Source organism: Paenibacillus ottowii (assembly GCF_006874425.1).
GTDB lineage: Bacteria > Bacillota > Bacilli > Paenibacillales > Paenibacillaceae > Paenibacillus > Paenibacillus ottowii.
In genome coordinates this window covers 173,015-288,357 of sequence record NZ_VIJZ01000002.1, presented here as the reverse complement: position 1 = coordinate 288,357, position 115,343 = coordinate 173,015, and the positions used below count along the sequence as shown (strand labels likewise).

Genomic DNA, 115,343 nt, shown 5'->3' with positions numbered 1-115,343 from the left:
GCCAAAACGTATTGTGATGCCGGATACCGTCTTATATACTGAATTCATAAGGAACAACAATACAGTATACGAGGTGCAGCTACATGATGAACTTTTTCAGCAAGAAGAAAAAACAGCAGGATGCGATAGAACATGCAGATCAACTGATGAATAAGGGATTGTCTGGATTATTTATGAAAGGTCTAATCCCCCAGGAGCAGCGGGAACAGATCAACCAGAGTTTAAACTCGGCAAGGCAAGCCCAAACGGCGGCTAACGGTGGATTGGCGATGGCAGCGACTGCAGTTGTCATTTCGGTAACAGATACTGGGAAACTTGTGAATTTTGATCCGATTGTGGTGCTTGTACTAGATGTGACGGAAGTAAGCGGCAACCGATACCAAAAAACGCTGGAAACCCTCGTTTCCAAGCTGCAAATTCCGCGGCCCGGAGATACAGTGGGGCTGGGGAGCAATCCGATAAATCCATCAGAACTCATTTATATGGGACTGGTGACAGCGTAAGATGAATAGAGTCGGTACGCCTTTCTTACGGGCATATTTATTAAACAGATGATTGGAAAAGGGGTTTTGGAGAATGAAAGGATTTTTGAGCCTGATCGGGATACTTCTAGTGTTTGGTGTAGGGTTTTCACCTTTTCTGGCTGAATATTTATGGGATGATCCATTTTTGATTATGGAGGCGCCATGGTATCGGCCGTTAATTTACACAGGCTTTGCGCTTATATTTCTGCCTGGCATTTTAGGTCTATTTTTTGGAGGGGGTAAAATCAAGAAGGGTGTTCCTGGAGTGGGAATCATTACAAGTGTCCAACAAACAGGCACATATATAAACAACCAGCCGCAGGTAAAGCTCGGGTTGACCGTAACCAAGCAGGGAGAAGACAAATATGATACTGTTTTGACGACGATTATTCCATTGACCTCCATGGCTCAATTTCAGCCAGGCACAATCATTCCCTTGATCATATCAGAGAAAAATAAAATGAAGGTAGGTCTTGACCTGAAAGGTCAGGTGTCGCAAATGGATTTGCAAACGTTAATGAATGAGCAGATGGTCAAGCAGGGCGTATCGCCTGAGCTGATGGAAATTGCCAAAACCGGCGAGCAGGCCTATGCGAAGATACTGGATGTCACACCCATGGGGGAAGCGGGGCCCAATAAAATCAAGCTTCAATTCACACTGACGGTAACGAAAAGCAATGGCGAAACATTTAATGTAACCACGCAAAAGGATGTTTTTTCTTCCCAACTATCCAAACTGCAGCAGGGAGGTATTGTAGAGGTTATCTATTCGCCTCAAGATCCTTCGAAACTGGTTATTAAGACACAAGTGAGTGAAGATGACGTGCAGCAAGCGTTTGGTTCTTCCCGATAAAAAAAATGTCCCATCTGTTTCAGATACAGCCTATAGGTGTATTATAATAGTATCCCGACACCAGGAGGTTGATAACGATGGATAACCAAAGTAGATCCGAACTGGCGAATAGGGATGGCCTGTCACGGCCGAGAGGCTTAAATAGACAGGTTGTCGGAAATAACTATGAAATGGGCTATGATCAGGATAAAAGTCCACCACATGTAGGGACACCCTGATCACAACAAGGCGAGGACAGGCACTTTGGGATCACACAGCACATTGGAACTGAGGTAGGACATTCTTGGGATACCAAGACTAGAGACCTTAAGGAAAGAAGTGATGCGGGATGGATAAAGTGGAGTTTCCGAGCAAGCGTAGAGTAATCAGGCGAGGCTGACATGAAATTTAAATGAAAACGAAATGTGGTTCGTTGAAGACAGATGGAAGCAACACGCAACAGTGAATCGAACCCGTGAACTAAATGCAGTGTTGAAAGTATAGGGGCGAAGCCCCAGGACCGTTTTCCTCTCTGGCTGGCTGGGGAGGAAGACGGTCCTTTCCATATTTGCTCCTACTTTTGAGAAAGTTGCTTGACTGTTTCTCGGAAGGTATCAATAAAGGCTTCAGCAGCTTTAGACAAATAACGTCCGTTGCGGTAAGCAATCGCCAGAGTACGGCTGGGGGTAGGTTCGGCTAGTGGCAGCAGTGCTGGAACAAACTCGCTGCTGGCGGCACGGGCAATAAAACGGGGGACCAGTGTCACACCCATGCCTGTCGCGACGAGCGATTGGAGCGTCTCCATATTAGTGCTTTCAAACACCACATGGGGTTCAAAGCCTGCTTGATGACATAGATCCATCGTCAGCTTGCGAAAGCCTTGTCCTTTTTTCAGGACAACAAAAGGCTCGTCTTTAAGTTCTTCCATATGCACGGGTTGCGGCTGAGTACCGTTCTTACGCAGGGCTAGGGGGTGACCCGGAGGAACAGCGAGATCAATCCATTCTTCACCGATGGGTACATAAGAAAGTGTAGGCTCTACTAAGGGGAGAGAGAGTAGGCTGAGGTCTGTATCGCCACTGGCCGTTTTTTTCTCCAGATTCATGGATGAATCTTCGACTAACACGATTTCAATGTCTGGATGCGCCTTCTTAAATACAGGCAGAACATGTGGTAGCAGGTGGGAGCCCGTGATAGGCATACTGCCAACGACGACCTTCCCTTTTCTCAACTGAGAGATATCGTCCATTTCTTGTCGGAGCTGTTCCACCGCATCGACTATTTTTTTTGCCTTTTCCACAAAGCTTGCTCCAGCATGGGTTAGTTCCACCGTGCTGGTGTTGCGCTGAAATAGCAGCACCCCAAGTTCTTTTTCCAGTTTGGATAATTGTTGGCTCAACGAGGGCTGAGCAATGTGCAGTTTTTCAGCGGCGCGGGAGAAGTTTTTTTCCGCTGCAATTTGCAAGGTGTACTGAAGCTGTCTGAATTCCATCGTACTTTACGCTCCTTGTCTTATAAGCTATTCCTATTACATCATAGACTGATTATACAATAATAAAATTAAATGCCCAGTCCTAACAAATTTCATGTGTCACACCAGTCAGCAAGCAGCTGTTTGTTCCTGCAAAAGCTGCATTTGAAGCTAAAGGAGCCAAGTTTTCTGCGGACACGAAAGTCATCACGGTAACCAAAGGCAGTAACAAGCTGGAGTTTCCAGTATACAAAAGTATTGCTACATTGAATGGTAAACATTCCACGCTCAACGGTGTAATCGTATTTAACGGCATTGATTATTTTGTACCCCAACAGGCGATTGATTTGATTCAGTAATAAAACAAAACCATCGATAAAAGCTGTTTCCTCTTTAAAGGAGGAGGCAACTTTTTTTGTGTATAGATGAATACAAAGTTTAAAAGTTGAGAATGAAATTGATTTTCAGAAAATGGGATTTTCTGTGAAACTAGTCACGTTATCTTCTCTCTAATGTTGTTAGAATAATACATGTACGACATAGGCCACTGATGATGTAAAGTCCGGATGGACGAGGGAAGAAGGGATGAGTCACGGACGAATTATTACTGCGTCTGGTTGATGGCAAGGAATGGACGCATACGGAAATGACGGAGCTGCTGACACGTCTGGATAGTGAGCCGACGCTACGAGCTCAACTGCGCCAACTGGCAGCTCGCACCAAATTGGAGCGTTATGGAAAAGGTGTTTTTTTACGAGGACTAATTGAATTCTCAAGTATATGTCGTCAGGATTGCATGTACTGTGGACTGCGCGCTTCGAATAAACAGGCAGACCGTTACCGGTTGAAGCCGGAAGAAATTCTGGCCTGTTGCGCGGAGGGGTACGAACTGGGCTATCGGACCTTTGTTTTGCAAAGTGGGGAGGACTACTGGTTTACGACTGCCCGGCTGACGAAACTAATTCGGGAAATTAAAAGCCGGTTTGCGGATGTGGCGGTTACATTGTCCATCGGTGAACGGGATGACGAAACTTATGAGCGACTATATGAGGCGGGTGCGGACCGTTTTTTGCTTCGGCATGAGACAGCTTCTCCCAGTTTGTACGCCAAGCTGCATCCGACAATGACGATCGAAAGCAGGCGCAGCCGTCTGCAAGCGTTGCAGCGTATCGGATTTCAGATTGGGGCTGGATGTATGGTGGGATTGCCGGGACAAACGAACAGCGAATTGGCAGACGATTTGGTTTATTTGCACAGCCTGTCACCAGATATGATCGGGATTGGCCCTTTCTTACCGCACAGCAATACGCCACTCCGTGATGCCAGTCAGGGAAGCATGGAAAAGGCGCTTGATATCATTTCATTATCCCGATTGGTCGTTCCAGATGCGCTTATCCCGGCATCCACGGCCATGGGAACGATTCATCCCCAAGGAAGGGAGAAGGCGCTTCAGGCGGGAGCAAATGTGGTGATGCCTAATTTGTCGCCACTGGCGGTGAGACCGAAGTATGCCATTTATGAGAATAAAATATGTTTGGGCGATGAGTCTGCCCAATGTCGGCATTGCTTGGAACTTCGGATCCGTGGAGCTGGATTTGAAGTCGATATGGGACGTGGAGATAGTTTGAGAGTACAACGTCAGCTTTTGAGACAAGAGACTTTATGAGGTCGTAACGGAAACATTGCAGTAACCATAAATAAGGAGATGGGTATACGTGAGTGGAGTACGAGAGAAAGTGTCGGCGGATTTTATTAATGAAGCGGAGATTATGGCCGCTGTGGAGCAAGGGAAACAAGAGGCAACAAATCGACAGCGCATTTTGGGAATTTTAGAAAAGGGTAGAGCCTGCCGCGGACTGAATGCGAGTGAAGCGGCGGCTCTTTTGCATGTAGATGATCCAGAATTATTGGAAGAGATGTTCAAAGCATCACGGGCAGTCAAAGAGCAAATTTACGGCAACCGGATTGTACTGTTCGCTCCTTTATATGTAAGCAACCATTGCGTTAATAACTGCGAATACTGTGGCTACAAGCATACCAATGACAGCTTTACACGTAGTCGCCTGACTCCGGAGGAATTGGTAGAGGAGGTTAGAGTGCTTCAAGAACTGGGACACAAGCGACTCGTACTGGAGGCGGGAGAAGACCCTGTTCATTGTCCTATCGACTATATTGTCGATTGTTTACGCCAGATTTATGAGGTCAAGGTAGATAACGGCAGCATCCGGCGGATCAATGTAAATATTGCATCTACAACCGAGGAGGACTATCGGAAGCTGGCAGAGGTGGGTATTGGGACGTATATTTTATTTCAGGAAACATATCACCGGGAAAGCTACCGTAAATTTCACTTACAAGGACCAAAACGGGACTTTGATTGGCACACCACCGCAATGGACCGAGCCATGCGTGCGGGTATAGATGATGTGGGAATCGGTGTATTATACGGTTTGTATGATTTCCGCTATGAAACTGTAGCGATGCTGAAACATGCCGAGCACTTGGAAGAAACCTTTGGCTGTGGGCCTCATACAGTCTCGGTTCCAAGATTGCGCCCAGCTGAAAATGTGGACCTGGAACGATATCCATATCTGGTCAACGATGAGGATTTTATGAAAATTGTATCCGTTCTTCGACTGGCTGTTCCTTATGCTGGTATGATCCTGTCCACACGCGAGGAGCCAGAATATAGAGACCGTGTCATCGGCCTAGGCGTGTCACAGATTAGTGCAGGTTCAGCTACAGGCGTAGGGGCCTATGCAAAACAGGACACGGAAGACAAGCCCCAATTTGAGGTGGGAGACCATCGCTCACCATCAGAAATTATTAAAAGTTTGTGCCGTGGCGGATATATGCCGAGCTACTGTACAGCTTGCTATCGTGAGGGACGAACCGGAGATCGCTTCATGGAACTTGCTAAATCTGGACAAATTCACAATGTGTGCCAGCCCAATTCGCTGCTGACCTTCCAAGAATATCTACTGGATTATGGGGACGAGGAGGCACGTGAACTAGGAGCTGCTGCGCTGCGAGAGAATCTGGAGCGTATACCACGTGAATCGACGCGCCGTTTGACGCTTGACAGACTCGAACGATTGGAAGCTGGCGAGCGCGATTTGTATTTTTAGTAATTTATATTATGGGTAGTATCAATCACGTCATGAAATTCTCATTTTTATATTAATAGGAATTGAAAATAAAAAGCAGTCGCGTTGGAATCAGCGCGGCTGCTTTTGTATGTCAAGAGAAAAAGTATTAATGACTAGATTTTAAGAATAACTTTCGGCTTCAGCCGCTTGCTCCCATGCCAGCATAGCGGATGGAAAACATTCAATAGCCCGGGGAAAGACACCCTGTACATAAGCGATGAAAACACCATAGTTCACAATCGGCACCCCGGCGGCTTTCGTTTCAGACATCCGGTGAAGCATTGTACGCCGATTGAGCATACAGGCACCGCAATGAATAACCAACGCATATTCACTCAAGTCGTCAGGGAAACTGGAGCCAGATGCATGCTCAATAATGAGGCGTTTGCCTATCGTTTGACGGAGCCAACGAGGGATTTTTACTCGACCAATATCGTCAGATTGGCATTGGTGAGTGCAGGCTTCGGCAATGAGCACACGGTCTCCATCCTTGAGGCGATCAATGGCTCTTGCTCCTCGCACCAGTTCGTCCAGATCGCCCTTGTGACGGGCGAACAGAATGGAGAAAGAGGTAAGAGGTACATCCTTGGGCGTATCGGCTGCGACTTTCATAAAGACCTGTGAATCGGTAATGACCAGGCGAGGCTTGTTCCCCAGTCGCTCTAGCGTCAAGCGTAGTTCATGCTCTTTGGTCACTACAGCGATAGCATCGCTCTCTAGCGTATCACGGATCGTTTGCTGCTGCGGCAGAATCAATCGACCCTTTGGTGCAGCTTTATCGATGGGAACCACCAGCACGACCAGATCGCCAGGTGACAACAGGTCACCTACGATGCGGAAGCGATCTTCGTTTTGGGGGAGTGTATTCGTGATGGCTTTTTTCAGTTCTGTGTCCCCACGGAGCAAAGAAGCACTGAAAGGAATCAGTGTGAGATTCAATTCGGTCTCCAGTGTTGCAGCCATCGGATCTGATTCAGCAAGGGTGTCTATTTTATTAAGTACCCCAATGACAGGAATCTTTTTGGCGCGTAGCTTTTCAAGTAGTTCATGCTCGAATGGACCGACGCCAACAGTGGCGTCGATGACGAGCAGAGCCAAGTCTGTACTATTAACAATTTCTAGCGTTTTGTTGCGGCGCAGCTCCCCGATCTCACCCTCATCGTCCAGTCCGGCGGTATCCACCAGAACAATAGGACCCACAGGGAGTAGCTCCATCGGCTTGAAAACGGGGTCCGTAGTCGTTCCTCCCACAGGAGATACCACAGCAGCGGGCTGGCCGGTCAAGGTGTTCAGAATGCTGGATTTGCCTGCATTTCGGCGACCAAGCAGAACGATATGCGGTCGGTTACTTCTCGGGGTATCATTCATTCCCATGGTGAGTTCCTTCTTCCTGCCCTGGAATTCCAGGCTTTGTAACGGTATAGGGATGGCACAATTGGTCAATCCGCGCACGGGTCAGTTGACCACGATCCTCTGCAATATCCTCAGGTGAGCGACCCTGTGCAATGGCTGCTGATGCAATGGAAGCAGCTTCATCATAGCCAAGCTCTGCGACCAGTGCGGAAGCCATCACAGCTGAGTTGCGCAGATTATCAGAGCAGCGTTCCTCATGTACGATCAGACCGCGAACACACCGTTCCTCGAATAGTTGAATAGCATTGCTGAGAATATGCAGTGATTCCAGCAACGACTCGGCAATCAACGGCAGGAACGCGTTCAGCTCCAGCTGTCCAGAGGCAGCAGCCATTGTTATAGCTGCATCATTGGCCATCACGCGCATTGCTGTCAATCCGGCCATTTCAGCCATCACCGGATTGACCTTGCCAGGCATAATAGAGGAACCAGCTTGAACCGGAGGTAACATATATTCACCGATACCACCGAAAGGACCAGAGGCCAGCAGACGAAAATCGCCAGATATTTTGAGCAAATTTACCGCAGCGGATTTGAGTAGACCCGATACCTCCACGAAGACATCCATATTTTGAATGGGGTCCATGGGGTGGTCGCTACGGCATAGCCCTAATCCAGTCTCATCCGCCAGCTTTTCGACCATTCGGTAGCTATAGGCCCGAGGCGCATTCATACCTGTGCCAATCGCTGTGCCTCCTATAGGGATTTCTCGCAGCCTTTCTTCGGCTTTATAGAGGCGCCAACGGTCACGCGCTATAGCTTTTGCGTTGGCACCAAAGCCTTGCCCGGCCATCATGGGCAGGGCATCCATTAGCTGTGTGCGACCTAATTTGAGCAGGTCGGCATATTCTATTTCTTTTTGCTGGAAAGCAGCTTGTAACGAAGACATCGTGTCACATAAAGGGCGCAGCAGGCGTATTGCTGCAATTCGTAGCGCCGTAGGATAGACATCATTCGTAGATTGGCAGCAGTTGACATCATCCAGCGGATGTACAAGCTCATATTGTCCCGGCTGTCCCCCTAGATGTGTGACGGCCAAATTAGCAATGACCTCATTCACATTCATATGGGTACTAGTGCCTGCGCCGCCTTGCATGGCATCCACGGTAAACATATCTTGATGCCGTCCGGTGAGTAATTCGTCGCAAGCATTTACAATGGCAGATACCCGGCGGGCAGGTATCCGTTTTTGCTCACCATTGACTTGAGCAGCCATTTTTTTCACCAATATAAGAGCCTGGATCAGGTTTCTGTTCACAGGTCTGCCGCTGACTGCAAAATTGTTCATCGCGCGCGCGGTGTGAATACCATACAAGGCATCCACAGGAATGTCCATGTCTCCGAGTGCATCCCGTTCAGTACGCATAACTTTGACCAGCGGAGAAGACGGGTTCATGTCATAGACCTGTCGCCGGAATGCGTGTCATATGCAGCAGTTGACGTGCACTTGCAGCTCGTTTTTCCTCAACCCGGGCATGAACCAGATCTGGCTCGACCAGCTTGAGGGCTTGAGTTGGACATTTTCCAATACAGGCTGGTCCGCCGTCGACCCCTTCGCACAAATCACATTTGCTGGCGATCATGCGCTCTTTGGGTTGCAAACGACCTGACACATTAGTGTACAGACCATCTTGCACGACAGGCTGACCGTCTTTATATTGAGGCACCATAGTAATCGCACCGTAAGGGCAGGCGATCATACAGGTTTTACAGCCAATGCAGCTTTCGCTGTTAATAAGAATGCAGCCGTCTGCGTTCGTAATGGAGCCGTTCGGGCAAGCATTAGCACATGGAGCATCCTCACAGTGACGACACTGGACAGGCGCGGTGACTCCAAAGGATTTGATCACCTTGAGGCGAGGGTGAAAATGAAACTCGTCATCTGGCGAGATAAAAGGGTTCTCCGGTGAATGTGCGATAACACAGGCGATTTCACAGGTGCGACAGCCGATACACTGATCGGGATCAGCTAAAACAAAGCGATTCATACTAACTCGACTCCTCTCTAACTAACGACAAATTATAACTTCTAATGATTTATCTCTATGTGTTGAACGTACTAATGAACGGGATAATCGTTATGTCCTTTGACGGACATATCACTGCTGCTGTGGCTCTGCCTGCCGGGTCCACGCTTTTGAAAGGTCGTGTGCAGGAGATGGTGTGATACATGACCTAGTGGCTCGCCTAGAAATTCATCGTACAGCTTGATAATAAAAGGATTCTCATGCGATTTGCGCACTTGAGATGCAGCATCATGTCCATAGATGGACGATTTGCGTGCACGATAAGCCTCGACTTTTTGTTTTTCCAACATGAGCTTGGGTTGCCCTCCTCCGCTGATACATCCAGCTGGACAGCCCATCACCTCAATAAAATGATAATCACATTCGCCAGCCTGCACACGATCCAGGAGCTGATAGGCATGTTGGAGTCCAGCGACGACCGCTACCTTGAGCTGCAAATCGCCCACCTGTACCTCTGCTACTCGAATGCCTTCCTCGCCACGGACAAAATCCAGCTGGAGCTTTGGCAGCTTTTCATTCGTCAGCAGCTCATAGCCTGTACGGATGGCAGCTTCCATAACTCCTCCAGTTACACCAAAAATAGTGCCAGCTCCTGAATATTGTCCTAACGGGGCATCGAATTCTTCATCAGGCAGGTTCATAAAATCAATGCCTTGTTGTTTGATCCAGTATGCAAGCTCACGTGTGGTCAGCACCTCATCTACATCACGATAACCGTCGGATTCCATTTCAGGACGATCGCACTCAAATTGTTTACAGGTACAAGGCATAATCGCAACGCTGTAAATATTCGCTGGTTCGACCTCATCCAGTTGAGCACCATAGGTCTTGACCAGTGCTCCCACCATTTGCATTGGTGATTTGCAACTAGATAGATGGTCTAGCAGATCGGGATATTCGATCTCGGCAAAACGGACCCAAGCTGGACAACAGGATGTAAACATCGGTAATGGTCCACCCTGGGTTACGCGGCGAATCAGCTCGGTGCCTTCTTCCATGATGGTTACGTCAGCTCCGAAATTCGTATCATATACTCGATCAAAGCCGAGGCGACGAAGGGCAGCAGCCATTTTGCCGGGCGTTAGTGTACCAAATGGCATACCAAATTCCTCTGCGAGAGACACGCGAATGGCTGGGGCGCACTGAACGATCCGAAGCTGTCCTGGTTTCTTCATCATGTCTGCTACCTTATTTAGGCTATAGCTATAATAGGCAGCAAATAGTGGCTCGCCGATGTCGGCAGGCATATCGCGTTTACGTATACGTTCCTGACGTTGGGCGGCAGCTGCCTGCGGAGATGAATCTGCCCAATCTGAGGCGTATACGCTGCAGATTTGCACACATTGACCGCAAATAACACAGCGGTCTGCGTTCACAGTTTGAGGTTCTCCAGGCAACCCCTCTATGGCATCTACCGGACAAACACCCGCACAGCGTCGGCATCCAGTGCAGAGCGTTGGGTCAATATGAATGACAGGGTCTGTAGAATCAGACGTCCTCATACAAGGAGGCGAAGAGATCTTGTCTGTTGTTGACATGGTTTTCTACCTTTCTGCGGCTGATTTTGACCTTACAGGCGTGGGAAAAAGACTTCCCGCCGAGGCTCTGGAGGCGAGTCGGATATGCCTTTGGCCAGCCGTAGCACATGATTTGGACAGGCCTCTACACAAGCAGGCTGTCCGTTCTCTGTTTCCGCGCACAGATCGCATTTGCTTGCCGCAGTGCGGGGAAGCGTGGTTCGATTTGCACGGTTAGTCAGACCGGACTGCGTGACAGCGCGCCCGGCTCGATAGACTGGAGACACCTCGATTGCCCCGAAGGGGCAGGCCAAGACACAGGAGGTGCAACCGATGCATCGGTCCTCATCAATCATGACTACGCCGTCCTCCTGGCGAATGGCCTGCACCGGGCAGGCATGTGCACAGGGGGCATTTTCACAATGCCGGCACTGCACTGGCACGTACGTATCTCCGGCGCGCACCACATATACCTTGGGAACCACAGGCACACTGACGGTTCCGACCGAAGCGCCTATACCCCCCGCCTGCCCATGAACGGCGAAGCACGCCAGTTCACAGGCTTTGCAGCCAATACATTGCCCGCCGTCTGCAACGACGAATGAGGAGGCAACAGCACTTGTTCTATCGGCTGACCCCATTCTGTTTGTCGGACGGCTCAGCGTGTTTCGCGCGCCGCTCATCTCGTCACCTTGTCAGCTAAAACGGCTTCCTGAACGTTCATTTGTTTACGAATCTGTTGGTATGATTCATGTACATCACGTTCAGCCTGCGCTTGGTCGGCAATCCGCTCCAACCGGATGGCACAGTATTTTAATTCCGGGGTCTTGGATACCGGGTCGAGAAAATCGGCGGTCAACTCGTTACATGCTCCGACCCACCAGTGATAGGTCATATAGGTCGCACCTTTCTGCACACGGTCACTGATTTGTGCCCGCGCCATAATGCGTCCCCGACGTGAGGAGATAGCCACAATTTCGCCATCCAGAATGTTCAGCTCTGCTCCGTCTTCTGGGCTAATCTGAATAAATCCAGGCTCATCAGACAACTGGCGCAATGCACGGCAGTTACCAGTCATAGTACGCACCGAGTAATGACCTACCTCACGGACTGTAGATAAGACAAGCGGGAATTGGGCATCCGGTTGTTCTTGCGGCGGGCGCCATTCGCAAGCGAATAATCGGCCTTTACCACTAGGTGTGGAAAATTGGTTGCCTTTGTACAAATACGGTGTACCTGGATGATCCTCTGTAGGGCATGGCCATTGTACGCCGCCTTGTTCCTCCATTTTCTGATAGCTGGCACCAGCGAATAAGGGACTTAGGCTTCGCATTTCATCCCAAATTTCCTCTGTGTTTGCATAGGACATAGGGTAGCCCATAGCAGTAGCAACCTCGCTAATAATAGCCCAGTCTGGCTTTACATCACCCTGAGGCTCGACGGCCTTGCGGATGCGCTGAAAGCCACGGTCTGCCGAAGAATACACCCCGTCATGCTCGCCCCAAGCGGTAGAAGGGAGGATGACATCCGCATGCAGTGCCGTCTTGTTCATGAAAATATCCTGAACCACGACAAATTCCAATTTTTCCAGCGCTTCACGCAGCTCGGCAGCGTTCGGATCACTTTGTACAGGATCTTCGCCGAAGATATAATAAGCCTTCAGTTTGTTCTCTTTCAGAATGAGATGTGGTACTTCTGTAAGTGAATATCCCTTTTTGCGCGGTAGCTCAACACCCCATGCTTTTTCAAACTTTTTACGAACTGCGGTGTCGATGACATCCTGGTAACCAGGATACACATTGGGTAATGCACCCATGTCGCAGGAGCCCTGAACATTGTTTTGTCCACGTACAGGGCCAATACCAACATTCGGTTTGCCCAGATTACCAGTAAGCAGGGCAAGGGAAGCAAGACCTTTTACTACATCAACGGCCTGTGAAAATTGACATACGCCCATTCCGTATAGAATTGTAGCGGTAGGAGCTTTGGCATATTCCCTCATAGCCGCCCGAATGTCAGCAGCCTTGACACCTGTAATGCCTTCCGCATATTCAGGTGTATATTTTTTAATGCTTTCTACATATTCGGCAAAGCCTTCTGTGTTTGCTTCGACATATCGTTTGTCGTACAGCCCTTCATGTACTAGCACATGACCAAAGGCGTTCACCAAAGCCATGTTCGAGCCGCCTTTTAGAGGTAGCCACATATCCGCGATGCGTCCTGTTTCAGTCATACGCGGATCACATACAATAATTTTGGCACCTCTTTGCTTGGCAGCTACAATACGTCTTGCGACGATAGGATGCGTTTCGGGCGCATTGTATCCAAACACGAAAAGGAGATCTGAATGTTCGATTTCAGGAATAGAGTTGGACATAGCCCCATCCCCAAGCGAGTAAGTCAAACCTGCTACGGAAGGGCCGTGGCATACACGGGCACAGTGATCAATATTATTTGTGCCAATGACTGCCCGCATGAACTTTTGCATGACATAATTGGCTTCATTCCCCGGACCGCGTGCGGAGCCCGTCCCCATGATAGAGTCAGGTCCATACTTTTCCTTAATTGCTGACAGCCGTTCGGCAGTATACTGAATGGCTTCATTCCATTCCACTTCCTCCATGACTCCATTTTTGCGAATCATGGGCTTGCGCAAGCGTGCAGTCAGAATCTGTGGATCATTCAGAAAATCCCACCCGTAATGTCCCTTCAGACACAATGTTCCTTCATTTGTACGGCCATTAGCTGGCTCTGCGCCAATTACCTGTCCTTTGTCCACTAGCAAATGAAGCTGACAACCGCTTCCGCAGTATGGACATACTGTTAATACTTTGTCTGCCATGTGTGCAGCACCTCTTTTTATATGAAATAGATGAAACTCGTAACATGAAAAAAAGCCAATACAAAAATGCCGCTTTACGCTGCATCCTGTACTGGCTTATCCGCGAGCGAGGAGCTAATCTCCTTCCCGCTAATCCAACCGGGGTATGTGCTGTAATTCACAAGTAATGATAATATGTCCGTCTCCATGGACGGAGGGGCAGACCTCCCAAGTGTAAGTGAAGGGACTGCCAAGTGTTTTTTCGGCTTCCCTCATAAACTCCTTTTCCAGATAAGGACGAAGGACGTTCCAGTAATCACTGACCTTTTCCACAGCGCCTTCATGAACGAGAATTTCGGACAAATTAGACAAAGTACCCTGGATCTCTACTGTAACTCGGAGTGGTGAGTCCAGAGAGACCTTAACGTTGTCCGGTCCTTTCCCTCGGTAATGCTTGACAATACATACGGCCAGCTTCCTGATGCGCTCTCGGTATTCCAATTCGGTATTCAACATCTGGACACTCCGCTTCGAATCAAAATAAAGGCGAACTTGCCGCGCATGCCAGACAGCCTCTGTAGCTAAATTAGAACAGGAAGTAAATGTCCCGACCAAAATGGTCTGCCCAGCACGGCGTATCACTCTTCTATGGTAGAACAGGTTGACCTCGAAAGATGTGAAATTCATTACACCAGACCAAAATTTTACATGAATTAGATTAGAGGGAGACACCTAGTTATAGGTCAAAACTATTACTTCTATAGATATCATATCTTAGACCAATCAGGCATGCCATGGTATATTGTTGACATCCAAGAGAGAGCTGTACAGCTTCTCTCCACTAGGTTCGAAAAACACAGGGGTGAATATTGATGAGTAAAAAGACCATGTTCGAGAAAATTTGGGATAACCATGTCATCTATCAGGAAGCGGGCAAGCCGAGTATTTTGTACATTGATCTTCATCTCGTGCATGAGGTAACTTCACCGCAGGCGTTTGAGGGCCTCCGTCTTAGTGGGCGCAAGGTACGTCGTCCAGAGCTCACGTTTGCTACAATGGATCATAACGTACCGACCAAAGATCGTTACAATATTACGGACCCGATTTCCAAGCAGCAGATTGATACATTAACTCAAAATTGCCGCGATTTTGGTGTCACACTATATGATCTGGATACGGTGGATCAGGGTGTCGTTCACGTTATGGGACCTGAACTAGGTCTGACTCATCCGGGGAAAACGATTGTTTGTGGCGATAGCCATACCTCCACTCATGGTGCGTTTGGAGCACTCGCTTTTGGTATCGGAACCAGCGAGGTAGAGCACGTATTGGCAACCCAATGTCTCCAGCAAGCAAAAGCAAAAACGATGGAGGTTCGTTTTGTAGGGCGTCGCAAACCTGGGGTGACAGCCAAGGACATGATTTTGGGTGTCATCGCCAAATACGGTACTGATTTCGCTACAGGCTATGTTATTGAGTACACGGGCGAGTCCATCCGCGAATTGAGCATGGAAGAACGCATGACAGTGTGTAACATGTCCATTGAAGGCGGAGCCAGAGCAGGTATGATTGCGCCAGACGAAACGACTTTCAACTACTTGCGTGGACGCGAGCATGTGCCACAAGGTGATGCTTTTGATCAAGCAGTTGCTGAGTGGAAAGAGCTTGTCACCGACGAAGGCGCCGAGTTTGATGTCGTACTGGAGTTTAACGTGGATTCCTTAATTCCACAAGTAACGTGGGGCACCAGTCCGGGCATGGGTACAGATATTTCCTCAACCGTACCAATTCCGGCAGAATTACCGACAGAAAACGAACGTAAAGCAGCTGAAAAAGCGCTTGAATATATGGATTTGAAGCCAGGCACACCAATCACGGATATTGCGATTGACTATGTGTTTATCGGTTCTTGCACCAACGGACGGATTGAAGATTTGCGCGCTGCGGCCGAGGTAGCCAAGGGCTACAAGGTTTCTGACAAAGTCACAGCAATTGTCGTACCTGGTTCGGGTCGTGTGAAAATTCAGGCTGAACAAGAAGGACTGGACGTCATTTTTCAAGAAGCAGGATTTGAATGGCGCGAAGCGGGTTGCAGCATGTGTCTTGCGATGAATCCAGATGTACTTCAACCGGGGCAGCGTTGTGCTTCAACTTCTAATCGTAACTTTGAAGGTCGTCAGGGACGCGGAGGACGCACTCACCTTGTATCTCCGGCCATGGCAGCCGCTGCGGCGATTCATGGACACTTTGTTGATGTACGGGATTGGAAATTCAAGCAGGAAGAAGTTGTCCGCTAGGATACGGAGGAGGAATTTACGATGGAAGCTTTCACAACTTTAAAAGGAATTGTAGCGCCTGTGGATCGGGTGAATGTGGATACGGATGCTATTATTCCTAAGCAATTTTTGAAACGAATCGAGCGTACAGGTTTTGGGCAGTTTTTGTTCTACGAGTGGCGGTTTGATGAGGCAGGTAATATTAATCCTGAATTTGAACCGAACAAGCCTCGTTATGCAGGAGCCTCTGTGCTAATTTCTCGCGCCAACTTTGGCTGCGGCTCCTCTCGTGAGCATGCGCCGTGGGCCATCATGGACTATGGGTACCGTTGTGTAATCGCGCCTTCTTTTGCGGATATCTTCTATAATAACTGTTTTAAAAACGGTATTTTACCGATTAAGCTGTCTGAAGAACAAGTAGAGGAATTGTTCCAGCGCACGGAAAAGCATGATGGCTATCAATTGAACATAGACCTGAATGAAAAAACAATCACTGACGATTACGGTCTGCATATTGAATTCGATTTGGATGAGCATCGTCGTCAATTTCTGTTGCAAGGTTTGGATGATATTGGCTTGACACTCCAGCATGAGTCTGAAATTCTGGCTTATGAGCAGAAACGTGCGGCAAAACAAGGCGCATAATGCTAATTTCCAGTTCAATTTCAATAGAAGGAATATAGTTGATTTATTTGATAAACAGACAGCCCGTACTGGCAACTCTTTTGCCTGCGGGCTTTTGTTATGTTTAGATCATAAATTGGTAAATAAGGGGTTGACGGTTCGACTCAACATGGTATTGTAAATGTAAAATGGTTGATGGATTGTATCTGTGAAGAAACATAAAAAATACATAAATAAGTTAGGGGAATGAGGATGAAGAAATATGGTTGGGTGATACTAGCGGCTATTATGATTTGGTTATGGCCGTCCTCCCCTCATGTAAATGCGGCTGGAGCAGAATTGTTTTTGGATGGCAAAAGGGTGGAAGCGCCTGCAGATGCCAAGCCTGAAATGGTCAATGGTAAAATCATGGTACCGCTCAGGGTGGTTGGCGAGCAGCTTGGATACCAGTTTAAGTGGGAACCACAAGCCTATAAAATTTCAATTCAAAAAAATAGTACCGATATGTCTATGTATGTAGGCCGTACATCGGCTGATGTGAATGGAAAAACAGTCAGTTTGGATGCACCGCCTGTGCTGCGGGGCAGCTCGACCATGGTTCCCTTGCGTTTTGTTGGGGAGCAAATGGGATTAAAAGTAGATTGGAATAATCAAAATAAATCCGTAAACCTCAGTCAGAAGATGGCAACTCAACAAGCGGATAAGCAGTCTCAATCCCAACAATCGTCGCAAACGTCAACACAGAGCACAAAAAGTACAACTAAAACGTCTGCAGCAACAGTGACGACATTAGCTCCAGTTGAAGCAGACAAGCATTCGGAAGCCGTTTCTTCACCATCCAAGGAGTCGAAGGCGGAACAGACTGCTGCAAATGAGCTGCTTGTACAAAACATTTCCTTTGATAATGAAACGCTAAAGATTTCTCTGAACAAAGACCTAACTCCTAAAGTATCCAAAATGACGGGACCTGACCGTATAGTTGTTGATTTACCGGAGGCTTCACTATCAACAGATCTTCTTCAGTCGTTTCCGGTTCGCAAGGATGGCACGCGGGCGTTGACGATTAGTGACAGTCAGGATGTACAGGAAATCAGATTTGCTCCTGCGGATGGAACAAAAGGGGGTGCTCGTATCGTCATTGTATTAAACCAGGTGCGTGATTACGATCTTTCAACAAACGGCATAGGAGATATCACCCTTAAGTTACGTGAACGTAGTGTGAATCCGGAGATAGTAGCACCAACGAATGTCGAAGGACGGCGAATTGTCGTAATTGATCCAGGACATGGCGGCAAGGACCCTGGAGCAGGCAGTGTGACTGGACGACATGAGAAGGAATTTACTTTGGCGGTAGCATTAAAGGTTCAGCAGCTTCTTCAAAATGATCCTGCTATTCAAATTGTATTAACTCGCGATGGAGATACGTACCCTACGCTGGATGAACGGCCACAGCTCGCTAATAATCAACAGGCTAGCGTGTTTGTTTCCATTCATGGCAACAGCATGCCAGCTTCTAATAACGGAAAAGCCAATGGCTCTGAAACCTATTATGCACGTCAGGAAAGTCTGAGCCTCGCCACGATCATGCACAAACATCTTGTGGCTGCAACCGGGTTCAAGGATAATGGCATTAAGGTGGCAAACCATGTGGTGACGAGAAAATCACAAATGCCCGCTGTATTGCTGGAATGTGGCTACCTTAGTAATCTGTCCAATGAAGCGGCCATGTTTACAGAAGAAACACAGCAGAAGATTGCCGAAGGTATTGTCGATAGCCTAAAGGAGTATCTTGGAACAGACACAGGGATAACTGGAACACTCAATTAAGAATGCTCGCAAATAAAAGCTACTTTTTCACCTTTTGATGAAAATTCATGGGGGGTGAAAAGTAGCTTTTTTTATTTTTTTGACTGTGACTTTTGACGGAAAGCGAATGGTCTATATTTTTAGTCAAAATTCGACAAAAATAGTTCTTTGGCACGTATATTTCTGTTATGATGGAATATATTCGCAACTTTTGGTGTGAGATAACGTCTATAAGGTTGTCTGATATTACATAAGCGCGTATATCAGGTCGCCGCACCGGAGCATGTGGCAAAAAAATTATGAATGGAAGGGTGACGAATGAAGAAATTTGGTTTTTTGTTGTTATTATTTGTCTTCATGTGGGCGGTTCCGGGTTATGGACATGCGGCTTCGAGTGGAACACAGATCTATCTCGACGATCAACAGTTAAGTGTCCCTAGTGGGGCTAAGGCACAAGTTATTGGCGGAAGTACGATGGTTCCGCTACGCGTAATTTCTGAAAATTTGGGATATGACGTGACGTGGAAGCAGCAGGCGCGAACCATAACGATTGAGAAGGACAGTACCTCGATCCGAATGATAATCGGAAGTAAGACGGCGACTGTCAATGAAAGCGATATTAGTCTGGATGCTTCGCCTCTGCTGCGTTCCGATTATGCCCTTGTACCGCTTCGCTTTATCGGCGAGCAAATGGGACTGGACGTAAAATGGGACAGCAGCTCCAAGTCCGTAAAATTATATACCCGCAACAGCGGGTCTGGAAACGGGGAATTTACACCTCCTAAGTCCGGAAATAACAGTACAGGTACAGGCAGTGTAACTGCACCAGCCAATAATGCAGATTCAGGTGTGACGCAGGTGCAGGGGGTTAGCTTTAGCCAAAACCGTTTAACCATCACAACAGCGAGTGCCGTCAAGCCGAAAGCGTTTACGATGACAGGCCCCGATCGGGTAGTGGTGGATTTGCCAGCGACGGCGTTTGCTGATAATTTTGGAGACCAGCAGAAGCTGGATAGCAATTTGAATGGTTCGCTGGACATTGAAAATGAAGCGGATGTGTCTGGGGTCCGTTATGCTTTATTTCAAAAGGAACCATCAACGGTGCGTGTTGTTATTGATCTGAAACATGCCATGAATTATACCGCATATAATGATGGATCAAATCATGTGATCGTCGATCTGGCTTCCAAGGATTCGGTGAATACGACGCCAGACGCAACGTTACCGGACGGGTCACAGCCAGATGATACGCAGACATCTCCAGTGAACAGCAATGGTAAAAAGATCGTTGTTATTGATGCTGGACATGGAGCAAAAGATTCCGGAGCAGTGGGTGCTTCAAGAAAAAATTATGAAAAAACCTTCAACTTGGCGATGGCTCTGAAAGTAGAAAGCATATTAAAACAGAATCCGAATATTGAGGTTGTGTTAACACGTAGCGATGATACTTTTTTAGAGCTTAAACAGCGTGTAAAAGTGGCTGAAAATCTTAAAGCTAACGTATTTGTATCCATTCATGCTAACAGCAGCGGTAGCTCGGCTTCCAATGGTACAGAGACGTATTACCAGCGTAGTGCAAGCAAAGCGTTTGCTGACGTTATGCATAAGTACTTTGCTCCTGCGACAGGTCTGACAGACCGAGGCATTCGTTATGGAAATTTCCATGTGATTCGGGAAACGACTATGCCGGCTGTTTTGCTTGAAGTAGGATATCTGAGTAATCCAAAAGAGGAAGCAACACTGTTTGATGGGGATTTCCAAAACCGGGTAGCTCAAGGGATTGCAGATGGAATCACAGCGTATCTCGGTGTAAAATAAATCTTCAACAAACCGCTTGCCAACGTTAAGCAAGGAGGGGGACAGACGTATGAACAAGAAAATTGTAATTGCAGGTCTGCTGGCACTGTTTGCCATTGCAGGTGCAGGGTGTGCCTCTAAGCAAACATCGGCTCCTGCGACTCCATCTCAGGAAACACAAACTCCAGCTGCACAAAATAATACACCTGACCAGACGACCCCTGATTCATCAGCGCAGTCTGCTGAAAATAATGGAGCGAGTCAAACACCTGCATCTCCATCGACGGAGCCTACCAAGACCAAAACGGACACGGAAAAGTCGGGAGATCAACAAACACAGCAGATCACGGTGTACTACACAGATACACAAGAGAACGGCTTGAAAGAACAGAAAAAGGAAATTACTTACCCAAGCGAGCTGGAAAAATTCAAAAAAGCGTTTGAAGCTCTACAAAAAAGTGGTAATTCTGCTCTCATTCCGTTATGGTCCGAGAAAATTAATGTGCATAAGATCAAATTAGATAACGGTGCATTGACCTTTGATATTTCTCTGCCGGATGAGGCTCGATTAGGAGCTGGCGGCGAGGAGTTAGCTATTGATGCCTTGAAGCAAACGATGTTTCAATTCAAGGAAGTCAAAACACTGGATTTGCTTGTAGATGGTCAATCTCTGGAGTCCTTGATGGGACATGTAGATTTAGAGCATCCTATGAGTCGCTAATCGATCAGACTGTATGAAAATTTCTTGGGAATTTACACACTTTTCACGTGCAATCTGTGACAGATAATGATAATATAGGAGTGTATTTCTCGCCTATGCAGGCAGTCATGCACAAATAGTATTCGTTTCTTTCCGGATGATTATTTAGAGTGACCGTCTTGATGCGGGCTATCCCGTATCAAGACGTTTTTTTTGCTAGGAGGTAGGATTTCCGTGAATGCAGCAACCGCACGTCATATATTGGACACCATCGGTACAATGTTTCCGGATGCCCATTGTGAGCTGAACCATAACAATGCTTTTGAATTAACGATAGCCGTGTTATTGTCTGCTCAATGCTCCGATCAGATGGTCAATAAAGTAACGGCAGACCTGTTTCAAAAGTACAAGTCACCTGAGGATTATCTGGCTGTTCCTCTTGAGGAACTGGAGCAGGATATTCGTAGAATCGGCTTGTACCGAAACAAGGCCAAGCATATTCATAACCTCTGCCGTATTTTAATAGACCAGTACGGGGGAGAGATCCCCTCGGAGCATGATCAACTGGTCAAGCTACCCGGTGTTGGCCGCAAGACGGCTAATGTCGTAGTTTCTACTGCTTTTGATGTACCAGCTATTGCGGTAGATACGCATGTAGAGCGCGTTTCCAAACGGCTCGGCTTTGCAGGGTGGGATGATTCAGTGCTTGAGGTGGAAAAAAAGCTGATGAAAAGGGTACCTAGGGATGAATGGTCTGTGACCCATCACCGGCTCATTTTTTTCGGACGCTACCATTGTAAAGCTCAAAACCCTCAATGTCAGGTATGTCCATTACTTGATGTGTGCAGGGAAGGCAAGAAACGTATGAAAACGTCTCTTATCAGAAAAGATAAGAAACGTAGAGCTTAAAGACCCGATAGACCTATTTGGGTAATAGGGTTTAACCATTTATGTGTAGAAAAGGATGAAGAGTAATGAAGTGCATTTCGGTATATACAGACAATTTTGAAGCGTTCTCTGATATTTTTGAGCAAATTGTAACAACAGAGTTTGCTGAAAATGAAGAACGCGAATTAGAAGGAATCACAGTTAGTCATTCTGGTGATGTACCCGAGCATTACTTGGAGCGTATGTCGCAAAAGCCAGAAGTGGTCGTAATGAAAGACAAATCTCGTGGAATTACGATTTTACAGCATGGTCAAGTATTTGAAATTTTGCTGCCAGTGCTTGAGACTGCGGCTAATTAAGTGCAATTAGCGGATGACATGCGTTTTGCATGTTCCGGTATAGGCGGCTCGGCTGGTCTAACCAGCCCGGAGGCGCATATTTTGCACAAGCTTTACAGACCATCGTCAAACGCTGGCTATGGACGATTTCATTATTCAGCCAGTGCGGTTTTACATTTCAATATCAGGAAGCAGGCTCACCCGTTGTTTACATATCTTGCTTCATTGTTGCCCTTTGAGGGCTTTGATGAAATGCATTCGGTTGCCAACTACTTATTCCTTTAATTCATGAGCGTCATCCTGAGTACTTACCAGGAGATTCGATCAAATGGAAATTCACGCAATTTCTGATTGATCGGAACGGGAAAGTCATCAAACGATTTGAAACAACGACAGATAGACCCTCTGGATGTTGTCATTTACAAGAACAGCGTTCCCAAAAGCCAGGTACAGGCAGGGAGCGCTTTTTTAGTTTTTTTATTGTGATGATTCTCACAGTGGCTTAAGAATGCTACAATATAGCTATTTGGTGCAGATAAGAAACAAGGAGTGGAGCCGTAGCTTATGATGCAAACGATTACAGGGGATGCGGAAAAGTGGTTGAATACGATAGAACAGATACAGGATACCTTGTATAAAGCAAGGGATGTAGCAGGAGCGAAGGCGGTAGGAGATTTGCTGGAAAAAGCGCATGCGCAAGAGCTGACCATTGCCTTTTGTGGACATTTTTCAGCAGGTAAATCAAGCTTGATTAACAGCCTGTGTGGTAAAACCGTGCTCCCATCTGGACCGGTGCCTACGAGCGCTAATGTAGTGTCTATCCGTAATGGACGTTCGAGAGCGCTTATTCATCCAGCCCAATCATTGGAAAACCCGGAGCCGGAAATCGTGGAAGCCTCCTTATCTGAGCTTGCTGAGTATTGTAAAAATGGTGGAGCCTATGAATTCGTTGAAGTATGGGAGAAAATTCCGATATTATCTGGCGGAGGAGTGCTGCTGGATACACCCGGCGTAGATTCCACAGACCACGGACACGCGATGGCGACACATTCAGCTTTACATTGGGCTGATATTGTTTTTTATGTAATGGACTACAATCATGTTCAATCTGAAAATAATTTGTCCTTTGCCAAAAGTTTGTCGGATTGGGGCAAGCCGTTATATTTGATCATCAATCAAATCGATAAACACCGAGAGCGGGAGCTATCATTTGCACATTATCGTAATGAGGTGGAAAACAGCTTTCATGCCTGGCAGGTACATTACACAGACATTCTGTTTACTTCCTTGAAGGAGCAGAATCACCCGTGGAATCAATGGGAGCAGCTGACGCGTTTGATTCCGAAATTGTTGGAGCGCAAAACAGAGTTATTGGGATATAGTTTAGTGTCCTCCATGCACCATTTGGTAGAGCAGCATGTGGAGACGGTGCAAACCGCTGAAGAAGAGGAACTAAACACACTGCTAAAAGAAGCGGGTGGAGAAGAAGCCATTTTGCGCTTAGACATAGAGCAGAAAACCTTGCAGCAAGAAGATGAACACTGGAGGATGCTTCCAGAGCAGGAGCATAAACGGCTGCGTCAAGAGCTGGATCATCTATTAGAACACGCACATCTCACGCCTGCAGAGCTACGTGAAGCAGCGGGCGAATATTTAGAGAGCCGCAAACCGGGCTTTAAAACAGGACTATGGTTTGCTGGAGGAAAGACTGAACGAGAAAAGGAACGCCGTTTGGACCGGCTGGCAGGGATGCTGACCGATCAGGTGGAGGGACAGTTGTTGCCTCATGTGCGTGATTTACTGAGGTCTTGGGGAGAGACTCAAGGTCTGTGGACCGCTGAGATGGAGCAGAAGCTGGATGACATCCGTCCTGTAATGGATCGGCAACTAGTAGAGCAGACAGTAAAGGAAAATGCTTTGTCTCCGGAGTATACGCTGAACTATTGCAAGGACCTACGCGCTGCAGTGACCGCTGATTGCCGCCGCAAGGCGCTGGCGTTGGTAGACCGCCTGCTGGCCGAGCTTGCAGTGCGGGTCGAAGCCCGCCGCGAGGCTCTCGCGAATGCGCGCACTGCGTTGCTCGCGCAGGCGGACGCGGCGAGTCGCTATAGCACTCGCGTGCAAGCTTTGGCTTCGCACGCCGACCTGCTGCGAAGCCTGCTGCCGCAGGCTTCCGCACCTGACGGGTTGCCCCGTGCGGACACGCCTGCTCCTGCGCCTGATATGGCCGCTGCTGTACCGCCAGCTGCGGCAGCAACGGGTGCCGTGCGACCAGCCATCCCTGGCTCGCACGACGCTTCGGTGCAGCCACGGGCGGATACGGCCGCCACAGCACAGTCTGCCGCAGGTGGCCGCCGTACGCGGCTGGATGCAGCAGCGGCACGATTGAAAGCCGCCGCTGCATTGGTAGGCCCGTACCCTGCCATGCAGGCGGCTGTTCGGGATTTGCATACACGTGCTTCTGCACTGGAGGACGGGCGGTTTACGCTGGCGCTATTCGGAGCGTTCAGTGCCGGCAAATCCAGCTTTGCCAACGCCTTGCTGGGCGAAGCAGTATTGCCCGTATCTCCGCATCCGACGACAGCGGCGATTAACCGCATTATGGCGCCTACAAGTCATGAACGCCATGCCACGGCTGATGTCCATATGAAGTCAGCGGATGCGTTGCGAGAAGATCTTAGATACTCTTTTCGGTTATTAGGATTGGGCGAACCAGCATCTGTAGGCTGGCAAGAAGCCGTAAATGCGTTATCACCGGAAGGCATTCATCCTGCGGGAAGACCTCATTACAGCTTTTTAAAAGCTGCTGCAGCTGGATGGGAAGAAGCTGAAAGCTTGCTAGGGCAACAGCTTCAGGTAAATTTAGAGCAATATCGAGATTTTGTCGCATCCGAGCGCAAGTCATGCTTCGTGGAGCATATCGACCTTTATTATGATTGCGCTCTGACTCGTCAGGGCATCGTGCTGGTAGATACGCCAGGTGCCGACTCTGTAAATGCACGGCACACGGGCGTGACCTTCAACTATATGAAACATGCAGACGCCCTTGTATTTGTGACCTATTATAACCATGCGTTTACACAAGGGGACCGGCAGTTCTTGAATCAATTGGGCCGAGTCAAAGAGACATTGGCGCTGGATCAGACATTTTTTATCGTCAATGCATCCGATCTGGCTTCTTCTGAAGAAGAACTACATTCTGTAACTCAGCATGTTCAGGAACAGCTTCAAGCCAACGGAATCCGCAAGCCGCGTATTTATCCGCTTTCCAGCATGCTGGCGTTGGAAGCAGCCGAGCAGGGAGAGGTTTCACTGCGTTCAGCTTCACGATTTGATGCGTTTGAAAATGACTTTTCGGCATTTGCAGCCGAAGAGTTGGCAGGCTTGTCCATTACATCTGCTATGCAGGAGCTGGGACGGCTGCGGAACCGGATAGAACAACATGCTGCTGATGCTCGGTATAGCGCTGAGGAGCGTGAGGTTCGATTAGAGCAATTAACCCGAATTTGTGGGGAGCTGGAGGAGGTGCTCCTTGGTTCAACCGGCAGCCATGGTAAATCCGTGTTGTCGGACGAAACTGATGAACTGCTGTATCATGTACGTCAAAGGCTTGCCTACCGAACGGGTGAATTTATGGCTGAAGCGTTTCATCCATCTGTCCTGCGTGAAGGAGTAGGTGATCTTCGTTCGGCCTTTGCATCTTGTGGTCGTGAGCTGCTGCGATTGATCGAATTGGAGCTGTCTCAGGAACTATTGGCAACCACACTCAGACTGGAAAAAACGGGGCAAGCCTTGGTGCGCAAGGTTATACAAGAGTGCGTAGATCACATGAACCATCAGTTAAATGGATTAGATTGCACAGTTCCTGAATTCAGAACATGGGCTGTTCCCGAGCTAATCGATATTTCCTTGCAGGATTCCATTCAGTGGAAGGATTATTGGAATAGCTTTAAAAATCCAAAGCTATTTTTTGAAGGAACGGGACGCGCGAATTTACAAACCAGATTAGAGCCCGTATTACGTCAGCTAATCGGGGAAGCTGTGGAGCAGCAGCGAGAGCGAATGGCTTCTTTTTACATTGCAATGATGCAAGAAGAACAAACATGTCAGAAAGCACAGCTTCGCGAGCAAATGCTGGAGACGACTCGTGGCATGGAGCATGCACTTAAGGGTGGTGAGGAGCCACAAGTTTGGGAAGAGCTTGCTAGTCAGATTGCGGCTTTGGAATCCATATAAATATATTTATGATGGCCGTAAGGTCAGGACACCGGGTTGTGGGACAATCCGGTGTTTTAAGCATACTTCAAAAAGACAGGAAAACTGAGGAAATAGCCATATTCAATGATAAGAAAGCGATTTAATTTGTCTAATCACTTGCCAATTGCGAACCTGCCTGAAAACGACCTATTATCCTCTTTGCCGCCTGGGAATACGGATGGTAAACTTCACTAAGCCATATAACAACGTCGTGCAACTAATGGAGGGACTTGACATGGAAGTGCTCAGGCAACTGCAAGTTTTTTTTCGTGAGAGGAGACATTATCTATTTCTTTCCATTCTATGCCTTGCGATAGCGACGGCCCTCGGACTGGTGTATCCGAACCTGCTCCAACGGCTTATTGATAACGCTATCATCCCCGGTGACTTCGACAAAGTTCCGGTTCTGGCTCTGACTGTACTGGGAGTCGTGATTATCAAAGGATTTATGCAATTTTTACATGGTTTTTTTGGTGGACGGCTAGGCAACTATTTGGCGTATCGACTTCGCAATGCCTGCTACGAGAAGCTGCAATTTCTTTCCTTCAGATATTATGACACTGCCAAAACAGGGGATCTTATGTCCCGTCTGACTGGTGATTTGGAGGCGATTCGCAACTTTATCGGATTTGGTTTTGCCCAGCTCCTCAATGTGCTACTGATGGTCGTATTCGGCTCTATTATGATGCTGTATATTAATTGGCAGCTCACCCTCTTTACGATGATCAGCATGCCATTGCTACTCTTCGTCACTTTCAAGTTTGAATCTCGGATTCATCCCACCTTTCAGGAAATGCGAATTGCTCTCAGCGCCCTGACGACAGCGGTACAAGAAAATATAACAGGTGTGCGAACTGTTAAATCTTTTGCTCGCGAATCCTATGAAGTTGAAAAATTTTCAGTACGCAATGAGCAGTACAAAAGTAACCAAATTCAGGCCGCGTCCTTATGGAGTAGATTTTTTCCTGCTATGGAACTCATTGCCTCGGTCAGTGTGGTTCTTCTCTTGGGAATGGGTGGGTATCTGGTTATACAGAAGTCAATGACCTTGGGGCAACTCGTCGCCTTCTTTAGCTTAATTTGGTATATTATTGGCCCCATCTGGAGCATTGGCTTTCATATCAATAACTATACGCAGTCCAAAGCTTCCGGTGAGAGGGTTTTGGAGCTGCTGAATCAGTCCATAGATGTAACAGATGAAGCTGATGCACTTACACTTAATACCGATCAAGTGAAGGGACATGTGACGTTTGAACATGTAACCTTTGCTTATGGAAATAAGCTGCCTGCTGTTGTTGACATTAATCTGGATGCGCCACCGGGATCGGTCATTGGCATTTTAGGAGGAACGGGGTCCGGGAAGTCGACCATTATTCAACTACTTATGCGAGCTTATAATGTGAACGCGGGAAGCATCAAGTTAGATGGCAAAGATATACGCCGGTTGAAAGTTCGTGATTTACGTGCTCAAATTTCGTCTGTGTTTCAGGAAACATTTTTGTTCTCGTCTTCTATACGCAACAATATTGCATATGGATTAAGTCATGTCAGTATGGATGACATCATACGTGTTTCCAAGCTGGCTCAGGCGCATGAATTCATAACTGAATTACCGCAGGGATACGACACTGTCGTCGGTGAACGTGGTTTGGGCCTGTCTGGAGGGCAGAAACAACGGATCGCCATCGCGCGCGCATTACTCAAAAATCCGAAAATACTCGTACTGGATGATGCCACTAGTGCGGTTGACATGGAAACGGAGCATGAAATTCAGTCAGGTTTTCAAGAGGTTATGCGTGGACGCACAACGTTTATTATCGCTCATCGAATCTCCTCGCTTCGTCATGCCGATGAAATCGTGGTGCTTGAGGAAGGACGAATTGTTCAACGGGGAACCCATGAACAGCTCATTTCTACCGCAGGACCATATCAAGATGTGTATCATATTCAATACGCCGATTACATAGCGGAGGCTCCAGACGGTGTATCCGAAGGGCAGGTGAGACCATGAATATCCCTGTAGAAAAAGCTAAGCCGTTAAAAAAGCCGATCAATGAGCGCTTTGTCTATCAAGATGATGAGGTTATTGACAAACCGTTTAACTGGGTGGAATTCAAACGTTTGCTAGCATATATGAAACCTTATGCCCGTCAGATTCTGCCGATTCTTCTAGTCATGATGATTCTTGGCACGATTACTAAGCTGACGGTTCCATATTTGATCAGTCTGGCCATTGACAAGGCCATTGCTCCCGCATGGCCTGCACTGCCGAGCGTAAAGTTACTATTGCTTATCACAGGTGCCGTGCTCTTGTTGTATTTAATTCAATGGGCAGCCAATACGTACCGCATTAAATTCACCAATATTATTGGCCAACGGGTTATTTACGATTTGCGAGAAGATTTGTTCAAGCATATTCAGAAGCTTTCGTTTAACTTTTTTGATAAAAGACCGGCGGGTTCTGTATTAGTACGTGTGACGAATGACATTAACTCGCTACAGGATCTTTTTACGAACGGTGCAGTGAATGTCCTAATTGATTGCGTACAGCTTCTCGGAATTATTGTTATTTTACTGCTTATTAACTGGAAGCTCGGTTTGGCGGTGGTTGTGACCGTTCCGATTATGTTTTTGATCTCGACCAAGCTGCGTGTACGCATCCGTCGCGCCTGGCAGGAAGTACGCATGAAGAACTCGCGCATCAACTCTCACTTGAATGAATCCATTCAGGGAATCCGTGTGACACAAGCGTATACGCAGGAACAGGAAAACATGGCATATTTCGACGATATGAACAGCTCCAGTAAAAAATCGTGGGATAAGGCTTCTGCCATGAATCAGGTCTTTGGCCCACTTATTGATATTACCGGTGGGTTTGGTACGCTTGTGCTGTTCTGGTTTGGAGCTCATCTAATTCAGACAGATCAGCTTACGGTGGGCTTGCTGGTTGCGTTTGCCAACTATGTAGGGAACTTTTGGGAGCCGATTAATCGGTTGGGCCAAATGTATAATCAGCTGCTGGTTGCAATGGCCTCATCAGAAAGAATTTTTGAATTCATGGATGAACAGCCGAATATTGCGAACAAACCGGGAGCAAAAGTCTTGCCGCCTATTCGGGGGGATATCCAATTTGAAAAAGTCGTTTTTGAATATGAAAAGGGACGTCAGGCGCTTAAAGGTATTAATCTTTCTGTCGAGGCGGGGCAATCCATAGCGCTTGTGGGTCATACCGGATCAGGTAAAAGTACCATTATTAATTTGCTCAGCCGTTTTTATGACATTACATCAGGGCGACTTACCATTGACGGCCATGATGTGCGAGATGTCACGGTAGAGAGCCTGCGCAGCCAGATTAGCATCGTGCTTCAGGATACATTTATTTTTTCGGGGACAATACGCGATAATATCCGATTTGGTCGTTTGGATGCGACAGATGAGGAAATTGAAGCGGCTGCGAAGGCAGTCAATGCTCATGAGTTCATTGTTCAGCTACCAGATGGCTACGAAACAGAAGTAGAGGAGCGTGGGGGGATGTTGTCCATGGGCCAACGTCAGCTCTTATCCTTTGCTCGTGCCTTATTGGCTAATCCGCGAATCCTTATTCTGGATGAGGCTACAGCCAGCATTGATACGGAAACGGAGCTGAAAATTCAAGAAGCTCTGCAGGTGCTATTGGAAGGTAGAACTTCTTTTATGGTCGCACACCGTTTGTCCACCATCCGGAATGCTGATCATATTGTTGTGCTGGACCATGGGGCAATCCAGGAAAGTGGTAATCATGAACAATTGATGAAAAAACATGGAATATATCGGGGGCTGGTGGAAGCACAGTTCAGATTTTTGTAAAAAAAAGATCAAAAAATCGCGTTTTTTGTAAATTTTCGTGCCGAGCACTATTGCATTCTTGGAGCTAAACCCTGAAAATAAAGATGAAAAGAGATCAGAGCAATATCATCAGAGGGGGAAGAGTTCAAGATGTGGGGTGCTCCTTTTTCTGCCAAGGCTAAGAAGATGTTACTGCTGGGTAGCGGCGAATTGGGAAAAGAAGTCATTGTTGAAGCTCAGCGGCTTGGCGTGGAATGTATTGCTGTTGATCGCTATGAGCTGGCTCCAGCAATGCAGGTGGCCCATCGCTCTCACTGTCTGGACATGCAGGATGCTGAGGCGTTGAAAGCACTAATTCGCAAGGAACAGCCCGACATAATTGTACCTGAAATCGAAGCTATTGCTACGGGTGCTTTGGAAGAATTAGAGCAACAGGGATTTCACGTAGTACCAACGGCCCGGGCCGCCCGTCTTACGATGGACCGGGAGGGTATCCGCAGGCTGGCTGCCGAGAAGTTACAGCTTCCGACTGCTGCCTACCGTTTTGCAGATCATTTTGAGCAGTTACGGTCGGCGGTTCAAGAGCTGGGCACGCCATGTGTGGTCAAACCCTTGATGAGTTCGTCGGGTAAAGGGCAGTCTGTATGCCGGACACTCGAAGATGCAGAATCCTGCTGGAATATTGCGCTGGAAGGCGCACGTGCCAAAACGACACGTGTCATTGTTGAAGCTTTTGTCCCATTTGAGAGCGAAATCACCTTATTGACCGTCAGATCGGTATCAGGTACAACTTTTTGCCCACCGATTGGCCACATTCAGAAAGATGGGGATTATGTCGAATCATGGCAGCCTCATGGCATGACGGACAAGCAGCTTTCGGAGGCACAGGATATTGCCCGTACGATTACGGATGAACTGGGTGGTTACGGATTGTTTGGCGTAGAGCTGTTTTTAACGGCTGATAGCGTCATATTCAGTGAAGTATCCCCGCGTCCGCATGATACTGGTATGGTGACCATGATTACGCAGGATTTGTCTGAATTTGCGCTTCACGTTCGGGCGATTCTCGGCTTCCCGGTGCCATCCGTCACGCTGCTTACACCAGGTGCTTCAGCTACCTTGAAGGCAGAAGTGGCTACACGCGATTTTTTAATAAGCGGTCTGCATGATGCATTATTGCTACCCCGGACACAGGTGCGAGTGTTCGGGAAGCCTGAAACCAAGCCGGGACGCCGGATGGCTGTAGCGCTTAGCGCTGCAGAAGATGTGGAAACAGCACGGAAGACAGCCAAAGAAGCTGCCAATATGCTGAAAGTGGAGGTAAATCATGTCTAACAGTGTGATGATTCCAGTACTGACAATTCGTTCCGTAGAGCTTGGCGATTGCGAAGCCGTAACCGGACTACTCAGAGAAGTTGGATACCCCATGACTTGTGGTGTTATGAAAGAAGTTATGGGAACAACGCAAGAGGACAGCCAAGCGAATATGATGGTTGCAGAAATGGATGGTCGTGTTGTCGGTGTAATCGGCATGCATACGGCTCAAAGCTTGGCTTATCCTGATCCTGCCGTACAAATCACCATGCTGGTCGTGAGCGGGGAGTATCGCGGCGAAGGCATTGGCAAGCGGTTGGTTGCTTGTGGTGAGGAGTGGGGGCGTGCGCAAGGCTGCTACCATTTATTCATTACTGGAGCGAATAACCGCATCAAACAAGTAGAGGCCCGCGCTTTCTACAATCGAATCGGCTTTGAAAAGCAAGGCTATCGTTTCAGCAAAAAGCTTAGATAATCAGCCTGTAACAATAATCTAGTACTTAAAGCCTCACTATTTTTAACTTTGTCCTGTCGGCCATTGCCGAGCAGGGCTATTTTTTTTCCAACTTTTATACCCTTGCTGATGCTATAAAACATGATATACTGCTAGAGTAATGATTACAAAGTTGTAACCTGAGACGTTCTCAACAAGGCACATATACAACAAGGAGATGACGAAATGAAGAATATGTTGAAAAAAACACTGGTGATGGGAAGCCTAAGCGCCGTTTTATCCGCAGGATTCATCGTTCCGGCATCAGCTTCACCAGCTGACGATTTGTCTGCTCAATTACAACAATGGTTTCAAAATAACGGGTACACAGTCAATATGTCCAACGGGACAACGACAATAACGAAGACAGTCATTAAGGATTGTACTGATCCGGACAAGGCTATTGCAAAAACAGCGAATCCTTCTTCTGGCAAGCAAACGACGAATCAGGGTAGCCAAAATGCTTCAAACTCTGCTAACAAGCAACAGACACAAAAACAAAACACCAACTCAGGCACAGGTCAGTCTTCAGATTCTAATGCGCAACTCAGCAAGTCTCAATTTGCAGCCGAGGTTGTAAAGCTGGTAAACAACGAACGCAGCCAAAAAGGTCTGAAGCCTCTCACATCTAATACAAAGCTCACAGAAGTAGCCTTAGCGAAGGCGAAGGACATGAGCACGAATAATTACTTTTCCCATACCTCTCCGACGTATGGTTCACCATTTGATATGATGAAAAAATTTGGTGTAACTTATACGTATGCAGGTGAGAATATTGCAATGGGACAAAAAACACCACAAGAAGTAATGACTGCTTGGATGAATAGTCAGGGACATCGTGAAAATATTTTGAAGGCAGAATATACACAAATTGGTGTAGCTTACTACAATGGATATTGGGTACAAGAGTTCACACGTAACTAAGTTGATAGAAAAAATGATGTTGCAAACGTCATTCGCTGTGAATGAACAGATCGTGACGTAGCGCTAATGGTGAGACCCGCTGACAATGCTCAGCGGGTCTTTTGATGTCTCTCATGTCTCTTCAAGCATAATCATTGTTTTATACCTGAAAAGACATAAGGGACATGGTTATAGTATGATAACAGTAAGCTGGATGGATCAGACTACTTTTGGAAAGCAAGGTGAATATATGAGCTATGAAATCGTGCATGAAGGTGCCTTTGCTATGCTTAAGGTACGGCTAGACCCCGGAGAAACTATTAAAGCAGAAATGGGAGCGATGGTTTCCATGTCTTCCAGTGTAGATATAAAGGGGACGGTAGACGGTGGGCTGTTACGTGGTTTAGGCAGAATGCTGAGCGGAGAAAAATTCTTTTTTCAAGAACTGAGGGCAGCCCGGGGACCTGCTGAAGTACTGCTAGCCCCCGCAACCATAGGGGATGTACAAGCAGTGGAACTGGACGGCACATATAGGCTATTGGTCCAAAAGGACGGTTTTTTGGCCTGTACGGAAGGGATTGAGGTTAGCACAAAAATGCAAAACCTGATGAAAGGCTTATTTTCCGGTGAAGGTTTTTTTATTGTCGAAATCAGTGGTCGAGGTACTGTATTCCTATCCTCTTATGGAGCCATTCATCCCATTTATATCGCGCCAGGAGAGGAGCGCATTATTGATAATGCTCATCTGGTGGCATGGCCGGATTATATGGATTATAGAATTGAAAAAGCATCCAAAGGCTGGTTGTCCAGCGTAACGAGTGGGGAAGCCCTTGTCTGTCGTTTTCGCGGTGAAGGAACAGTACTGATCCAAAGCCGAAATCCGGGCAGTTTTGGACAATGGATCAGAAGTTTTATTCCTGATAGTAAATAGTTCCTTCCATTTTACTGCTGATCAGAGGGAAGGGTGTGAGTACAAAAAAGGATAAAAGGGTGGCAATTTGTCATCCTTTTTTAGTATGTTCGTGGAAAATGATATGAGATTCCAAATGTTATGTTTCGCTTGAATCAGATCGGTTTATTTGCAAAATGACATAAGAAGCTTTATGTTTATTTCACCAAGCTATCAGGAGGGAACACGAGTGAATTCATCAAAATGGATTTGGCGGTCTGTCGGTTCCGTTTCCATTGCCGCCACACTGCTATTAATGTACGGTTTTATTGCAGCAATACGAAGCATCACAGTTCCAGAGCCATTGGTAAGTAATCAGCCTGTACATTCCGGTTCATCGCAGACACAAACTGCACCATCGGCTACTGCTCAGACGGGAGAGCTGCGCGTAGCTGCCATTGGAGATTCGCTAGCCAAAGGAACGGGGGATGACTCCGGAAGTGGTTTTGTGCGTCGGTCGGTGACTTTATTAAATGATCAGGAAGGACATAAGGCACAGCTCATCAATAATCTGGGGATTAATGGATTGACGACCCAAGGACTTTTAACCAAGCTGGATGAGCCAGGTGTGTCTTATGTACTGAAGAAAGCTAATGTGATTATAGTTTCCATTGGCGGAAATGATTTGTTCCAGGGCGCTCAGGCTGCCCAAACCGGAAAGGAGCCGCCTACACTCAACGGTCTACGCAAAGCTCTTCCTGATGCAGCCAAGCGTCTGCAAAAGGTACTGACAAAGGTAGGGAAAATCAATCCCCATGCTAAAATCATCTATGTTGGATTATATAATCCATTTAGTGACCTGAAGGAAATGAAAATTCCGGGTAATCTTGTGGTAACTGAATGGAATATGGCCGCCATGGCCATTACCAACCAAAATAGTAACATGACGTTGGTTCCGACATTCGATTTATTTCAGCAAAATTTGCCTGTCTATTTATCTTCCGATCACTTTCACCCAAACGGCCAGGGCTACCAGGCCATCGCTGAACGTATCGCACAAGGATTTGCTGTTACTGCCACGAAGGAATCTGATCATGTCGATCAAAAACAACAGTCTACAAGTAGCCAACCTGCAGAAGCGAAAAAGGGAGGGAATAAGTAATGAGCATCCAATCTGCTGACAAGACCGATGCTGTAGTGACTAAAGATTCGTCTTCCACGGATGCAGCGTCCCGTCTTCATTCCTCCATCCAGGTTGGTAGCACTGACAGAGACAGCAGCAATAGTGAAATCGTGATCTCTGTTCAGCATGTTAAGAAACGCATTAAACGCAAAATGATCATTCATGATGTAACGTTCGACGTCCGCGCGGGTGAAATTTTCGGATTTCTCGGTCCCAATGGTGCCGGAAAAACGACGACAATTCGTATGCTAGTTGATTTAATTAAGCCTACGGAAGGGACAATTACCGTATGCGGTCATAATGTAAATCGTGAGCCTGAGCAGGCTTTACAGCATATAGGTTCTATTGTGGAAAATCCAGAGGTGTACAGCTACCTGACAGGATGGGAGAATTTAGAGCATTTTGCCCGGATGCAGCCTGGTGTAGATGAACAGCGTATTCGCGAAGTGGTTGAGTTGGTTCGGCTCGATCGTCGCATCCATGATAAGGTAAGTACATATTCACTAGGGATGCGTCAGCGCCTTGGTATAGCTCAAGCCTTGCTTGGCAGACCAAAGCTGCTCATTTTGGATGAACCGACGAACGGGCTAGACCCTAAGGGAATCAAAGAGATGAGAGCCTTTATTCGTTTGTTGGCGGCAGAAGGCATGGCTGTATTTGTTTCCAGCCATTTGCTCAGCGAGATCCAGTTGCTATGTGATCGTGTGGCAATTATAAGTCGGGGCAAGGTGCTAGCTGTTGGCGGGGTGCGGGAGCTGGTTGAGACCCACTCGCATATGGCCGTATGGCAGCTAGAACCTCGAGATCAGGGCCTTGCCCTATTGCAAAATTCTCCGTATGTGCAAATAATTACGAATGTCGATGAATTCATTGATGACAGCATTGTTGCAGCTAGCGGAGTCGATGCTATTTTTACAGAAATGGATGAAGAGCATATTGCGGAGCTGGTCGCACACATGACAGCTTCCGGTATTTTCGTTAAAGGTGTAACCAAAATCAATCCTACGCTGGAGCAACTATTTCTGAAAATGACGGAAGGTGAGATACTTGAATAATATTTTACCGCTCGTACAAAATGAAACCCTAAAAATTATCAAGAAGAAACGATTTTATGTCATTTTACTTGTTTTGCTGGTGCTTGTGCCGATTTTTACGTATGCTCAGATGAAAGTGGCACAAAACAATCGCGAAAAATTCGGCAATGATTGGCGGCTTGAACTACGTCAGGCCATTACCGATAACCAAAACTCGCTGGGCAGCGATAGGGTTCCAGAGGAATGGAAGACCTACCGCCGTGTCTTTGTGCAGCAGATGCAATATTATTTAGAAAATGACGTGAATCCTAACGAGCCGAATGGAGTCACTTTTACCAGAGAGTTTATGGATAATTCCATAAACCTGTTCGTTCCGTTATTGATCATGGCCATTGCCTCGGATCTGGTTTCAGGAGAACGGACGACAGGCACGATAAAAATGTTGCTGACTCGGCCGGTCAGGCGGTGGAAAATACTACTGAGCAAGCTGCTGACACTGTATATGTTTGTATCGCTCATCATTTTGGCCGTATTTGTCATTAGTTATCTCATCTCAGGCCTGTTTTTTGGCTTTCGTGGTTTTAATGTCCCGGTATTTACCGGCTTTCAAATTGTGGGGGCGACGGTGAATATGTCTGCTGTCCATGCAATTCCACAATGGCATTATCTGATACTGCAAGCCGGATTGATCTGGTTTGTCAGTCTGGTCGTTGCTTCGTTAGCCTTTATGGTATCTGTTCTGGTGCGTAGTACAGCAGCAAGTATCGTGGTCATGATGGCTGCGCTCATTTCGGGCACTATCCTGACCAACATGGCTTCATCTTGGCAGAGCGCCAAATATTTATTTATGGTTAACCTGGGATTAACCGATTATTTATCTGGAAGCCCTGCCCCGATTGAGGGAATGACCCTTCCGTTTTCTTTAGCTGTACTAGGCATTTGGGGGGCTGCGGCATTGATTGTTTCATTCGCCATCTTTACGAAACGGGATATATTGAATTAAAATGGACAAGGTAAAAGAAAACATCTGTTTGCATTTTTGGTGAAAACCATCAAGAATAAAGCAAAACACGGTTACGATTAGACAAAGGGGGAGCATGAATGGTCGACAAAATCGACTTGTCTGCGGGAGCTTCCGGTACACAGAACGGAGCTTCAGAATATGGCGCGGACGACATTCAAGTGCTCGAAGGGCTTGTGGCAGTTCGCAAACGGCCGGGCATGTACATCGGGAGCACCAGTTCTTCGGGACTGCATCATTTGGTATGGGAAATTGTAGACAACGCGGTGGATGAACATCTTGCCAAGTTTTGCTCTCGCATTGATATCACAATGCATAAGGACGGCTCTATTACAGTATCAGACAACGGGCGCGGTATTCCTACGGGAATGCATAAAATGGGAATTCCTACGCCTCAAGTTGTATTCACCATTTTGCACGCCGGAGGTAAGTTTGGCGGTTCGGGATATAAAAAGTCCGGGGGTCTGCATGGGGTAGGTGCGTCTGTAACGAACGCTCTTTCGGAATGGCTTGAAGTGGAAATCTACCGGGACGGCAAGATTCACCGTCAGCGGTTCGAATATTGGCAGGACAAGAAGGGCGTGGAGCATGTCGGTGAACCGACCACAGGCCTTGAAGTGCTGGGCAATACTAACAAGACGGGCTCAAAAGTTACATTTAAACCGGATATTCGCGTTTTTCAGTCAGGCATCCATTTTAACTATGATACACTGGCTGAGCGCCTTCAGGAAATTGCCTTTCTGAATTCCGGCCTTCGTATTCAGCTTAAAGACGAACGCAGTGGAAAGTCAGATGAATATTATTATGAGGGTGGAGCGAGTCAGTTTGTTGCTTTTTTGAATGAGGGCAAGGATGTACTGCATGATGTTATTCACTTTAATGCTGAGAAAGAGGACATTGAAGTAGAGATTGCCATCCAATACAATGCTGGTTACACAGAGACGATTGCTTCGTTCGTTAACTCCATTCCAACACGTGGCGGGGGAACGCATGAAACAGGCTTCAAAACCGCTTACACTCGTGTGATGAATGACTATGCACGCAAAACAGCGCTGTTGAAGGAAAAGGATAAAAACCTGGAGGGTAACGATCTACGTGAGGGCATGATGGCTGTAATCAGTGTCAAGATGGCTGAGGTTGAATTTGTCGGTCAGACAAAAGATCAGCTGGGGAGTGCTTCGGCACGAAGTACAGTGGATGCCATCGTATCTGAACAGATGCAGCGTTTCTTGGAAGAAAATCCACAGATTGCGCAAACTTTGATTAAAAAGGCAGTTCAAGCGTCCAAAGCACGTGAAGCTGCGCGTAAGGCTCGGGACGAAATGCGTTCTGGCAAGAAGCGCAGTGAAAGTTCTAATTTGAATGGTAAGCTGTCGCCTGCGCAATCTAAAGATTTTACACGTAATGAATTATTTATCGTGGAAGGCGATTCGGCGGGAGGATCGGCCAAACAGGGTCGAGATTCCAAGATCCAGGCTATTTTACCGTTAAAGGGCAAGCCGATGAATCCGGAAAAGTCAAAGCTTGCCGATATTATGAAAAATGATGAGTACCGTGCTATTACGGCAGCGATTGGCGCGGGGGTAGGAACAGAGTTCTCGCTGGAAGACAGCAATTATTCCAAAATCATCATTATGACCGACGCAGATACGGACGGCGCGCACATTCAAGTACTGTTGTTGACGTTCTTTTATCGGTACATGAAAGAACTCATTGATGCAGGACGCATATTTATTGCTCAGCCGCCATTGTATAAAATAACCCGCAAGTCGGGTAAGCTCGAAACGGTTCGTTATGCCTGGACTGACGAGCAGCTTGATAATTACCTAAAAGAATTTGGACGGAATTTTGAGCTTCAACGTTATAAAGGACTCGGGGAGATGAATCCTGATCAGTTATGGGAAACGACAATGAATCCCGAATCACGCACCCTGTTGCGCGTTCAAATTGAGGATGCTGCCAAAGCTGAACGCCGTGTGTCCACATTGATGGGTGACAAGGTAGATCCACGTAAGCGCTGGATCGTGGAAAACGTGGATTTCACGGAATACGTAGAGTAGTGCTATTAAATGAGGTGTAGACATGAGCTTATCGGAGCAATTTTTGCCAGCTTATCTGGAGGAAATGGTCGGTGACCGTTTTGGCCGATATTCCAAATATATAATTCAGGATCGGGCAATACCTGATGTGCGGGACGGATTAAAGCCCGTACAACGTCGGATTCTGTACGCGATGTACGATTCGGGTAATACTCCGGAAAAAGCATATCGCAAATCCGCCAAAACCGTTGGGGATGTTATGGGTAATTACCATCCTCACGGTGATTCATCTATTTATGATGGTATGGTACGGATGGCACAGCCTTGGAAAATGAGCCACGTACTGGTGGACGGTCATGGCAACTGGGGTTCTCAGGATGATGATCCTGCAGCAGCTATGCGTTACACGGAGGCGCGCTTGTCTCCGATCGCAATGGAAATGCTGCGTGATATCGAAAAACGCACGGTTTTGTTCAAGGACAACTTTGATAACTCGGCCAAGGAACCTGTTGTGCTGCCATCTCGTTATCCTAATCTGTTGGTAAACGGCTCAAGCGGGATTTCAGCAGGCTTTGCAACTGAAATTCCAACGCACAGCTTACGTGAGGTAATTGACGCCACTATCGCAGTGATGGAAAAGCCACAGATCGAGCTGGAAGAAATCATGACCTTTATTAAAGGCCCGGATTTCCCGACTGGTGGACTCATTATGGGTGGCGAAGGCATCAAGGATGCTTACAGAACAGGCAAAGGACGTATTTATATCCGTTCTAAAACGGAAATTCAGTCTTTGCGTGGTGGCAAGCAGCAACTGGTTATTACAGAGATTCCATACCAGGTTGTTAAATCCAGACTCGTAACTGCTATGGAAAATATCCGTCTGGAGAAAAAGGTAGAAGGAATTGCCGAGGTCCGTGACGAGAGTGGACGAAATGGCCTGCGTATTGTTGTTGAGCTGAAGAAGGAAGCCGATGCAGAAGGTATTTTGGCATATCTGCTGAAAAAAACCGATCTCCAGGTGGCTTATAATTTCAATATGGTAGCCATCGTAAACAAAGCGCCGCATCAGCTTGGATTAAAATCCATTTTGGAAGCATATATTGCACACCAGCGCGAAGTTGTCACAAACCGTATCAAGTTTGAATTGGAAAAGGCTGAGGACCGCGCGCATGTACTGGAAGGCTTAGTCAAGGCGCTGAACATTCTGGATGAGGTCATCGCGGCTATTAAAGCTTCCAAAAACCGCCAGGATGCACAAAATAATTTGCAATGGATGTTTGGCTTTAGTGAACGTCAGGCGGATTCCATTTTGACTCTGCAATTGTATCGTCTTACGAATCTTGAGATTACCACCCTCGAAAAAGAACTTGCGGACATTCAGAAAAAAATTACCCATTACCGTTCCATTCTGGAAAGTGACCGCAAGCTGATCAGTCTGATCCGCAAGGAGCTGCTGGAAATTCGTGAAAAGTACGGCATTGACCGTCGTTCGGAGATACAGGGTGAGGTAGAAGAGATTAAAGTAAATCTGGAGGTCATGGTTGCGGCAGAGGACGTGTTGCTGACCCTCTCGAAAGATGGCTATGTGAAACGTACGAGTATGCTATCGTTCACTCGTTCTGGCGGGGAACGTTCCAACTCCGGTGTTAAAGAAGGGGACTACATAACCCAGTTCCTTGACGTGAATACACTTGACGTGCTGCTCGTCTTCACCCAGCGTGGACAATACTTTTTGCTTCCTGTGCATCAGGTACCGGAGTATAAGTGGAAAGAGCCGGGCACTCCAATTGTCAATGTCATTTCGCTAGCGAAGGAAGATCGTATCATAAGCGTTATTCCGATCAAAAACATGGAGGAAATCGGCAAAAGTCTGGTGTTTGTAACGAAGAGAGGGCAAGTCAAACGAACAGAACTTACGGAATATGCCACAAAGCGCTCCAGTGCTGTAGCAGCCTGCAAGGTGGCTGGCGACGATGAGATATTATCAGTAACGTTAAGTGACAATAGCAAGGATATTATGTTAATTACCCGTGCGGGGATGAGCATACGCTTCAAGGAGCAAGAGGTTAATGCCATGGGCCGCGTTTCAGCGGGTGTCAAAGGTATACAACTGGCAGAAGGCGATGAGATTGTCGCAGCGCTATGGGTAGAAGAAGACGAAGGAGAGGTGCTGGTCCTCACCGAATCCGGTTACGGCAAGCGTACGCTTCTGCTGGATTATCCTTCTCAGGGAAGAGGCGGTAAAGGAATCAGCACCTTCGAATTCAAGGAAGGCAAGCGGGTGCGTTCGAACGGAACTCGAATCGTGGCTGCCTTCTATTGTCGTGAAGCTGTTCAATTATTTGTCATCACATCAGAAGGGCAGACGATGTCCTTCCTTTCGGAAAAAGCTCCTTTAACTGACCGCAAGGATACAGGCAAGCTGCTAGCTCCTGTAGAGAAGAAGGACGAAATTGTAAATGTGCTGCCGCGTAGTGAGCCGCAGAGTTCACAGGCAGTAGAATAATTATAAAGTCAAGCGTTTTTTAGCTCGAAAAAGAGAGGTCCTCACGTGCCGTTCCGGCACGAATGAGGACCTTTTTGCCGTCATGCTGTCGAACCTTGACCCGCCTCCAAATCCGGAGTGAGACTTCCTTCCCCTTTTCATTTGACACTCCAAAAACGGCAGGAAACTGGGGCGGAATGGCGAAAATTTAATGTGATGAATTACAATCCGGACGGTGGCCCATACGTTAACTTTGATGCTTTTACTGACCCTGTTATTTAAAGGAGTGAGGCAAAATGCAAACGACCGAATTTGCAAAAATCTGGTCCAGAATGGCTAAGGATTACAAGGTTCATATGGAGCAGCAACTAGCTCCATCTCTAACGGAGGCTCAACTCACGGTGCTGGAGGTTCTGAACGAATATGGCCGTATGAAGCCGTCTCAACTAATCCCATATCTCGCCACCACACCTGCGGCAGTTACGATGCTACTGGATCGGATGGAGCGGAATCGACTGGTCACCCGGTTCAGAGACGTAAAGGACCGTAGAATTGTATGGATTGTTATTTCGGATCAAGGCAGAGAAGAAGTGGAGCGTGGATTGCAAATCCGGGACGATTTTCTGGGTTCTGCACTAAATCGGATATCTCAGCACAATCAGAATTTGTTGGTCTATTTGTTGGGGAAAATTACAACGAAGACGAAAACGGTTGTATCAGCTAGTGAAGATGAGGGAATAAAGGAACAAATAGAGCGAGCGGAATAGTTAGACGAGTGGAAACATGAAATGTAGCTACTACACAGCAGATTAACATCTAAGGTCAATAAAAGTGCGCGGATCAATACCGGTTATGGTATCATGTCCGCGTTTTTTTGTGTTCTTTCGTAAGGGGTGTTTATGGAAATGTTGACATTTACATAAGAGATGATAAAATAACAGTTATGAATAAATAACAATTCGTATGCAAATAGTTAATAGTTTATGTATAAGGATAGCGAATTGGGTAATAGGAAGAAGGATGGTTCTAGTGAGTAACAGAGAGGAAGACAGACTTGAGGTGTATCGGATTATTCAATCAGTAAGGGAGGTTAACAAGACCATATTTTATGCTTTCTGGAATGAGGAGCAGCATCTGGATCTGACGGCCATTCAGCACATGACTTTGGCGATTCTGAATAAACGCCCCAATATTGGGTTATCTGAGCTGGCAGAGATAGCTCATGTGGGAAGCAGCTCTATGAGCGGAGTGGTTGACCGCTTGACCAAAGCGGGATATATCGTCCGCGGACGGCATGAGCATGATCGCAGATCACTAGTACTGACGCTTACGCCGGAAGGAAAAGACATAATGCAAAAGGTAGACGCCATGTGGATGGAGCGTGTCTTGCCTATTCTGGATATCCCGAAGGAGCAGCTCGATATGGTCCTGGATATCCACAAACAAATGATCATGAAATTAACATCGAAAGGAATGAATCAACTTGAGCAGTCCTCAAATGACACTATCAGGTAATGTCCGCAGAGCCCCTATTGTGGCCGCTCTGTTGATTGGCGCTATTGTTGCAATACTAAACCAGACGTTGATAAGTGTAGCTTTACCGAAAATGATGAGTGATCTGAATGTAGATGCCAATATAGCTCAGTGGCTTAGCACAGGCTTTATGCTCGTGAACGGGGTATTGATCCCGGTGACCGCATTCTTGATTGCCCGTTTCTCCACTCGTACATTGTTTATGAGTGCAATGACTATCTTTTCAATTGGGACATTGTTATGTGCTATAGCGCCAAGTTTTAGCATATTGCTGATCGGTCGGCTTATTCAGGCTGCAGGTGCAGGGATTATGATGCCTTTAATGATGGTCGTTATCTTGAACATCTACCCAATAGAGCAACGTGGCCGTGCAATGGGAACGCTGGGACTTGCGATGGGGTTTGCTCCAGCCATTGGACCAACCTTATCCGGTTATATTGTCCAGCATTATGACTGGCGAATATTGTTCTGGATCATCCTGCCAATTTCAGTGATTTCGATTGTGATTGGATTTATTTTTCTGAAAAATGTAACCGAGCAATCCAGGCCTAAGCTGGACATTCTCGGCGTCATTTTATCTACACTCGGTTTCGGCGGGCTGTTATACGGCTTTAGTGATGCTGGAACATCGGGCTGGGGAAGTGTTCCGGTCCTGTCTACACTCATCGTTGGGACGATTGCGCTTATGTTATTTATTGTCCGCCAACTGAAGGTAGATGAACCTATGCTGGAGTTCCGTATCTTTAAATACGATGTGTACAGCTTGACGACAATCATTAACGTGATTGTGACGATGGCTTTGTATGCCGGTATGATATTGCTTCCAATTTACTTGCAAAATATTCGCGGTTTTACACCGCTCCAGTCTGGTATGCTAATGTTACCGGGAGCAATTCTAATGGGGATTATGTCTCCGGTGACGGGGGCTATTTTTGACCGAATTGGGGCACGCTGGTTGTCTGTAATTGGGTTGTTGATTATGACTGTAACGACATGGGAATTTACACGTTTGACCGAATCAACCACTTATATGACACTGTTAATCAATTATACGGTGCGGATGTTCGGGATGTCATTGCTGATGATGCCGATCCAAACGGCCGGACTGAATCAGCTTCCGCAACGCTTGAATGCACATGGTACGGCGATGAGCAATACGCTGCGGATGATTTCCGGCTCAATTGGGACTGCTATTCTGGTGACGGTGATGTCTTCTCAGACCAGCAACCGTTTGACCACGATTGTCGCATCTGAGGGACTGAATGTTACAGACAAAGCAGTAATGCTGGCTGCAGGTAATCAAGCTACGATTTACGGTATTAACTCGGCTTTTATCATAGCAACACTATTGAGTGTGACAGCTTTGATTTTAGCGTTTTTTATCAAAAATACGAATGCTCAAAACGCTCGTTCTCGTCAACGACTGGCCAATAGCAAAAAGGGGAAGACGGTGGCTTCCTCATCATGAGCATGGATATCATTTAATTTGCTTTTGGGCAAAAAAATAACCCGCACTGCATGTTTGTCTACATGCATGCGGGTTATTTGTGGTGAGTCTGCTCAATTTTCCGACGTAATCATATTTTCATAAAGCGACAAGGGCCACTCACTCCAAGGAAACTGGACGGGAGGAAGTGAGTGGAAGCTCATGGCCTCCTTGGTGACCGGATGCGGTGCTCCAGCGAGTAAGGACCAGAGGGCTAGCTGTTGACCGGGGCGGCTCAGATTGCCGCCATATTTTTGATCTCCATAGAGGGGACAGCCGATGGCCTGCATCTGTACGCGAATTTGGTGCGAGCGTCCGGTGTGCAGCTTAATTTCTACAAGACTAATTCCAGCAGCTTGTCCGATCACGCGGTATTCCAAAATGGCTTCCTTGGCACCATCCGTGCCGGGTCTAACCGTTTTGACCGTGTTGGTACGGTTGTCCTTTAGCAGGTAATGGGTTAGACGTCCTTGGAGAGCCGTAGGAACGCCATTTAGAACAGCTGTATACAGTTTGTGAAAATGACGGCTTCGAACCGACTCCGACAGGCGAGAAGCAGCTTTGGATGTCTTAGCAAAAATCATGGCTCCGCCTACGGGGCGATCCAGCCTGTGGACTAAACCCAAAAAGACGTTACCAGGCTTATTGTGTCTGATTTTCAGATCTTCCTTAAGTAGAGACAGCAGATCTGGATCACCACTAGCATCCTCCTGTGTCGGAACATTGACAGGCTTTACAACCGCCAGGACATGATTATCCTCATACAAAACAGGAATATTTGGTTGTGTATGTCCGGGCCGGGCAAGTTCATCTTGATTCATAAGAGGAATTAAGCCTCCCAACGTCCGAGAATACCACAAGGCAAATTCAAACCTGAGCGTGTGATCGGCAATCCGATTTCACCAGCGCTAATTTGGCCGCCATACTTTTGCTGCATTGTCATGCTCAGCATGTTGCGCAATACAGTAGGTGAAATGCCTGTCGTGTAGGAGTTGATCAGCATGAACAATGGTTGGTCCGAAATGATGCTCATGCAGGATTCGAGAAACGGATATAAGCTTTCTTCAAGCTTCCAGGTTTCTCCGTTAGGTCCGCGTCCATAAGAAGGGGGATCCATAATAATTGCATCATATTGGTTGCCCCGCCGTTGTTCCCGTTGCACGAACTTGAATACGTCGTCTGTAATAAAGCGTACTGGACGGTCAGCCAGGCCGGACAATTGAACGTTTTCCTTTGCCCACTGCACCATACCTTTGGCGGCATCCACGTGAACTACACTGGCTCCGGCATACGCTGCGGCAGTAGTGGCTCCTCCTGTGTAAGCAAACAGGTTCAATACGGAAATGGGTCTGCCTGCGCCTTTAATTTTATCCATCATCCAGCTCCAGTTGGCTGCCTGCTCTGGAAAAAGACCAGTATGCTTGAAGCTGGTCGGTTTAATGTGGAATTTAAGCGGTCCATAGCTAATCGTCCAGCGCTCAGGGATAGGCTTTTTCATATCCCATTGGCCGCCCCCGGAAGAGCTGCGATGATAATGCCCATGAACATTGCGCCATTCGGCTGTTTCCTTTGCCAACGGCCATATGATTTGCGGATCGGGACGACGCAGGACAATATTGCCCCAACGTTCCAGCTTTTCACCGCCGCCTGTATCCATTACTTCATAGTCTTTCCACTCTTGTGCTACATACATGTACAATCCATCCTTCAGCAGTCAATTCAGGATTTAGGCAGCAAGCTGCGTAAAATCCCCACATGGAGTCTATTGTACAACAAACCTTAGCAACAATCGAATGATTCCATGAATAAGTAAGTAGTCAGGTGGAGCGAAAATACTTTTTTTCGATGTACTTGTAATTAGAGCGCTTCCATATTAAAATGAAATTAATCCCACTTGTACGTACAACTATTTAATTTTCATTATATTTATGAAAAACGGATTAGGTTGTACGTACGTAATATCTTTACGTTGAAGTTTGCAGGAGCGTAGAACTTCCTTAATGGAAGGATGCCTTACCATTTTATAGACTTTAACAGCGAACAGCCGCATTGTAATGCGGCTGTTTTGCGTATATATTTTCAAAATGCACATCATGCTTGAAAAATGTATTTGACAATGAGAATCATTATCAAATATTATTTGAGTAATAGGGAATGAAAGCATCCCATATTTCAAATAAAGGTGAGGGATGAACTTGGGTAAAATCATGATTGCTTATGCTAGCATGACCGGTAATACAGAGGAAATCGCGGAATTGATCGCCGAGGGCGTTCGTCAGGCCGGGCATGAGGCGGAGTTGAAGGCTTCGTATGATTGCAGCGCGCAAGAACTGCTCGCATATGACGGATTCCTGTTGGGTGTATATACATGGGGAGACGGTGAGCTTCCTGATGAATTTTTAGATTTTTACGAGGAACTAGATGAGCTTGATCTGTCTGGTAAAAAGACTGCTGTATTTGGCAGTGGAGATACGTCTTACACGCAATTCTGTGGCGCAGTGGATCTGGTAGAAGAAAAAGTTAAAGAACGCGGTGCATCTGTCATTCAGGAGAGTCTCAAGATTGAATTCAATCCATTGGATGACGAGAAGGAGAATTGCCGAGCTTACGGAAGACAATTCGCACAGGCTGGTATTGGAGTGTCCTGAGAAGAGAGTGAGGGATAGGTATGCGCAATGGCGATAGCTTAAGCGGCTTTCCTCTTCTGCACGACTATCAGCTTGAGGAGATGTGGAGAACTCCGCAGCCAATCCGTCCATCACAGAGAAAACGAGGGCGTGAGGGCTGGAATTGGCGACAGCGGGTTCAATATGCGATAGGGCATGCGTTGAACGAATACTTTGGAATGGAAGTAGAGGTACGGCGCGAAGTCCCTGTCCAGTATGTGCTGGAGAAATGGTGGCCTAAGCAGTCGAACAGTTTTGATTCATTGTTTCATTACTGGGATGTCAAAAATAAAGTGTCAGGCGAGTTGTCAAAAATATGTGCCTTAAATAATGACTTATGGATGCCTGTGATGTTGTATGAACAATTTTTCACAGTGGTGCCTGAGTTGGAGGTCGATATTTCGCTGATTATTCAGGCAGCTTGGCAACTCTCAGAACAAGCGGACTCATTGCTGATTCAAAAGTATATGGTGGACTACAACCCCAACGTTATTAGTACATTTCAACATCTAACAAATGTATTTTGTTATTATGCATTTGGAGCTCTTCCTCAGCTTATTGAGGTATACTGTCTGCTAGAGGGTAAGAAAGTTCGTTTTCTTCCTGGATCGACTTCTTTACAGCAATCCCTAGATTATGTCCAATTATTAAAAGGCTCCGTAGAGGATATACAGAAGACGACAGAACACTGTCGTTACAGAGGATGTATGGGTCAGCAAAGTTCTCAGCAAAACAGAGCGAATAAGGACAGAAAGGAAGAGCGGGAGGCGAATAACAGCAAGGATCGGTCAATTGGACCTACGCTTTTTTCTTAGGTTTGTTGTGCAACCCTTTAATTGTAAACTATCCCTTTTCGTGAAAGAACCTTGGAAACAAGGTTCTTTTTTATGAAAAAAAATTCTGAAAAAACTGAAAATTTATATTGCCTGAATAGATAATTATATCTATAATATTTCAATGTACAATAGTTATATGAAAATATTTAAATATAAAGAAGACGGTTTGTGGACTATGGATTAGATTGTCCTATGTACATAAAGTTTGTCCTGTCTTTTGCATGGCATGTAGTCATGTGTTTATTTACGTTCTCCATTTGGTTTAATGGCCTAATATTTCAATATTAAAATATTAGCGTTGAATAATAAAAATTTTTTGAACAACAGGGGTGGAACAAGTGAGTAAGAAAACTGTATTGCCGATTCTCATCGTACTGCTCATTCTGAGCGGTGGAGCTATTGGCTACTATTATTGGTATCAGGCAACACACTTTGTTAAAAGTGATGATGCGCGTATTCAAGCCGATCAGTATAAGGTAATGCCGCAAATTTCCGGAGAGATTAGCCACATTGATGTGGAAGAAGGCGATGTATTGCAGCGCAACGAACCGATTGCCGAGCAGGATGTATCGGGTCTGGATGCGAGCATGATCAGCAAGTCTGTTCTACGTGCGCCGATTAACGGAACTGTTATTAAGATTTATTCGAAGGAGCATGAAATCGGAACACCGGGTAGTGCTGTAGCGACTATGGTTGATATGAACAACCTGTATGTATCTACGAATATTGAAGAAACCGATATTAACCGTATTAAACCAGGACAGCTTGTTGACATTACGCTTGATGCAGCAGGTGACCAGGTAATTCAAGGTAAGGTTCGCAAAGTGGGCGAGGCTTCCAATGCAGTGTTTTCGCTCGTTCCTGCTGTGAACACAAGTGGTAACTTTAATAAGGTGACTCAACGCGTACCTGTAGAAATTGCCGTGAACAAGCCTAAGGACATGAAGCTTATCCCTGGAACCAACGTGGAAGTAAAAATTCATACATCTTAAAAAGGAGGGGTCCATGTGGCTGCCAATGAAACTGCTGCTGCTCCTTCGACAGATTCTTCCAAAGAACGCTGGCTTGCCTTTTTTGCTATCGTTTTAGGCGCCTTTGTCGCCATTCTGAACAACAGTCTGATCAATGTCGCCATTCCACGATTGACGACGGATTTAGGGTCAACGACGACACGTATTCAGTGGGTTATTACAGGTTACACGCTTGCATCCGGCGTAATCGTCCCGATTACCGGATATATGGAGCAGCGTATCGGATACAAAAAGTTTTTGATTCTGGCGCTCAGCGTGTTCTCGCTGGGGACAGGAATATGTATTTTTGCATGGAGTGATTCTTCCCTGATTGCAGCGCGTGTATTGGCTGGTCTGGGCGGTGGTGTCATTATGCCGCTGAGTATGACGATTATTTACAAAATTATGCCGCGTGAACAAATCGGGATGTCCCTTGGTATATGGGGGATCGCCGCTATGGCGGCACCGGCTATAGGACCTACGCTGAGCGGTTACTTAATTGAATGGTTTAACTGGCGTTTCTTGTTTATTGTCAGTTTGCCGGTTGCTTTATTTGCCATTTTAATGGTCATCCTTCTCATCAAGGAGCCGCCTAAGGTTACGCCGAAACCGTTTGATCTGCCAGGATTTTTATTGGCGGCAACCTGTGCAGGAACGCTCTTGTACGCATTGACAAACGGTCAGCGTGATGGCTGGACTTCTTTTGGCATTGTATCCCTGCTCTTTATCTCTTTCTGGGCACTTGTTTTTCTCATCTATGTAGAAAGCGGCAAGGATAATGCTGTAATTGAAATATCATTATTCAAAAATTCAAAATATACGATTAGTGTTATTGCCTCCAGTCTGGTCATGATGGGGATGTACGGAGGAACGTTCCTAACACCGTTGTTTTTGCAAAATATTCAGCGCGTGTCACCGATTGATACTGGTATTATCCTCATTCCGCAGGCCATTGCTATGGCAGCCATGATGCCTATTGCCGGGAAACTATTTGATAAGTTCGGCATTGTGCCTTTAGGACTTGTGGGCCTGACGCTAACGAGCTTTATGACGTATCATCTTCATCAGCTTACGCCAGATACTTCGCATGCCTGGTTGGAAACCGTAATGGCATTACGGGGTCTAGGAATTGGGATCTGTATGATGCCGTTATCCACAGTCGGTATGAACGCCGTTCATCCGAGCAAGGTAGCTAATGCGTCTACAGCGTCTAATCTGGTGCGTACTGTGGCTGCATCTATGGCGATTGCGGTACTGACCGCCATTATGCAAAGCCGTTCGGCTGCTCATGCCCAGCAAATTTCAGAGTCCATTACCCCAGACTCTGCTCATGTGCTTCAAGCGACAATGGGCAGCTCATGGATGTCATCCATAAGTAGTTTGATCACACTGGATGCTACATCAAGAGGAATTGGGGATACGTTCCTCATTTCATCCATACCGCTGTTTTGCACGATTCCACTCATCTTTTTGTTTATTCAGAGGAAGAAAGCAAAGACACAGCCGGAAGCTTAATAAAGAGAAATACAAAAATATCGACTGGATGGCTTACATTATTTCCACGGACAGAAAGAAAGGGAATTATCATGAAAATATTGAGAGTAGAAAGTACATTAGCGGCTTTAGTCCTCGGCGGCGCAGTGCTGGCAGGCTGCTCCAGTAATAGCGGAGCGGCACAGGACATGGTCGTTCCGGTTAAAATTAGTCAAGCACAGCAGGGGATTATCGGACAGGGAAATATTTATACAGGTACGGTAACACCTTCAGAAACAGTCAACATCGTGCCTAAAGTGGGCGGCAAAGTGGTTGAGTTGCCTGTAGATATCGGCTCCGAGGTTAAAAAGGGGCAAGTCTTGTTCAAGCTGGATGATAAGGATATGCGGAATAACGTTGCAAAAGCACGCGCCGCCGCCGCTGCAGCAGCAGCCGGCGTAAGTACCGCTCAAGCATCCCATGAATCAACGATGGTTCAAGCTACTTCGGGTCTAGTACAGTCCAAGAGCGGTGTGATTCAATCCCAAAGCGCAATCAATCAGGCACAAGGTGCTATTAATCAAGCAACCACAGCCGTAGAACAAGCAACACATGGTGTCTCCTCGGCAGCCAACACGGTGAAACAAACACAACAAGCTTTGGCAGATGCGCAAAAGAATGTAACACGTACACAAAGTCTGTTTGATGCTGGTGCAAGCACCCAAGCACAATTAGAACAAGCAAAAACCGCAGTTGTGAATGCGGAAGCGGCTTATAATAATGCACAAAATGCGCAGGCTAATGCAAAAGATCAATTAGAAGCTGCTCAAAAAGCCTTGACTACAGCCCGCAACAGCTATGATTCAGCAAAAAATAGCTATAGTAATGCCAATAGCGGCTACAGCAATGCGCAAAATCAGCTTAAAGTATCTCAAAATACAGCGGGCATCGAGTCTAGCCAACAATCTCTTAAGCAGGCACAACTGAATGTAGCTATTGCTCAGGATGCATTGGATGACACGGTTGTTACCTCACCAATCAACGGTATTGTGGGTACAAAAAATGCAGAGGTGGGCGAAATGGTGTCCGCTCAGTCTCCTGCGCTGGTCATCGCTAACCTGAGTACTGTCAATACATTGATCTATGTCCCAGCAGAACAGATCAACAATGTAAAAGCAGGTGACAAAGTACAGGTTCGTGTTGCAGCATCCAACATTGTAACAACAGGTACAGTGAAAAATGTAAGCCCGCTGGATGCAAGTGGTAAAGGATATCCTGTAAAAATTTCAGTAGCTAATCCAGACATGAAACTGAAATCCGGCATGTTGGCTGATATCAGCTTTGTCGCTTCCAATGCGCAAGAAGGTATTGTTGTTCCAACTGCGGCAGTTCAAAAAGATCAAGGTAAAGAATATGTATATGTGGTAAACGGCGACCATGCGAAGCGCAAGGAAGTGAAGACTGTTCAGACGACAGGTTCACAAACACTCGTTACCAGTGGCCTGAGTAAGGAAGAGAATGTGATTGTAAATAATCTGGCATTGTTGTCCGATAACTCACCGATCACAATTACCCAATAACTTGGTTTTAAACTTGCATACTATATAAATAGTAGAAATTTATTAAGGACGTGCCAAGGCAGCCCGCTTGCGGGCTGTCTTGTTTTTATTTCAATGTGCATATGTTACATAAGATTAATGTCGAACTGGGGCTTTTTTTTGACGAACATTGGTAGAATAGGATAGACTAAATTGGAAATAGATAGTTTACGAGATCTCAGACAAGCGATTGGAGGAATGGGAAGATGGAAGTGAAATTGGTAGTGGATTATGATGCTTATGAGAATGGTCAAACCATGGCCAAGTCTATTGAGGAACTGGCTGCCAAGCCGGAGAGCGCACAAATTACGGACCTAATCATTGGAGATTGGGGCGGCGCCTATGAAAATTCACCAGATGATTTTATACCGGTGTTAGTGAAGCTTAAAGATCAATTTCCGAAAGTACGCAAGCTGTTTATTGGTGATATGGAATATGACGAGTGTGAGGTGTCATGGATTAACCAAACGAATCTCTCCCCGTTGTTAGAAGCGTTTCCAAACCTTGAATCTTTATATATTAAAGGAAGCCAGGATCTGAGCTTGGAACCCCTTCGCCATGATCATCTTCAGGAATTGGTTATTATTTGTGGCGGTCTGCCTGTGAGTGTTCTTCAGCAAATACGTAATGCAGAACTGCCTGAACTGCGCAAGCTGGAGCTGTATTTGGGTGTCGAGGACTATGGTTTTGACGGTAAACTGGAAGATATTTTACCGTTTTTGGACAGCAATCCTTTTCCAAAACTTACATACTTGGGACTCAAGGACAGTGAAATACAGGATGAAATTGCAATTGCTGCCGCTAACGCCCCAGTGATTGGACAACTGGAAGTGCTGGATCTCTCACAAGGTACATTGTCTGATCAAGGTGCAGAAGCATTGCTGGCTTGTGAAAGTATAAAAGGGCTGAAGCATCTGGATTTGAGCTATCATTATATGTCTAGTGAGATGATGGAACGCTGGAAAAAGTCAGGTTTATCTGTAAACGTAGAGGATCAACAAGAAGCAGATGAAGAAGACGATTGGCGCTATCCATCGCTGACTGAATAAACTGTTGCAATGAATTTCTATAGCAGATAGATTTTAAAATTAAAAAGAGTTAAAGTGAGGCGGCTCTATGGTGATGATGTGGGACAGAAATGTCAATGAGCCGTTTATCTTGTTCGGTAATCCGGGGAATCGCCGAACTACGGGACTGCAGGAGGCACGAAGCAGATTAAAGCTTCCGCCCGCTTTGGAGATTTCCTATATGGATGTGCTCAGGGCCATCCGAGAAAAGCACAGTCTCGGCGAACTGATGGTCAGGATATCCGCACAAGCTGCACAAGATAGCGTGAATGGCAGTGTCCATGTACAAGAGAGCATAAGACAATTGCTGGCAGGGCGGGTGGACAACGGTCCGCCACTCCGCCTGGATGCACCGGGCGAAAATTTTCAGGTAGAGCGGGAGTTGATTGCTCTGGGCGCCTCGGATGCCGAGGGAGATGATTCACTGTTGCCATGGCCGGAATGGGCACATGACACAGGTATACTGGCGGCAGAAGCGCGCCGATTACAGGAGCAGCATGGTCGCATTTGGCACCCGGCACAATGGTTCCGGGGCTATTGCCGTCTGCTGGCTTGGCTGCGGCATGAAGTTGAGCGGCTCTGGCCCTCGTCGCGCTGGATGAACGATCCTGCAGAAATAGCCGTCATGTTTGACAAACGGCGTTGTAGTGCTGTATTAAACCAGGCAGACATCAGGGTTCCGCCTGTGCTTACTGCTTCAGGTGCTGCCTTTCGTGATGCCGTCGATCTGCATACCGCTATGAAAGAGAGTGGATTTCACCGCGTATTTGTGAAAATATTTTGCGGATCAGGTGCTTCTGGTGTCATGGCTTATCAGGTACATCCCAAGACGCATGCAGAGCTGGCGGTAACTACGATTGGAACAGAGATCATCCATGGACAGCGCGTTTATTATAATGCCGGGCGATTGCGTCGTTATACAGACAAGCAGGACATTCATGCCATCCTTAACTGGTTATGTGTGGAAGGAGTACATGTGGAACGCTGGATTCCCAAAGCGACCCTGAATGGACGTGTTTATGATGTGCGTCAACTTGTGTGTGGCTCAGAAGCTTGTCATGCGGTCTTACGTTTGAGCAACAGCCCCATTACAAATCTGCATTTGCGTAATGAACGACTCTCGCTAATGGATGCGGGACTCTCACAGAGTACGGTGGAATCGGTCCAGCATACTGCAAAAGCCGCTATGAGGGCTTTTCCAGCGTCCATGGTTGCTGGATTGGACGTGCTCGTTCCGGCTCACGGGGGTCGTCCCTATGTATTGGATGTTAATCCATTTGGTGATTTACTGTACCGGGTGGAACATCAGGGTTGGAACTCATATGAATGGGAAATGCTGTACCTTGCTAATAAGAGCGCAGTTTTGGAAAGGAAAGACAGATAATGATTGACATGAATCAAATTGTCGGCTCTCATGATATTGTTATGATTACGCTGGATACCCTGCGATATGATGTAGCCAAGCTGGAAGAAGAAAACTGTCCGAATTTGTGCGGCTCCGGGTCATGGGAAAAGCGCCATACACCGGGGAGCTTTACGTATGCTGCACACCATGCTTTTTTTGGCGGATTTTTGCCGACTCCGGCAAATACGGATAAGTCTTCGCATATCAGGCTGTTTCACACCAAGGATACGGGACTGCGCACGCATCCACATACCTGGCTGTTCGATGCTCCGGATATTGTGTCTGGGCTGGAGAACGAGGGCTATCGGACCATCTGTATCGGCGGCGTTATTTTTTTCACGAAGAAGAACAAGCTGGCAAAGGTGCTGCCCGGGTATTTTCAAGAGAGCTACTGGCGCATGAACTTTGGCGTCACCAACCCCCGTTCAACGGAGCATCAGGTGAATCATGCCCTGAAATTGCTGGAGAAGACAGACCCTGCACAGCGCTTGTTTTTATTTCTAAATGTATCAGCGATCCACGGGCCTAATCATTATTTTGTAAAGGGCACTTCAAAGGATTCAGTAGAGTCTCAACGAGCGGCTTTGCGATATGTGGATGGTGAGCTTGGACGCTTGTTTGATGCTTTGCGGAAGCGGGGCAAGACGTTTTGCATGGCTTTTTCCGACCATGGTACAGCTTATGGGGAAGACGGCTACGAGGGACATCGCCTAGCGCACGAGGTAGTGTGGAATGTGCCTTACCGCGAATTTATATTGTAGGACAAAAAGAAACGTAGTCTGCACTGGTAATTTATAAAGAAACCAAACCAGCGCGAGAAAGGAGCAGAAATGAAAGCTATGAATCTGAATCACCTGCACCCAACAAGCGCAGCCAACCAGACTTCTCCGGAAATAGACACAAACTTAGTGAATTCGAGATTTGAGTGGCCGGATACTCCTGTTGAATGGGCACGTACGATCCGAGAAGCTCCCTATCGCTCTTATCTATACTCTTACCCGCATAAAACGGCCTACCGTTCGTTTGATACACCGCTCTCATTGCAGGAATTGTGGGAGAAAGAAGAGTTAGAAAGCTATTTTTTGTATATGCATATACCGTTTTGCGCAGCTCGCTGCGGATTTTGTAACCTGTTCACTTTGCCAGACAAGCGTCAGGATGTGCACAAGGAGTATGTAGATGCGCTAGAAAGACAAGCACGACAATGGGCACCCATTATGGGCGGTCGGCCTTTTTCGCGTTTTGCGGTTGGCGGAGGTACACCGACCTTGTTGGAGGCTCCTTTGGTGGAGCGTTTATTTGACATTGCGGAAAATATTATGGGATTGGACCCTAAGCGAGCCTCTATTTCAGTTGAAACCTCTCCCGACACTGTAACCGAGGATAGACTGGAAGTGCTCAAGCGCCGCGGTACGGATCGTATCAGCATGGGAATCCAGAGCTTTGTGGAATCAGAAAGTGCGGCCATATACCGACCTCAAAAGCCCAAGCTTGTTAGAGAAGCGCTTGAGCGGCTGGTAGAATACAATTTTCCTTTGCTTAACGTGGATCTGATCTATGGCCTGCCTGGCCAAACGGTGGAAACCTGGCTGTATTCTCTTGAGGAAGCTCTGTCTTATTCGCCAGGAGAGATCTTTCTTTACCCGTTATATATTCGGGAAAATACGATTTTAAAGCCGGGTTATACCGGGCTGGATCATGATATTCGCCTTAGTTTGTATGAAGTAGCCCGCGAACGCCTCAAGCAGGCAGGATATGTACAATATTCCATGCGCCGTTTTGCTAAAGATGAGGGTATATCCAGCAAGCAGCTTCTACCCTACAGTTGCCAGGAGGAGGGCATGGCTGGACTGGGGTGTGGTGCGCGCTCTTATACACGCAATGTACACTATGCCAGCCGGTATGGCGTCAGTGCAGCAGCAACACGCAGTATTATCGCAGATTATGTTGCAGCAGAGCGTCATGATCTGGCTGATTACGGCTTTATTTTAGATGAGGATGAGCGTAAGCGGCGCTTTATCCTGAAGGCGCTTCTTCATCGGGAAGGGCTGGAGCTATGTGCCTATGCAGAGCGCTTTGGTGTATCCTTGGTGGACGATTTTACAGGAATGTCGTTGCTGCTGGAATCGGGTATGGCTGTGGTCGAGGAGGAGACGCTTCGACTTACGGAGGAAGGAATGGCCTATTCTGACGCGATTGGAGACTGGATGATCTCGACGTCAGTACGTGAGCGTATGGAAGGATATGTAGGCGCATGAGAGCGACCTTATATTATCGTGGTTCGTTGACCTCGTGCAACTATGCTTGTCCTTACTGCCCATTCAGTAAAAACGTCGATAGTCGGGAAACGTTGAACAAGGATCGGGCGCAGTTGGAGCGTTTTGCTGATTGGGTACGAGAGCAGGGCGCTTTGGGACATCAGCTCTCCATTTTTTTTAATCCGTATGGAGAAGCCTTGATCCATTCCTGGTATCGTAAGACCATGATTGAGTTCTCCCATATGGCGCATGTGGAAAAAGTGGCCTTACAGACAAACCTATCGGCTAAGCTGGATTGGACAAAAGAGCTTAATCCTGAGACGGCTGCGCTGTGGGCTACATATCATCCTGGAGAAACCAAAGAGCAAGCTTTTATATCGCAGGCGATGAAGCTATATGAACTTGGCATTTCCTATAGTGTCGGTACAGTTGGATTGAAACAGGCATTTCCGGCTATTCGTTCCTTGCGGACGCAACTTCCAAAAGAAGTATATATGTGGGTCAACGCCTACAAAGATCGACCACAATATTATACGGATGCCGAGGTTTCCGAATTAACGGCGATAGATCCCTATTTCCAGTGGAATTTAAAGGATTACAGTAGTCAAGGGCGAGCATGTCGCGCGGGAGAAGATGTGTTTTACGTCCAAGGTGACGGACGAGTAAAACACTGTTATCAGGACCGACGCGTGATTGGCCACCTGTACAGAGACGGTCTGGAGGGGCTGAGCGCCCAGCGTCCGTGCCGGATGAAAGAATGCGGCTGTTATATCGGTTATATCCATATGGAAGAGCAACCGTTTCGGGAAATGTACGATAGCGGTTTGCTGGAAAGGGTGCCGCATACAGCCTTGACGATCTATTAGAGAGAAAAGAGCAAAAAAAGAACCGCCCTTGCCACTAGGCAAAGAGCGGTTCTTCTGTTTCGAAATAAGTTTGTACGATTGTCCTATCCATTTAATTAAGTTTGGACAATAGCCGTAATCTCTTCATCCAAATCTAATCTAACCTGCTCGCGGTAGGCACGAATATTGTATTCGGAATGAAGATATCTCAGAATAGCTTCAATCATATTGGCTTCCACGAGATATTGACTGCGTCCCTGGACATGAACCTCGGCTGTATAGCCTGTATCTTCATCCCAGCTTAGCTCCACAACCACATCAGTAGGCTGTACGCCCTTGCGTTCAGCCATATGCAGGCAAATGGCATTGACAATCTCATCCATACTCAAAATCATAACTTAGTAACGTCCTCCACGAGAATCATCGGGTCTGCGGCGATTTTTGATAGCTCGGTAGATACCTACACCCACCATAATCAGGACATAAATTGCTAGAACGTTAACGGCAAGACCAAGCAAGCTACCCAATGCACCCATGTTGCCGAACAATCCGCCGAAGAGCATACCTGCCAAGCCGCCCAGCATCATACCTTTGAGGAATCCGCCGCCACCGCCGAGGAATCCACCAGTTCTGCTTGTGTTGCCCGTAGCTGCACTAGATTTAGTTCCACTATCAGACTTATTGATGCCGCTGCTATCACTTGTCTTGCTTGGTGTAGATTGGTATGTTTTTGGTCCGGATTTAAATCCGCCACCACGCCTTGCATCAGCTGTAGACGGTGCGATCATAGCAATGAGTAGGGTGAAAGCCATCATCAGCATCATCATATTTTTCAAAGTAAAAGTCTTTTTCATGTAAAAAAAATCCCCCTTAGTAATTTGTGCTATAGGTTAGGTCAAACAACCGCTTACCTTGTAATACGATATAACATGGAAAAGGGTTTCAAAGAATTTTAAATTCTAAAAAATTAAACGATAACGTACATAAATCCTGTACACGGATTGATAAAATCATTCAGCTTTTATGGCAAACGGATTAGTGTCCGCTCTAACATCACCGGCAAGCAGCATGCGCAAAACCAATTGGCACCATTCTAGGCCTGCTTTGGCATTCATAAGTCCTTTTTGCACTAAAATATAGTCACCAAAGTTTTTGCTGCCAAAGTGCAAATTTTCTGCGGGGATGTTGTTCAAAATATCCTCCAGATGCTGAATTTTCTGAATAAAATAACGTTTCCGTTCTTCCAGCATACGATTGGCGCTCGTTTTGTCCGTCAACCAAAGGCAGAATAAGCGAAGGCTTAACTCGTCTCGTGTAACCGGAGCAGCTAACGCTTCCTGAGACCATTGCTGCAGCATATGGATACCCTTGTCGGTAATGGTATACATTTTTTTATCAGGCTTGTCGGACTGCTGAATCCATCGGGAGGCGAGCAGTTCCTTGCTCTCCATACGGGCCAAAAGCGGATAGATCTGACTGTGCTTGGCTTGCCAAAAAGGCTGAATACGCAGCATCAGATCATAGCCGGAGGATTCCTCTCTGGCGAGAAGTCCCAACAGACCATACGATAGTAAATTCATATATCTTATCTCCTTCATCCATCAAAGTAACAGTTGTAACAGCTCTGCGGCAGGTAATCTGCAGTTCCATAAAAAGTGTACACTGAAACTGTATGGTTTGACAACTTTCACACCAGTCGTTCACAGGTTAGCCAAAATTGGTTGGGGTCATTCGGGATGTATATGTGCTTTTTTTCATAGAAACAGGGTAGTTTAAGCACGTATATACGCGCCTGAACTACCCTGATAACTTTTGCGGATAAAGATTCTGTTTACTAGTTATTTCCGTCAACAACAAGGGTTAACGCGCCTGTATCCGGGTGTATTACCATACCATGAACGGGCGTATTGGGAGGGAGAAGGGGGTGGTTTTTAATAAGCTTCACTGTAGTCTGTACCCCTTCTTCAATGTTGTCAAACCCCTTCAACCATTTATTTAACTTAATACCTGAATTTTCTAATGTGCTTAGCACTTCCTGCGAAATTCCGCGTTCAAGCATTTCATTAACCATGTGATCAGCATTTAGTGCAGCCATGCCGCATTCATAATGACCTACAACGAGCACTTCGTCTGCTCCCAGCTCATATAAAGCGACTAGCACACTGCGCATTACACTTCCAAAAGGCTGTGAAATAATTGCACCTGCATTTTTAATAATTTTGACATCCCCGTTACGCAGGTTCATGGCTTTGGGGAGCAATTCCGTTAGCCGCGTATCCATACAGGTTATGATGACCATTTTTTTGTTAGGGAACTTGCCCGTTCTATAGGCCTCGTATTCTTTGTTTTCTACGAAAACACGATTGTACTCTAAAATTTCTTGGATGTGATCCACGATAGTTCCCTCCAGATTCTAAAATAATTTAATATGTACTGCCCAACGTGATCCAGGTATTAGGAGCTGGTCGTACATGTTGTGTGTTGATTATACTTTTTAATATAAGTATCATCAAGTATAGGTAGTTGTAAAGTTTTAACCATTTTAAGTTAAAGAGGTGACCCTAATTATGGAGCAACAGACGTTGGATCAATGGACGGCTTTAAAGGAAATCTCACACAAAATCAGCAGTTATGGCGAAGCAGTCGGCTTGCTGCACTGGGATTTACGGACAGGCGCTCCACGCAAGGGCGTTGACATTCGGTCCGAGACGTTGGGCATGCTGTCCACGGAAATGTTCAAGCTGATGATCTCAGATGAAATGGGACAGCTGCTGCAATTTTTTGCCGCAGAAGACAAGCTGGAGCAACTGGAGGACAATGACCGCAGATTGGTAGAGGAATGTCGCAAAAATTATGACTTGAATCGTTCGGTTCCAGCAGACCGCTACCGGGAGTATAGCATTTTAGCGGCTCAGGCAGAAAGCAAGTGGGAGGAAGCAAAGGAACATAGCGACTTTGCCGGATTCGAACCGTACTTGTCTAAAATCGTAGACATGAAGCGTGAATTTATCGGCTATTGGGGTGTTAAGGATACAGAGTACGATACGCTTTTGGATCAATATGAGCCAGGTATGACGGTTGAAAAGCTGGATGCTGTCTTTGATCGACTAAAAAAGCGCCTTGTGCCCCTATTGTCTAAAATTCAGGCATCACCCCATCAGCCGGATAAGAGCTTTTTAGACGGTGTATTTGATGTGAAGCAGCAGGAAAAGTTCAGTCTGTTTATATTAGGGCAGATGGGTTATGACTTTGACGCAGGTCGTTTGGATGAGAGTGTGCATCCTTTTGCGACAGGATTAAATCCAGGTGATGTACGTATAACAACACACTATTTGCAAGATGATGTAACCAGTGCTATTTTCAGCTCATTGCATGAAGGAGGGCATGCGCTGTACGAACAAAATATTGCTCCTGAACTGGCAGGATCACTACTGTCCGGAGGAACCTCTATGGGGATTCATGAATCCCAGTCCCGCTTGTGGGAAAATAAAATCGGACGCAGTCGTGCTTTCTGGGATCGGTACTACAATGATCTGCAAAAGCATTTTCCCGATCGTTTGGCGAAGGTTACAGCAGAGCAATTTTACCGGGCAGTCAACCGTGTGGAAAATTCATTAATTCGTATTGAGGCGGATGAGCTGACATATAACTTACATATCATCGTCCGCTATGAGATTGAAAAAATGCTGTTTAATGAAAAGCTGGACGTTAAACGCCTCCCTGAGGTGTGGAATGCTAAATATAAAGAATACCTGGGGCTTCTTCCACCGAATGACGGACTGGGCGTACTCCAAGATGTTCACTGGTCCGGTGGCGATTTTGGTTATTTTGCTTCTTATTCGCTTGGCAACATGTATGCAGCGCAAATTTTTGCGACTTTGCGCAAGGAGCTGCCAAACCTGGATGAGTTCATTGCTGCTGGGGAGCTGGAGCCGATCAAGCAATGGCTGACCGAACGGATTTATCGTTACGGCAAGAGCCGGACGCCATCTGAGTTGATTGTAGCGATTACCGGTGAGGATCTGAACCCTGATTATCTTGCTGATTATCTGGAAGAAAAATATACATCCATATACAAGCTGTGATTTGGAAATTCTCATATCATTGCATACAAAACCCCGCATTCTTAGGCAAATGCGGGGTTTTTGTATGCGATTAACCATTATATTGACAGCCGCATAACAATATATGAAGCCAACGATGCAAAGGTGGGGAGGGAACAAGGATGAAATACGGCGCTCGTTACAAAGCGGTGGTAGCTGCGGCACTATTCGGATTACTGTTGCTCAGTGGGTGTGCCTCCAAAGGGGAGCAGACGATTGAGATCAGGCTTGGCGAGGTAGCCCGTACGGTCTTTTATGCGCCGCAGTATGTAGCCTTGAGCCAGGGGATGTTTGCTCAGGAGGGACTGGATGTCCAACTGGCTACAATCCCTGGGGGAGACAAGGCGATGACGGCGTTATTGTCCAATCAGGCGGATATCGCGCTGATTGGCGCGGAAACATCTATTTATGTGTATCAGCAAGGAGCAGAGGACCCTGTCATTAATTTCGCCCAGCTGACACAGACGGACGGTACCTTTTTGTTTGCTCGGCAAGCCCAGGATCGTTTTGACTGGGAAAAGCTGAAACAACAAAGCTTTTTGGGGCAACGCAAGGGCGGAATGCCACAGATGTCACTCGAATTTACGCTTCGCAAGCACGGCATTGATCCTCATAAGGATCTGAAGCTAATTCAAAATATTGATTTTGCCAATGTTGCCTCTGCTTTTGGCTCAGGTACAGGGGAATACGTGCAGCTGTTTGAACCACAGGCCTCTATTTTTGAAAAGGAAGGACGGGGACGGGTCGTTGCTTCCATTGGTGTAGAGAGTGGCGAGTTGCCGTATACGGTATATATGGCGAAGCAAAGCTATTTAAAACAAAATAGCGAGGCCGCTCAGAAATTTACAAATGCCATATATCGGGCACAGCAGTGGATTGCTTCGCATTCCCCTGAACAGATTGCTGAAGCGATTACACCTTATTTTAAAGATACAGAATTAGCTGTTTTGACAAGTAGTATCAAGCGCTACAAGGAACAGAGCACCTATGCAACGAACCCGATAATTGAGGAAAAGGAATGGAAGAACTTACAGGATATCATGGCTTCGGCAGGTGAGCTAAAAAGCCCTGTTGCCCTAGATAAGCTGGTAAACCCAAGCTTTGCAAAACAGGCGATCTCCTCCAACTCTATCGGGAATACTAAGACAGATGTGAAAAAGAGCACAACTGAAGCGACGGATACAGCTGTCGATGCTGGAGGTTCGCCATGATGGAGGAACGGAGTGGTCTCACTGTGGATGTGACGAGCCCGATGGTGAGAATGGACCAAGTGACACATGTATACGTAACGGATCAGGAAGCTTCACTGGCGGTTGAGAAGATCGATTTTTCCGTAAATACAGGGGAGTTTGTCAGTTTGGTTGGTCCAAGCGGCTGCGGTAAAACGACGATCCTGTCTATGATCGCTGGGCTGCTGCGTCCAGCGGCAGGTCAAGTTATGCTGCAAGGTCAGTTGGTAAATGGCCCGAGCCCTGAGGTCGGTTACATGTTGCAGCAGGATTATCTTTTCCCGTGGCGGACGATCATGGATAACGCATTGTTAGGTCTGGAACTGAGCAACAGCGTTGATGAAGCTGCGCGTGAACGGACGCGATTATTGCTGGAAGGCATGGGTCTGGGAGGAAAGGAGCATTTGCATCCATCCCAGTTGTCTGGAGGTATGCGTCAGCGTGTGGCACTGGTACGGACGCTGGCGACGAACCCGGGACTGCTGCTGCTGGATGAGCCGTTCTCCGCGCTGGATTATCAAACCAAGCTACAGCTGGAGGACCTCGTTGTGCAAACCTTGCGCGAACGAGAGAAGACGGCGATTTTAGTCACGCACGATTTGTCCGAGGCCATTGCAGTCAGTGATCGGGTTATAGTGATGGGGCGAAATCCTGGTCATATCCGGCGCACCTTCGAAATTCCGGATTCCATTCGGGAAGCGCAGCCTTTTTATGCACGCGAACAGCCAGGCTTTAATGAGCTATTTCATGAAATATGGGGGGAACTGGAGGCTTCGGGAGCAAAGGAGTGATTTAACGTATGAAGAACGAAGCTGATCAGCCTGAGCAACGTTGGATTCAAGGACTGCATCAGGCGTATTTGCGTAACAGGCGTATGAAACAGTGGTTAGTAACAGGTGTGCAGATAGCTATTTTGCTGCTTTTATTTGTATTGTGGGAAATTGCAGGTCGTTTGAAGTGGATTGATGTATTGTTGTTTAGCTATCCTAGCAAAATTTTCACTCAGATGGGTAAGGATGCGCTCAGCGGGGAATTATGGGGACATGTAGGTGTCACTGTTGGAGAAACGATGGCAGGTTTTTTGCTCGGCACACTGCTCGGCACGTTGCTGGCGGTACTTATTTGGTGGTCGCCTTTTTTATCGAGGGTGCTTGATCCATATATGGTTGTGTTTAACAGTATGCCCAAGGTAGCACTGGGGCCCATTTTTATCGTCATGTTTGGGGCTGGTTTTACCGCGATTCTGATGACAACCCTCTCCATTACGGTTATCATTACGACACTTGTGGTATACAACAGCTTTCAGGAAGTCGACCCCAATTTGGTCAAAGTGGTTCGCACGTTTGGAGGAACACGCCGGGATACGTTTCAAAAGGTGATTTTGCCCGCCTCCTTTCCCGCAATTGTCTCTACGCTGAAAGTTAATGTCGGCATGGCATGGGTTGGCGTGATTGTTGGTGAATTTTTGGTTGCTAAAAACGGTTTAGGTTATTTGATCATATATGGTTTTCAGGTGTTCAATTTCACACTGGTCATGTCTAGTCTGTTGATCATTGCTGTCGTAGCTACATTGATGTATCAGGCGGTTGTGTATGTGGAGCATCGCTTGCTTTCAGGTCGCCCTCATCGGTAATTATTAAATTTCTGAATATTTGTGCAAAACGTGAAAATAAAGTACCATGAAAATGAAATACTTAATATTTATGAAAATGAGAAAACAGATTTCATCTAGAGGGGACAGAATTTTTTCATGGGCTTTCGTACGATTAAAACGGCTATTGCCGCATTAATGGCCGTACTTATTGCGGAGGGGGTAGGCATTCATGGGGCCACCTCGGCAGGACTTTTAGCAATTTTGGGGGTGGATGTCACACGCAAGAGAAGTCTCCGTACCATTTCGGCAAGATTTTTTGCATCCGTCGTGGGACTTCTTTTTGCTTGTGTTTTGTTTGTAGTCTTCGGATTCCATGATTGGGTACTTGCATTATATATTTTAACGGCGTTTCCGGTCATTGTACGGGTGGGCTTTAAGGAAGGCATCGTCACAGGTTCAGTCGTGGTTTTCCGAGTTTTCAGCGGCGGTGTAATTGATATGGAAGTACTGCTGACCCAACTGGCTCTGCTGGTGATTGGATTGGGTTCTGCGATGGTTGTCAATTTAGCTTATATGCCGCGTTCTGATAATACAATGCAACAAATCAGGCAGGAAGTGGACCGAACATTTTCGGTTATATTCAGAAATATGGCCAATACACTGCGTAATCCGGCATACATATGGGATGGCAAGGAAGTGATTGAAGCGGACAGCGTGATCAGCCAAGGGGTCACCGAGGCGGGGCGCTCATTGGAAAATCAGATGCTTCGTCCCCAAGAAAGCTGGAATGTGTATTTTTATATGCGCAAAGAACAGCTGGATTCGATTCAAAACATGATGCAGTTGATCTCACAAATGTATCAGCACATGCCGCAGGCCAAGCTTCTGGCCGAGCTGTTCGATCAGCTTAGCAACGACGTTTTGGCTGGACATTATACGGGGCAGACTGAGAAGCTGCTGGAACAGGTCCGTGAAGAATTTAAAGCGATGGAGCTTCCTGCCACACGGGAGGAATTCGAGATCCGTTCGGCATTGTTACAGCTTACACATGAGCTTCACCAGTATTTGAAAATCGCTAAAAAGGACAAGGCCCCTACTCCAGTGAAAAATTAGAGTAAAGACCTTGAGTGGCTACTATCCGTGACGGACAGTAGCCTTTTCTTGTTCGGTGATAGGAGAAGCTGAATTAGTAGAAGCTCTTTTATGCCGAATTCGATCTGTAATCCATAAAACAGCAGTGATCAGGCAAGGGTAAAGCATAGCCCACCCGACAAAAGGAAAGACAACTGCCGTGGAGATGAAGGAAATCCAGCTAATGAAAACTCCCCAACGACTCCCGCGTAAGAGCTTAATCCCTGCTGCACAACCGCCTAGATAGGTCAAAATGAACGTGGCGTTCGGGAACTGGATCAGGTTGGTGAGTGAAACAGCGCCGCTACCGTACAACACCATAATGATCACGAAGCAGACGCTAAGAAAAGCAATGCCCCCGATGGGGGTATGGAAACGTTGTGATAACATCCCCATCCAGCGAAAAGCCTGTCCTTGTCGAGATAAAGCATAAGCGACACGTGAAGCGGCACCTACGTAAGCAATAATCGTAGCGGTACAAATAAAGATACCCGTCAACCCAGCAATGACCGCACCCCATGGCCCGATAGCCTGACTAATTACCCATATAAGCGAAGCATCCGAACCCCCTGCAAGGTAACTTTGTGTGCCCACTGTAGCAAGCGCAGTAAGGAAATAAAGCAATCCGACAATGACAGCTGCGATGGTCACACCTCTAACGGCAGACCGCTGCGGATTGGTAAATTCCTCTGACATATGGGACACGGCCTCCCAACCGATAAAGCACCAGAACAGAATCGCAGCCGCTTGGCCAACAGCGAGCCAGCCATGTGGAACAAACGGCGTAAAGTGAACAGTTTTCATTTGGGGGAGTGCTGCGGCTATAGCGAATACGAGGACGGCAATGATGGCTATCACGACAGCAATCTGAATACGTCCGGCAACCTTCATGCCAATCCAGTTAATGATCAGGCCCACTGCCAGCATAGCAGCGGCCAGCATGATGCGGCTTTCCTCTCCCCAGCCCATGGCTGCGGTCATATAGCCGGCTCCGGTAAGTGCGGCAACAGGGGCGCCAATCGGAACCGACATGAGAAAAAACCATCCGATATAAGCACCGGCACGTGGGGAAAAGGCCAATGTTACAAAATGCGATACCCCGCCTGCATTCGGGAATTTGGCGGATAGAAGCCCCATGGAAAGCGCCATTGGCAGAATGAGCAGGGTCATGAAGCCCCATGCCAGCAATGATGCTGGTCCCGCCATTTGGGCAGCAAGGCCAGGCACAATCAGTATCCCCGAACCCAGGACAGCTCCGATATAGAGCGCAATGGCCTGTGGAAGACCAATAGTGGACTGAAGTTTATTTTCATTCGTCATGCAGTAAAGCCTTCTTTCTCTTGTTATTTTCTCCAGCTTATCAGATAATCAATCTATCGGAAAAACGGAATATAACGATTACTTGCATCGGAAAAAACGATCGAAGGAGCGGATTATGGAGTCGCGGCATTTGTTTACCTTTTTAAATGTGGTTGAGGCAGGCAGTTTCACGCGAGCAGCGCGTATACTGGATTATGCACAGTCGAGTATCACTGCTCAAATTCAAACCCTGGAGACAGAATTGGGTACGCCGCTGTTTGATCGCATTGGCAAGAAAATTATGCTGACTGATGCCGGACGGCGTCTGCTGCCCTATGCGCAGGAAATTTCCAAGATGCATGCTATGGCTAAGGATGCGCTTCGTTCAGAAATTGAATTAGTAGGGACGCTAAAAATAGGAGCACCAGAGTCACTGGCTGCTTTTCGTCTGCCGGGTCTGATTCGTGAGTACAGGGAGCGGTATCCCAAGGTCAAAATCGTCCTTAAACCCGGTGAATGCTGGGAGTTACGTGATTTGATTCGTAGCGGTGAACTGGATTTGGCTTTTTTACTTCAGCCTGAGACAGAGGACAGGGAACTGAATATCACCACGCTTATTCATGAGCCAATGGCGCTTGTCGCACCACTGAAGCATTCGCTGGTTGCCTATACACAGGTAGAGCCTGCCGACTTGAAGGACGAAACCATTTTGCATACGGAGGCTGGCTGTACGTATCGTATCCTTTTTGAGCAGTATTTGAACAAACATGGTATTTTCGCAGATCCTAGTCTGGAATTTTGGAGCATTGAAGCTATCAAGCAATGTGTCATGGCTGGACTGGGAATTGCGCTGCTTCCGCTAGTTACGGTACAAAATGAACTGCGAGAAGGGAAAATGGCGCGCCTAGCCTGGGATGACAGTGAACAGCAGGTGGCTACTCAGGTCGCTTATCACACAAAAAAGTGGAAATCGCCAGCTCTCAGCGAATTTTTACAGATCGTTGAGCAGCATGTAACACATTGGCGTGCATGAGTTCAAGCCATTGCGGCATATGCTTATACAAAATATTTTTTCCTTTTCGCCTATTCACTCAACATTCGCCCACAACCTGCATACATATGTATGGAATGATTGATTGTATGGAGGAGGTTCAAGAATGGCATTAAGTCATAAAAATCGTAGAGAGATTATTACCAAAGCGATCTGTGGTAAAGGTCGCAGATTCTCTACCGTAACCCATACCGTAACTCCGCCGAATAATCCGACCAGTATTTTGGGGGCGTGGATTATTAATCACCAGTATGAAGCAGTGGCGGCTGGGGACGGCATTGAGGTCATCGGGACGTATGATATCAATATTTGGTACTCATACGATAAAAACTCGCAGACCGATGTGGCTAAGGAAACGGTGTCGTACGTAGAAAATGTGCCGCTCTCGTATCTTGATCCGAAGCACCGGGCGTCTACAGTGGAAGTATCCGCCGAAGCTACACAGGAGCCAAGCTGCGTCGAGGCCAGTGTGTCTTCTGGAGGTGGCAGCGTAATGATCCGGGTCGAGCGGGAATTTGCGGTGGAGCTGGTGGCGGAAACGAAGATTGTTGTAGAGGTATTTCCGAATGGCAGCAGTGAAGATTTTGACAAGGACTTTGATTTTGGAGCGGAAGAGGGGGACTATGAGGAGCTCGACCCCGACCTCATTGACGACGAGCTCTGACAGGAGTGACCAAAAAGAGGGCCACTTTACTCTTTGCGCCGGCTGATATTGCGCAGGGGGCAAAGGCCCTCCTTTTTTGTTGTGTTGGATCGTTTTTATCCGTACATAGATCGGTAAGGGGGAGTATGATGCGGCAGCCGGGACAGGCGCTCAGACGCTTCAGGCAGATGACGGATGATGGAAAAATGCGCAGACTGGAACGCGCAGGTATATCGGTTCGTTGGCTGGATGGTGGTACTGCAGATTTTGCGATCGGCTACGCGGTGCAAATCCATCAACTGCGGGTGCTGGAAATCCGTAGACGTGCCCTCGAAGGTTCGGCCCAAGTTAGTGCATATGATCTGTCTGTACTAGATCATCAATCACCGCTCTATGTCCGGATGGAGCGGCTGGCTGTACGAGCGCTATATACACTTGGTTTGGATAGTGGTGAAGTAGTGCTCGCGCCCCTGGGAGAGCGTAATTGTCAGGTTCGTCAAGTCTTGGCCCAGCCATGGCTAAATGATAGACGTTTGGCCACGCTATATGAAGTTGCCGCTCGTGAAGAGGAAGTAGAGGGGGAAGTTTTTTCAGCAGAACAAGGGAGAAATCGACTATTAATCGGAATGGACCCTGAATTTGTGCTGGTTCGTATGCCGGAGGGTAGGATTGTTCCGGCTTCTCGATATTTGGACCGATTAGGCGTAGCTGGCTGCGATGCCGTTACTCGCCGAGGACGAACGCTGTATCCAGTCGCTGAGCTTCGTCCTGCACCAAGTGAAGATCCGGCCCGTCTGCTAAGGCACCTGCGCCAAGCTTTTGCGATAGCAGCTCGGCGGATAGATGACCACACGCTCATCTGGCAGGCGGGCGGAATGCCGCAACCGGGTTTTCCCCTGGGCGGACATCTGCATTTTAGCGGGGTTCCGCTAAACGGTTCCTTACTCAGGGCATTAGATAACTATTTGGCGCTGCCTCTGGCGCTACTGGAAGACAAGCGCGCGGCTCGGCGCAGACCGCATTATGGCAATTTGGGCGATTTTCGCCGTCAGTCGTACGGAGGCTTTGAATATCGTACCCTGCCCAGCTTTCTAATCTCACCACAGTTGGCAAAGGGTGTGATAGGGATGGCGTTTCTGATCGCTTCCCAATTCTCACGTTTGCCGCGTAGGCCATTGGAGGAGGAAGCGGCTCACAGAGCCTTTTATGAAGGGGACCAGATGGTGCTTAGAGAGTATATGGAACCACTTATTTTAGATATGGTTTCACTAGAGATCTACTCTCAATATGAAGCTTATATAGAGCCGTTGCTAGACAGCCTTCGCAAAGGAAAGCAATGGGATGAAACACGGGATTTGCGCCCGTACTGGAAGCTTTCGTAAAATCAAGTGTCAACACCCGAGATGGTTTCATGTTATCGACTGTCATTTTTGATATAATGAAAGGTAATTGTGAGTTTAAACGGAACAAAGTGTGGGGGCTAGGAAAAGGTATGTCTAAATATACACCGATGATTGAGCAATATTTATCCATAAAAGAGCAGGCTAAAGATGCATTTCTGTTTTTTCGTCTTGGCGATTTTTACGAGATGTTTTTTGATGATGCGATTCTTGCATCCAAGGAGCTGGAAATTACACTGACTGGTCGCGAGGGTGGCGTCGCGGAGAAAATTCCGATGTGCGGCGTGCCTTATCATTCAGCAGAAAATTACATACAACGCCTCATTGAGAAGGGTTATAAGGTGGCCATCTGTGAGCAAATGGAGGAGCCCTCTGCCACCAAGGGGATGGTGCGACGGGATATTGTCCGTGTTGTGACCCCGGGTACGGTAATGGAAGGCAAGGTGCTGGGTGACAAATCCAACAACTACATGGTATGTGTCACAGAGACGGATGGGATGCTGGCACTGGCGGCGTGTGACTTGTCGACAGGTGAACTCTATGTGACTTCCGTACCTGATTCGAAAGAATGGCTATTAGATGAAATTAACATTTATGAGCCGTCCGAAATGTTGGGGGATGCCCATTTGCTCGATTTCGTGACCTCCCGTATGTCTCCCGTTGGACGGCGCGTTGTATATACGGCCTGGGACAAATCGAAGGATGATCTGGTACGGGATCAATTCGGTGAAGCCACGTGGGCAAGGCTTACGGAGGAACGCAGACGGTGCGTATCGCGCTTGATTTCCTATTTAAATGAAACGCAAAAAAGATCGCTAGGCCAACTGACCCAAATTTCAGTCTATGAGCCCAATCATTTTATGATTCTGGATCCATTTACCCGCCGGAATCTGGAACTGGTGGAGACGGTACGTGAACGCTCCAAAAAAGGCTCGCTGCTGTGGTTGCTGGATCGGACAGAGACATCCATGGGCGCACGTTTGTTGCGGCGGTGGATCGATAAGCCGTTGTTGAGCAGCAGTTTAATTGAGGAACGGTTAGAAGCGGTAGACAAGCTTTACCACCAGTTTATTTTCCGCGAGGACGTACGTACTCAGCTTAAAGAGATTTACGACCTGGAGCGTTTGGTAGGGCGGATCGCCTTTGGTAGTGCAAATGCACGCGATTTGATCGCCCTCAAGCTGTCCCTGGCCCAAATTCCGTCTTTGCGCGAGCTGTGCGCTGAATCTCCGTCGAACACACTGAGACGGATTGCCCAAACATTGGACAGCTGTACAGACCTGTGTACATTGATTGAAGAAGCAGTTGCCGATGAACCTCCGATTTCCGTAAGAGATGGAGGACTTATTAAGGAAGGCTACCATCAGCGTCTGGACGAACTGCGTGAGGCGAGTGTGAACGGTAAACGTTGGATCGCTGAGCTGGAGGCCAAGGAGCGTGTGGCAACCGGTATTCGGTCGCTCAAGATCGGATACAACAAAGTATTTGGTTATTACATCGAGGTGACCAAATCCAATTTGGCTTCATTACCGGAAGGTCGATATGAACGCAAACAGACGTTGGCGAATGCTGAACGGTATATCACACCAGAATTGAAGGAAAAGGAATCGCTAATTCTGGAAGCTGAGGATAAAATGGTTGATCTGGAGTACACGCTTTTCTCCGAGCTTCGCAGTAAACTGAACGCTGAAATTCCTCGCCTGCAAAAGCTGGCAGAGCAAGTTGCTGAAATTGACGTGTATCAGTCGCTGGCGACGGTTAGCGCGGAACGAGGGTTTGTAAAACCTGAGCTGACAACAGGATATGACTTTGTTGTAGAACAAGGGCGGCACCCTGTTGTGGAAGCTGTTATGAAAGATGGCGGCTTTATCGCCAACAACACAGTGTTGGAGGAAGCCGATGCGCATATTCTACTCATCACTGGCCCGAATATGGCTGGGAAAAGTACGTATATGCGTCAGGTTGCACTCATTGCAATTATGGCTCAAATTGGCTGTTTTGTCCCGGCTGCACGTGCTAAAGTACCGATGCTGGATCGCATTTTCACACGGATTGGCGCTGCGGATGATCTTATCGGCGGGCAGAGTACATTTATGGTCGAAATGGCAGATATTCAAGTCATGACAGAAAAAGCAACTCCGCGCAGCTTGATTATTATTGATGAGCTGGGAAGAGGTACGTCCACCAGTGAAGGAATGGCCATTGCACAAGCGGTTATCGAATTTGTGCATGATACTATTGGCTGTAAGGCGCTGGTATCTACCCATTTCCATGAGCTGGCCCATTTGGAGCAAGGTTTGTCTTCACTGCGAAATTACTCTATGGCTGTGCAGGAAAGCGGCGACAAGGTGAACTTCCTGCGCAAGCTCATACCGGGCGCGGCTAGTAGCAGCTATGGCATCTATTGTGCCCGGCTTGCAGGTTTGCCTAATAACATTATTGAGCGGGCGAATGGTCTATTGTATGGGTTTGAGCAGGCGGCTGCTCAAGTAACGGCAGGCACTGAGACAGCAGGAGGAGCGAAGGAAGGGACTGATGTCCGTTCCGTTTCAGGGACAGAAGAGATTTCTCCAATGACAGCCAAACATGCAGACCAGGCATTGCCAGCAAATATAGAAACTGTATCACAGGCCCAGTCTGGATCACAGCAAGCCACCTTGGTCAAGGAAGACACGCTACAGGGTGTGGAAGACTCAAGCAAGCTGGAGCAAGCAGCATCTGAAGTGGTACAGCTGTCCATTTTCGGAGAGCAGGATATTGCTCCCTCCAAGCCACACCCAGAGCTGGCAGAAGCTAATCCGATCGTGCGCCAAATTTTACGGAAGGTGAAAAATGCCGATGTCATGAACATGACGCCCTTACAGGCAATGCAGCTGTTAAATGAATTAAAAAACAAGGCCAATGGTCTGTAATTAAAATATACTAAATTATTATTTTGCTTATTTTTCATCACACTTTAAAGTCAGGAGGAGGTCAACAGGATGTCTAAAATTCGAGTGTTGGATGAGCATATTGCCAACCAGATTGCTGCCGGTGAGGTCGTGGAACGTCCAGCCTCTGTCGTGAAGGAACTGGTGGAAAATGCGATTGATGCTGGCAGTACACGGGTGGATGTATGGGTAGAAGAAGGCGGCCTGCAAAGTATTCGGGTGACGGATAATGGCAGTGGGATTGAGCCTGAAGACGTAGAAACGGCATTTTATCGGCATGCAACAAGCAAAATCGGACATGGCCGTGACCTGTTTCAAATCACAAGTCTCGGCTTCCGGGGAGAGGCATTGCCAAGTATAGCGGCTGTATCAAAAGTAGAGCTGCTCACAGCGGCTGGAGATGACGGCCGTGCCCGTAAATTGGTGATTGAGGGCGGTAAACTGGTGCTTCACGAGGATGCTGCTGGTAGGCAGGGGACGGATTTTACCGTACGTGAGCTGTTTTATAATACACCTGCACGGCTAAAATATATGAAAACGATCCAGACGGAGTTGGGACACATTTCGGATGTTTTATACCGGATGGCACTCTCGCACCCGGAAGTGGCCTTCACATTGCGGCATAATGGCAATACATTGCTGCAAACGCTGGGAAATGGTGATTTGCTCCAGGTGATCGCTGCTATTTATGGAACTTCTGCGGCAAAATCGATGTTGGTGCTGGAAGGAGAGAGCCTTGATTACCGCATTAGTGGTTATGTGAGCCGTCCAGAATGGACCAGATCGAATCGAAATGCAATCTCGACGGTTGTGAATGGACGATTTGTGCGAAGCTTTGGGCTCAATCAGGCACTGCTCAAGGCGTATCACACTTTGTTGCCAATTAATCGTTATCCGCTGGCTGTGATCCAACTTGACATGCATCCTTCTTTGGTAGATGTTAATGTTCATCCAGCCAAGCTGGAGGTGAGGTTCAGCAAAGAAGCTGAACTGTTTCAACTGGTTGAAGATTCGGTAAAAGCTGTACTAGGGCAGCAAGTGCTGATTCCGAAGGCAGTTAAGCGCGAAATTGGCGGCAAGGATAGCGGTTCGTTTGTGCAGGAGCAGTTTCACTTCTCAAAAGGAAGCGGTGCGGAAGTAGATACTTCTGCAAATGATAGTCATAATAGAACACAACCTCTTTCTATGGCTTCGCAGCAGGTTCAAAAATCGCCTCAACCTAATCACTTGAGCAATAAGGAAGAAAGTAAGAGGATGAACGAGCAGCGTAAGCAACATCCAAATAAAGAGAGTCATTCAGTTATTGGACAGCCAAACAAATTCGCTAATCCGAGTATGAGTGATGATGAACTTGATGCGGATTTTGTGGAAAACAACAATGGAAGTGATGGTAGAGAAAGCGTGTCACTTCCTGATGGTACGACTACACGGACATCCACAGGAGATCATGCAGAGACAGGTGCCTCTTCTTTGTACAGCCAAGGGATACAGGAAACGGCTGCTACTGCTGCTTACCGTTCTTCTAATTCACCAATTGCAGAGAACACTACTAATTTCACGAATCAGGAACCGGGCCAGGATCATCCAAATACAGAGCAATTGACAGCATTGTCGGGAGCAGCCCCCGAGTTGCCCACGTTTCCTGAGCTGAGTTTAATCGGTCAGCACCATGGGACCTATCTGATTGCGCAGAACGACCAGGGCTTGTATTTAATTGATCAGCATGCCGCGCATGAGCGGGTCAATTACGAATTTTATTACGAAAAATTTGGTAATCCTGAATCAGTATCACAGGAGTTACTACTGCCAATTACATTGGAATTTACGCCTTCCGAGACGGAAAAATTGAAAGCAAGGCTGCACTGGTTTGAACAGGCGGGGGTGTACTTGGAGCATTTTGGCGGGCAAACCTTCCGTGTCAGCTCATATCCGTACTGGCTGCCCAAAGGGGAAGAAGCAGATGTCATTGAAGAAATGGCCGGATGGGTACTGGAGGAAAAAGCTATCGATCTAGCTAAACTGCGGGAAGCAGCCTCAATTATGTGCTCCTGCCGGGCTTCGATTAAAGCCAATCAGAAGCTGACTGACCGACAGGCTGCCGTGCTGCTAGAGCGTTTGGCAGCCTGTAAACAGCCCTATACCTGCCCCCACGGGCGGCCCATCGTTGTTTCCTTTTCCACATATGATTTGGAGAAACTGTTTAAAAGAGTAATGTAAGGGAGTATAAATATGTTGCAGGATTGGGAAAACCGTGAAGAAGACAAGCAGAGGGTGCTTCATGAGAAGCAAGCTGAATTACTGGTCACGACAGGAGACTCTCCCTCGGCCGAGGTGGTGGAGCGTGCGAAGCTGCTTGCAGCCGAGCTTGGAGTGCTGTACGCCCCACGTCGTGGCATATCCGTAGCTAAGCTAATCGCGGCTCACAAAGTCCGTCAGGCTCTGGTGCTGGTGCAGAACGGAGTGAGACTGATTGGTCTGGAACAAGCACCGATGGTTTTTCATCCAAGCATGGGCTTTATTCGAGCCAAAAGGGTGTTAAAGGGCGAGCCAGATCCCATGTTGGCGGCTGCCCGACTTGTCCCAGGGGATACCGTTCTGGACTGCACCGCAGGACTCGGTACGGATTCTCTTTTATTTTCCATTGGAACGGGAAGCTCTGGACAAGTTACAGCTGTGGAGAGTTCATTCCCCGTCTATGCACTAATCAAGGATGGAATGAGGCATTATCGTTCCGGTAACGCTGAAGTAGATAGAGCTTTTTCCAACATTGACGTTCATTTTGGTCATCATCTGGACTATTTGCGCAGCTTGCCGAACCGCAGTGTAGATATTATTTATTTTGATCCGATGTTCCGTGATCCGTTGCTCGATTCCAGTGCAATCGGTCCCTTAAGAGGTTTGGCTAATCCAGATGCGCTGGAGGAAGAGAGTATTTTACAAGCGAAAAGGGTTGCGCGAAAAACAATTGTATTAAAAGAAAAAAGGGGTAGCGGTGAGTTTGCCCGTCTCGGCTTCCGTGTGGAACAACGAGGCACAACGAAAACAGTGTACGGAGTGATTGATATTGACAGTGGCATCTAAGCCTAAACTACTTGTTCTTGTGGGCCCGACTGCGGTTGGCAAGACGAAACTAAGCATCGAGATGGCTCGACATTTTGACGCGGAAATTATTTCCGGGGATTCCATGCAGGTATACCGCCATATGGACATTGGAACTGCCAAAATTTCCGAGCAGGAAATGAAAGGAATCAAGCACCATTTAATTGATATTCATGAGCCTGAATACCCATATTCAGTAGCCCAATTTCAGGAAGACTGTCGTCGTCTCATACCTGATATTCAATCTAGAGGAAAGCTGCCTTTTATCGTAGGTGGAACGGGTTTATATGTAGAATCCGTGTGCTATGAATATAAGTTTTCCGAGGTAGGAGCTGATGAAGCTTTTCGCCAGGAACAACTTGACTATGCCGATCAGTTTGGAGCTGACGCACTTCATGCGCGACTACAGGCAGTTGATCCCGAAAGTGCACTTCGTTTGCATCCTAATGATCGTCGTCGAGTCGTGAGAGCGCTGGAGATTTACCATGTTAGCGGAACAACACTTAGCTCTCAACTTGCCAATCAAAAAAAGGAATCACCCTACCAACTCTGCATCGTGGGTTTGACAATGGATAGGCAAATGCTATATAAACGTATTGAAGACCGAATTGACGGGATGCTCGATCAAGGGCTTGTTGCTGAGGTAACCTCCTTAATGGAACGGGGAGTGCGAAGCGATGCCATCTCCATGCAAGGTCTAGGCTATAAAGAGATATCCTCCTACCTGCGGGGAGAGGTGTCTTTGGAGGAGGCGGTGACTTGGCTAAAACGGGATACGCGTCATTTTGCGAAGCGGCAGCTCTCGTGGTTTCGCCATATGAAGGATATCCAGTGGGTAGATGTCACTGATTTCGAAAATTTTTCTGCTCATGCTGCCCGAATACACGAAATTATAGCAGGAAAGTTCCGGACAGACCTTGAATATACTTCAAAACAATCCAAATGATTATTGGGGGTACGGCTAAAATGAACAAGTCTATTAATATCCAAGATACGTTTCTGAACCAATTGCGCAAGGATTCTATACCTGTAACGGTATACCTCATCAATGGATTCCAGGTGCGAGGAACGATTAAGGCGTTTGACAATTTTACAATTGTTATCGATTCGGATGGGAAGCAGCAACTGATCTACAAGCATGCCATCTCCACCTTTACACCGCAGCGCAATGTGTCGCTTGTACAACAAGATAACGCTAGCGATAACTGATTACGGCGCGACGGCCGCCCAGATGATGAAACTTTTCAGGCGTCCGTCTCGTCTAACTGTATAGGAATGTGACCGGGAGCAACCTGATCAGGGTTGTTCTTTTCATTCCGTTTACTTTCATGTACCGACAGCCAGCTTTAAGCCTATGCTCGGTGACATTATGATTATTCGCGAAAGGGAGTCAGGGGAATGCCAAACGATTCATTGTCCAGATCCGGCAATCGCAATAGAAACACATCTAAAGAGAAGCCGAAGGGCAAGAAAAAGAAAATAACAGGTAAGCGAGTGGGCTGGACGCTGTTTATTACAGCAGCATTAGCCATATTTTGCGCACTTGGCGGCTATTTATTTGTCATGGTTAATGGCGAAAAAATCTACAAAGCCAACAAGGACAAAATTACAGTGAACGAGACATCAAAGGTTTATGACCGCAACGGTGTGCTCATGGGTGAGCTGTCTGTGCAGAAAAGTGATCCTGTGAAAAGTGAAGAAATACCAGATTTGCTTAAAAAAGCTTTTGTCGCAACAGAAGATAAACGTTTTTATGAGCATCAGGGTGTCGATATTTGGTCTATCGGTCGGGCGGCTGTAAAGGACGTCATAGCCCGCTCGGCTGTGGAAGGCGGCAGTACGCTGACGCAGCAGCTGGCCAAAAACTTATTTTTGACACGTGACAAAACCTTTTTCCGTAAAGCGACAGAGGTATCCATCGCAATGGCGCTGGAGCGAAATTTGAATAAAGATCAAATTATTACGCTATATCTGAATCGGATTTGGTTTGGACGCTCGTATTCCGGTATTAAGGCAGCGTCGGAAGGCTATTTTGGCGTGTCAGACTTAAAACAATTAAAATTGTGGCAAATTGCTACACTGGCAGCTATCCCGAAAGGGCCATCAAAGTATAATCCGATCAGTAACCCGGAAAATTCAAAGGCCCGGCGTGCTGTGGTTCTCCAGCTGATGTTTGAGCAGGGGATGATTGGAAAACAGGAGATGGAAGAGGCCAAGGCAGTAAATTATGATTACAAACAACCAGAAAAAGTGCAAAAATATCAAAATTTCATAGAATATGTTATGGATGAGGCAGAGGATGCACTGCCAGGAGTCAGCGGCAATGACCTGATTATTGGCGGTTATAAAATTCATACGACAATGGATGCTCAGGCTCAAAATGCGCTGGATCAAGCGATGGCAGATGATGACATGTTCGAGAAAAGTCCTGACGATCAGCCTGTCCAAGCCTCGATGGTTATCATTAACAACCAAACAGGCGGGATTGCTGCGATGGCGCCTGGACGGGACTACAAAAAGGGAACTTTCAATCGTGCGACACAGAGCCGCAGACAGCCAGGTTCGGCCTTTAAGCCGATTGTAGCCTATGCACCAGCTCTGGAATCCGGTAAATTTACGATAGATACTCCTTTGAGTAACGAACGTCAGAGCTTTAACGGATACAGCCCGAAAAACTTGCATGGTTACTCTTCGTCCATCAGCATGATCGATGCCATTACGAAGTCTGAAAATATACCACCTGTATGGCTGTTGAACCAAATTGGTGTGGAAAAAGGAGTTCAATTTGCGGAAAACCTGGGCATACCGATGGACAAAAATGATCACTCGCTTGCTATCGCCTTGGGGGGATTGAGCAGAGGAACTAATACCCTTGAAATGGCTCAGGCCTATAGCGCTTTTGCCAATAAAGGACAATTCCAAAAAGCTTACTCCATCAAGCAAATTAACAATAGTGATGATCAAGTGGTTTATACTCATAATGAGGAATCCAAATCAGTTATGAGTGAAAAAACGGCTTATGAAATGACACAGATGATGCAAAATGTAGTCAATAGCGGTACAGGTCGCAAAGCACGTATTGACTGGCCTGTAGCGGGTAAAACGGGTACGACCCAAAGCGGAATCAGCGGCAACAGTGGCAACCGTGACATTTGGTTTGTTGGATATACGCCAGAATATACCGGAGCGGTATGGATGGGGTATGACAAGCCGGACAGCAGGCATATGTTGAGAAACTACAGCGGACAGTCGGCAGCCTTTTTCGGAAGAGTCATGGGTGAAGCTCTCAAGGGGCACCCGGTAACGCAATTTAGCGAGCCGAAGGGATATGAACCACCGGTTGAGGAGAAGCCAGTTGAGACGGTTCAGGCCACTGCTCCAAGTGGACTGAGCGGGTCTTATAGTCAGGATACCCAAATCGTATCGTTATCCTGGAATGCAGCCGAGGGAGATAATGTACAATACCGCGTTTATCGTAAAGAGTCTTCTGAAGGAAGCTTTAGGACGATTATGGAGGCAATGAGAGGCACGAGTGGGGAAGATACGTCTCCCGTAGCTGGAAAAACGTATCAATACTATGTCGTAGCTTATGGAGCAGATGGTAAAGAATCTGCAGCTTCCAATACAATTAGTGTAGAAATTCCGGCAGAGACGACTCCGGTAGATCCACAGACAGGAAACGATCCTAATCAGGACGGAACACTACCGGATAATGGTGAGAATATAGACGGTCAGAACGGTACAGACCAGGGGAATACGTCTCCTGGAGGTACTGATGGTACTGGATCTGACCAAGTTCCAACGTCTCCTGGAGTGAACAATGGAAATGGTACTGGAGGCACAGGCAACAGTAACGACAATTTTGGTACCGGAAATAATACCAATCAGGGCAATGGTCAGACGACTACCCCGAATTCAGGCGTTACTGGTGAGGATACTATGACAAATTCAGTAAATACGGATTCATCTACCACGGGAGCTACTATGGATGGAAGTCAGGAAGGCAATTCCAACGGTCATTCGAACTCCAATCGTGGGCGTCACAATCGGGATTAGCAAGTATGATTTCGTGTAGGTTGTTTCAGTTTTAACTCGAAGGTATTTTCGGACTGTTTAGGCAGTCTGAAAATACCTTTTTTGTTGTAATACAGGGGTTATTTTTGAGTGTACAGTTTAAATATGGTAAGCTGGTTTTACCAATGTTGGAGAGGAACATCATTTATGAAGCGCAAATTCGGAGACCGGGCCAACTGGCGCAGGATCACTAATCGCAAGTTTGCTTGCCGGTATGTAGAAAGTGATGCGTTTACAGGATATGTGACCCTGTATACTATTTTGAGTCTCAAGGAGCCATTATGGAAAAGTTATGGTGGTCATACGTTTTGCATAGCCGATAAAGGTTATTCCTGGTTGCAGTATTATCCAAAAGGTAAGCATTATGTGGTGACTGCAATGTTTGACAATCGAGAGCAAATCGTTGAATGGTACATTGATACCTGCCGAAATCAAGGAGTAACGGATCAAGGAGTTCCTTGGTTTGATGATTTGTATTTGGATGTTGTTGTGCTTAAAAACGGCGAAATTTTTCTGGTCGATGAGGATGAACTGGAGGAGGCACTACAACGGGGTCATATTTCAACGCAGGAAGCGGAATTGGCTAACCGAACGGCGGCTGACCTGTTACATCAGATCGATGCTCATATGTTCCCCTATTTTAAAATGTCGCTGAAACACCGGGCAGAATGGTTTCATAACGGTGATTTCAAGAGAGAACGGTGAGAGCTGTGCAGTGGATTAGAAGCACTGGCTCCCAACGCCATGAACCACAAAACAGGCAGAGTCGCTCCAGGAAAATATTCAAGGTATCGAAGCGTCTGATACTTGGTTTGGTAATTTTCATTTTGGCCGGATTGGTATGGGCAGGTGTCCGAGTATGGAATATGAATACAGCTGTCTCTACCACTCCGCTCCAGCGTGCCCAAATTGGCATTGTACTAGGCGCCTCTATGTGGGGAGCTGAGCCCAGCCCAGGTTTAAGAGAAAGGTTAGAAGAAGCGTTGCGATTATATCGCAATGGGACGGTTCAGCGTCTAATTGTTAGTGGAGGACTGGATCAACCTGATTTTCCATATACGGAGGCCGAGGGTATGCAACGCTACTTGGTAGATAGGGGAGTCCCTATACAGCATATTTTGTTAGAAAACCAGGCGACCAGTACTTACGAAAATCTGCTTTTCAGCCAGCGTATCATGAAGGAGTATGGCTGGACCTCCACCGTCATCATCACACATAGCTATCATGGACCTCGAGCAATGGAGATTGCTCAATTTTTAGATTATGATCATCCCCAAATGGCTCTGACCGAATCCAAAGTGCTGAATATGCCCATTCATCAATCAAGAGAAGTGCTGGCTTATGCTAAATGGACGCTGCAACGGTGGTGGATCAGTGCCCTAGCTTGGATTGCCTGAATTGAGGGAAAGCTTTGTACACGTTCTCGTAGCTTTTATGCTAATAAGGACATGCCGGACCGAATACATTAATAGGGTAAGCTGTGCCTGAAGAAATGTTGAGGTGATGGATGCATGAACGGACGGGGAATCGCCGCGGGCAAGCGGTCGGAGGAGAGACCTTCCAGACAAATCAATGTCGTGCTGCGTAGCCCGGAGCCGATCGCTTCGGTGACTGTGGACGAGACGGAAGCAGTGGCTTCGACCAAGTCGCAGACGCTACCGCAGTATCTCAGTCTTTATCAGGAAATTCAGAAAGAACTCGATCATCTCGTCGGCTTGGATAACATCAAAGAGCTGGTTTTTGAGGTATATGCCTTTTTGCAAATCGCTCATATGCGCACTGATGCGGGTCTGCTGAGCAACGCACACGTATATCACATGATTTTCAAAGGAAATCCTGGTACCGGAAAAACGACAGTAGCCCGCATTATCGCTAAAATGCTGCAGAAAATGGGGGTGCTGAGCAAGGGCCATCTGATTGAAGTAGAGAGGGCTGATCTGGTAGGGGAGTATATTGGTCACACGGCACAAAAAACGCGGGACCTGGTAAAGAAATCTCTTGGCGGCGTGCTGTTCATTGATGAGGCTTACAGTTTAGCACGCGGAGGGGAAAAGGATTTTGGGAAAGAAGCGATTGATACCCTGGTAAAAGCCATGGAGGACCAAAAAAATCAGTTTATTTTGATCCTTGCCGGGTATTCGGGAGAAATGGACTTTTTTTTACGGACAAATCCTGGCCTTCCTTCCCGCTTTCCAATCCAGTTGGATTTTCCTGATTACACCGTTGATCAGCTTATCCAAATTTCAGAGATGATGGCTAAGGAACGGGATTATATTCTCATGCCGCAGTCTATACTCAAAATGAAGGAGCATTTGCTAAATGAGCGAAATGACAGCCTCCATGCATTTAGCAATGCACGTTATGTTCGTAATGTGATTGAAAAAGCAATTCGGCACCAAGCTGTCAGGCTGCTTAATCAGTACAGAAGCGGGCAACCGGGCAAGCAGGAATTGATGACGTTGCGACCTGAGGATTTGAAAATGGACAAAAGATAGGCGATAATAGGAATCTGAATCATTCGAATTGTATGACATCGAACGGGGGCCGGCCTGACATCAGGTCGGTTTCTGTTCGAGAGTTGACATGAAAATAAAGGAGCTAACAATATGGCGAACTCCACTCATGATACACAGACCGAAATACAGGATAAGGCGGTATTAGTCAGTTTAATTACAGATGAAGTCAAACGATCCGGCATCAATACGGAATACTCGTTGGAGGAACTGGTGAAACTGGCTGAGACAGCGGGAGTTGAAGTGCTGAGCGTGCTCACACAAAATAGGGAATCCAAGGATTCAAAATGGTTTATTGGCAAGGGAAAAGTGGATGAATTGCGTGCCGTTGCCGAAGAATTGGGAGCAAATACAGCTATTTTTGATCAAGAGCTCTCGGGAGCCCAGGTACGAAATCTGGAAGAAAGCCTGGATCTCAAAATCATTGACCGAACACAGTTGATTCTGGACATTTTTGCTCAGCGTGCAAAAACACGGGAAGGCATTATCCAGGTTGAACTGGCGCAGTTGTCATACTTACTCCCTCGACTGTCTGGACATGGTAAAAACCTTTCACGGCTCGGTGGCGGAATTGGAACACGTGGTCCTGGTGAAAGCAAGCTGGAGACGGACCGTCGTCACATCCGTGACCGAATCAGTGATCTGAAACGCCAACTTGACGAAGTGATGCGTCACCGGTATTTACATAGGGAGCGCAGACAAAAGACCGGCATTGTCCAGGTGGCACTCGTTGGCTATACGAATGCTGGCAAATCAACGCTGTTGAAGCAACTGACAGCTGCCGATGTATATATTGAGAACCAATTGTTTGCGACACTTGACCCTACCTCCAGAACAATGGAACTGCCAAGTGGCAAAGAAGTTATTCTTACAGACACAGTAGGGTTTATTCAAAACCTGCCTCATGATTTGGTAGCTTCTTTCCGGGCAACCTTGGAGGAGGCCAATGAGGCTCATCTCATTTTACATGTCGTGGATGCCTCTTCGGATATGCGTGACGAACAAATGAAAGTTGTAGAGTCAATCCTAGAACAGCTTGGGGCTGCGGACAAGCCTCAGATTGTATTGTTTAACAAAAAAGATGCCTGCACCCCTGAACAATTAGAAATGCTTCCTTCCGGGGAGGGTTATTTGAAAATCAGCGCATTTGATGAAACGGATTTGCTACGCATTCGTGAATTGATTCAGGAGCATCTAAGCGGTGATACGCTGAGGTTCCGTATTCCTGCGGAACGTGGGGATTTAACATCGGTGCTTTATCGAATTGGGGATGTGCTACTGACAGAGTATGACGGCAATGATGTCATTTATGAGGTAGAAATTCAAAGAGGCGAATACGAAAAGTATGGTCATGCGCTCAGCGAGTTCACAGAAAGTTAACATCTAATGATGTTTTTAGGTTAATAAAATGATAATGTTCATCGTTCAAATTGAACAACAAATATAACATGATTAGCTTAAAGCTGCGGAAGAGAGAGGGTCAAGAAGGTAAATGGTAGTTTTTAGTCCAGAAATTCAGCAAATTCAGGAAACAGTCGAACATAAAATACAAGAACGCATACAGCACATAGATCATATTGTAGATGCAAATCAGTGGAAGGTCATTCAGGCCTTCCAGCGCAAGCAAGTGAGCGATTTTCATTTCGCGGGTTCAACGGGATATGCTTACAATGATCGGGGGCGTGAAGTGCTGGAAGAAGTCTATGCAGATGTGTTCGGTGCGGAGGCAGCGTTGGTGCGTCCGCACTTTGCTTCGGGAACACATACCATCGCCACGGCTTTATTTGGTGTGCTGCGTCCGGGGGATGAGTTGTTATACATTACAGGTCGTCCTTATGATACCTTACACAAAGTGATTGGTAAGCCCGGCGACGGAACAGGATCATTGCAGGACTTTGGTGTTACTTATAGTGAAACAGCGCTGACAGCAGACGGTAAAGTAGACTGGAAAGCCGTGGAGTCCGCAATTCATGCCAATACCAAGGTGATCGGTATCCAGCGTTCACGCGGCTATGATTGGAGAGCTTCCTTTAGTGTAGCTGATATTGAAGAAATGACAGCACGTGTGAAGAAGATAAAGCCTGACGTTATTGTCTTTGTGGACAATTGCTATGGTGAATTTACTGAGAAGCTGGAACCTACTCAGGTTGGTGTCGACTTGATGGCAGGTTCGTTAATTAAAAATCCCGGAGGCGGTATTGCAGAAACGGGTGGATATATCTGCGGAAAACATCAATATGTGGAGTTGGCATCCTATCGCTTAACAGCACCAGGAATCGGTGGAGAGGTAGGGGCTATGCTAGGTACTACACGAGGCATATACCAAGGGTTGTTCCTTGCTCCCACATTGGTGGGGCAAGCTGTTAAAGGAAGCATATTCGCAGCTGCTGTCTTTGAGGAAATGGGTTTTGAGACCAAACCTGCTTGGCATGAGGAGCGCACGGATTTGATTCAGGCCATTTCGTTTAGTGGGCCAGAACATCTAATTGCTTTTGTACAGGGCATTCAGCGCGCAGCGGCCGTGGATAGCCATGTGGTGCCAGAACCGTGGGATATGCCAGGTTATGAGCATCCCGTTATTATGGCCGCAGGTACGTTCATCCAAGGTGGAAGTTTGGAATTATCCGCCGATGCTCCGATACGAGAGCCTTATATTGGTTACATGCAAGGGGGCTTAACCTACTCTCATGTCAAATATGGAGTACTTATGGCTCTACAAACGATGAAAGAACGTAAATTATTGTGAGTTTTTCTAACATATCATTGACACTTTGCATCAGCTAAATGTACAATAAGGTGAATAATAGATCACTGGAAGGTTGATGACAAATGGGCGACGAAATTCGCAGAAATATGGCCTTATTTCCAATAGGTATTGTCATGAAGCTAACGGACTTGTCAGCGCGTCAGATTCGTTATTATGAGCAGCATAATTTGATAGTTCCTGCCCGCACATCGGGTAACCAGCGTCTTTTTTCATTCAATGACGTAGAGCGTCTGCTTGAAATTAAGGCTTTGATTGAGAAAGGTGTTAACATTGCAGGAATAAAACAAGTCATGAATCCGGTTACCAAGGAGTCGGAGGAAGCTACAGTTATTACTGCAGATACGGAAGTCAAACGCCGTGAAATGTCCGATACTCAGCTTCATCGTTTGTTAAAACAACAACTTGTTGCAGGCAAAAGACCAGGACAGGTATCTTTGATCCAAGGCGAATTATCACGATTTTTTAATAAAAGATAATGCTGTGACTTGCCTTTTGACATAAGGTTATTTTACTTAAAAAACGATCTCATCTTTAATGTCATTTATGATACAGTCGATTTGCATACAGTCGTTACAGAAAGGGAGAGGTTACTGTGAGTTATACAAGAGATGATATCCTTAGGATTGCGAAAGAAGAAAATGTTCGTTTTATTCGTTTGCAGTTCACAGACTTATTGGGCACTATTAAGAACGTTGAAATTCCTGTAAGCCAGTTGGAAAAAGCATTGGATAATAAAATGATGTTTGACGGTTCTTCCATAGAGGGTTATGTACGTATCGAAGAATCTGACATGTACTTATACCCAGATTTGGACACTTGGGTTGTATTCCCTTGGGTAACCTCAGACCGCGTAGCTCGCTTGATTTGCGATATTTACAAGCCAGACGGCTCTCCATTTGCAGGTGACCCGCGGGGGATCTTGAAACGTGTACTTAAGGAAGCCGAAGAAATGGGATACACATCGATGAATGTGGGACCAGAGCCTGAATTCTTCTTGTTCAAAACGGATGAAAAAGGCGATCCGACCACAGAACTGAATGACCAAGGCGGATATTTTGACCTGGCTCCAATGGATCTAGGGGAGAACTGCCGTCGTGAAATCGTTCTTAAGCTTGAAGAGATGGGCTTCGAAATAGAAGCATCCCATCATGAAGTAGCACCTGGTCAGCATGAGATTGACTTTAAATATGCAGATGCAGTTAAAGCTGCCGATCAGATTCAAACGTTCAAGCTCGTGGTTAAAACGATTGCTCGTCAGCATGGTCTGCATGCCACCTTTATGCCAAAACCTTTGTTCGGCGTGAATGGCTCCGGTATGCACTGCAACCAATCGTTGTTCAAGGACAATGAAAACGTATTTTATGATGAGACGGATGAACTCGGATTAAGCCAGACAGCTCGCCACTATATGGCTGGCATTCTTAAACATGCACGCGCAATGGCAGCGATCACGAATCCAACAGTTAATTCCTACAAGCGTCTCGTACCAGGTTATGAAGCGCCTTGTTATGTTGCTTGGTCTGCAAGCAATCGCAGTCCGATGATTCGGATTCCCGCATCTCGTGGCCTGAGCACGCGCGTCGAGGTTCGGAACCCTGACCCGGCAGCGAATCCTTATTTAGCCTTGGCTGTAATGCTGAGAGCAGGTTTGGATGGTATCAAACGTCAGATGGCTCTGCCAGCTCCAATTGATCGCAATATTTATGTGATGTCCGAGGAAGAGCGGATTGAAGAAGGTATTCCAAGTCTGCCTGCGGACCTGAAAGAAGCTTTGTCTGAGCTTATTCGGAGCGAGGTGATCTCTGACGCACTGGGTGATCATGCTCTGGCTTACTTCTATGAGCTTAAGGAAATTGAATGGGATATGTATCGCACCCAAGTACATCAGTGGGAACGTGATCAATATCTGACGCTTTATTAATAGATAAAAACCTGTGAGTATGCGGTTTTTTTGGGAGTTGTAATGGGGGACGTTTCAGAGGAGTTTATTAATTCTTCTGGGGTGTCCCCCAAACGTCCCCCGACTTAAAATTGTTTGAGCCGAGAATTTTGCTTGTGTATTCCTCATATCTGTCTATGTTACGTTTCTCTAACTTCTTAGAAATGTGTGCGTATACATCAGATGTAATCTGCACACTACCATGACCAAGCTGCTCCTGGACAAACTTTATATCGGCTCCAGCTTCAAGCATGAGCACTGCGTAAGTGTGACGAAGAGAATGGATACGTAAAACTCCATCGAGACTAGCGCGCTTCAAGATACGCTTAAATGCGTTAAATAGTGTTGACTTCGGCATAGGACGTCCGTCATTTCTACATAGAACGAGATTTAAATCATGTCGGTACATTGTTTCTCCGAGATTAATTTTATTCTGGTTCTGCCAACTAGCATGATACTTTAGATCGTTGATTAGAGATGTACTTACACTGATTGTTCGTTTTGATTTGAAGGTTTTTGTTTCCCCGAATAGCTCGTCCTCGTTATCAGGTTGGAAATCCAAAGTTTCATTAATGTGAATTTTTTTCTCCTTAAAATTAATATCAGACCACTTTAAAGCAGCGGCTTCACCTTTACGCATGCCAGTCTCCAACAGCACCTTGAAAAATATCCAGTATATATAACCATATCCTCTTGCTGTATAAAGAAAACGAGGAATATCCTCAGAATCAATGAAATCAATAGTTTTTTGTTTCCTCTCTCCCTTAATAATTGATCCTATGCAAGGATTACGTTCTAACTTTCCTTGAATTACTGCGAGTTCTAAAGCACTGTAAACTGTTGAGTTAATTATTTCGACTGTTCTTCGGCTTAAGCCTTTTTCTAAACAAGCATCTAAAAATTTTTGGTACATATCTGGTTTTAAATCTTTTATCATTAATTGTTTAAAATAAGGCTTAATGTGTGTTTTTAGATTGTTCATATGTTGTTTAAGTGTGTTTTTTCTAACATCTCCTTTTTTATAGTTGATGATCCAACTTTCTATATAATCGACGAGAGGCTTGTCAATCTGTTCGTAACCTTGTTTTATTCTCTTTAAAAATTCTGCTGCAGCTAACTCTGCTTCCGGTTTTGTACGGAATCCCCGTTCTGACTTCTCCTTTTGTTGCTGTGTAAACGGATCGGTGTACTTTAACCGATACCGCCAACCACTCTTTAATCTTTTAAAGTTTGCCATGATTATTCCTCCAATAGAACAAATGTTCCGTTTTTTGTGTATGTGAAACCGCCTCGCAGCGGTGAAAGCGCAAAGTTAATATTTAGGAAAGCTATTTCATTCAAAACAATTAATCTTTTTTGTTCTTTTTAGCATCCCAGAACATAGCTTCCATGACCCGTTTAATTTTTTCTTTGTCGTCTTCTGAGATTGGTACGCCATCGAACATTACCGGCGCATCTTCTTCAAGTATTGTTTTAAAATCCCGAATGTCCTTTGACGTGGCCCACTCTGGATATTGGCGATCATCTTTTTCGGCTTCTGTACGGCCAAGAAGGTAATCTACGGTTACATCAAAATACTCGGCTAATTTTGAAGCCACCTCAGTATTTAAAGTTCGGCTTCCTTTTTCGATATTGTATAGAAATTGAGGGGTAATTCCTAAAAATTCAGCTACTTGTACTCCTGATTTCTTTTGTGATTTTCTAATCTCTCTTATCCGGTTAGGATAACTAGACATGTCCTGTGACCGCTCCTTTTAAACTAATTGATGAATTAATGATATCAACAAATAGATTAAAATACAAACAGCAAATAGATTAAAAAGAAGCAAATAGGCGAAAAATTGAGCATATATATTAAACTATATGGATAATAATCTAAAATGCTTCTATTTGAACCTATTTGATTAATTTTACGTTTGATTTAATTAATCAAATAGATTAATATTAGTTCAACGGAGGTGATGAAATGAAGGTTTCTGAACAAATGAGGCCACTTATAAATGAAAAAGGATTAAATCCTTCTGATTTAGCTCATTTAGTTGGGTGTTCCCCGCAGTACATGCACAATTTGCTAAATGGAAGTCGTCGGTGGAACGAAACCACGCTTAGAAAAGCCTGCGATGCTTTGGGGTTAGAGATCAAGCTGGTTCCTAAGAAATTAAAAGAAAACAACAATTAAGGAGGGATAAACATGTTGTCAGTCAGCGTTGACGAAAAAGAAGCCTTTCAACTGGTCAAATCGAAGATAGCGGAGGTTTTAAAAGAAGCTGATGTGGAGTACGTATTTTGGGATGCGGCTGAATTAAAGCGTCGTACATGTATGAGTTGGAACTTTATACAAGAACAATTTTTCTATCATCCAGAATTTCCGAAACGGAAAGTAGGGAGCAAATGGTATTTTCCTGCGAGAGAAACGCGTGAGTTCTTGGAAAATTGGTTATTGGAACAATCTTATTAAAGAAAGGAGAACAAAACTAAATGACTACACCCAATATAGAACAACTGGATAACTGACTGCATGATTTAAAGAATGTAAGCATTCTACTCTATTAAAAAATAGCGAGAATATCTTTACAAGTAGCATCTCTTTTCTTTGATGAATTGATAAAGCTACAACAACTTACATTTTATCACAGAGGGGATGGAAAGAAAGGAGAATCAGCCTTGCAAATTGGTATCAGCAAAATCAAAGTCAGTGATCGTATCCGCAAGGATTTTGGCGGAATTGAAGAACTGGCCCGAGATATAGAACAAAACGGACTCATTAATCCAATTGTAGTAACACCAGATTATCAGTTAATTGCTGGAGAGCGGCGACTAAGAGCACATCAGTTTCTAGGTCGGAAAGAAGTAACGGTCAGAGTCATGGAAATAAAGGATCTTGAACATCAACTACAGCTTGAGATCAGCGAAAACGAACATCGCAAGGAATTCACGTTTAGCGAGCGAGTCGAGTGGGCGCGGAGATTGGAGGAAGTTGAACGTCTAAAGGCCAGAGAACGGATGGTTGGCGGCAAGGAAAATTTACCTGACCAACCAACCGGACAAGTACGGGACATTGTAGCGGATCAAGCAGGCTTTGGTTCCGGTAGGCAGTATGACAAAGCGAAGTTTATTGCGGAAAATGCTACTCCTGAAATCATTCAACAGCTTGATGAAGGTTTGATCAGCACTCATAAGGCATTTGTAGAAACCAAAGCTCGGCTCGAAGCTGCTGTGCGTGAGGCAGAGGAAAGAGCAGAGCAGGCAGAGCGGGACAAGCTTGAGTTACAAAGACAGTACAAAGATGCCATTCCTGTGGATCAACTTGAAGAGGCTGTAAATGCCGCCGTAGAGCGTCACGAGGAAGAAACCACGGTATTCATCAAGCAGAAGGAAAAAGAAGCTGAGGCGCAGCTCAAACAGCGTGACGAATATTGGAAAAACAAACTCAATGAAGATTTAGAACTGGAACGTTTAAAAGTCGAGCAATTGAAATCTGGCTACCAACAGAAGAAAGAAGAGTTGGAAGCTTTGAAATTACAGAAGACAGATGACTTTGACGAACAGCAAGCGGAATTAAAAATGAAGAAGCTTCGTTCTGAGTCCAATATCAATGCCTTGCAATTGAATAACCACGTCAAAAGATTTCTTGAAACGGTCGGAATCACTTCATTCATGTTAGGTGCGATCGGAGCTGCAAACATGGGTGAGAAAAAGCGCTTGGGGGAAAGCCTTGATATGTTGCAAAGTTTTATAGATCAAGTTAGACCAGCCGTAAACGGCAGAAAGGCGGTAGAAGTATATGACGTTGATAAACAATAATCAACAACCGGATTATATGATGCTGGTGGAAAAGCAGCTCCAACTTACAGAGTCTCAAGGAATTGCCATTCGCGGCCTGTGGGACGGAATGAAGAAAATGCAGGAGGATGTTACTGGAAAGGTTGAGGAAGTCCAGATGATGGTTCAAGAGGTTCGAGACAGTGTAACGCTGACGGATGCTGAATGCTATCAGTTACAGGAGGCAGTTAGAATCAGGTCCATTACTCTCACAAAAGATCGTTATAAGGAGACAGATGGAAAATTTAACGAAACGGTCGGAAAATATCGCCGCATGATTTGGAGTAAGTTAAAAGTTTTGTTCTCAGTTGCAAAGTACAGTCACATCCGGCGCATTGATTTTGATGATTCCATTTACTTCGTTAAAGAGTTCCGTCCAGAAGACTATATCTAAAGGGTGAATGATTATGACTCTATCGGAATTGGCTCGTATCTGGTTCGAAAACGAATTACAGCATGCCATTATCGTTCGTAATATACAACGCAAGAGCAAGTCAAAATGAGTAGCAAAATGCAAACCATTTACTCTATTCCTATTGTAGATGATGAAGGCTTCAAATTTACATTGGATCAACCAGCAGACTCGCTTATAGCCGCTGTATTACTCATGCATCGTTGGTTGAATTGTCAACATTCGGTAGATATTGAGATGCTACAGCTGACAGAGCAGGATAAGAAAAAGCTTTCTCTTCAAAAGGAAAAAGAAATAACTGAACAAAAGCTTCGGGCCATTTATAAAACTCAATATGCTATTACAGATAGTCCATGGCCTAATCACGTTTGCATTCAGAAGATGAAGCCTTTGAGGGATCAAGAAAGGCGATTAAAAACTAGAATATCCGAACTTGAAGCGGAGATATGGAGCTGAGAGAGTTGGACTTGGACGAGCATAAACAATCTAGGGTGCTTAGAGCGCAATTACGTGAGTTATACGAGGACAGTATTGACGCTGTTAAATTCGGATTACCGAATGACGAGATTCATGTTCAAATAGATTTGCTTACTGCTCAGTTGAGTAAGTTAGAGAAATCTATAGATAAGAACGAAGAATATGAAGGTTTGGAGGATTCTAAGCCATCAGGATACAAGATATCCGGGAAAGGAATAGGGATATGTGTGCATTGTGGAAAAGAGGTTTTTGCAGGCCAGAGGTTTCCCAATCCAAAAGAAGAAGGACTTTTCTGTAATTACTATTGCCGTAAGTTATACCGCAAAAGAAAAGACAGAGAAGTCCAGAAAAACAATCGTGCTACCAACACGATCATTTAAGAAACAATTCAACGGAAGTATAACACAGGATTTTGAAAATGAAAACAGGGGGCCTGTCTTGTGAGAGGAGACAAGGATTTTAGCATCTGGAATACAAGCATAGCTGTAAGAGGAGATAAAGAAATATCTCATCCTACCTTTTTACGGATGTTAGACATGATGAGAAAAAGAGGTTTTGTTGTTGGATCTGATCCACGAATTGACCGTGATTATTCTATCCTTTCTAAGGATCACTTTGCTGGCAACAAGGGAGAACTTCTGTTTGTTGGTGAAAAATATAATTGTGGTGCAAAACTTGAGTTCTATCAAGAAATCAATGTAGAGAACCCAAACGGCGGTAGATATGACTTTAACAAATTTGAAAAGATGCCTTATCTACTCCAAAAGCGGTTTCTAGTTGAAGTCAGATATATGGAACAATTTTTACTGAAGGAAGGATTTACTTGTGACTCTGAACCAGTACTAAAAACGTCATACGATAAGGTATTTCATAAGCTTAATTCGCCAAGCAGACACTGGAGTTCAGAAAACCTTCCTGATTATAACGCTCTCGATAAAGATGGGATACGGATAAATAACGGCGAAGTGAAATATTTCAGAGGCAGAAAAGGAACGTTGATGCGTGGGACCGTCTACCACAATATCAATAATATGTGGTGGGTCATAGTTAATAAAGATTACTATACCAACTTGGCAAGTTTCGAATTGTTTGACCTTGCTACAAAACCCGAAAACAGACTTAGAAAACTGACGAAGAGATCAGGTCATCACAACCCAAAATCCAGATTCATTCCTAGTGAGGCTAATTTAAAGGAATGGAGTACAACGGCTAAAAAAGTTGGGAAAGACGGAAGGATTAAGCTAGCGAATAGCGTGCTGGATTACTTATATGAAATCAACTGGACCTCTCGTAAATTCCAGTTTTTTAAAAAAGATAATGGCCGACTTGGTTTGATGGAAACCGAAGGGAACCCATATTTCTTTGGCCAAAGATTAGGTGAGAAAAAGTATGATCCACCACGGATTATGTCTCTCTACACTCGTTCACTGGATATGTCGGGTACAGAATCATCCTGGGTTAAAGGATTACGAGATTATGTCACAGGTGGCAAGCCAACTATCTCAAAATGGTTCTGCCAGGATGGAAATGGAGAAGGTGGACAAGCATATCTTTGGCCTGAGGTTAGAGAACGATTACTCCACATAGGAGCACATGTTTAAAAAAAGGAGTGGCTGCATTGTCTCTACAAAAACAATATACGCTCGGAGAGCTTTATAGCCTTGCGGATCAATGCAGCCATGATTACCCTGCTACACTGGCACGTAAGATTGAATTGCTGACCGAAGTCCAGATTCTCCTGGGGCGTAAGGCAGCTGAGGCCATAAGGGAATATAAGCGGATCTATGCCAAGAGGAAACGCGTTTATGCCGAAGCATATATAGCGGCAGAAAACCTGAGGGAGCAGCGAGCGGAATTAGCGGTAATTGAACTTCGCCTCCAAGAAGCAGACGCAGAAGCTGATAAGGTCCGCTGGAGTAATGCTGTAGAAAGTAATGACCAGGTAATAAACTCTTTAAAATACAGCCTTAAGGTGTTACTGGCGGAGTTTGGAAACAACGCCAGCGCAAACAGGTAGGTTTATGATTCAAAAGCTGAGAAGAGGTTGAAACATGGCAGAAATAAAATGGATCAAGCTCAGTACTGGCATGTTTGACGACGAAAAAATTAAAATCATCGAAGATATGCCCGAAGCTGACACGATCATTGTTATATGGCTGAAGCTAATGACTATGACTGGCAGATCAAACATGGGCGGTTACATCATGCTGACCGAAACTATTCCATATACAGAGGATATGTTAATTTCAGTGATCAAGAGGCCGCTACCAGTTATAAAAATGGCTCTATCCATCTTTGAAAGATTCGGGATGCTGGAAGTTTCTGAGCAAGGAGCTTTCTTTCTACCTAACTGGGAGAAGCATCAAAATGTAGATGGAATGGATAAGGTCAGGGAACAAACAAAAAAGAGGGTTCGAAATTACCGGAACAAACAAAAACAACTTGCTTCAGGTGAAAATGATCCTCCTGTTACAGGAAACGCTACTGGTAACGTTACAGTAACGGTCGGTAACGAAACAGATAAAGAATTAGATTTAGAACTAGAAAAAGAAAGTAGTTGTTGTTTAACGCCCGAGACTGAAATCAAATCCGAAAATGAGGGGGGACCGTTCACCCGACGGGATGCCGTTCCTGTCACTCCTGAAACAGATGCCGACTCTGGACAGGACGAAATATCATCTGCGGAACTAGATTATCACAACGCCGTTGCCAACAAGTACCTACAGCGCAGAGGGAAAGGATTATACATTACAGCAGCCGACGAAACGAGCATTGATGAATTGCTAGCTGCTGGTGTACCGCTTCAAACCGCCTTGGACGGAATTGATCAATCCTTTGACAAATTTAAACCTAAGCATAAGCGCGATGGGATACGGAGTCTGAGTTATTGTGCGACTATTATTTTCTCCTTGCATGCATTGCGAGAAGTTGATAGCAAGAGCAAAGAGGATGAAACACCACTGGATGAGGTGGAACCGGAAATAGAAGTCCCAACAAGCGAATATACCCAAGTGGACATTCAGAACATGCTTGTAAAATTGAGGGCTAAACAGGGAGGCTGATGCCACATGGAGAGCTTCGGAAAAGAACTAAAGGCATTAATACCCGATGGTTTTGCCAAGAGACAGGCTGCGGTGTTGGAACGTCTAGCAAACCATCCTGAGGTTCATCGGCTGAAAGCTGAGTTTCCAGACAGAACGGACGATTTGACAGAACCCAAACGATATAGAGATCTATCACAGCATATATCCTATTGCGATAAATGCAGCGAGTGCCCGGGTTTACTGGATTGCCAGAACGAACAGAAGGGGCATACAAGCGTTGCAGAACCTAGCCCGACCAAAGGTGATGAACTGGTCTTTCGACTTCGAAAATGCCCATTGCTGGCTGCTTACGAACGGGAACAAGGGATAGGTCAGAGGATCAAGAGCCACTACATCCCGGCTCACATCCTGAATGCCACCTTTGAAGACATTGAACCTGACCCGCAGCGGATATCTGCAATTGTAGCGGCAATAAACTTTTGTGATGAATTTGTACCAGGTGAAACAACAAAAGGTTTGTACTTTTACGGTCAAATGGGTGTAGGCAAAAGTCGTATTGTTGGTGCCATTGCCCAAGAGTTGGCTAAGCGTGACGTAAGCGTACTGATGGTCTATGTTCCTGATTTCCTACTGGAGGTTAAGGATGCAATTGGCTCAAAGACAGAGACAGTTGAAAGTAAACTTGATGCTTTGAGAACAGTTCCTGTGTTGATATTGGATGATATCGGGGCCGAGTCATTAACGACTTGGACAAGGGATGAAGTCCTGGGACCAATACTTCAGCGGCGGATGGAACGCCTAACGACGATCTACACATCGAATTTAACCATGAGTGAGTTGAAACAACACTTGGCGAATGTGAAAGACAGCAAGCCGAGCGAACAGAAACAGAATGACAAAAAAGCGGCCCGGATCTTTGAGCGAATAGAACCATTTGTAAAAATACTGCCAGTAGGCGGACGGAATAGACGTAGGGGGTAAGCATATGTGCAGAACATGCGGAGGTAGCAAGGTGGCGTACCAGTTTCGTGGCTCAATGTTGATGATGGGACCATGCCCGGAATGCAACCCAAATGCCAAAAATGATAGCGAAATGGAGGTCAAACCTTATGAATATAGTAGTAGACAGCGCATTACTAGCTGAAGCTTTAGAGGACGCAAGTAAAGCTATTTCAGCCAAAAGCATCATGCCGGTACTTGGTTGCTTCTTAATCGAAGCCAATCACGAGGGCTTAACTGTGACTGGTACTGACGATAGAGCAACAATCCAGTCATATATTTTTGAGGAACATGTTCAAATCGAACGGAATGGAAAGATAGTGCTACCTAAACTGTTTTTGGAAATGCTCAAGAAATTAAGCGGTAATGTTCGGATTGAGTCTAAAGATGGTCTGAATGTAATTATCACGTCTCGGAATAAAGAAATTGAAATGGCAGGATTGGACCCCGAGGAATTTCCTCCGCCTCCTTCAATAAATGACAATGAATATATTGAAATTACAGGGAAAGATCTAAGGGGGTTATTCAAAAAGGCTATCTTCGCGGCAGACATTGATGGTAAAGGCATGCCTATACTAACTGGAGCAAATGTCTATCTAAAGAACGGGAAAATAGGAATGGAAGCAACCAATCGGCATCGCCTTTCAAAAACAGAGAAGGTTATTGAATCGGGTGACTTTGGGAGTGCCGTGATCGAAGCAAGGGGTTTGGTTGAACTACAGAAGATCATTACAGATAAAGACGATGTTCAATTCGGATTTTCAAAAGGGAGGGACGATCAGGTAGTCTATGCCTTTGCTCGCACAGAGAGATTCACTTTTTACTCTCGTGTTCTGGAGGGTGAGTATCCAGACATACACCAGATGGTCATTGTTCCTGACAGTGGTACGAGGATTGAGATAAATAAACAAGAATTTTTGGAGTCCGTTGAACTTATTTACACCCTGGCAAAAGAAGAGAAAAATAATATGGTTAGGCTTGATGTAACTGAAAAAGAAATAAATATTCGTGGAAAAGGAAAGCAAACGGGTAAGGCAAGTGAAAGTATTGTTCCTATTAAGTTTACTGGGCAGGAGCTAACCATTTCCTTGAATTCTAAGTATGCTATGGATGCTTTAAAAGCTTTGGATGGGGAAAAAGTCACTTTGGTTTTCACAGGCAAAATGAAGTCTATTTTCATTCTCAGCAACGAAGATCATCAAAGTGTCCATGTGGTTCAGCCATACAGGACGGTAGATTAAATGAGCAAATATAATGCCAGTAAAGTAGTCGTTACGGACGATGGGACACTTTTTACAATAGCTGAGATAGAGAAATACAACCTTGATGTGACCGGAACCTACTTCGATTCTCGAATGGAAGGAGAGTATTATATAGAGCTTCTTAGGCAGAAACAGTATGGCGAGATCAAAGATTTTAGTTGTCAACCCAAATTTGTCTTGCAGGAAAAGCCGAAGGTGACGTATATAGCAGATTTCCTTGTGACTGCGCTGGATGGAAGCGAACGAGTTATTGACATAAAAGGAGCGGAAACGTCTACTTTTAGAGTTAAATTGAAGCTGTTTCAAGGTAAATATCCGACTATGCATTACTTACAAAGCATCGAGGGGAATTTGTTCTGTTACAGCAAGTGAAGAAGGAGAGAGCGGCTCGGAAACGGGATGCGAATAAATTACTCAAACGAGCAGAAGGGAAGATGAAAAATGCCAGAACTGGCCGGAGTGCAAGTCAAATTCACCGTATTAAAAAATGAGGATATCAGTAAATACCTTGATGAACGTGAGAAAAGTGATCTATCTCGTATTCTGTGGAAGATTCAAGAGCTGCGGCTTCTGGACAGAAAGCCTCCACTTAATACGTATCTGGTAGTTAACACAGACGAACCATATGCCACTGATATAGTTCGTATCATGCAAACTAATAACCATTGGGGGCCAATAAGTGACTCAAATCAAGCGGAGATGAAATTTGAGGGTAATGCGCTTATTCTTTCGGAAGTGGAGGAGGAGATAAAATGAAACACTCCCAAAATGAAATTGAACGTCCAGAAGTAACGCGACGGATCATAGAATTGCTGGACAAACAAAATGAGAAAGGCCTCAAGAAGTATGGAACCACAATAGACCAGGTATCAGATATGGCCTATGACTGGAAGCTCATGGCGCTGGAGGAGGCAGCTGATTTAATTCAGTACCTCCAGAAAGAGGTTATACGGCTTGAAAGACTTCTTAATCCGATCTAGGCAAAACAAAAGGAGCATAGAGGGTTCTTAATTAATCCTCTTGCTCCTCAGTAATAAACAAATCTTCAATCGCAACATCTAGCGCTTTAGCGATAGCGAATAAATGCCAGGCTTCATGGCGGCTGTTTTTATCAAATCTACTAATTGAACCTTGTGGAATTCCAGTCATTTCAGACAATTCCGTTTGAATGATACCTTTCTTTTTTAACAAGGGTGTCAGATTCGGTTTCACTTTAAACAATGTACTTCACCTCTCAGCCGAATTATACGATAGCGAATAATTTTTAGCAAGGCATGTTGACTTAATATTCGATATCGTATATTATTAGGACAATCAATAAATATTCGAAATACGATATCGAATTTACGGAGGTATATTTTTATGAGAAAGACATACAAGCAATGGGTGTTCTGGCAAGATGGTTTTTGGGAATTCGAATGGAGTTTCGTCCTACTTACAATTTGGATCAAAGAATTAAAAACTCGTCTGAGCGAGTATAAACAGGTCATTAAGCTCAGAGCGTTCGCCGGGATTATCCGGTGAGGTTGGCACAAGCCAAGATCAGTTCAGGAAACTTTTCCTACGCTGAATGATTCGATACGCAACGCAACACTGTACCCAAAAGAGCAACAATGTACTGGAACCAAAAACGTAATGGAGGCATGGTGTATGACAGAACAAGAAATGGATGAGTTCACTACAGCATTGGTGGAACGTTACGTGGATATACAAAAATTTGCTTCAGTTAACAGTGAATTATTGAACATATGGGATGAGGTAATTGATACCTTACCGCCTAAAATAAAAGGTGATTTTCAAGAGAAATATAATCGCCGCATAAGGGAGGGGAGCTTGTGAAAAAGCTCGACTTAAACAATATCGAAGATGAGCCGATTGAGGTCCAGCAGGCTGTAGCCTTCTACACATCACATACGATAAATAAAGTGCGTGTAACAACGGAAGAAAGGTGTAAACATTATTCTATTTTAGAGGAAGTAGGACTGCTTGAACCCCTAAAATCCGTAGTGGAGCCGTAGCGGTTTAGGCACAAAATATAAGCATAAGCACAGAAAATACGAATCAATCTGTTGGGAAGGTGGCGAGGGAGAATGTCTCATCAAACATTCTGGAAACCGGAGAAAAAAGTTAAAGAGAAGAAGTCGTACAGCAGCCTTGGACAGCGAAAGAAAAGCAGAAATCCGATTCCAGATTGGAAGAAAGACATCTTTGCTCACCACCAGTCACGTCCATCCCGGGCTGATCGAGCCGAGTTTCCACCAGAAGTTGTTAAGGAACTGATTGAGGAAACGGATGGGTTATGCCAGTGCAACTGCGGACGAAATGCAACACAAACTCACCACGTAATGCCAAGAGGTCGGAGCGGACGCGGTGTTAAGACCAATGCCATGCGTGTCTGCGATTTGTGTCATGACCGTATTCAGACGAACGAAGAAGAGCTTCAAAGCTGGATATCAACATACTCTCTGATTCATGGACCTAGATTTTGGTATGACGAGCAGGATTGGGAAGAGTTCAACCGCAAGCAGGCGGCACAGGAACGTTTGATAGCTCAAAAGCAGGAACGATTGGAATCTATAAAGCCAGTCATGGATTTACTTACTACAGCGGCGGGACGCTCATTAAAAAGCAAAGAGATTCGGTTGCTAGAGTCTATGGATACTAAGCAAATGAGTGTATTTAGCATCATGATATCCGATGCCTTGAACAATTTCAGTAAACCAGCTCCTTCATATGGTTATGGTGAACGATTTGAAGATTAGCCCCCAAGGGCAGAGAGGACAAACACATGGATAAAGTGATTTTAACCAAAGCACAGGCAAAGGCGATTGAACTGTGGAAAGAGGAACGTTCGGATATTGAAGGTTTGGTTAGAAAGCACGTAACTGAGGTTTGGGTTTGGGAAGAAATGAAGCCACTGAATGGTATGCCGCTAGACAAACTCATTCGTGCTTTATACATCGGCTATGAAGTCGAACAAACAATGGAAGAAAAGCTATTGGAATTGTATAGGGAAGGGCTACCATGTCCAACAACCCCTAGTGAAGATTCAGCTTTCCGCGAAGGGATGAAAAAGGCGTGTGAAATAGCTGGGATTAAGGTTAAGTGGGCTAGAAATTAGGCCCCATAGGGGATAAGAAGGAGGGAACAGCCCTCCATAAGGGGGATACACATATGCGTAAATTAAGCCTGTTCTCTGGGATCGGTGGAATTGATTTGGCTGCTCATTGGGCAGGCATGGAGACGGTAGCATTTTGCGAACGTGAGCCGTTTCCGCAGCAAGTGCTTCGCAAGCACTGGCCCATGGTCCCAATCTACGATGATGTACGAAACGTAACGAAAGAGAGGCTACAGGCTGATGGAATCGACACAGACTCAATTGGAATTATTTCCGCCGGATATCCTTGCCAACCTTTTAGTAACGCCGGGCAGCGAAAAGGCGAAGCAGATGACCGTCATCTCTGGCCGGAGGTTAGCAGGATACTACAAGAGATTAGGCCCCCTTGGTTTGTTGGTGAAAATGTTGCTGGTCACATCACATTGGGACTCGACGATGTGCTTGATGACCTGGACAACATCGGCTACACCGCGCAACCGTTCGTTATTCCGGCTGGAGCTGTTGACGCGCAACATGAGAGAGCAAGGGTGTTCATTCTTGCCTACACCGACTGCCAGCGATTACAGGGGGGGCAGGTCTCCCGAGGCCGCAGCCAAATGCGGCAGAGGGCCGAACAACAATTTCAGGGATTATTGCAGACAAGTACATGGTCTAAAGTATCCGCCGCCGACTTTAGTAGAGCGACTTATGGGGTTTCCCGAAGGATGGACGAGCATAGAATAAAGGCCCTAGGAAACGCGGTGGTGCCGTATCAGATATACCCTATCCTAGCAGCTATAAAAGCCATAAATGACAGTCTATAAGGGGGATACACCATGCAAGGAGTACGAAGCCCATTAATCTGGTTTGGCGGTAAGAGCAAATATGCACAGCACATCATAAGCAAGTTTCCTGCGCACCGCGTTTATATCGAACCTTTTGGCGGAGCTGCTCATGTAATCTCTCAGAAGCCAAGAGTAGCGCATGAGGTGTACAACGATATTGACGGTAACGTAGTGAACTTCCTCATGGTTGCGAGGGAAGAACCGGAGAAGTTACAAAATGAATGCGAAAGCCTGCCATATAGCCGCATGCTTTACGAGCAATGGCTAAACGAACCGTTACCTCGAGATCCGTTCGAAAGAGCTGTAAGGTTTTTCTACATGAATCGTTCCGGCATATCCCAGGGGAACGCGAATGAGATAGCAAGAACAGGATGGAGGCACAGCACAAAGTCCGGATCCAACCCAGCGACAGGGTATATAAGCGCCTGCCAGTTATTTAGTGCTTTCGCTGAACGGATGAAATGTGTGATGATTGAGAATTTTGATTTTCGGACTTTGATTCCTAAATACGATGGGAAAGACGTTTTGTTTTACGTCGATCCACCCTACATCGGTCGTGAAAAACAGTATGCCTTAACGGATAAAGACAAGGAAAGCCCGGAGAAGTTACACAGAGATTTGGCTGCTATTTTAAACGACGTGAAGGGAAACGTTGTTCTCTCATATTATGCGGATCCGTTGCTGGACGAACTTTACCCAAACTGGAACAGAGATACCTTCCAGGCATATAAGCAGGTTGTTGGTGGTGATGGATTGGGAACGGAAACCGAGGAACTACTGCTAATGAACTTCGACAATCGCCAATTAACACTATTTTAAGGGGGATACACCCCCTACTACCTATAAAGGAGAGATAACACATGGATATGAACTTAATCATTAATAACCAATTGGCAGCATTAAACGAAGAAGGTTATGTAGAGAAAATCATTAAGAAGCAACTGGAAGAAACTATTAAGGATGTTGTCGAAGATTCCTTGCGTAGTTGGAGTGACTTCGGAAAAGGGTTGAAAGAAACGGTAAAAGGGCAACTACAAATCAATCTCGATAAGTTGGACATCCCTTCGTACAACCAAGTTATTCTGAACGTTATTAAAAGTGAGTTAGAGCGTTCGATTCATGAAGAAGGCGCAGCGAGAATACAAGAGCAGTTACAAGAGTTGCTGGGAACAGGGAAGAATGAATATAGATTATCAGAATTAGTAAAAGAAATGGTTGAGGATGAGCTTAAACTTGAAGAACTGTCTTATGAAGAGGTTGAGCAAATCACGGTTATTGTAGAGGAAAAATACGGAACCAAGTACGTATATATGGACCCGAAAGAAGATGTTGAGTGGTACCAATGCAAATATATGATATCGCTTGAAAAAGATATGACCGTATCAAGAGCCGAGGTTTCAGATAAGAAATTCGATAACCGTGTGATTATGGGTGGAATGTACGGATTGGATGCGACTTTGTTCAAGATGTGGACTCAAAAAGCAACACTGGTCATAGATGATTACGAAACGGAGTTTGGAAACCCTGAATTTGAATGAGGCATAACAGCCTCTTACCCTACACCCCTATATAAGGAGCGATAAGCATGAGAGATATTAAATTCCGTGGTAAACGGCTTGATATCTCCGAATGGGTATTCGGAGATATCTGGCAGCACAACGGCAGGGTGGACATTGTAGATCATAGAGCGCAATCACATCCAGTAGACCCTGAAACAGTAGGTCAGTTTGTAAAATATTACGGATTAGAGTTTTACGATTGCGACATTATGTTCATTGCCTGCGACTGCGATAGTGAATACGGGTGTACGCACAATGATAGCAAATATATGGTTGTTTGGAACAAGGAAACGGCTGGTTACGTGCTGAAAAGCCACTCCACCGGACGTTTGCATTCGTTGGATGAATTTGGTGAAGAAAATATGCATATCGCTGGAAACATACACGATAACCCGGAGCTGCTACACCCCCAAGGAGAGTAACCACCAATACAATACGCTCCTGGTTGAGCGTTGGAAGGATGATAGATATGATACCAAATTATTATATGATGTGGCACGATCTGCGCGAGGAAATTAACCGCCTTGAAGCAGAGGGGATTGAGGATAACAATCTGGATTTGGGAGACTTGCAGCGGATGATGGACGAACTTGAAATGGATCATCGGGATTAAACCGATACAGGGTGTAGGTAACACCTGCACCCGATCATATCTTTCGCTTACATGTAAATAATACAGGACGCGGTGTCCCTCTACCCAGAAGCAGGATATAAGATTATGAAGAAGCCAGAAATAATATTAGAAAATGTTATGTAAACCCTGATTATTACAAAGAATCAACTTATCCGATACATGTAATTAATCATGGGAAACAGTGACTGACCCAGCGGTATAACGAATCCTCCTAATTATGAATAGGTAAAATATTAAGGTTAATTGGTATTTTTATAAAAGGATATCAGCTAATAACTTGACCTATCTCTACTACTCAGACAAACTAACCTTCTCTCTTATCTTGTCTGTAATTTCTAATAACAAATCCAAGCTTTCGTTAATGTTATTTAGAAACTCACTTGAAGAAGTGTAATTACCGATCCCCATAGAATAGGTTGTAGAGCCGTCCTCATTTTTAGTTTTGGATAAACCAGAATCAACTTGGTTGGGTCTGAAATTGTGTACAATATTATTTCTGAAGTCCTTTATCTCTTTAAATACAGGGTTTTCTGGTAATGAATTGAGATATGCATAAAGATCACTATCCTTCGTCTTAAGTTTTTTCATTACTCTAATTCTAAAACCTAGAGTTGTCTCCACATCAAACTGATATTTTACATTGACAAGATGATAGACCGAATCAATTACTCCTTCAAATCGAGTATAGTAGCTGTCCATATAAAAACTGAACCAATACAAATTACCAAAATGCTCTTCTTTAAAATGCGGAAAATATTGAATGCTTTCGCCATTATCGCCTGGTGATTTGTACCATTCTTCATCTGGGATTCCGGCATCATAATAGGACTTGAGTAAGGTGTAGTTAGTAATCAAATCAAAGATTCTGTTGTTGAATTCTCGAATCCAGTAGCTCAAATTAATACCATGGTAGCCATCAAAGAGATTAAGAACATTAAACTTTCTCTTGGGATCACTGAGGCCGAGGTTATTAATGACCTCTACCTTTTCTCCACAAATCTTTTGCCAATCCTCTTTTAATGGGTTTCTTGCATAATCGTAAATATCCATGTTAGGTAGTCCCCTTCTTGTCGAATTTTGTATTTTTTAATCTATATTTAATTTGGCAGCGACTGTCAGCCTATATGAAGTATAATATCACAAGTGGAATATTCTGAGAAATAAACAGGTTAAGAAAGATATTGTTGCTATGTGCGGTAGTGGTTTAACTATCTTAATAGTTCGGGGATAATACTTGGTTTTCGGACAACTTATAGCTTATGTTGATAGCAGATTTAATCAGTCCTAGATAACTATATTTATTTCTTGAAATTCAAATAATATATCATTTTCCTTTGAAAGGGATGCGTGTTTATGGAACATATGCAATCTGTAATAATAAGTGATCAATCTCATAAAGATTCTTCTGATACACACGAAATAGTCCAAGTAAACTTTTTTGACGATGTAGATGCGGTAGATATAAGAAAAACAAAGTGGCTGCTAAACAAATATACTGACTTAATTGATGTAATCAAAAACTATGAATACTCACTTCAACAATTGGAAAACGGAATGGCTGCATATGATCTACTTTCAGCGGAAGGCTCGGTTGCCAAGCGAGTTTCTGGACAAGAACTGACAGCAGATGTGACAGCTAACGCCGTTCTGCTCAAAGACCAGCGCCATGTGAATTATAAATTCTATCAATTCCTTACGAATAACATTAAGTTTGCAATAAATAATATGCGTGATAAGCACGAGGGATTGATAGCAAAGCTGTTATTTTTGGATGGTATGAAATATCTCAAAGCTCAACAATATTTGGAAAAAGGTTATCGCAAGGACATTCCTCCTATCTCAGCAACTACATTTGCAGATAAACGGCGTAGGGTTATTGTTAATATAGCAAACAGCCTAAAAACAAACCGTACATTGGATTTTGTCACCATCGACTATGGCCGGGGACGAAACCAAGAAGGAGAAATTGGGCTGAGGATGCCAGAAGTAAATTAGACCGTAAGGGCTTAAGCCTTTGCGGTCTTAATTTTAGGTGTCTAAAGTTCTAGACTGAAAATAAAGTAATAGTCTTGACGATGCTTCATTAAGCTAACGGGCAGTTTAGTTGAACAAGATAAGTGGAGGTTTTATGTCGCATTTGACGCAAACTGTGAAGGAGGAAGCTGGGAAAATGATAGCTAAGTGTAAAGTGTTGAGTTAACTATCCAGCTTGTTTGTTGATGTCTTTAATGTTTGTGCAGCCTCATCGAGATAGATATCTAAAAAAGTACCATCAGTAAATTTAATAACCACAGCATTAGTAGTGATGGCGACATCTTCAATCGTCCTACCTTTAAGTTTTTCAGGTATAACTTTGAAATTAGTCGATTCCACATTCATCAAATCCTTTCATTGATTACACATCTTAGTAATCGGTAATAAGTATATAAAACCTATATTAGTCTAACACTTCTCATAATAACAGTAAAAGATGAATGATAGAAATACTGAACAGTACGAAGATATTGTGTAATAAAAGAAAGCGTGCTTATTCAACTAACGAGGAACGTTAGTTCAATGGAAAAGCGACAGTCTAGGACTTTTTTTTCGTTCTTGGCTGTCGCTGTTTCAATTTCTAGGCTCAGTCTACTACTTTATTTTCTGCTGATAGTAGGAACTAATAAATCCGTAGTAGGCGCGTAGTAGAAAGGATTTACACTTTATTCAGGAACAAATTAAATCCATTCTAGGAGGCAATAAACATGGCACATAGTTACGCTTACTTGGACAAGGAAAAAATTCTCCATCTCCATCCATTGGAAGATGAAGCAGTTAAGCATGGCAAGTATGTGGGTACAAATTTGGATTACGACGAAAGTGGTTTTCCGGTTATCGGCGGCGAAGGTGTAATCTATTATGCAGACAAAGACACAGCTTATGTAAACGGAAATGAAGATAATGGCAAACAAATTGCTGTACCAAGTGGCCTTAAATCACTAGCTAGTCAACTTCTGTAATCGTTAAGATTTAAATGTGGTGGCGGAATAGACGCAAGGCCGCGATACACGCCTCGCCCACATCGAACTACAACTAATTCGAACAGCCGTAAAGAGGGTCATAATACCCCATCAATAAGGGCGGCAGATTGTTCCGCACGTAATGCGGACTATAGCGATTGACGGTAATCGCTGTGAAATAATTCCCGTTGGGAACCATTCCGCATGTATAAGGGAGCGGCAGTGGCAAGCGCATGACGGAGGGTTAGGGCGCATTCAAAACTAAATCGGAGACAGGACTCAAATTAACGATCACTACAATAGGAGCAGCGATTTTACGCTGCTCTTTTTAATTTTGAATGAAAGGCTGTATTGTTTTATAAAATTCTGTATCCTTAATGTCGATACTATCGTATGGAACAATATAGGAGATGAATTTGAGTGAAGAAGAAGATAAGGGATGGACTAATTTTTTATGTAGTAGTACCGCTATTTTTAACATGGTTTATATGGTTCCCCCTTGGTATGAATTATTTGTATTGGACAGAAATGAAAAGTGAATTTCACATTCAAGAAGGCTACTGGGAATTCTTTGGACGAAATTGGTATAAAAAATCTTTTAACATTAGAGTGGACTATCGAAGAGAATACAAAGAAAAACAAGAGAAAGCTGCTGAATAGTGGCTTTTTTATTTGTTCAGGAAACTTTTCCTTAGCTTCAGATACATTATCAAAAAGGGGTGAATAATAAGATTATGGGGCGAAAGAGAGATCCGAAACGGGACGAAGCATTTGATTTATACAAAGCCAGTTCCGGCAACATACGTCTCACAGATATAGCCTCTCAACTTAGTGTATCTGAAGGTACGGTAAGAGGATGGAAGGCTAAAGATAAGTGGGAGGGTTTAATTGCTGGAGAAGTGAAGGATACGGAACGTTCTGATGAAAATGGAGCGCCTTATAATAAAGAGGCTCCAGTTAAAGATGAAGACCCAACATCATATCCTGATGAGCTTTTTCTAAAAGCTGTCCAAATTGTAGCCGAGGCCAAACAAGCCTCGGTTTCTTTATTACAGAGAAGGATGAGGATAGGCTATAGCAGAGCAGCTCGACTGATTGATGAAATGGAGCGGCGTAAATTTGTCGGTACATATCAAGGTGATAAGCCAAGAGAGGTATATGCTACCCTGCTAACAGTTGATGCGCTCTCTAAAGAGCTAAAAGACGCTGCTCCAGAAATACGGAACGTTCCGAAAAAAATACCGGAACGCTCTATTGATATGGAGCGTTCCAAAACAAAAAAGAGCGTTCCAGTAATCGAGGAGAAGCCAGAACCGGAAATTCCGGACGAAGAGGGGTTAACGCCGAAACAGCGGATCTTCATAATGGAATACCTCAGAGATTTCAACGCGACAAGGGCGGCAATGGCTGCTGGATATAGTAAGAAAACAGCATATTCAATTGGATGGGAATTATTGAGGAAACCTGAAATTAAGGCTGCGATACAGAATTACAACGAATCCCTGATGGATGGGGTTGGTTTAAATGCTCAGCGCGTTCTAATGGAGTACATGAAAATTGCTTTTGCAGACATAACGGACTACGTAGAATTCGGTCAAAAGGAAGAGGATGTTCTTGGCTTAGAAGGAGACCCTGTGTTTGATCCAGACACTGGAGAAACGAAGAAATACAGATACAATTATGTTTCTTTTAAAAATAGTGATGAAATTGATGGTACTCTGGTTTCAGAAGTCAAGCAGGGCAAGGATGGCGTAAGTGTTAAACTACACGATAAAACTAAGGCATTGGATGTGCTGACTAAATACATGGATCTGCTTCCAGACAAACATAAACGAATGGTTGAAGATGAAAAACTTAAGATGCAGCGTGAGAAACTTGAACTTGAAAGAGCAAAAGTCACGGGAGAAGGAAATACAGAAGACGATCTAATTGACGATTGGGTAGAGGCGGTGGTAGGTGATGAAGCAGAAGGATTCGCCGGAGACGAAACGGAGGCTTCAAGCATTCAAGATACGGATTCCTGAGTATCGTAAGAATCCTATATTGTTCTGTCAAGAAATGCTTAAGTTCTACCCTGATGATTGGCAGGCAAGCACTCTAATGGATTTAGCTAATAATCCGCGCGTTTCAGTACGTTCAGGTCAAGGCGTAGGAAAAACTGGGCTGGAAGCTGCAACAGCCCTTTGGTTTCTGTCCTGCTTCCCTTATCCAAAGGTGATTTGTACAGCTCCTACAAGACAGCAGCTACATGACGTGTTATGGGCTGAGATTAATAAATGGCAATCTAAAAGTCCGGTATTGAAACGAATCCTTAAGTGGACTAAGACCAAAATATACATGAAGAATTATGAGGAACGCTGGTTCGCTACAGCTCGGACAGCAACCAAGCCTGAGAATATGCAGGGCTTCCATGAGGACTACATGCTATTTATTGTGGATGAAGCATCGGGTGTTGCTGATCCAATCATGGAAGCTATTTTAGGTACGTTGTCGGGTGAGTTCAACAAAATATTGATGTGCGGCAACCCGACAAAAACGTCGGGTGTTTTTTATGATTCACACAATAAGGATAGATCCGATTATAAAACACGTAAGGTATCCTGTTTGGACAGTCCTAGAACAAGTAAAGAAAACATCGCTATGCTTAAGCGGAAATATGGAGAGGGAAGCGATGTATGGCGTGTCCGTGTAGAAGGCGAGTTTCCCCGTGGTGAATCTGATACATTCATCTCTCTGGAAGCTGCTGAATTTGCCAAAGATGAAGTTAAAATTGAACCTTCTGGAACAAAGCTATTTGTTGGCGTTGACGTTGCACGTTTTGGAGATGATGAGACAACCATGTATGCACGTATGGGCGGCAAGGTGGTAAAGACTCATTTCCACCACAAGCAGGACACTATGACAACTACAGGATGGGTATTGCGCCTGGTTGATGATGTGAAGGTCGAACATTCAGAAGTGGATGAAGTAGAAATAAGAATTGATGATAGCGGAATAGGTGGAGCTGTAACAGATAGATTGAATGAGATTAATGAGGAGAAAGGGTTGGGCTACACCATTATTCCAGTTAATAACGGATCGGCAGCAGAAGATGCTCATTACGGCAATCTTGGGGCAGAGCAATGGGGCCACATAAAGGAAATGCTTGAGGCTAACATGAGTAATTATGTTCTTGGCAAACCTGGAGATTTACAGTTGCCAGATGATGAAAAACTGATAACGCAGCTCACTTCCCGAAAATGGCGGATGGGTAGTAATGGCAAGATATTTCTGGAGCGTAAAGAGGATATGAAAAAACGTGGCCTTCAATCTCCAGACAGAGCAGATGGTTTTATTTTGGCGTTTGCAAATGTTCAAACTGAATCCGGTTTTGCGTTTGGTTGAAATTTATGGAAGAGAACAAATGATAGTTATATAATTAACAACATAAATATATTATTTGGAGGACTTCATGAAACCGAAGCTATTTATTGGATCTTCAGCAGAGTCAAGAGCAATTGCTTTCGCTGTACAGGAAAATTTAGATTATGATGCCGAATGCACCGTTTGGACCCAAGGTGTATTCAATTTGTCTGTTACGGCATTGAGCAGCTTAATTAAACAGGCTTCCATTAGTGATTTTGCTGTATTTATTTTCAGTTCTGATGATATAACTGAAATGAGAAATAAAGCTAATCCTACAGTTAGAGACAATGTCATTTTTGAAACAGGACTTTTTATTGGAAAGATTGGAGTCGAACGGGTTTATTTTGTAACCCCTTCTGAAAATCAAGACCTCCACCTTCCCACTGATCTACTAGGAATTTCTCCCGGTCGCTTTGATAGTACACGAGATGATCTTACGGCAGCGCTTGGTTCATTTTGTAACCAGGTTCGAAGGAATATTGGGGAACTTGGTGCTATTAACCCATCTAATGAAACTACAGAATCCAAAGAAGTGAAATATGATTTTGAATATACCGATGCTTATAAGAATTTAGACATAAGTCTTATTGAATCAATTAAGGAAACGCTTCCTATTAATGGTTCTATTAACTTCATCAGGACTCATAGTTTTGAAGGTTCTTATCGAAGGGATTTACTTGATGATTTGAGGAATTTCCATCAAGATGGAGATAATGCAACAATGGAGTTTGTAAATCCAGAGCTTGAAGGATTAAGGAAACAGTTATACCAAGACGTAAATAAATTTTTATTTCTTTTGGCTAAAAACACTTGGGTAAATAAAATGAATTCTGATTATTCTAGTGTGCCGAGTGATTGGGAGGAGGAACAGCCCGAACGTTTTAATCAAGTGATCAGTGAAATCCATGATACTGCGGAAAGCATTTGTTCAACTTACGACCTTTTAATTAGAAGGTCGAGATTACTTCTTGCGGTATAGGCATAAATCCGTAGTAACACCGTAATAACTCAATGATATTATTTAGACATAGAAATATGAACGAATACTGGAGGCAGGAAAAATTTCCTGACCTCTTTTTTGTTGCGTCAGAAGGGAGGTACAGATTTGGGTGTACGACAGTGGATAATTAATTGGTTAGCTGCGGGAAGACCGAAGAACGAACCTGAACGACAGACGGAAAGCTATCCATTCCCGTTTGGTATCATGATGAGTAAGGGAAGTAACCAGCCAGCGCCGAAGAGAACACCGACCAACTTACGAACGTTATCGGAATCCCCGATTCCACGCAGAGCAATTAATGTTATCAAGAATGGAATCACAAAGCTGAACTGGTCCGTAGCTGCCATCGACGAGAACGATACAGAAAAATATAGAGAGATATGCAAAGTTATTGAACGATCATTACTAAAGCCGAATCCTGGTGACTCATTCCGTTCATGGATTGAGCAAATGGTTGAAGATATGCTTGTATGTAGTGCAGGTTCATCGGAAGTGTTGAAAGCTGGCGATCCTCTTAGGCCGTTCAGGATGTATCCGGTGGACTCTTTCTCTGTCGACCTTTACCCGGACTGGGATGGAAAAGATAATTCATGGCGTTATGCACAGCGGGTTAACGGACAATATGTTCACTTAACATCTTCCGACCTGATGTATATACGAATGAATCCAAGAACAAATACTCCTTTTGGACTATCACCACTCGAAACGGTTTGGGAATCGGTGCAAAGCTTCATTACAGCTCATCGTTCTGCTGGGAAGCAGGCTTCAAACACGGCAATAAGGAAGTTGATTAATCTTGGAAAGAACACTGATACCAAGGCGGTTGCGGCTTTTCGTGCATATTGGGAGAATGAAGTAATAGGACGTGGGTTGAACCCAATTATCGGGGGAGAGAACCCAAGTGTACTTGATCTAGGGGCTACGGATGATAAGGCATTGTTTCTTGAGTGGCAGCGCTTCTTAATTGAGATCGTAGCGATTGCTTTTGATATATCCCCTAAGAAACTGGGGCAGACGAAAGATGTTAACCGCTCTACAGCAGATAGCGAAGACGACGACACGAACGAAACGGTCAAGTCTATAGCTGAAAACATTGTGGAACATATCAACAATCACATCATTGACGGTATTTTTAAGCTGGGCGGAGTGATCGAGTTTAAATTTCATTATGAAGCATCGTTAAAAGATCAAAAACTCAAAGCTGATATTGATGCGATTTATCTCGACCGGAGAGTTACGACACCAGATGAAGTACGTGATGGTCTGGCGCGTAAAGCATTGCCTAATAAACATGGCGAAGTATTATTACAACCAGGTAATACCGCAGCTATTGATTTGAATAAAACTCAGGAAGAAATACAAGGGGAGAAGGACAGGCTGTTAAGCAATCTTCCTGAAGATGATCCGCTGAACAATAAGAACAAAACAGAAAAGGATGAATCTGACACCGCTGAAGAGTAGGTGTTTTTATTTTGCCCTGAGAGGCGGTGAGGACGTGTTTACAAGGTTTGTTTGCAGTGTTGTGAGACTGACATATCCAAGGTCAGTGCCGACACCGAGAAACCGAGCAGAACGCAGACAACAGAAATATCACGGAGGGAGGTGAGAATCTAAATGCTTAAAACGTTGAAAATGAGCAACCAGCGGATGCGTGTTCAGGACTTCAAGTTATCCGAAGAAGGAGGACATCCAAACAAGGTTCCTTTCAAATGTGCTCTTTTCGCAGTTGACCAACCAAGTGATGGCTCACCTCATGGTGCTGGTGGGAAACGTATTCGTATTTCATCAAGTGTTTGCGACAAATATCTTCAAACTTTCGTTGGTATGGCCTTGAATATTGACTATGCCAACGGTATGGCGGACCATGATCCGCGATTTAAAGTCGCTGTGATTGATAAGGCTTACCGTTCGCTTGATGGGTATGCATGGATTGATGGATACATTTACGCAAAGGATTTTCCTGATGTGGTTGCGACTATTCGTTACTACAATGGGCTGGCGGCTGAGTATGACTGGAGCGAATATCAATTCGGAGCATCGTTGGAAATGGAAGCCGCAGTTCAGGATGCTACTGATTTGGATGATGTGCTAGATGTAATTGAATTTTGTGGTACGGGAGCAGCTATCCTGTTCGCTGATGCCGCTGCCTATAAAACAACGAGCTTTGCTGCTCGTAACATGAAAAAGGACAAGGAGGATGTCGATATGACACCGGAACAAATTAAAGCGATGGAAGAGTCTATGAAGGCATTACAAGACGGTATGACTGCTATCACTGCGAGTGTGCAAAGCGTGGTCACAGAGGTGGGAGCAATTAAAACAGATATCACCACCATGAAAGCTGCAAGTGAAGAAGCTGAACAGAAGACTGCTGAAGAACAAGCTGCTGCTGACCTAAAGGCTGCTCAAGATAGAGCAGATGCTTTAGAAAAAGAATTGAAAGAGTTAAAAGCAGCGGGTGCGCCTCCAGCAGAGCCAGAACGCAAAACATTCAGCGCGTCCGCATTATTGTCCAAGTATGGCAGTAATGCCAATCTTGCAGCCGGAGCGGAAGTAAATGATTACAAAACCTTCTGTGCTTCTGTCGATGCTTTGGACCTTCCTTCTTCCGAATCCTTCAAACTTAAAATGCAGGCAAAAGCACAATTTGCCGAAAAGGAGAGTGTGTAATACATGAATAACCGTGTTGGAGTAGCTCAATTTGTTTCGGTTGCTGCGGCAGCTCAGTTTCAGGGGCCAGGGGCAATTATCACAGACGATTTTCAGAAGGAAATTACGGATGTACTACGTCGAACATCTATTTTGGATGGACGCTTGAATTATGTACCAGCAACAGGTGATATTTCTACTTATTATGAACAGAATACTGTGAATGGCGGCGCGTTCATTGATCCGCGTAACCCTTCCGCTACAGCAAGCAGCAATCAACGTACACCTCATGGTGTGAAGATCAAAGCTCTTACGAACCAAGTTAACTTTGGACATTATGATGTAACGCTGGGTCAGCAACAAAACAACTTTCCTGAATTGAAAGCCAAGGATCTGAACGACATGCTGAATGCCATTGGACTTACGCATGGTAAAGCACTTTGGAGAGGTAATGACACTGGTTTGGCTGTACCTACAACCTTACAATATGTAGGACTTGCAAGTCAGATTACGAACACATTCACAGTTGGGGCAACGGCTTCAATTGTATCTGCTATTCGGGCCAAGGTAGCTGCGATGGTGGCGAGTGAACTGTACGAACTTATGCCAACGGCTATATACATTCACCCTATCGCACATCACTATCTGGAGGAAGAAGAACGGAATGCTGCCAACAATGAAACGCAAATCAGCAACCTCAAGAAAACAACGGTGGCTGGCTTAGAAGTGTTGGCTATTATGACGGCCGCAGGTCTGCTGCCGATCATTCCAGAGCCGTTTATTCCTTCAACAGTTAATGCAAAAACGGCGACAAACACTGACTACGGAATTGCCATCGTCACAGAGCCTATGATTGAGTATCACTATGTTGGTGAGAAGGGCATCTATCTCTTTCAATTGGGTACAACGTCGAACCTCCAAGAACAGTACGTAGGTATCAAATATGGCGCTCCAGTAGCCAAAGGTCCAAGTTACGCACATGCTTACGGCACAATTGAGCGTCCGACGATCACGGCGGTATCCTAATAAATTTTAAAGTCAGGGGACGGTTAATGTGACCGTCTCTTTTCATTTTGAGAGGAGATGATTCAGTTGGCAAAATCGAATCTAGATAAGCTGAAAGATGCAATTGCTGAAAGCACTACATTGTTGGATCAAGCTGAGATTGGAGAGAGCGGAGGGCAATACCCTCAACAATCGGTAGATGTGTTCAAGGCAACTGTTGCAGCGGCAGAGGTACTGGTTAGCACTGAAGGCGCAGAGCCGAGCCAGTTCGACGCTCAAACAACGGCGCTGAATGATGCACGTAGTTCTTTTCTTGCTACGAGAATTCCAGCGGTCCGAAAAGTTACGCTTCGTGGTACACCAAGCCAGCGAAAGGGGGCTCACACGATTCATTTTAAAAATGGGGTTGTTAACTTTGTGGATGGCGAAGCACAGTTACCGGATGAACTGGCAGACGAGCTTGCTGATGCTGGCTATGTAGAATGAGTCAGTATCTTGAGTTAACGGATTCTGACTTCGTTCCGGTAGGGATCAAATTAACTACTCCACTTATTCTCAGAGC

The 115,343-nt window shown here is 45.6% G+C and carries 115 protein-coding genes (1 of these 115 cut by a window edge); 95 read left to right on the top strand and 20 right to left on the bottom strand.

Annotated features, from left to right (window positions below; genetic code table 11):
* Nucleotides 1-83 precede the first annotated feature (83 nt).
* The 3 genes from FKV70_RS05470 to FKV70_RS26055 all read left to right on the top strand — a co-directional run bounded on the left by FKV70_RS05470 (nucleotide 84) and on the right by FKV70_RS26055 (nucleotide 1,595).
* Nucleotides 84-503 carry a hypothetical protein gene (locus FKV70_RS05470; RefSeq protein WP_142612051.1) on the top strand — a complete coding sequence of 140 codons (420 nt, stop codon included), beginning with the start codon at nucleotides 84-86 and terminating at the stop codon, nucleotides 501-503.
* A 73-nt stretch (nucleotides 504-576) separates the two neighbouring features.
* Nucleotides 577-1,377: a DUF3592 domain-containing protein gene (locus FKV70_RS05465; protein WP_142612050.1), complete on the top strand. Its 801-nt coding sequence runs from the start codon at nucleotides 577-579 to the stop codon at nucleotides 1,375-1,377.
* A gap of 77 nt (nucleotides 1,378-1,454) precedes the next feature.
* Complete coding sequence (locus tag FKV70_RS26055; protein WP_167669711.1) at nucleotides 1,455-1,595, top strand: hypothetical protein; 141 nt, start codon at nucleotides 1,455-1,457, stop codon at nucleotides 1,593-1,595.
* Nucleotides 1,596-1,930: 335 nt separating this feature from the next.
* Here the strand turns inward: FKV70_RS26055 and FKV70_RS05460 are convergent, their stop codons facing one another.
* A complete protein-coding gene (locus FKV70_RS05460; protein ID WP_063213430.1) occupies nucleotides 1,931-2,848 on the bottom strand; it encodes a LysR family transcriptional regulator in 918 nt (305 codons plus the stop codon).
* A gap of 89 nt (nucleotides 2,849-2,937) precedes the next feature.
* Between FKV70_RS05460 and FKV70_RS05455 the strand changes: the two genes are divergently transcribed.
* The 3 genes from FKV70_RS05455 to hydG all read left to right on the top strand — a co-directional run bounded on the left by FKV70_RS05455 (nucleotide 2,938) and on the right by hydG (nucleotide 5,955).
* Nucleotides 2,938-3,186 carry a stalk domain-containing protein gene (locus FKV70_RS05455; RefSeq protein ID WP_341873573.1) on the top strand — a complete coding sequence of 83 codons (249 nt, stop codon included), beginning with the start codon at nucleotides 2,938-2,940 and terminating at the stop codon, nucleotides 3,184-3,186.
* Between the two features lie 254 nt (nucleotides 3,187-3,440).
* Nucleotides 3,441-4,493 carry a [FeFe] hydrogenase H-cluster radical SAM maturase HydE gene (gene hydE, locus FKV70_RS05450; protein WP_280115063.1) on the top strand — a complete coding sequence of 351 codons (1,053 nt, stop codon included), beginning with the start codon at nucleotides 3,441-3,443 and terminating at the stop codon, nucleotides 4,491-4,493.
* Nucleotides 4,494-4,542: 49 nt separating this feature from the next.
* A complete protein-coding gene (gene hydG / locus FKV70_RS05445) occupies nucleotides 4,543-5,955 on the top strand; it encodes a [FeFe] hydrogenase H-cluster radical SAM maturase HydG (RefSeq protein ID WP_142612048.1) in 1,413 nt (470 codons plus the stop codon).
* Nucleotides 5,956-6,096: 141 nt separating this feature from the next.
* Here the strand turns inward: hydG and hydF are convergent, their stop codons facing one another.
* The 5 genes from hydF to FKV70_RS27005 all read right to left on the bottom strand — a co-directional run bounded on the left by hydF (nucleotide 6,097) and on the right by FKV70_RS27005 (nucleotide 11,322).
* A complete protein-coding gene (gene hydF / locus FKV70_RS05440) occupies nucleotides 6,097-7,350 on the bottom strand; it encodes a [FeFe] hydrogenase H-cluster maturation GTPase HydF (protein WP_063213426.1) in 1,254 nt (417 codons plus the stop codon).
* Complete coding sequence (locus FKV70_RS05435) at nucleotides 7,337-8,785, bottom strand: aspartate ammonia-lyase (RefSeq protein WP_142612047.1); 1,449 nt, start codon at nucleotides 8,783-8,785, stop codon at nucleotides 7,337-7,339. Before FKV70_RS05435 ends, hydF begins: the two co-directional genes overlap by 14 nt.
* A gap of 1 nt (nucleotide 8,786) precedes the next feature.
* Nucleotides 8,787-9,377 (bottom strand): 4Fe-4S dicluster domain-containing protein, encoded by a 591-nt coding sequence (locus FKV70_RS05430; RefSeq protein ID WP_064796445.1) that lies wholly within the window; start codon nucleotides 9,375-9,377, stop codon nucleotides 8,787-8,789.
* 71 nt (nucleotides 9,378-9,448) lie between these two features.
* A complete protein-coding gene (locus FKV70_RS05425) occupies nucleotides 9,449-10,954 on the bottom strand; it encodes a [FeFe] hydrogenase, group A (protein WP_244310671.1) in 1,506 nt (501 codons plus the stop codon).
* A gap of 32 nt (nucleotides 10,955-10,986) precedes the next feature.
* Nucleotides 10,987-11,322 (bottom strand): 4Fe-4S binding protein, encoded by a 336-nt coding sequence (locus FKV70_RS27005; protein WP_341873572.1) that lies wholly within the window; start codon nucleotides 11,320-11,322, stop codon nucleotides 10,987-10,989.
* Between FKV70_RS27005 and FKV70_RS27000 the strand changes: the two genes are divergently transcribed.
* The gene (locus FKV70_RS27000) at nucleotides 11,267-11,470 is read left to right on the top strand and encodes a hypothetical protein (protein WP_341873575.1); all 204 of its coding nucleotides are present in this window, start codon (nucleotides 11,267-11,269) and stop codon (nucleotides 11,468-11,470) included. The genes FKV70_RS27005 and FKV70_RS27000 overlap by 56 nt on opposite strands.
* 142 nt (nucleotides 11,471-11,612) lie before the next feature.
* On the opposite strand, the gene fdhF is transcribed toward FKV70_RS27000, so the two are convergent.
* Complete coding sequence (fdhF, locus tag FKV70_RS05415; protein ID WP_142612045.1) at nucleotides 11,613-13,775, bottom strand: formate dehydrogenase subunit alpha; 2,163 nt, start codon at nucleotides 13,773-13,775, stop codon at nucleotides 11,613-11,615.
* A gap of 129 nt (nucleotides 13,776-13,904) precedes the next feature.
* Nucleotides 13,905-14,441, bottom strand: a complete 537-nt coding sequence (locus FKV70_RS05410) for a hypothetical protein (RefSeq protein WP_231116798.1) — start codon at nucleotides 14,439-14,441, stop codon at nucleotides 13,905-13,907.
* A 185-nt stretch (nucleotides 14,442-14,626) separates the two neighbouring features.
* Here FKV70_RS05410 and leuC point away from each other — a divergent pair, with 185 nt between their 5' ends.
* The 22 genes from leuC to FKV70_RS05295 all read left to right on the top strand — a co-directional run bounded on the left by leuC (nucleotide 14,627) and on the right by FKV70_RS05295 (nucleotide 44,627).
* A complete protein-coding gene (gene leuC / locus FKV70_RS05405; protein ID WP_142612044.1) occupies nucleotides 14,627-16,051 on the top strand; it encodes a 3-isopropylmalate dehydratase large subunit in 1,425 nt (474 codons plus the stop codon).
* Between the two features lie 21 nt (nucleotides 16,052-16,072).
* Entirely contained in the window at nucleotides 16,073-16,675 is a 603-nt protein-coding gene (leuD, locus tag FKV70_RS05400) for a 3-isopropylmalate dehydratase small subunit (protein WP_142612043.1), read from the top strand.
* A 231-nt stretch (nucleotides 16,676-16,906) separates the two neighbouring features.
* Complete coding sequence (locus FKV70_RS05395) at nucleotides 16,907-18,481, top strand: N-acetylmuramoyl-L-alanine amidase (protein WP_142612042.1); 1,575 nt, start codon at nucleotides 16,907-16,909, stop codon at nucleotides 18,479-18,481.
* 297 nt (nucleotides 18,482-18,778) lie between these two features.
* Nucleotides 18,779-20,278 carry an N-acetylmuramoyl-L-alanine amidase family protein gene (locus FKV70_RS05390; protein WP_142612041.1) on the top strand — a complete coding sequence of 500 codons (1,500 nt, stop codon included), beginning with the start codon at nucleotides 18,779-18,781 and terminating at the stop codon, nucleotides 20,276-20,278.
* A gap of 49 nt (nucleotides 20,279-20,327) precedes the next feature.
* Nucleotides 20,328-20,978 carry a GerMN domain-containing protein gene (locus FKV70_RS05385; RefSeq protein ID WP_142612040.1) on the top strand — a complete coding sequence of 217 codons (651 nt, stop codon included), beginning with the start codon at nucleotides 20,328-20,330 and terminating at the stop codon, nucleotides 20,976-20,978.
* A 213-nt stretch (nucleotides 20,979-21,191) separates the two neighbouring features.
* The gene (gene nth / locus FKV70_RS05380; RefSeq protein WP_142612039.1) at nucleotides 21,192-21,866 is read left to right on the top strand and encodes an endonuclease III; all 675 of its coding nucleotides are present in this window, start codon (nucleotides 21,192-21,194) and stop codon (nucleotides 21,864-21,866) included.
* Nucleotides 21,867-21,931: 65 nt separating this feature from the next.
* Nucleotides 21,932-22,204 carry a hypothetical protein gene (locus tag FKV70_RS05375; RefSeq protein WP_013310628.1) on the top strand — a complete coding sequence of 91 codons (273 nt, stop codon included), beginning with the start codon at nucleotides 21,932-21,934 and terminating at the stop codon, nucleotides 22,202-22,204.
* Nucleotides 22,205-22,747: 543 nt separating this feature from the next.
* Nucleotides 22,748-26,419, top strand: coding sequence for a dynamin family protein (locus tag FKV70_RS05365; protein ID WP_142612038.1), 3,672 nt, complete (start codon nucleotides 22,748-22,750; stop codon nucleotides 26,417-26,419).
* Nucleotides 26,420-26,675: 256 nt separating this feature from the next.
* Nucleotides 26,676-28,451: an ABC transporter ATP-binding protein gene (locus FKV70_RS05360; protein WP_142612037.1), complete on the top strand. Its 1,776-nt coding sequence runs from the start codon at nucleotides 26,676-26,678 to the stop codon at nucleotides 28,449-28,451.
* Entirely contained in the window at nucleotides 28,448-30,286 is a 1,839-nt protein-coding gene (locus FKV70_RS05355) for an ABC transporter ATP-binding protein (RefSeq protein ID WP_142612036.1), read from the top strand. The genes FKV70_RS05360 and FKV70_RS05355 overlap by 4 nt, the downstream gene beginning before the upstream one ends.
* 129 nt (nucleotides 30,287-30,415) lie before the next feature.
* Nucleotides 30,416-31,600: a formate-dependent phosphoribosylglycinamide formyltransferase gene (purT, locus tag FKV70_RS05350; RefSeq protein WP_142612035.1), complete on the top strand. Its 1,185-nt coding sequence runs from the start codon at nucleotides 30,416-30,418 to the stop codon at nucleotides 31,598-31,600.
* Nucleotides 31,593-32,054: a GNAT family N-acetyltransferase gene (locus tag FKV70_RS05345; RefSeq protein ID WP_063213410.1), complete on the top strand. Its 462-nt coding sequence runs from the start codon at nucleotides 31,593-31,595 to the stop codon at nucleotides 32,052-32,054. Before purT ends, FKV70_RS05345 begins: the two co-directional genes overlap by 8 nt.
* Nucleotides 32,055-32,258: 204 nt before the next feature.
* A complete protein-coding gene (locus tag FKV70_RS05340) occupies nucleotides 32,259-32,996 on the top strand; it encodes a CAP domain-containing protein (RefSeq protein WP_142612034.1) in 738 nt (245 codons plus the stop codon).
* 229 nt (nucleotides 32,997-33,225) lie between these two features.
* Complete coding sequence (locus FKV70_RS05335) at nucleotides 33,226-33,906, top strand: TIGR00266 family protein (RefSeq protein WP_142612264.1); 681 nt, start codon at nucleotides 33,226-33,228, stop codon at nucleotides 33,904-33,906.
* Between the two features lie 172 nt (nucleotides 33,907-34,078).
* A complete protein-coding gene (locus FKV70_RS05330) occupies nucleotides 34,079-35,026 on the top strand; it encodes a GDSL-type esterase/lipase family protein (RefSeq protein ID WP_142612033.1) in 948 nt (315 codons plus the stop codon).
* The gene (locus FKV70_RS05325) at nucleotides 35,026-36,102 is read left to right on the top strand and encodes an ABC transporter ATP-binding protein (RefSeq protein WP_142612032.1); all 1,077 of its coding nucleotides are present in this window, start codon (nucleotides 35,026-35,028) and stop codon (nucleotides 36,100-36,102) included. Before FKV70_RS05330 ends, FKV70_RS05325 begins: the two co-directional genes overlap by 1 nt.
* Nucleotides 36,095-37,084 (top strand): ABC transporter permease, encoded by a 990-nt coding sequence (locus FKV70_RS05320; RefSeq protein WP_142612031.1) that lies wholly within the window; start codon nucleotides 36,095-36,097, stop codon nucleotides 37,082-37,084. Before FKV70_RS05325 ends, FKV70_RS05320 begins: the two co-directional genes overlap by 8 nt.
* A 98-nt stretch (nucleotides 37,085-37,182) precedes the next feature.
* Nucleotides 37,183-39,162 (top strand): DNA topoisomerase IV subunit B, encoded by a 1,980-nt coding sequence (parE, locus tag FKV70_RS05315; RefSeq protein ID WP_063213405.1) that lies wholly within the window; start codon nucleotides 37,183-37,185, stop codon nucleotides 39,160-39,162.
* A 22-nt stretch (nucleotides 39,163-39,184) separates the two neighbouring features.
* Nucleotides 39,185-41,647, top strand: coding sequence for a DNA gyrase subunit A (gene gyrA / locus FKV70_RS05310; protein WP_064796462.1), 2,463 nt, complete (start codon nucleotides 39,185-39,187; stop codon nucleotides 41,645-41,647).
* Nucleotides 41,648-41,922: 275 nt separating this feature from the next.
* Nucleotides 41,923-42,393 carry a MarR family winged helix-turn-helix transcriptional regulator gene (locus FKV70_RS05305; RefSeq protein WP_063213403.1) on the top strand — a complete coding sequence of 157 codons (471 nt, stop codon included), beginning with the start codon at nucleotides 41,923-41,925 and terminating at the stop codon, nucleotides 42,391-42,393.
* Nucleotides 42,394-42,655: 262 nt separating this feature from the next.
* Nucleotides 42,656-43,141, top strand: coding sequence for a MarR family winged helix-turn-helix transcriptional regulator (locus tag FKV70_RS05300; protein ID WP_142612030.1), 486 nt, complete (start codon nucleotides 42,656-42,658; stop codon nucleotides 43,139-43,141).
* Nucleotides 43,125-44,627 carry a DHA2 family efflux MFS transporter permease subunit gene (locus FKV70_RS05295; protein WP_063213401.1) on the top strand — a complete coding sequence of 501 codons (1,503 nt, stop codon included), beginning with the start codon at nucleotides 43,125-43,127 and terminating at the stop codon, nucleotides 44,625-44,627. The genes FKV70_RS05300 and FKV70_RS05295 overlap by 17 nt, the downstream gene beginning before the upstream one ends.
* A 92-nt stretch (nucleotides 44,628-44,719) precedes the next feature.
* On the opposite strand, the gene FKV70_RS05290 is transcribed toward FKV70_RS05295, so the two are convergent.
* Nucleotides 44,720-45,466 carry an RluA family pseudouridine synthase gene (locus FKV70_RS05290; RefSeq protein WP_142612029.1) on the bottom strand — a complete coding sequence of 249 codons (747 nt, stop codon included), beginning with the start codon at nucleotides 45,464-45,466 and terminating at the stop codon, nucleotides 44,720-44,722.
* Between the two features lie 8 nt (nucleotides 45,467-45,474).
* Nucleotides 45,475-46,338 (bottom strand): class I SAM-dependent methyltransferase, encoded by an 864-nt coding sequence (locus FKV70_RS05285; protein WP_142612028.1) that lies wholly within the window; start codon nucleotides 46,336-46,338, stop codon nucleotides 45,475-45,477.
* 496 nt (nucleotides 46,339-46,834) lie between these two features.
* On the opposite strand from FKV70_RS05285, the gene FKV70_RS05280 reads away from it, so the two are divergent.
* From FKV70_RS05280 to FKV70_RS05235, 10 genes are all read left to right on the top strand, one after another.
* Nucleotides 46,835-47,293, top strand: coding sequence for a flavodoxin (locus tag FKV70_RS05280; protein WP_016822119.1), 459 nt, complete (start codon nucleotides 46,835-46,837; stop codon nucleotides 47,291-47,293).
* A 20-nt stretch (nucleotides 47,294-47,313) separates the two neighbouring features.
* Nucleotides 47,314-48,126, top strand: a complete 813-nt coding sequence (locus FKV70_RS05275; RefSeq protein ID WP_142612027.1) for a hypothetical protein — start codon at nucleotides 47,314-47,316, stop codon at nucleotides 48,124-48,126.
* 359 nt (nucleotides 48,127-48,485) lie between these two features.
* Nucleotides 48,486-49,139 carry an HlyD family secretion protein gene (locus tag FKV70_RS05270; RefSeq protein WP_013371571.1) on the top strand — a complete coding sequence of 218 codons (654 nt, stop codon included), beginning with the start codon at nucleotides 48,486-48,488 and terminating at the stop codon, nucleotides 49,137-49,139.
* Between the two features lie 15 nt (nucleotides 49,140-49,154).
* Nucleotides 49,155-50,672 carry a DHA2 family efflux MFS transporter permease subunit gene (locus FKV70_RS05265; protein WP_142612026.1) on the top strand — a complete coding sequence of 506 codons (1,518 nt, stop codon included), beginning with the start codon at nucleotides 49,155-49,157 and terminating at the stop codon, nucleotides 50,670-50,672.
* A 71-nt stretch (nucleotides 50,673-50,743) separates the two neighbouring features.
* Complete coding sequence (locus tag FKV70_RS05260) at nucleotides 50,744-52,210, top strand: efflux RND transporter periplasmic adaptor subunit (RefSeq protein ID WP_064796468.1); 1,467 nt, start codon at nucleotides 50,744-50,746, stop codon at nucleotides 52,208-52,210.
* 224 nt (nucleotides 52,211-52,434) lie between these two features.
* Nucleotides 52,435-53,277 (top strand): STM4015 family protein, encoded by an 843-nt coding sequence (locus FKV70_RS05255; RefSeq protein WP_142612025.1) that lies wholly within the window; start codon nucleotides 52,435-52,437, stop codon nucleotides 53,275-53,277.
* Nucleotides 53,278-53,344: 67 nt separating this feature from the next.
* Nucleotides 53,345-54,679 (top strand): STM4014 family protein, encoded by a 1,335-nt coding sequence (locus FKV70_RS05250; RefSeq protein WP_142612024.1) that lies wholly within the window; start codon nucleotides 53,345-53,347, stop codon nucleotides 54,677-54,679.
* Nucleotides 54,679-55,461, top strand: coding sequence for an STM4013/SEN3800 family hydrolase (locus FKV70_RS05245; RefSeq protein ID WP_064796471.1), 783 nt, complete (start codon nucleotides 54,679-54,681; stop codon nucleotides 55,459-55,461). The genes FKV70_RS05250 and FKV70_RS05245 overlap by 1 nt, the downstream gene beginning before the upstream one ends.
* 69 nt (nucleotides 55,462-55,530) lie before the next feature.
* Nucleotides 55,531-56,958, top strand: a complete 1,428-nt coding sequence (locus tag FKV70_RS05240; RefSeq protein ID WP_142612023.1) for an STM4012 family radical SAM protein — start codon at nucleotides 55,531-55,533, stop codon at nucleotides 56,956-56,958.
* Nucleotides 56,955-57,824, top strand: a complete 870-nt coding sequence (locus FKV70_RS05235; protein WP_142612022.1) for an STM4011 family radical SAM protein — start codon at nucleotides 56,955-56,957, stop codon at nucleotides 57,822-57,824. Before FKV70_RS05240 ends, FKV70_RS05235 begins: the two co-directional genes overlap by 4 nt.
* Nucleotides 57,825-57,919: 95 nt before the next feature.
* Here FKV70_RS05235 and FKV70_RS05230 read toward each other — a convergent pair whose 3' ends face one another.
* The 4 genes from FKV70_RS05230 to FKV70_RS05215 form a co-directional block, all read right to left on the bottom strand.
* Entirely contained in the window at nucleotides 57,920-58,198 is a 279-nt protein-coding gene (locus FKV70_RS05230; protein ID WP_017427605.1) for a YxcD family protein, read from the bottom strand.
* 3 nt (nucleotides 58,199-58,201) lie between these two features.
* Nucleotides 58,202-58,657 carry a hypothetical protein gene (locus tag FKV70_RS05225; protein WP_063213389.1) on the bottom strand — a complete coding sequence of 152 codons (456 nt, stop codon included), beginning with the start codon at nucleotides 58,655-58,657 and terminating at the stop codon, nucleotides 58,202-58,204.
* Between the two features lie 156 nt (nucleotides 58,658-58,813).
* Nucleotides 58,814-59,383, bottom strand: a complete 570-nt coding sequence (locus FKV70_RS05220; protein WP_063213388.1) for a PadR family transcriptional regulator — start codon at nucleotides 59,381-59,383, stop codon at nucleotides 58,814-58,816.
* Nucleotides 59,384-59,637: 254 nt separating this feature from the next.
* Nucleotides 59,638-60,198 carry a beta-class carbonic anhydrase gene (locus tag FKV70_RS05215; RefSeq protein WP_064796474.1) on the bottom strand — a complete coding sequence of 187 codons (561 nt, stop codon included), beginning with the start codon at nucleotides 60,196-60,198 and terminating at the stop codon, nucleotides 59,638-59,640.
* Between the two features lie 172 nt (nucleotides 60,199-60,370).
* On the opposite strand from FKV70_RS05215, the gene FKV70_RS05210 reads away from it, so the two are divergent.
* From FKV70_RS05210 to FKV70_RS05190, 5 genes are all read left to right on the top strand, one after another.
* The gene (locus tag FKV70_RS05210; RefSeq protein ID WP_142612021.1) at nucleotides 60,371-61,888 is read left to right on the top strand and encodes a carboxypeptidase M32; all 1,518 of its coding nucleotides are present in this window, start codon (nucleotides 60,371-60,373) and stop codon (nucleotides 61,886-61,888) included.
* Nucleotides 61,889-62,028: 140 nt separating this feature from the next.
* Nucleotides 62,029-63,117 carry an ABC transporter substrate-binding protein gene (locus tag FKV70_RS05205; protein ID WP_142612020.1) on the top strand — a complete coding sequence of 363 codons (1,089 nt, stop codon included), beginning with the start codon at nucleotides 62,029-62,031 and terminating at the stop codon, nucleotides 63,115-63,117.
* Nucleotides 63,114-63,926 (top strand): ABC transporter ATP-binding protein, encoded by an 813-nt coding sequence (locus FKV70_RS05200; RefSeq protein ID WP_142612019.1) that lies wholly within the window; start codon nucleotides 63,114-63,116, stop codon nucleotides 63,924-63,926. The genes FKV70_RS05205 and FKV70_RS05200 overlap by 4 nt, the downstream gene beginning before the upstream one ends.
* Before the next feature lie 8 nt (nucleotides 63,927-63,934).
* Nucleotides 63,935-64,768: an ABC transporter permease gene (locus tag FKV70_RS05195; RefSeq protein WP_142612018.1), complete on the top strand. Its 834-nt coding sequence runs from the start codon at nucleotides 63,935-63,937 to the stop codon at nucleotides 64,766-64,768.
* A 117-nt stretch (nucleotides 64,769-64,885) separates the two neighbouring features.
* On the top strand, nucleotides 64,886-65,842 hold the full coding sequence (locus FKV70_RS05190) for an aromatic acid exporter family protein (RefSeq protein ID WP_063213383.1): 957 nt from the start codon (nucleotides 64,886-64,888) through the stop codon (nucleotides 65,840-65,842).
* A 21-nt stretch (nucleotides 65,843-65,863) separates the two neighbouring features.
* On the opposite strand, the gene FKV70_RS05185 is transcribed toward FKV70_RS05190, so the two are convergent.
* A complete protein-coding gene (locus tag FKV70_RS05185) occupies nucleotides 65,864-67,180 on the bottom strand; it encodes an amino acid permease (RefSeq protein ID WP_142612017.1) in 1,317 nt (438 codons plus the stop codon).
* 115 nt (nucleotides 67,181-67,295) lie between these two features.
* On the opposite strand from FKV70_RS05185, the gene FKV70_RS05180 reads away from it, so the two are divergent.
* The 16 genes from FKV70_RS05180 (at nucleotide 67,296) to glnA (ending at nucleotide 87,557) form a co-directional block, all read left to right on the top strand.
* Nucleotides 67,296-68,192 (top strand): LysR family transcriptional regulator, encoded by an 897-nt coding sequence (locus FKV70_RS05180; RefSeq protein WP_063213381.1) that lies wholly within the window; start codon nucleotides 67,296-67,298, stop codon nucleotides 68,190-68,192.
* A 124-nt stretch (nucleotides 68,193-68,316) separates the two neighbouring features.
* Nucleotides 68,317-68,874: an outer spore coat protein CotE gene (locus FKV70_RS05175; RefSeq protein ID WP_063213380.1), complete on the top strand. Its 558-nt coding sequence runs from the start codon at nucleotides 68,317-68,319 to the stop codon at nucleotides 68,872-68,874.
* A gap of 125 nt (nucleotides 68,875-68,999) precedes the next feature.
* Nucleotides 69,000-70,235 (top strand): putative amidoligase domain-containing protein, encoded by a 1,236-nt coding sequence (locus FKV70_RS05170; RefSeq protein ID WP_142612016.1) that lies wholly within the window; start codon nucleotides 69,000-69,002, stop codon nucleotides 70,233-70,235.
* 110 nt (nucleotides 70,236-70,345) lie between these two features.
* Nucleotides 70,346-73,165, top strand: coding sequence for a DNA mismatch repair protein MutS (gene mutS, locus FKV70_RS05165; RefSeq protein WP_142612015.1), 2,820 nt, complete (start codon nucleotides 70,346-70,348; stop codon nucleotides 73,163-73,165).
* 69 nt (nucleotides 73,166-73,234) lie between these two features.
* Entirely contained in the window at nucleotides 73,235-75,400 is a 2,166-nt protein-coding gene (mutL, locus tag FKV70_RS05160; protein ID WP_142612014.1) for a DNA mismatch repair endonuclease MutL, read from the top strand.
* Nucleotides 75,401-75,412: 12 nt separating this feature from the next.
* Nucleotides 75,413-76,264, top strand: coding sequence for a class I SAM-dependent methyltransferase (locus FKV70_RS05155; protein WP_142612013.1), 852 nt, complete (start codon nucleotides 75,413-75,415; stop codon nucleotides 76,262-76,264).
* Nucleotides 76,248-77,228, top strand: coding sequence for a tRNA (adenosine(37)-N6)-dimethylallyltransferase MiaA (gene miaA, locus FKV70_RS05150; protein ID WP_064796486.1), 981 nt, complete (start codon nucleotides 76,248-76,250; stop codon nucleotides 77,226-77,228). Before FKV70_RS05155 ends, miaA begins: the two co-directional genes overlap by 17 nt.
* 20 nt (nucleotides 77,229-77,248) lie before the next feature.
* Entirely contained in the window at nucleotides 77,249-77,491 is a 243-nt protein-coding gene (gene hfq, locus FKV70_RS05145; protein ID WP_013371546.1) for an RNA chaperone Hfq, read from the top strand.
* 189 nt (nucleotides 77,492-77,680) lie between these two features.
* Nucleotides 77,681-80,338, top strand: coding sequence for a PBP1A family penicillin-binding protein (locus FKV70_RS05140; protein WP_142612012.1), 2,658 nt, complete (start codon nucleotides 77,681-77,683; stop codon nucleotides 80,336-80,338).
* A 165-nt stretch (nucleotides 80,339-80,503) separates the two neighbouring features.
* Complete coding sequence (locus FKV70_RS05135; RefSeq protein WP_013371544.1) at nucleotides 80,504-81,061, top strand: ribonuclease FAU-1 family protein; 558 nt, start codon at nucleotides 80,504-80,506, stop codon at nucleotides 81,059-81,061.
* A complete protein-coding gene (locus FKV70_RS05130) occupies nucleotides 81,058-81,753 on the top strand; it encodes a YdcF family protein (protein WP_142612011.1) in 696 nt (231 codons plus the stop codon). The genes FKV70_RS05135 and FKV70_RS05130 overlap by 4 nt, the downstream gene beginning before the upstream one ends.
* Nucleotides 81,754-81,867: 114 nt before the next feature.
* Nucleotides 81,868-82,851, top strand: coding sequence for an AAA family ATPase (locus FKV70_RS05125; protein ID WP_064796489.1), 984 nt, complete (start codon nucleotides 81,868-81,870; stop codon nucleotides 82,849-82,851).
* A 111-nt stretch (nucleotides 82,852-82,962) separates the two neighbouring features.
* Nucleotides 82,963-84,249 carry a GTPase HflX gene (gene hflX / locus FKV70_RS05120; protein ID WP_142612010.1) on the top strand — a complete coding sequence of 429 codons (1,287 nt, stop codon included), beginning with the start codon at nucleotides 82,963-82,965 and terminating at the stop codon, nucleotides 84,247-84,249.
* 112 nt (nucleotides 84,250-84,361) lie between these two features.
* Nucleotides 84,362-85,615: a methionine gamma-lyase family protein gene (locus tag FKV70_RS05115; RefSeq protein ID WP_142612009.1), complete on the top strand. Its 1,254-nt coding sequence runs from the start codon at nucleotides 84,362-84,364 to the stop codon at nucleotides 85,613-85,615.
* Between the two features lie 83 nt (nucleotides 85,616-85,698).
* On the top strand, nucleotides 85,699-86,112 hold the full coding sequence (locus FKV70_RS05110) for a MerR family transcriptional regulator (RefSeq protein ID WP_007430683.1): 414 nt from the start codon (nucleotides 85,699-85,701) through the stop codon (nucleotides 86,110-86,112).
* A gap of 116 nt (nucleotides 86,113-86,228) precedes the next feature.
* The gene (gene glnA, locus FKV70_RS05105) at nucleotides 86,229-87,557 is read left to right on the top strand and encodes a type I glutamate--ammonia ligase (RefSeq protein ID WP_063212594.1); all 1,329 of its coding nucleotides are present in this window, start codon (nucleotides 86,229-86,231) and stop codon (nucleotides 87,555-87,557) included.
* A 67-nt stretch (nucleotides 87,558-87,624) separates the two neighbouring features.
* On the opposite strand, the gene FKV70_RS05100 is transcribed toward glnA, so the two are convergent.
* Both FKV70_RS05100 and FKV70_RS05095 read right to left on the bottom strand, forming a co-directional pair.
* Nucleotides 87,625-88,812, bottom strand: coding sequence for a site-specific integrase (locus tag FKV70_RS05100; protein ID WP_142612008.1), 1,188 nt, complete (start codon nucleotides 88,810-88,812; stop codon nucleotides 87,625-87,627).
* A gap of 109 nt (nucleotides 88,813-88,921) precedes the next feature.
* Complete coding sequence (locus tag FKV70_RS05095) at nucleotides 88,922-89,311, bottom strand: helix-turn-helix domain-containing protein (protein ID WP_014599962.1); 390 nt, start codon at nucleotides 89,309-89,311, stop codon at nucleotides 88,922-88,924.
* 230 nt (nucleotides 89,312-89,541) lie between these two features.
* Between FKV70_RS05095 and FKV70_RS05090 the strand changes: the two genes are divergently transcribed.
* The 14 genes from FKV70_RS05090 (at nucleotide 89,542) to FKV70_RS05025 (ending at nucleotide 98,571) form a co-directional block, all read left to right on the top strand.
* Nucleotides 89,542-89,754, top strand: coding sequence for a helix-turn-helix domain-containing protein (locus tag FKV70_RS05090; protein ID WP_017427617.1), 213 nt, complete (start codon nucleotides 89,542-89,544; stop codon nucleotides 89,752-89,754).
* Nucleotides 89,755-89,766: 12 nt separating this feature from the next.
* Nucleotides 89,767-90,033, top strand: coding sequence for a group-specific protein (locus FKV70_RS05085; RefSeq protein ID WP_142612007.1), 267 nt, complete (start codon nucleotides 89,767-89,769; stop codon nucleotides 90,031-90,033).
* Nucleotides 90,034-90,239: 206 nt separating this feature from the next.
* Nucleotides 90,240-91,379, top strand: a complete 1,140-nt coding sequence (locus FKV70_RS05080; protein ID WP_142612006.1) for a ParB N-terminal domain-containing protein — start codon at nucleotides 90,240-90,242, stop codon at nucleotides 91,377-91,379.
* Nucleotides 91,360-91,791, top strand: a complete 432-nt coding sequence (locus tag FKV70_RS05075) for an ORF6C domain-containing protein (RefSeq protein ID WP_142612005.1) — start codon at nucleotides 91,360-91,362, stop codon at nucleotides 91,789-91,791. Before FKV70_RS05080 ends, FKV70_RS05075 begins: the two co-directional genes overlap by 20 nt.
* A gap of 105 nt (nucleotides 91,792-91,896) precedes the next feature.
* Nucleotides 91,897-92,265, top strand: coding sequence for a hypothetical protein (locus FKV70_RS05070; RefSeq protein WP_142612004.1), 369 nt, complete (start codon nucleotides 91,897-91,899; stop codon nucleotides 92,263-92,265).
* 5 nt (nucleotides 92,266-92,270) lie between these two features.
* Nucleotides 92,271-92,666 (top strand): hypothetical protein, encoded by a 396-nt coding sequence (locus tag FKV70_RS05065; RefSeq protein WP_244310667.1) that lies wholly within the window; start codon nucleotides 92,271-92,273, stop codon nucleotides 92,664-92,666.
* Nucleotides 92,667-92,726: 60 nt separating this feature from the next.
* Nucleotides 92,727-93,887, top strand: a complete 1,161-nt coding sequence (locus FKV70_RS05060) for a hypothetical protein (RefSeq protein WP_142612002.1) — start codon at nucleotides 92,727-92,729, stop codon at nucleotides 93,885-93,887.
* Nucleotides 93,888-93,895: 8 nt separating this feature from the next.
* Nucleotides 93,896-94,303 carry a hypothetical protein gene (locus FKV70_RS05055; protein WP_244310665.1) on the top strand — a complete coding sequence of 136 codons (408 nt, stop codon included), beginning with the start codon at nucleotides 93,896-93,898 and terminating at the stop codon, nucleotides 94,301-94,303.
* A gap of 34 nt (nucleotides 94,304-94,337) precedes the next feature.
* Nucleotides 94,338-95,348 (top strand): phage replisome organizer N-terminal domain-containing protein, encoded by a 1,011-nt coding sequence (locus FKV70_RS05050; RefSeq protein ID WP_142612000.1) that lies wholly within the window; start codon nucleotides 94,338-94,340, stop codon nucleotides 95,346-95,348.
* Nucleotides 95,349-95,354: 6 nt separating this feature from the next.
* Nucleotides 95,355-96,311 (top strand): primosomal protein DnaI, encoded by a 957-nt coding sequence (dnaI, locus tag FKV70_RS05045; protein ID WP_142611999.1) that lies wholly within the window; start codon nucleotides 95,355-95,357, stop codon nucleotides 96,309-96,311.
* A 128-nt stretch (nucleotides 96,312-96,439) separates the two neighbouring features.
* Complete coding sequence (gene dnaN, locus FKV70_RS05040) at nucleotides 96,440-97,570, top strand: DNA polymerase III subunit beta (protein ID WP_142611998.1); 1,131 nt, start codon at nucleotides 96,440-96,442, stop codon at nucleotides 97,568-97,570.
* Nucleotides 97,571-97,963 carry a DUF1064 domain-containing protein gene (locus FKV70_RS05035; protein WP_244310663.1) on the top strand — a complete coding sequence of 131 codons (393 nt, stop codon included), beginning with the start codon at nucleotides 97,571-97,573 and terminating at the stop codon, nucleotides 97,961-97,963.
* Between the two features lie 69 nt (nucleotides 97,964-98,032).
* Entirely contained in the window at nucleotides 98,033-98,347 is a 315-nt protein-coding gene (locus FKV70_RS05030) for a hypothetical protein (protein WP_208738391.1), read from the top strand.
* Nucleotides 98,344-98,571, top strand: a complete 228-nt coding sequence (locus FKV70_RS05025; RefSeq protein ID WP_142611997.1) for a hypothetical protein — start codon at nucleotides 98,344-98,346, stop codon at nucleotides 98,569-98,571. The genes FKV70_RS05030 and FKV70_RS05025 overlap by 4 nt, the downstream gene beginning before the upstream one ends.
* 31 nt (nucleotides 98,572-98,602) lie before the next feature.
* Here FKV70_RS05025 and FKV70_RS05020 read toward each other — a convergent pair whose 3' ends face one another.
* Nucleotides 98,603-98,812, bottom strand: a complete 210-nt coding sequence (locus tag FKV70_RS05020) for a helix-turn-helix domain-containing protein (RefSeq protein WP_142611996.1) — start codon at nucleotides 98,810-98,812, stop codon at nucleotides 98,603-98,605.
* A 141-nt stretch (nucleotides 98,813-98,953) separates the two neighbouring features.
* Here FKV70_RS05020 and FKV70_RS26050 point away from each other — a divergent pair, with 141 nt between their 5' ends.
* The 10 genes from FKV70_RS26050 to FKV70_RS25860 all read left to right on the top strand — a co-directional run bounded on the left by FKV70_RS26050 (nucleotide 98,954) and on the right by FKV70_RS25860 (nucleotide 103,705).
* A complete protein-coding gene (locus tag FKV70_RS26050) occupies nucleotides 98,954-99,115 on the top strand; it encodes a hypothetical protein (RefSeq protein ID WP_167669710.1) in 162 nt (53 codons plus the stop codon).
* A gap of 126 nt (nucleotides 99,116-99,241) precedes the next feature.
* A complete protein-coding gene (locus FKV70_RS05015) occupies nucleotides 99,242-99,430 on the top strand; it encodes a hypothetical protein (RefSeq protein ID WP_016822073.1) in 189 nt (62 codons plus the stop codon).
* A complete protein-coding gene (locus FKV70_RS05010; protein ID WP_142611995.1) occupies nucleotides 99,427-99,609 on the top strand; it encodes a hypothetical protein in 183 nt (60 codons plus the stop codon). Before FKV70_RS05015 ends, FKV70_RS05010 begins: the two co-directional genes overlap by 4 nt.
* 72 nt (nucleotides 99,610-99,681) lie before the next feature.
* Complete coding sequence (locus tag FKV70_RS05005; RefSeq protein WP_142611994.1) at nucleotides 99,682-100,353, top strand: HNH endonuclease; 672 nt, start codon at nucleotides 99,682-99,684, stop codon at nucleotides 100,351-100,353.
* 26 nt (nucleotides 100,354-100,379) lie between these two features.
* Complete coding sequence (locus FKV70_RS05000) at nucleotides 100,380-100,712, top strand: hypothetical protein (RefSeq protein ID WP_142611993.1); 333 nt, start codon at nucleotides 100,380-100,382, stop codon at nucleotides 100,710-100,712.
* Nucleotides 100,713-100,765: 53 nt separating this feature from the next.
* Nucleotides 100,766-101,512 carry a DNA cytosine methyltransferase gene (locus tag FKV70_RS04995; RefSeq protein WP_142611992.1) on the top strand — a complete coding sequence of 249 codons (747 nt, stop codon included), beginning with the start codon at nucleotides 100,766-100,768 and terminating at the stop codon, nucleotides 101,510-101,512.
* Nucleotides 101,513-101,524: 12 nt separating this feature from the next.
* Nucleotides 101,525-102,352, top strand: coding sequence for a DNA adenine methylase (locus FKV70_RS04990; RefSeq protein WP_142611991.1), 828 nt, complete (start codon nucleotides 101,525-101,527; stop codon nucleotides 102,350-102,352).
* Nucleotides 102,353-102,393: 41 nt separating this feature from the next.
* Nucleotides 102,394-103,071, top strand: coding sequence for a hypothetical protein (locus FKV70_RS04985; RefSeq protein ID WP_142611990.1), 678 nt, complete (start codon nucleotides 102,394-102,396; stop codon nucleotides 103,069-103,071).
* A gap of 47 nt (nucleotides 103,072-103,118) precedes the next feature.
* Complete coding sequence (locus FKV70_RS04980) at nucleotides 103,119-103,514, top strand: YopX family protein (protein ID WP_142611989.1); 396 nt, start codon at nucleotides 103,119-103,121, stop codon at nucleotides 103,512-103,514.
* 47 nt (nucleotides 103,515-103,561) lie between these two features.
* Nucleotides 103,562-103,705, top strand: coding sequence for a hypothetical protein (locus FKV70_RS25860; RefSeq protein ID WP_162305662.1), 144 nt, complete (start codon nucleotides 103,562-103,564; stop codon nucleotides 103,703-103,705).
* A gap of 312 nt (nucleotides 103,706-104,017) precedes the next feature.
* Here FKV70_RS25860 and FKV70_RS04975 read toward each other — a convergent pair whose 3' ends face one another.
* Nucleotides 104,018-104,776, bottom strand: a complete 759-nt coding sequence (locus FKV70_RS04975; protein WP_142611988.1) for a Cthe_2314 family HEPN domain-containing protein — start codon at nucleotides 104,774-104,776, stop codon at nucleotides 104,018-104,020.
* 303 nt (nucleotides 104,777-105,079) lie between these two features.
* On the opposite strand from FKV70_RS04975, the gene FKV70_RS04970 reads away from it, so the two are divergent.
* Nucleotides 105,080-105,721: a hypothetical protein gene (locus FKV70_RS04970; RefSeq protein ID WP_142611987.1), complete on the top strand. Its 642-nt coding sequence runs from the start codon at nucleotides 105,080-105,082 to the stop codon at nucleotides 105,719-105,721.
* A gap of 201 nt (nucleotides 105,722-105,922) precedes the next feature.
* Here the strand turns inward: FKV70_RS04970 and FKV70_RS26045 are convergent, their stop codons facing one another.
* Nucleotides 105,923-106,099: a hypothetical protein gene (locus FKV70_RS26045; protein WP_167669709.1), complete on the bottom strand. Its 177-nt coding sequence runs from the start codon at nucleotides 106,097-106,099 to the stop codon at nucleotides 105,923-105,925.
* 368 nt (nucleotides 106,100-106,467) lie between these two features.
* Between FKV70_RS26045 and FKV70_RS04965 the strand changes: the two genes are divergently transcribed.
* The 10 genes from FKV70_RS04965 to FKV70_RS04920 form a co-directional block, all read left to right on the top strand.
* Nucleotides 106,468-106,722 carry a hypothetical protein gene (locus FKV70_RS04965; protein WP_142611986.1) on the top strand — a complete coding sequence of 85 codons (255 nt, stop codon included), beginning with the start codon at nucleotides 106,468-106,470 and terminating at the stop codon, nucleotides 106,720-106,722.
* A 420-nt stretch (nucleotides 106,723-107,142) separates the two neighbouring features.
* Nucleotides 107,143-107,382, top strand: a complete 240-nt coding sequence (locus FKV70_RS04960) for a hypothetical protein (RefSeq protein ID WP_142611985.1) — start codon at nucleotides 107,143-107,145, stop codon at nucleotides 107,380-107,382.
* A gap of 59 nt (nucleotides 107,383-107,441) precedes the next feature.
* Entirely contained in the window at nucleotides 107,442-108,746 is a 1,305-nt protein-coding gene (locus tag FKV70_RS26880; RefSeq protein WP_280115059.1) for a terminase small subunit, read from the top strand.
* Nucleotides 108,682-110,106, top strand: coding sequence for a DEAD/DEAH box helicase family protein (locus FKV70_RS04950; RefSeq protein WP_142611984.1), 1,425 nt, complete (start codon nucleotides 108,682-108,684; stop codon nucleotides 110,104-110,106). Before FKV70_RS26880 ends, FKV70_RS04950 begins: the two co-directional genes overlap by 65 nt.
* A gap of 67 nt (nucleotides 110,107-110,173) precedes the next feature.
* Complete coding sequence (locus FKV70_RS04945; protein ID WP_142611983.1) at nucleotides 110,174-111,106, top strand: nucleotide-binding protein; 933 nt, start codon at nucleotides 110,174-110,176, stop codon at nucleotides 111,104-111,106.
* Between the two features lie 126 nt (nucleotides 111,107-111,232).
* A complete protein-coding gene (locus FKV70_RS04940) occupies nucleotides 111,233-112,588 on the top strand; it encodes a phage portal protein (RefSeq protein WP_142611982.1) in 1,356 nt (451 codons plus the stop codon).
* Between the two features lie 153 nt (nucleotides 112,589-112,741).
* Nucleotides 112,742-113,797, top strand: a complete 1,056-nt coding sequence (locus FKV70_RS04935; protein WP_142611981.1) for a 3-oxoacyl-ACP reductase — start codon at nucleotides 112,742-112,744, stop codon at nucleotides 113,795-113,797.
* Nucleotides 113,798-113,800: 3 nt separating this feature from the next.
* The gene (locus FKV70_RS04930; RefSeq protein ID WP_142611980.1) at nucleotides 113,801-114,802 is read left to right on the top strand and encodes a hypothetical protein; all 1,002 of its coding nucleotides are present in this window, start codon (nucleotides 113,801-113,803) and stop codon (nucleotides 114,800-114,802) included.
* Nucleotides 114,803-114,868: 66 nt separating this feature from the next.
* Entirely contained in the window at nucleotides 114,869-115,267 is a 399-nt protein-coding gene (locus tag FKV70_RS04925; RefSeq protein WP_142611979.1) for a hypothetical protein, read from the top strand.
* Nucleotides 115,264-115,343, top strand: the 5' end (the start) of a protein-coding gene (locus tag FKV70_RS04920; protein WP_142611978.1) for a hypothetical protein. 487 nt of this gene lie beyond the right edge of the window; only the first 80 of its 567 coding nucleotides appear in the window; the start codon lies at nucleotides 115,264-115,266; the stop codon falls past the right edge of the window. Before FKV70_RS04925 ends, FKV70_RS04920 begins: the two co-directional genes overlap by 4 nt.

What these genes read in the sequence shown, in the direction of transcription:
- FKV70_RS05470 (WP_142612051.1), top strand. Translation starts at nt 84, where the DNA reads ATGATGAACTTTTTCAGCAAGAAGAAAAAACAGCAGGATGCGATAGAA.
- FKV70_RS05465 (WP_142612050.1), top strand. Translation starts at nt 577, where the DNA reads ATGAAAGGATTTTTGAGCCTGATCGGGATACTTCTAGTGTTTGGTGTA.
- FKV70_RS26055 (WP_167669711.1), top strand. Translation starts at nt 1,455, where the DNA reads ATGGATAACCAAAGTAGATCCGAACTGGCGAATAGGGATGGCCTGTCA.
- FKV70_RS05460 (WP_063213430.1), bottom strand. Translation starts at nt 2,848, where the DNA reads ATGGAATTCAGACAGCTTCAGTACACCTTGCAAATTGCAGCGGAAAAA.
- hydF (WP_063213426.1), bottom strand. Translation starts at nt 7,350, where the DNA reads ATGGGAATGAATGATACCCCGAGAAGTAACCGACCGCATATCGTTCTG.
- FKV70_RS05435 (WP_142612047.1), bottom strand. Translation starts at nt 8,785, where the DNA reads ATGAACCCGTCTTCTCCGCTGGTCAAAGTTATGCGTACTGAACGGGAT.
- FKV70_RS05430 (WP_064796445.1), bottom strand. Translation starts at nt 9,377, where the DNA reads ATGAATCGCTTTGTTTTAGCTGATCCCGATCAGTGTATCGGCTGTCGC.
- FKV70_RS05425 (WP_244310671.1), bottom strand. Translation starts at nt 10,954, where the DNA reads ATGTCAACAACAGACAAGATCTCTTCGCCTCCTTGTATGAGGACGTCT.
- FKV70_RS27000 (WP_341873575.1), top strand. Translation starts at nt 11,267, where the DNA reads ATGCATCGGTCCTCATCAATCATGACTACGCCGTCCTCCTGGCGAATG.
- fdhF (WP_142612045.1), bottom strand. Translation starts at nt 13,775, where the DNA reads ATGGCAGACAAAGTATTAACAGTATGTCCATACTGCGGAAGCGGTTGT.
- FKV70_RS05410 (WP_231116798.1), bottom strand. Translation starts at nt 14,441, where the DNA reads ATGAATTTCACATCTTTCGAGGTCAACCTGTTCTACCATAGAAGAGTG.
- leuC (WP_142612044.1), top strand. Translation starts at nt 14,627, where the DNA reads ATGAGTAAAAAGACCATGTTCGAGAAAATTTGGGATAACCATGTCATC.
- leuD (WP_142612043.1), top strand. Translation starts at nt 16,073, where the DNA reads ATGGAAGCTTTCACAACTTTAAAAGGAATTGTAGCGCCTGTGGATCGG.
- FKV70_RS05395 (WP_142612042.1), top strand. Translation starts at nt 16,907, where the DNA reads ATGAAGAAATATGGTTGGGTGATACTAGCGGCTATTATGATTTGGTTA.
- FKV70_RS05390 (WP_142612041.1), top strand. Translation starts at nt 18,779, where the DNA reads ATGAAGAAATTTGGTTTTTTGTTGTTATTATTTGTCTTCATGTGGGCG.
- FKV70_RS05385 (WP_142612040.1), top strand. Translation starts at nt 20,328, where the DNA reads ATGAACAAGAAAATTGTAATTGCAGGTCTGCTGGCACTGTTTGCCATT.
- FKV70_RS05375 (WP_013310628.1), top strand. Translation starts at nt 21,932, where the DNA reads ATGAAGTGCATTTCGGTATATACAGACAATTTTGAAGCGTTCTCTGAT.
- FKV70_RS05365 (WP_142612038.1), top strand. Translation starts at nt 22,748, where the DNA reads ATGATGCAAACGATTACAGGGGATGCGGAAAAGTGGTTGAATACGATA.
- FKV70_RS05360 (WP_142612037.1), top strand. Translation starts at nt 26,676, where the DNA reads ATGGAAGTGCTCAGGCAACTGCAAGTTTTTTTTCGTGAGAGGAGACAT.
- FKV70_RS05355 (WP_142612036.1), top strand. Translation starts at nt 28,448, where the DNA reads ATGAATATCCCTGTAGAAAAAGCTAAGCCGTTAAAAAAGCCGATCAAT.
- purT (WP_142612035.1), top strand. Translation starts at nt 30,416, where the DNA reads ATGTGGGGTGCTCCTTTTTCTGCCAAGGCTAAGAAGATGTTACTGCTG.
- FKV70_RS05345 (WP_063213410.1), top strand. Translation starts at nt 31,593, where the DNA reads ATGTCTAACAGTGTGATGATTCCAGTACTGACAATTCGTTCCGTAGAG.
- FKV70_RS05340 (WP_142612034.1), top strand. Translation starts at nt 32,259, where the DNA reads ATGAAGAATATGTTGAAAAAAACACTGGTGATGGGAAGCCTAAGCGCC.
- FKV70_RS05335 (WP_142612264.1), top strand. Translation starts at nt 33,226, where the DNA reads ATGAGCTATGAAATCGTGCATGAAGGTGCCTTTGCTATGCTTAAGGTA.
- FKV70_RS05330 (WP_142612033.1), top strand. Translation starts at nt 34,079, where the DNA reads ATGTTTATTTCACCAAGCTATCAGGAGGGAACACGAGTGAATTCATCA.
- FKV70_RS05325 (WP_142612032.1), top strand. Translation starts at nt 35,026, where the DNA reads ATGAGCATCCAATCTGCTGACAAGACCGATGCTGTAGTGACTAAAGAT.
- parE (WP_063213405.1), top strand. Translation starts at nt 37,183, where the DNA reads ATGGTCGACAAAATCGACTTGTCTGCGGGAGCTTCCGGTACACAGAAC.
- gyrA (WP_064796462.1), top strand. Translation starts at nt 39,185, where the DNA reads ATGAGCTTATCGGAGCAATTTTTGCCAGCTTATCTGGAGGAAATGGTC.
- FKV70_RS05305 (WP_063213403.1), top strand. Translation starts at nt 41,923, where the DNA reads ATGCAAACGACCGAATTTGCAAAAATCTGGTCCAGAATGGCTAAGGAT.
- FKV70_RS05295 (WP_063213401.1), top strand. Translation starts at nt 43,125, where the DNA reads ATGACACTATCAGGTAATGTCCGCAGAGCCCCTATTGTGGCCGCTCTG.
- FKV70_RS05290 (WP_142612029.1), bottom strand. Translation starts at nt 45,466, where the DNA reads ATGAATCAAGATGAACTTGCCCGGCCCGGACATACACAACCAAATATT.
- FKV70_RS05285 (WP_142612028.1), bottom strand. Translation starts at nt 46,338, where the DNA reads ATGTATGTAGCACAAGAGTGGAAAGACTATGAAGTAATGGATACAGGC.
- FKV70_RS05280 (WP_016822119.1), top strand. Translation starts at nt 46,835, where the DNA reads ATGAACTTGGGTAAAATCATGATTGCTTATGCTAGCATGACCGGTAAT.
- FKV70_RS05275 (WP_142612027.1), top strand. Translation starts at nt 47,314, where the DNA reads ATGCGCAATGGCGATAGCTTAAGCGGCTTTCCTCTTCTGCACGACTAT.
- FKV70_RS05260 (WP_064796468.1), top strand. Translation starts at nt 50,744, where the DNA reads ATGAAAATATTGAGAGTAGAAAGTACATTAGCGGCTTTAGTCCTCGGC.
- FKV70_RS05255 (WP_142612025.1), top strand. Translation starts at nt 52,435, where the DNA reads ATGGAAGTGAAATTGGTAGTGGATTATGATGCTTATGAGAATGGTCAA.
- FKV70_RS05250 (WP_142612024.1), top strand. Translation starts at nt 53,345, where the DNA reads ATGGTGATGATGTGGGACAGAAATGTCAATGAGCCGTTTATCTTGTTC.
- FKV70_RS05245 (WP_064796471.1), top strand. Translation starts at nt 54,679, where the DNA reads ATGATTGACATGAATCAAATTGTCGGCTCTCATGATATTGTTATGATT.
- FKV70_RS05240 (WP_142612023.1), top strand. Translation starts at nt 55,531, where the DNA reads ATGAAAGCTATGAATCTGAATCACCTGCACCCAACAAGCGCAGCCAAC.
- FKV70_RS05235 (WP_142612022.1), top strand. Translation starts at nt 56,955, where the DNA reads ATGAGAGCGACCTTATATTATCGTGGTTCGTTGACCTCGTGCAACTAT.
- FKV70_RS05230 (WP_017427605.1), bottom strand. Translation starts at nt 58,198, where the DNA reads ATGATTTTGAGTATGGATGAGATTGTCAATGCCATTTGCCTGCATATG.
- FKV70_RS05225 (WP_063213389.1), bottom strand. Translation starts at nt 58,657, where the DNA reads ATGAAAAAGACTTTTACTTTGAAAAATATGATGATGCTGATGATGGCT.
- FKV70_RS05220 (WP_063213388.1), bottom strand. Translation starts at nt 59,383, where the DNA reads ATGAATTTACTATCGTATGGTCTGTTGGGACTTCTCGCCAGAGAGGAA.
- FKV70_RS05210 (WP_142612021.1), top strand. Translation starts at nt 60,371, where the DNA reads ATGGAGCAACAGACGTTGGATCAATGGACGGCTTTAAAGGAAATCTCA.
- FKV70_RS05205 (WP_142612020.1), top strand. Translation starts at nt 62,029, where the DNA reads ATGAAATACGGCGCTCGTTACAAAGCGGTGGTAGCTGCGGCACTATTC.
- FKV70_RS05200 (WP_142612019.1), top strand. Translation starts at nt 63,114, where the DNA reads ATGATGGAGGAACGGAGTGGTCTCACTGTGGATGTGACGAGCCCGATG.
- FKV70_RS05195 (WP_142612018.1), top strand. Translation starts at nt 63,935, where the DNA reads ATGAAGAACGAAGCTGATCAGCCTGAGCAACGTTGGATTCAAGGACTG.
- FKV70_RS05190 (WP_063213383.1), top strand. Translation starts at nt 64,886, where the DNA reads ATGGGCTTTCGTACGATTAAAACGGCTATTGCCGCATTAATGGCCGTA.
- FKV70_RS05185 (WP_142612017.1), bottom strand. Translation starts at nt 67,180, where the DNA reads ATGACGAATGAAAATAAACTTCAGTCCACTATTGGTCTTCCACAGGCC.
- FKV70_RS05180 (WP_063213381.1), top strand. Translation starts at nt 67,296, where the DNA reads ATGGAGTCGCGGCATTTGTTTACCTTTTTAAATGTGGTTGAGGCAGGC.
- FKV70_RS05175 (WP_063213380.1), top strand. Translation starts at nt 68,317, where the DNA reads ATGGCATTAAGTCATAAAAATCGTAGAGAGATTATTACCAAAGCGATC.
- FKV70_RS05170 (WP_142612016.1), top strand. Translation starts at nt 69,000, where the DNA reads ATGATGCGGCAGCCGGGACAGGCGCTCAGACGCTTCAGGCAGATGACG.
- mutS (WP_142612015.1), top strand. Translation starts at nt 70,346, where the DNA reads ATGTCTAAATATACACCGATGATTGAGCAATATTTATCCATAAAAGAG.
- mutL (WP_142612014.1), top strand. Translation starts at nt 73,235, where the DNA reads ATGTCTAAAATTCGAGTGTTGGATGAGCATATTGCCAACCAGATTGCT.
- FKV70_RS05155 (WP_142612013.1), top strand. Translation starts at nt 75,413, where the DNA reads ATGTTGCAGGATTGGGAAAACCGTGAAGAAGACAAGCAGAGGGTGCTT.
- hfq (WP_013371546.1), top strand. Translation starts at nt 77,249, where the DNA reads ATGAACAAGTCTATTAATATCCAAGATACGTTTCTGAACCAATTGCGC.
- FKV70_RS05140 (WP_142612012.1), top strand. Translation starts at nt 77,681, where the DNA reads ATGCCAAACGATTCATTGTCCAGATCCGGCAATCGCAATAGAAACACA.
- FKV70_RS05135 (WP_013371544.1), top strand. Translation starts at nt 80,504, where the DNA reads ATGAAGCGCAAATTCGGAGACCGGGCCAACTGGCGCAGGATCACTAAT.
- FKV70_RS05125 (WP_064796489.1), top strand. Translation starts at nt 81,868, where the DNA reads ATGAACGGACGGGGAATCGCCGCGGGCAAGCGGTCGGAGGAGAGACCT.
- hflX (WP_142612010.1), top strand. Translation starts at nt 82,963, where the DNA reads ATGGCGAACTCCACTCATGATACACAGACCGAAATACAGGATAAGGCG.
- FKV70_RS05115 (WP_142612009.1), top strand. Translation starts at nt 84,362, where the DNA reads ATGGTAGTTTTTAGTCCAGAAATTCAGCAAATTCAGGAAACAGTCGAA.
- FKV70_RS05110 (WP_007430683.1), top strand. Translation starts at nt 85,699, where the DNA reads ATGGGCGACGAAATTCGCAGAAATATGGCCTTATTTCCAATAGGTATT.
- FKV70_RS05100 (WP_142612008.1), bottom strand. Translation starts at nt 88,812, where the DNA reads ATGGCAAACTTTAAAAGATTAAAGAGTGGTTGGCGGTATCGGTTAAAG.
- FKV70_RS05095 (WP_014599962.1), bottom strand. Translation starts at nt 89,311, where the DNA reads ATGTCTAGTTATCCTAACCGGATAAGAGAGATTAGAAAATCACAAAAG.
- FKV70_RS05090 (WP_017427617.1), top strand. Translation starts at nt 89,542, where the DNA reads ATGAAGGTTTCTGAACAAATGAGGCCACTTATAAATGAAAAAGGATTA.
- FKV70_RS05085 (WP_142612007.1), top strand. Translation starts at nt 89,767, where the DNA reads ATGTTGTCAGTCAGCGTTGACGAAAAAGAAGCCTTTCAACTGGTCAAA.
- FKV70_RS05075 (WP_142612005.1), top strand. Translation starts at nt 91,360, where the DNA reads ATGACGTTGATAAACAATAATCAACAACCGGATTATATGATGCTGGTG.
- FKV70_RS05070 (WP_142612004.1), top strand. Translation starts at nt 91,897, where the DNA reads ATGAGTAGCAAAATGCAAACCATTTACTCTATTCCTATTGTAGATGAT.
- FKV70_RS05050 (WP_142612000.1), top strand. Translation starts at nt 94,338, where the DNA reads ATGGCAGAAATAAAATGGATCAAGCTCAGTACTGGCATGTTTGACGAC.
- dnaI (WP_142611999.1), top strand. Translation starts at nt 95,355, where the DNA reads ATGGAGAGCTTCGGAAAAGAACTAAAGGCATTAATACCCGATGGTTTT.
- dnaN (WP_142611998.1), top strand. Translation starts at nt 96,440, where the DNA reads ATGAATATAGTAGTAGACAGCGCATTACTAGCTGAAGCTTTAGAGGAC.
- FKV70_RS05035 (WP_244310663.1), top strand. Translation starts at nt 97,571, where the DNA reads ATGAGCAAATATAATGCCAGTAAAGTAGTCGTTACGGACGATGGGACA.
- FKV70_RS05030 (WP_208738391.1), top strand. Translation starts at nt 98,033, where the DNA reads ATGCCAGAACTGGCCGGAGTGCAAGTCAAATTCACCGTATTAAAAAAT.
- FKV70_RS05025 (WP_142611997.1), top strand. Translation starts at nt 98,344, where the DNA reads ATGAAACACTCCCAAAATGAAATTGAACGTCCAGAAGTAACGCGACGG.
- FKV70_RS26050 (WP_167669710.1), top strand. Translation starts at nt 98,954, where the DNA reads ATGAGAAAGACATACAAGCAATGGGTGTTCTGGCAAGATGGTTTTTGG.
- FKV70_RS05015 (WP_016822073.1), top strand. Translation starts at nt 99,242, where the DNA reads ATGACAGAACAAGAAATGGATGAGTTCACTACAGCATTGGTGGAACGT.
- FKV70_RS05005 (WP_142611994.1), top strand. Translation starts at nt 99,682, where the DNA reads ATGTCTCATCAAACATTCTGGAAACCGGAGAAAAAAGTTAAAGAGAAG.
- FKV70_RS05000 (WP_142611993.1), top strand. Translation starts at nt 100,380, where the DNA reads ATGGATAAAGTGATTTTAACCAAAGCACAGGCAAAGGCGATTGAACTG.
- FKV70_RS04995 (WP_142611992.1), top strand. Translation starts at nt 100,766, where the DNA reads ATGCGTAAATTAAGCCTGTTCTCTGGGATCGGTGGAATTGATTTGGCT.
- FKV70_RS04990 (WP_142611991.1), top strand. Translation starts at nt 101,525, where the DNA reads ATGCAAGGAGTACGAAGCCCATTAATCTGGTTTGGCGGTAAGAGCAAA.
- FKV70_RS04985 (WP_142611990.1), top strand. Translation starts at nt 102,394, where the DNA reads ATGGATATGAACTTAATCATTAATAACCAATTGGCAGCATTAAACGAA.
- FKV70_RS04980 (WP_142611989.1), top strand. Translation starts at nt 103,119, where the DNA reads ATGAGAGATATTAAATTCCGTGGTAAACGGCTTGATATCTCCGAATGG.
- FKV70_RS25860 (WP_162305662.1), top strand. Translation starts at nt 103,562, where the DNA reads ATGATACCAAATTATTATATGATGTGGCACGATCTGCGCGAGGAAATT.
- FKV70_RS04975 (WP_142611988.1), bottom strand. Translation starts at nt 104,776, where the DNA reads ATGGATATTTACGATTATGCAAGAAACCCATTAAAAGAGGATTGGCAA.
- FKV70_RS04970 (WP_142611987.1), top strand. Translation starts at nt 105,080, where the DNA reads ATGGAACATATGCAATCTGTAATAATAAGTGATCAATCTCATAAAGAT.
- FKV70_RS04965 (WP_142611986.1), top strand. Translation starts at nt 106,468, where the DNA reads ATGGCACATAGTTACGCTTACTTGGACAAGGAAAAAATTCTCCATCTC.
- FKV70_RS04950 (WP_142611984.1), top strand. Translation starts at nt 108,682, where the DNA reads ATGAAGCAGAAGGATTCGCCGGAGACGAAACGGAGGCTTCAAGCATTC.
- FKV70_RS04945 (WP_142611983.1), top strand. Translation starts at nt 110,174, where the DNA reads ATGAAACCGAAGCTATTTATTGGATCTTCAGCAGAGTCAAGAGCAATT.
- FKV70_RS04935 (WP_142611981.1), top strand. Translation starts at nt 112,742, where the DNA reads ATGCTTAAAACGTTGAAAATGAGCAACCAGCGGATGCGTGTTCAGGAC.
- FKV70_RS04930 (WP_142611980.1), top strand. Translation starts at nt 113,801, where the DNA reads ATGAATAACCGTGTTGGAGTAGCTCAATTTGTTTCGGTTGCTGCGGCA.